The sequence below is a fragment of the [Brevibacterium] flavum genome (assembly GCF_019317305.1).
In the GTDB taxonomy this organism is placed as follows: Bacteria; Actinomycetota; Actinomycetes; order Mycobacteriales; family Mycobacteriaceae; genus Corynebacterium; species Corynebacterium glutamicum.
The window spans coordinates 2,643,928-2,759,270 of record NZ_CP079240.1; the positions used below are offsets into that span (position 1 = coordinate 2,643,928).

Annotated in this window: 101 protein-coding genes, 6 tRNA genes and 3 rRNA genes (2 of these 110 only partly in view); 34 read left to right on the forward strand and 76 right to left on the reverse strand. The window is 53.8% G+C overall.

From position 1 onward, the window contains the following. Both cdpA and murI read right to left on the reverse strand, forming a co-directional pair. Positions 1–394, reverse strand: the 5' portion of a protein-coding gene (gene cdpA, locus KW808_RS12915; protein WP_499652190.1) for a 3',5'-cyclic adenosine monophosphate phosphodiesterase CpdA. The gene continues 374 nt to the left of window position 1, outside the view; the window shows 394 of its 768 coding nt (coding positions 1–394); it begins with the start codon at positions 392–394; its stop codon lies off the left edge, out of view. A 102-nt stretch (positions 395–496) separates the two neighbouring features. Beyond that, positions 497–1,351, reverse strand: a complete 855-nt coding sequence (murI, locus tag KW808_RS12920) for a glutamate racemase (RefSeq protein WP_034983156.1) — start codon at positions 1,349–1,351, stop codon at positions 497–499. A gap of 56 nt (positions 1,352–1,407) precedes the next feature. Between murI and KW808_RS12925 the strand changes: the two genes are divergently transcribed. Continuing rightward, positions 1,408–2,028 (forward strand): hypothetical protein, encoded by a 621-nt coding sequence (locus KW808_RS12925; RefSeq protein WP_230622978.1) that lies wholly within the window; start codon positions 1,408–1,410, stop codon positions 2,026–2,028. A gap of 9 nt (positions 2,029–2,037) precedes the next feature. Here KW808_RS12925 and KW808_RS12930 read toward each other — a convergent pair whose 3' ends face one another. Genes KW808_RS12930 through clpS form a run of 5 tightly spaced genes read right to left on the reverse strand, consistent with a single transcriptional unit; the run spans position 2,038 to position 5,076 of the window. Next, complete coding sequence (locus tag KW808_RS12930; protein WP_003860308.1) at positions 2,038–2,532, reverse strand: MarR family winged helix-turn-helix transcriptional regulator; 495 nt, start codon at positions 2,530–2,532, stop codon at positions 2,038–2,040. A gap of 29 nt (positions 2,533–2,561) precedes the next feature. After that, a complete protein-coding gene (locus KW808_RS12935) occupies positions 2,562–3,311 on the reverse strand; it encodes a rhomboid family intramembrane serine protease (protein WP_003860306.1) in 750 nt (249 codons plus the stop codon). Then, entirely contained in the window at positions 3,308–4,222 is a 915-nt protein-coding gene (locus KW808_RS12940) for a P1 family peptidase (RefSeq protein ID WP_034983158.1), read from the reverse strand. Before KW808_RS12940 ends, KW808_RS12935 begins: the two co-directional genes overlap by 4 nt. Next, positions 4,222–4,761 (reverse strand): DUF2017 domain-containing protein, encoded by a 540-nt coding sequence (locus tag KW808_RS12945; protein WP_003860301.1) that lies wholly within the window; start codon positions 4,759–4,761, stop codon positions 4,222–4,224. The genes KW808_RS12940 and KW808_RS12945 overlap by 1 nt, the downstream gene beginning before the upstream one ends. Before the next feature lie 12 nt (positions 4,762–4,773). Then, complete coding sequence (gene clpS / locus KW808_RS12950; protein WP_011897801.1) at positions 4,774–5,076, reverse strand: ATP-dependent Clp protease adapter ClpS; 303 nt, start codon at positions 5,074–5,076, stop codon at positions 4,774–4,776. A 352-nt stretch (positions 5,077–5,428) separates the two neighbouring features. On the opposite strand from clpS, the gene KW808_RS12955 reads away from it, so the two are divergent. From KW808_RS12955 to KW808_RS12965, 3 genes are all read left to right on the forward strand, one after another. Further along, positions 5,429–5,974 carry a CAP domain-containing protein gene (locus KW808_RS12955; RefSeq protein WP_003860299.1) on the forward strand — a complete coding sequence of 182 codons (546 nt, stop codon included), beginning with the start codon at positions 5,429–5,431 and terminating at the stop codon, positions 5,972–5,974. Next, on the forward strand, positions 5,971–7,311 hold the full coding sequence (locus KW808_RS12960; protein ID WP_003860297.1) for a nicotinate phosphoribosyltransferase: 1,341 nt from the start codon (positions 5,971–5,973) through the stop codon (positions 7,309–7,311). Before KW808_RS12955 ends, KW808_RS12960 begins: the two co-directional genes overlap by 4 nt. A gap of 459 nt (positions 7,312–7,770) precedes the next feature. After that, entirely contained in the window at positions 7,771–9,768 is a 1,998-nt protein-coding gene (locus KW808_RS12965; RefSeq protein ID WP_003860294.1) for an ATP-dependent DNA helicase, read from the forward strand. A 9-nt stretch (positions 9,769–9,777) separates the two neighbouring features. On the opposite strand, the gene KW808_RS12970 is transcribed toward KW808_RS12965, so the two are convergent. From KW808_RS12970 to nrdF, 5 genes are all read right to left on the reverse strand, one after another. Next, complete coding sequence (locus KW808_RS12970) at positions 9,778–10,671, reverse strand: DUF7847 domain-containing protein (protein ID WP_003860293.1); 894 nt, start codon at positions 10,669–10,671, stop codon at positions 9,778–9,780. Positions 10,672–10,746: 75 nt separating this feature from the next. Next, positions 10,747–11,472, reverse strand: a complete 726-nt coding sequence (locus KW808_RS12975; RefSeq protein WP_227747768.1) for an aminoacyl-tRNA hydrolase — start codon at positions 11,470–11,472, stop codon at positions 10,747–10,749. Further along, positions 11,465–12,766 (reverse strand): phosphoserine phosphatase SerB, encoded by a 1,302-nt coding sequence (gene serB / locus KW808_RS12980; protein ID WP_003860289.1) that lies wholly within the window; start codon positions 12,764–12,766, stop codon positions 11,465–11,467. The genes KW808_RS12975 and serB overlap by 8 nt, the downstream gene beginning before the upstream one ends. Positions 12,767–12,970: 204 nt before the next feature. Beyond that, a complete protein-coding gene (ctaD, locus tag KW808_RS12985) occupies positions 12,971–14,725 on the reverse strand; it encodes an aa3-type cytochrome oxidase subunit I (RefSeq protein ID WP_034983160.1) in 1,755 nt (584 codons plus the stop codon). A 519-nt stretch (positions 14,726–15,244) separates the two neighbouring features. Continuing rightward, positions 15,245–16,249 (reverse strand): class 1b ribonucleoside-diphosphate reductase subunit beta, encoded by a 1,005-nt coding sequence (gene nrdF, locus KW808_RS12990; RefSeq protein ID WP_170844377.1) that lies wholly within the window; start codon positions 16,247–16,249, stop codon positions 15,245–15,247. 464 nt (positions 16,250–16,713) lie between these two features. Between nrdF and KW808_RS12995 the strand changes: the two genes are divergently transcribed. Continuing rightward, positions 16,714–17,202 carry a ferritin gene (locus tag KW808_RS12995; protein ID WP_003860285.1) on the forward strand — a complete coding sequence of 163 codons (489 nt, stop codon included), beginning with the start codon at positions 16,714–16,716 and terminating at the stop codon, positions 17,200–17,202. 198 nt (positions 17,203–17,400) lie between these two features. Continuing rightward, positions 17,401–18,153, forward strand: coding sequence for a FadR/GntR family transcriptional regulator (locus tag KW808_RS13000; RefSeq protein WP_003860283.1), 753 nt, complete (start codon positions 17,401–17,403; stop codon positions 18,151–18,153). Here the strand turns inward: KW808_RS13000 and KW808_RS13005 are convergent. From KW808_RS13005 to ykgO, 7 genes are all read right to left on the reverse strand, one after another. Next, positions 18,150–18,812: a metal-dependent transcriptional regulator gene (locus tag KW808_RS13005; RefSeq protein WP_003860280.1), complete on the reverse strand. Its 663-nt coding sequence runs from the start codon at positions 18,810–18,812 to the stop codon at positions 18,150–18,152. The genes KW808_RS13000 and KW808_RS13005 overlap by 4 nt on opposite strands. Positions 18,813–18,824: 12 nt before the next feature. Beyond that, positions 18,825–19,148, reverse strand: coding sequence for a hypothetical protein (locus KW808_RS13010; RefSeq protein ID WP_034983162.1), 324 nt, complete (start codon positions 19,146–19,148; stop codon positions 18,825–18,827). Continuing rightward, a complete protein-coding gene (locus tag KW808_RS13015; protein WP_231107846.1) occupies positions 19,123–20,070 on the reverse strand; it encodes a calcium:cation antiporter family protein in 948 nt (315 codons plus the stop codon). Before KW808_RS13015 ends, KW808_RS13010 begins: the two co-directional genes overlap by 26 nt. A 283-nt stretch (positions 20,071–20,353) precedes the next feature. Further along, positions 20,354–22,459 carry a class 1b ribonucleoside-diphosphate reductase subunit alpha gene (nrdE, locus tag KW808_RS13020; RefSeq protein WP_003860278.1) on the reverse strand — a complete coding sequence of 702 codons (2,106 nt, stop codon included), beginning with the start codon at positions 22,457–22,459 and terminating at the stop codon, positions 20,354–20,356. Positions 22,460–22,559: 100 nt separating this feature from the next. Further along, positions 22,560–23,006 carry a class Ib ribonucleoside-diphosphate reductase assembly flavoprotein NrdI gene (gene nrdI / locus KW808_RS13025; protein ID WP_003857951.1) on the reverse strand — a complete coding sequence of 149 codons (447 nt, stop codon included), beginning with the start codon at positions 23,004–23,006 and terminating at the stop codon, positions 22,560–22,562. Between the two features lie 289 nt (positions 23,007–23,295). Then, positions 23,296–23,529, reverse strand: coding sequence for a glutaredoxin-like protein NrdH (gene nrdH / locus KW808_RS13030; protein WP_003857948.1), 234 nt, complete (start codon positions 23,527–23,529; stop codon positions 23,296–23,298). A 570-nt stretch (positions 23,530–24,099) separates the two neighbouring features. Then, positions 24,100–24,222, reverse strand: a complete 123-nt coding sequence (gene ykgO, locus KW808_RS13035; protein ID WP_003857945.1) for a type B 50S ribosomal protein L36 — start codon at positions 24,220–24,222, stop codon at positions 24,100–24,102. A gap of 203 nt (positions 24,223–24,425) precedes the next feature. Between ykgO and nadE the strand changes: the two genes are divergently transcribed. Then, complete coding sequence (nadE, locus tag KW808_RS13040) at positions 24,426–25,259, forward strand: NAD(+) synthase (RefSeq protein WP_003860276.1); 834 nt, start codon at positions 24,426–24,428, stop codon at positions 25,257–25,259. Here nadE and KW808_RS13045 read toward each other — a convergent pair. From KW808_RS13045 to KW808_RS13055, 3 genes are all read right to left on the reverse strand, one after another. Beyond that, positions 25,256–26,005, reverse strand: coding sequence for a fructosamine kinase family protein (locus KW808_RS13045; protein WP_003860273.1), 750 nt, complete (start codon positions 26,003–26,005; stop codon positions 25,256–25,258). The two genes, nadE and KW808_RS13045, sit on opposite strands and share 4 nt — an antisense overlap. Positions 26,006–26,007: 2 nt before the next feature. Further along, positions 26,008–26,421 (reverse strand): pyridoxamine 5'-phosphate oxidase family protein, encoded by a 414-nt coding sequence (locus tag KW808_RS13050; protein ID WP_003860272.1) that lies wholly within the window; start codon positions 26,419–26,421, stop codon positions 26,008–26,010. A gap of 81 nt (positions 26,422–26,502) precedes the next feature. Next, positions 26,503–27,525: an MDR family oxidoreductase gene (locus KW808_RS13055; protein ID WP_003860269.1), complete on the reverse strand. Its 1,023-nt coding sequence runs from the start codon at positions 27,523–27,525 to the stop codon at positions 26,503–26,505. Positions 27,526–27,797: 272 nt separating this feature from the next. Here KW808_RS13055 and KW808_RS13060 point away from each other — a divergent pair, with 272 nt between their 5' ends. Continuing rightward, positions 27,798–29,171, forward strand: coding sequence for an MmgE/PrpD family protein (locus tag KW808_RS13060; RefSeq protein WP_003860267.1), 1,374 nt, complete (start codon positions 27,798–27,800; stop codon positions 29,169–29,171). 22 nt (positions 29,172–29,193) lie between these two features. Then, positions 29,194–30,030, forward strand: a complete 837-nt coding sequence (locus KW808_RS13065) for a phosphosulfolactate synthase (protein WP_003860265.1) — start codon at positions 29,194–29,196, stop codon at positions 30,028–30,030. A gap of 137 nt (positions 30,031–30,167) precedes the next feature. Here the strand turns inward: KW808_RS13065 and KW808_RS13070 are convergent, their stop codons facing one another. Beyond that, entirely contained in the window at positions 30,168–30,758 is a 591-nt protein-coding gene (locus KW808_RS13070) for a TetR/AcrR family transcriptional regulator (RefSeq protein WP_003860263.1), read from the reverse strand. A gap of 137 nt (positions 30,759–30,895) precedes the next feature. On the opposite strand from KW808_RS13070, the gene KW808_RS13075 reads away from it, so the two are divergent. Further along, entirely contained in the window at positions 30,896–31,654 is a 759-nt protein-coding gene (locus KW808_RS13075; RefSeq protein ID WP_003860261.1) for a GAP family protein, read from the forward strand. Between the two features lie 56 nt (positions 31,655–31,710). On the opposite strand, the gene KW808_RS13080 is transcribed toward KW808_RS13075, so the two are convergent. From KW808_RS13080 to pgm, 3 genes are all read right to left on the reverse strand, one after another. Continuing rightward, a tRNA-Ala gene (locus KW808_RS13080) sits at positions 31,711–31,786 on the reverse strand. 145 nt (positions 31,787–31,931) lie between these two features. Beyond that, positions 31,932–32,657 (reverse strand): DsbA family protein, encoded by a 726-nt coding sequence (locus KW808_RS13085; protein WP_003860259.1) that lies wholly within the window; start codon positions 32,655–32,657, stop codon positions 31,932–31,934. A gap of 214 nt (positions 32,658–32,871) precedes the next feature. Continuing rightward, complete coding sequence (gene pgm, locus KW808_RS13090; RefSeq protein WP_003860257.1) at positions 32,872–34,536, reverse strand: phosphoglucomutase (alpha-D-glucose-1,6-bisphosphate-dependent); 1,665 nt, start codon at positions 34,534–34,536, stop codon at positions 32,872–32,874. Positions 34,537–34,635: 99 nt separating this feature from the next. Between pgm and KW808_RS13095 the strand changes: the two genes are divergently transcribed. Genes KW808_RS13095 through KW808_RS13105 form a run of 3 tightly spaced genes read left to right on the forward strand, consistent with a single transcriptional unit; the run spans position 34,636 to position 36,053 of the window. Beyond that, positions 34,636–34,926, forward strand: a complete 291-nt coding sequence (locus KW808_RS13095; RefSeq protein ID WP_003860255.1) for a fluoride efflux transporter family protein — start codon at positions 34,636–34,638, stop codon at positions 34,924–34,926. After that, positions 34,923–35,249, forward strand: coding sequence for a fluoride efflux transporter FluC (locus KW808_RS13100; protein ID WP_003860253.1), 327 nt, complete (start codon positions 34,923–34,925; stop codon positions 35,247–35,249). Before KW808_RS13095 ends, KW808_RS13100 begins: the two co-directional genes overlap by 4 nt. A gap of 9 nt (positions 35,250–35,258) precedes the next feature. After that, entirely contained in the window at positions 35,259–36,053 is a 795-nt protein-coding gene (locus KW808_RS13105; RefSeq protein ID WP_003857919.1) for a putative hydro-lyase, read from the forward strand. Here the strand turns inward: KW808_RS13105 and KW808_RS13110 are convergent. The 4 genes from KW808_RS13110 to KW808_RS13125 all read right to left on the reverse strand — a co-directional run bounded on the left by KW808_RS13110 (position 36,050) and on the right by KW808_RS13125 (position 42,009). Continuing rightward, entirely contained in the window at positions 36,050–36,766 is a 717-nt protein-coding gene (locus KW808_RS13110; protein WP_003860251.1) for a DUF1648 domain-containing protein, read from the reverse strand. The two genes, KW808_RS13105 and KW808_RS13110, sit on opposite strands and share 4 nt — an antisense overlap. Positions 36,767–36,860: 94 nt before the next feature. Then, a complete protein-coding gene (locus KW808_RS13115) occupies positions 36,861–38,249 on the reverse strand; it encodes a dicarboxylate/amino acid:cation symporter (RefSeq protein ID WP_003860250.1) in 1,389 nt (462 codons plus the stop codon). 344 nt (positions 38,250–38,593) lie between these two features. Further along, on the reverse strand, positions 38,594–41,155 hold the full coding sequence (locus tag KW808_RS13120; protein WP_003860248.1) for an ABC transporter permease: 2,562 nt from the start codon (positions 41,153–41,155) through the stop codon (positions 38,594–38,596). Then, positions 41,155–42,009, reverse strand: a complete 855-nt coding sequence (locus KW808_RS13125) for an ABC transporter ATP-binding protein (RefSeq protein WP_003860245.1) — start codon at positions 42,007–42,009, stop codon at positions 41,155–41,157. Before KW808_RS13125 ends, KW808_RS13120 begins: the two co-directional genes overlap by 1 nt. Before the next feature lie 870 nt (positions 42,010–42,879). Between KW808_RS13125 and KW808_RS13130 the strand changes: the two genes are divergently transcribed. From KW808_RS13130 to KW808_RS13145, 4 genes are all read left to right on the forward strand, one after another. Then, positions 42,880–43,341 carry a sugar phosphate isomerase/epimerase family protein gene (locus KW808_RS13130; RefSeq protein ID WP_230622997.1) on the forward strand — a complete coding sequence of 154 codons (462 nt, stop codon included), beginning with the start codon at positions 42,880–42,882 and terminating at the stop codon, positions 43,339–43,341. Further along, positions 43,257–43,721, forward strand: coding sequence for a sugar phosphate isomerase/epimerase family protein (locus tag KW808_RS13135; RefSeq protein WP_231640528.1), 465 nt, complete (start codon positions 43,257–43,259; stop codon positions 43,719–43,721). The genes KW808_RS13130 and KW808_RS13135 overlap by 85 nt, the downstream gene beginning before the upstream one ends. Before the next feature lie 12 nt (positions 43,722–43,733). Beyond that, positions 43,734–44,474 carry a Gfo/Idh/MocA family protein gene (locus KW808_RS13140; protein ID WP_003859474.1) on the forward strand — a complete coding sequence of 247 codons (741 nt, stop codon included), beginning with the start codon at positions 43,734–43,736 and terminating at the stop codon, positions 44,472–44,474. A gap of 269 nt (positions 44,475–44,743) precedes the next feature. Further along, positions 44,744–45,271, forward strand: a complete 528-nt coding sequence (locus KW808_RS13145; protein WP_003859472.1) for a class I SAM-dependent methyltransferase — start codon at positions 44,744–44,746, stop codon at positions 45,269–45,271. Between the two features lie 201 nt (positions 45,272–45,472). Here the strand turns inward: KW808_RS13145 and rrf are convergent. The 4 genes from rrf to murA form a co-directional block, all read right to left on the reverse strand. Beyond that, positions 45,473–45,589 (reverse strand): 5S ribosomal RNA (gene rrf / locus KW808_RS13150). Positions 45,590–45,709: 120 nt separating this feature from the next. Then, positions 45,710–48,791: ribosomal RNA gene (locus KW808_RS13155) — 23S ribosomal RNA — on the reverse strand. Between the two features lie 408 nt (positions 48,792–49,199). After that, positions 49,200–50,724: ribosomal RNA gene (locus KW808_RS13160) — 16S ribosomal RNA — on the reverse strand. Together the 16S, 23S and 5S rRNA genes form the textbook arrangement of a ribosomal RNA operon. Before the next feature lie 625 nt (positions 50,725–51,349). Then, positions 51,350–52,606 (reverse strand): UDP-N-acetylglucosamine 1-carboxyvinyltransferase, encoded by a 1,257-nt coding sequence (gene murA / locus KW808_RS13165; protein WP_003857072.1) that lies wholly within the window; start codon positions 52,604–52,606, stop codon positions 51,350–51,352. A gap of 60 nt (positions 52,607–52,666) precedes the next feature. Between murA and KW808_RS13170 the strand changes: the two genes are divergently transcribed. Further along, positions 52,667–53,239, forward strand: coding sequence for a cob(I)yrinic acid a,c-diamide adenosyltransferase (locus tag KW808_RS13170; protein WP_003863166.1), 573 nt, complete (start codon positions 52,667–52,669; stop codon positions 53,237–53,239). A gap of 59 nt (positions 53,240–53,298) precedes the next feature. Here KW808_RS13170 and ramA read toward each other — a convergent pair whose 3' ends face one another. Next, entirely contained in the window at positions 53,299–54,144 is an 846-nt protein-coding gene (ramA, locus tag KW808_RS13175) for an acetate metabolism transcriptional regulator RamA (RefSeq protein ID WP_003863163.1), read from the reverse strand. Positions 54,145–54,841: 697 nt separating this feature from the next. Here ramA and cysK point away from each other — a divergent pair. Continuing rightward, positions 54,842–55,777, forward strand: coding sequence for a cysteine synthase A (gene cysK, locus KW808_RS13180; RefSeq protein ID WP_003863161.1), 936 nt, complete (start codon positions 54,842–54,844; stop codon positions 55,775–55,777). A gap of 185 nt (positions 55,778–55,962) precedes the next feature. Beyond that, complete coding sequence (gene epsC / locus KW808_RS13185) at positions 55,963–56,529, forward strand: serine O-acetyltransferase EpsC (RefSeq protein ID WP_006286028.1); 567 nt, start codon at positions 55,963–55,965, stop codon at positions 56,527–56,529. 154 nt (positions 56,530–56,683) lie between these two features. Here the strand turns inward: epsC and KW808_RS13190 are convergent, their stop codons facing one another. The 11 genes from KW808_RS13190 to scpC form a co-directional block, all read right to left on the reverse strand. Further along, positions 56,684–56,974: a GNAT family N-acetyltransferase gene (locus KW808_RS13190; protein WP_003863159.1), complete on the reverse strand. Its 291-nt coding sequence runs from the start codon at positions 56,972–56,974 to the stop codon at positions 56,684–56,686. A 116-nt stretch (positions 56,975–57,090) separates the two neighbouring features. After that, a tRNA-Phe gene (locus KW808_RS13195) sits at positions 57,091–57,166 on the reverse strand. Positions 57,167–57,198: 32 nt separating this feature from the next. Further along, a tRNA-Asp gene (locus KW808_RS13200) sits at positions 57,199–57,272 on the reverse strand. 119 nt (positions 57,273–57,391) lie between these two features. Beyond that, on the reverse strand, positions 57,392–58,276 hold the full coding sequence (sucD, locus tag KW808_RS13205) for a succinate--CoA ligase subunit alpha (RefSeq protein WP_003863158.1): 885 nt from the start codon (positions 58,274–58,276) through the stop codon (positions 57,392–57,394). 21 nt (positions 58,277–58,297) lie between these two features. Further along, a complete protein-coding gene (gene sucC, locus KW808_RS13210) occupies positions 58,298–59,494 on the reverse strand; it encodes an ADP-forming succinate--CoA ligase subunit beta (RefSeq protein ID WP_034983274.1) in 1,197 nt (398 codons plus the stop codon). 500 nt (positions 59,495–59,994) lie between these two features. Continuing rightward, a tRNA-Asp gene (locus tag KW808_RS13215) sits at positions 59,995–60,068 on the reverse strand. Positions 60,069–60,109: 41 nt separating this feature from the next. Further along, a tRNA-Glu gene (locus KW808_RS13220) sits at positions 60,110–60,182 on the reverse strand. 130 nt (positions 60,183–60,312) lie between these two features. After that, positions 60,313–61,050: a DsbA family oxidoreductase gene (locus KW808_RS13225; RefSeq protein ID WP_003863154.1), complete on the reverse strand. Its 738-nt coding sequence runs from the start codon at positions 61,048–61,050 to the stop codon at positions 60,313–60,315. Positions 61,051–61,120: 70 nt separating this feature from the next. Next, on the reverse strand, positions 61,121–61,942 hold the full coding sequence (locus KW808_RS13230) for an alpha/beta hydrolase (RefSeq protein WP_462574057.1): 822 nt from the start codon (positions 61,940–61,942) through the stop codon (positions 61,121–61,123). Positions 61,943–62,051: 109 nt separating this feature from the next. Then, positions 62,052–62,124: transfer RNA gene (locus KW808_RS13235), tRNA-Lys, on the reverse strand. Between the two features lie 167 nt (positions 62,125–62,291). Continuing rightward, positions 62,292–63,800: a succinyl-CoA:acetate CoA-transferase ScpC gene (gene scpC / locus KW808_RS13240; protein WP_003863150.1), complete on the reverse strand. Its 1,509-nt coding sequence runs from the start codon at positions 63,798–63,800 to the stop codon at positions 62,292–62,294. Between the two features lie 491 nt (positions 63,801–64,291). Between scpC and dusB the strand changes: the two genes are divergently transcribed. Together dusB and phoU are read left to right on the forward strand one after the other, a co-directional pair. Beyond that, a complete protein-coding gene (gene dusB / locus KW808_RS13245) occupies positions 64,292–65,437 on the forward strand; it encodes a tRNA dihydrouridine synthase DusB (protein ID WP_003858945.1) in 1,146 nt (381 codons plus the stop codon). 114 nt (positions 65,438–65,551) lie between these two features. Then, positions 65,552–66,286 carry a phosphate signaling complex protein PhoU gene (gene phoU, locus KW808_RS13250; protein ID WP_034983171.1) on the forward strand — a complete coding sequence of 245 codons (735 nt, stop codon included), beginning with the start codon at positions 65,552–65,554 and terminating at the stop codon, positions 66,284–66,286. Positions 66,287–66,367: 81 nt separating this feature from the next. Here the strand turns inward: phoU and pstB are convergent, their stop codons facing one another. The 5 genes from pstB to mshD all read right to left on the reverse strand — a co-directional run bounded on the left by pstB (position 66,368) and on the right by mshD (position 71,627). Then, positions 66,368–67,141, reverse strand: a complete 774-nt coding sequence (gene pstB / locus KW808_RS13255; protein WP_003858942.1) for a phosphate ABC transporter ATP-binding protein PstB — start codon at positions 67,139–67,141, stop codon at positions 66,368–66,370. 35 nt (positions 67,142–67,176) lie between these two features. Further along, entirely contained in the window at positions 67,177–68,100 is a 924-nt protein-coding gene (gene pstA, locus KW808_RS13260; RefSeq protein WP_003863146.1) for a phosphate ABC transporter permease PstA, read from the reverse strand. A 14-nt stretch (positions 68,101–68,114) separates the two neighbouring features. Beyond that, the gene (gene pstC / locus KW808_RS13265; RefSeq protein ID WP_003858938.1) at positions 68,115–69,182 is read right to left on the reverse strand and encodes a phosphate ABC transporter permease subunit PstC; all 1,068 of its coding nucleotides are present in this window, start codon (positions 69,180–69,182) and stop codon (positions 68,115–68,117) included. A gap of 144 nt (positions 69,183–69,326) precedes the next feature. Beyond that, on the reverse strand, positions 69,327–70,454 hold the full coding sequence (gene pstS / locus KW808_RS13270; RefSeq protein ID WP_003863145.1) for a phosphate ABC transporter substrate-binding protein PstS: 1,128 nt from the start codon (positions 70,452–70,454) through the stop codon (positions 69,327–69,329). A gap of 294 nt (positions 70,455–70,748) precedes the next feature. Next, the gene (mshD, locus tag KW808_RS13275) at positions 70,749–71,627 is read right to left on the reverse strand and encodes a mycothiol synthase (protein WP_003863142.1); all 879 of its coding nucleotides are present in this window, start codon (positions 71,625–71,627) and stop codon (positions 70,749–70,751) included. Positions 71,628–71,686: 59 nt separating this feature from the next. On the opposite strand from mshD, the gene KW808_RS13280 reads away from it, so the two are divergent. After that, positions 71,687–72,472 (forward strand): LmeA family phospholipid-binding protein, encoded by a 786-nt coding sequence (locus tag KW808_RS13280; protein WP_003863140.1) that lies wholly within the window; start codon positions 71,687–71,689, stop codon positions 72,470–72,472. Here KW808_RS13280 and KW808_RS13285 read toward each other — a convergent pair. Continuing rightward, positions 72,469–73,587 carry a diacylglycerol/lipid kinase family protein gene (locus KW808_RS13285; protein ID WP_003863139.1) on the reverse strand — a complete coding sequence of 373 codons (1,119 nt, stop codon included), beginning with the start codon at positions 73,585–73,587 and terminating at the stop codon, positions 72,469–72,471. The two genes, KW808_RS13280 and KW808_RS13285, sit on opposite strands and share 4 nt — an antisense overlap. Between KW808_RS13285 and KW808_RS13290 the strand changes: the two genes are divergently transcribed. Next, positions 73,586–74,275 carry a heme-binding beta-barrel domain-containing protein gene (locus tag KW808_RS13290; RefSeq protein ID WP_003863137.1) on the forward strand — a complete coding sequence of 230 codons (690 nt, stop codon included), beginning with the start codon at positions 73,586–73,588 and terminating at the stop codon, positions 74,273–74,275. The genes KW808_RS13285 and KW808_RS13290 overlap by 2 nt on opposite strands. A 273-nt stretch (positions 74,276–74,548) precedes the next feature. Here the strand turns inward: KW808_RS13290 and KW808_RS13295 are convergent, their stop codons facing one another. Continuing rightward, the gene (locus tag KW808_RS13295) at positions 74,549–75,493 is read right to left on the reverse strand and encodes an aminodeoxychorismate lyase (protein WP_034983173.1); all 945 of its coding nucleotides are present in this window, start codon (positions 75,491–75,493) and stop codon (positions 74,549–74,551) included. An 89-nt stretch (positions 75,494–75,582) separates the two neighbouring features. Between KW808_RS13295 and ygfZ the strand changes: the two genes are divergently transcribed. Then, positions 75,583–76,704 (forward strand): CAF17-like 4Fe-4S cluster assembly/insertion protein YgfZ, encoded by a 1,122-nt coding sequence (gene ygfZ / locus KW808_RS13300; protein ID WP_003863134.1) that lies wholly within the window; start codon positions 75,583–75,585, stop codon positions 76,702–76,704. Positions 76,705–76,925: 221 nt separating this feature from the next. Beyond that, positions 76,926–77,141 carry a DUF3073 domain-containing protein gene (locus tag KW808_RS13305; protein ID WP_003863131.1) on the forward strand — a complete coding sequence of 72 codons (216 nt, stop codon included), beginning with the start codon at positions 76,926–76,928 and terminating at the stop codon, positions 77,139–77,141. Between the two features lie 652 nt (positions 77,142–77,793). On the opposite strand, the gene purM is transcribed toward KW808_RS13305, so the two are convergent. The 3 genes from purM to KW808_RS13320 all read right to left on the reverse strand — a co-directional run bounded on the left by purM (position 77,794) and on the right by KW808_RS13320 (position 80,973). Next, a complete protein-coding gene (gene purM, locus KW808_RS13310; RefSeq protein ID WP_003863129.1) occupies positions 77,794–78,870 on the reverse strand; it encodes a phosphoribosylformylglycinamidine cyclo-ligase in 1,077 nt (358 codons plus the stop codon). 125 nt (positions 78,871–78,995) lie between these two features. After that, positions 78,996–80,480, reverse strand: coding sequence for an amidophosphoribosyltransferase (gene purF, locus KW808_RS13315; RefSeq protein ID WP_162176046.1), 1,485 nt, complete (start codon positions 80,478–80,480; stop codon positions 78,996–78,998). Positions 80,481–80,595: 115 nt separating this feature from the next. Further along, entirely contained in the window at positions 80,596–80,973 is a 378-nt protein-coding gene (locus KW808_RS13320) for a sterol carrier family protein (RefSeq protein WP_003863125.1), read from the reverse strand. A 37-nt stretch (positions 80,974–81,010) separates the two neighbouring features. On the opposite strand from KW808_RS13320, the gene KW808_RS13325 reads away from it, so the two are divergent. Continuing rightward, complete coding sequence (locus KW808_RS13325) at positions 81,011–82,018, forward strand: acyl-CoA thioesterase (RefSeq protein ID WP_003863123.1); 1,008 nt, start codon at positions 81,011–81,013, stop codon at positions 82,016–82,018. 56 nt (positions 82,019–82,074) lie between these two features. On the opposite strand, the gene trhA is transcribed toward KW808_RS13325, so the two are convergent. From trhA to KW808_RS13350, 5 genes are all read right to left on the reverse strand, one after another. After that, the gene (gene trhA, locus KW808_RS13330) at positions 82,075–82,839 is read right to left on the reverse strand and encodes a PAQR family membrane homeostasis protein TrhA (protein WP_003854018.1); all 765 of its coding nucleotides are present in this window, start codon (positions 82,837–82,839) and stop codon (positions 82,075–82,077) included. Positions 82,840–82,939: 100 nt separating this feature from the next. Then, positions 82,940–85,228: a phosphoribosylformylglycinamidine synthase subunit PurL gene (gene purL / locus KW808_RS13335; protein ID WP_003863120.1), complete on the reverse strand. Its 2,289-nt coding sequence runs from the start codon at positions 85,226–85,228 to the stop codon at positions 82,940–82,942. Between the two features lie 13 nt (positions 85,229–85,241). After that, the gene (gene purQ / locus KW808_RS13340; protein WP_003863118.1) at positions 85,242–85,913 is read right to left on the reverse strand and encodes a phosphoribosylformylglycinamidine synthase subunit PurQ; all 672 of its coding nucleotides are present in this window, start codon (positions 85,911–85,913) and stop codon (positions 85,242–85,244) included. Next, positions 85,910–86,155 (reverse strand): phosphoribosylformylglycinamidine synthase subunit PurS, encoded by a 246-nt coding sequence (gene purS, locus KW808_RS13345; protein WP_003854010.1) that lies wholly within the window; start codon positions 86,153–86,155, stop codon positions 85,910–85,912. Before purS ends, purQ begins: the two co-directional genes overlap by 4 nt. A gap of 87 nt (positions 86,156–86,242) precedes the next feature. Beyond that, positions 86,243–86,722, reverse strand: coding sequence for a glutathione peroxidase (locus tag KW808_RS13350; protein ID WP_003863116.1), 480 nt, complete (start codon positions 86,720–86,722; stop codon positions 86,243–86,245). A gap of 187 nt (positions 86,723–86,909) precedes the next feature. Between KW808_RS13350 and KW808_RS13355 the strand changes: the two genes are divergently transcribed. Continuing rightward, positions 86,910–89,732 carry an endonuclease/exonuclease/phosphatase family protein gene (locus tag KW808_RS13355; RefSeq protein ID WP_003863114.1) on the forward strand — a complete coding sequence of 941 codons (2,823 nt, stop codon included), beginning with the start codon at positions 86,910–86,912 and terminating at the stop codon, positions 89,730–89,732. 403 nt (positions 89,733–90,135) lie between these two features. Here KW808_RS13355 and KW808_RS13360 read toward each other — a convergent pair whose 3' ends face one another. From KW808_RS13360 to purD, 7 genes are all read right to left on the reverse strand, one after another. Then, positions 90,136–90,825 (reverse strand): DUF2334 domain-containing protein, encoded by a 690-nt coding sequence (locus tag KW808_RS13360; RefSeq protein ID WP_003854006.1) that lies wholly within the window; start codon positions 90,823–90,825, stop codon positions 90,136–90,138. A gap of 44 nt (positions 90,826–90,869) precedes the next feature. Further along, positions 90,870–92,210 carry a C4-dicarboxylate transporter DctA gene (locus tag KW808_RS13365; RefSeq protein WP_003863112.1) on the reverse strand — a complete coding sequence of 447 codons (1,341 nt, stop codon included), beginning with the start codon at positions 92,208–92,210 and terminating at the stop codon, positions 90,870–90,872. Between the two features lie 325 nt (positions 92,211–92,535). After that, positions 92,536–94,656 carry a S9 family peptidase gene (locus KW808_RS13370; protein WP_003863111.1) on the reverse strand — a complete coding sequence of 707 codons (2,121 nt, stop codon included), beginning with the start codon at positions 94,654–94,656 and terminating at the stop codon, positions 92,536–92,538. A gap of 132 nt (positions 94,657–94,788) precedes the next feature. Further along, positions 94,789–95,682, reverse strand: coding sequence for a phosphoribosylaminoimidazolesuccinocarboxamide synthase (locus KW808_RS13375; RefSeq protein ID WP_003863110.1), 894 nt, complete (start codon positions 95,680–95,682; stop codon positions 94,789–94,791). An 815-nt stretch (positions 95,683–96,497) separates the two neighbouring features. Next, complete coding sequence (gene purB / locus KW808_RS13380; protein ID WP_170844396.1) at positions 96,498–97,937, reverse strand: adenylosuccinate lyase; 1,440 nt, start codon at positions 97,935–97,937, stop codon at positions 96,498–96,500. 34 nt (positions 97,938–97,971) lie between these two features. Beyond that, positions 97,972–99,081: a pyridoxal phosphate-dependent aminotransferase gene (locus KW808_RS13385; protein WP_003863106.1), complete on the reverse strand. Its 1,110-nt coding sequence runs from the start codon at positions 99,079–99,081 to the stop codon at positions 97,972–97,974. A gap of 70 nt (positions 99,082–99,151) precedes the next feature. After that, positions 99,152–100,417: a phosphoribosylamine--glycine ligase gene (purD, locus tag KW808_RS13390; protein ID WP_003863105.1), complete on the reverse strand. Its 1,266-nt coding sequence runs from the start codon at positions 100,415–100,417 to the stop codon at positions 99,152–99,154. 164 nt (positions 100,418–100,581) lie between these two features. Between purD and KW808_RS13395 the strand changes: the two genes are divergently transcribed. Beyond that, on the forward strand, positions 100,582–100,992 hold the full coding sequence (locus tag KW808_RS13395) for an HIT family protein (RefSeq protein WP_003863104.1): 411 nt from the start codon (positions 100,582–100,584) through the stop codon (positions 100,990–100,992). A 343-nt stretch (positions 100,993–101,335) separates the two neighbouring features. Here KW808_RS13395 and KW808_RS13400 read toward each other — a convergent pair whose 3' ends face one another. After that, a complete protein-coding gene (locus tag KW808_RS13400; RefSeq protein ID WP_003863102.1) occupies positions 101,336–102,091 on the reverse strand; it encodes a class I SAM-dependent methyltransferase in 756 nt (251 codons plus the stop codon). Positions 102,092–102,148: 57 nt separating this feature from the next. Next, positions 102,149–103,594, reverse strand: coding sequence for a peptide MFS transporter (locus tag KW808_RS13405; RefSeq protein WP_003863101.1), 1,446 nt, complete (start codon positions 103,592–103,594; stop codon positions 102,149–102,151). A 115-nt stretch (positions 103,595–103,709) separates the two neighbouring features. Here KW808_RS13405 and KW808_RS13410 point away from each other — a divergent pair, with 115 nt between their 5' ends. Together KW808_RS13410 and bioD are read left to right on the forward strand one after the other, a co-directional pair. Next, on the forward strand, positions 103,710–104,981 hold the full coding sequence (locus KW808_RS13410) for an adenosylmethionine--8-amino-7-oxononanoate transaminase (RefSeq protein WP_003863100.1): 1,272 nt from the start codon (positions 103,710–103,712) through the stop codon (positions 104,979–104,981). A 3-nt stretch (positions 104,982–104,984) separates the two neighbouring features. Next, positions 104,985–105,659 carry a dethiobiotin synthase gene (gene bioD / locus KW808_RS13415; RefSeq protein WP_003863099.1) on the forward strand — a complete coding sequence of 225 codons (675 nt, stop codon included), beginning with the start codon at positions 104,985–104,987 and terminating at the stop codon, positions 105,657–105,659. Here the strand turns inward: bioD and KW808_RS13420 are convergent. The 5 genes from KW808_RS13420 to KW808_RS13440 form a co-directional block, all read right to left on the reverse strand. Then, positions 105,637–107,094 carry a sensor histidine kinase gene (locus tag KW808_RS13420; RefSeq protein WP_003863098.1) on the reverse strand — a complete coding sequence of 486 codons (1,458 nt, stop codon included), beginning with the start codon at positions 107,092–107,094 and terminating at the stop codon, positions 105,637–105,639. The genes bioD and KW808_RS13420 overlap by 23 nt on opposite strands. An 8-nt stretch (positions 107,095–107,102) precedes the next feature. Further along, positions 107,103–107,810 carry a response regulator transcription factor gene (locus KW808_RS13425; RefSeq protein WP_003863097.1) on the reverse strand — a complete coding sequence of 236 codons (708 nt, stop codon included), beginning with the start codon at positions 107,808–107,810 and terminating at the stop codon, positions 107,103–107,105. Between the two features lie 119 nt (positions 107,811–107,929). Further along, positions 107,930–108,685 carry a MerR family transcriptional regulator gene (locus KW808_RS13430; protein ID WP_003863095.1) on the reverse strand — a complete coding sequence of 252 codons (756 nt, stop codon included), beginning with the start codon at positions 108,683–108,685 and terminating at the stop codon, positions 107,930–107,932. Between the two features lie 47 nt (positions 108,686–108,732). Further along, the gene (locus tag KW808_RS13435; protein ID WP_003863093.1) at positions 108,733–109,764 is read right to left on the reverse strand and encodes a D-TA family PLP-dependent enzyme; all 1,032 of its coding nucleotides are present in this window, start codon (positions 109,762–109,764) and stop codon (positions 108,733–108,735) included. Then, positions 109,761–111,500: a pyruvate dehydrogenase gene (locus tag KW808_RS13440; RefSeq protein ID WP_003863092.1), complete on the reverse strand. Its 1,740-nt coding sequence runs from the start codon at positions 111,498–111,500 to the stop codon at positions 109,761–109,763. The genes KW808_RS13435 and KW808_RS13440 overlap by 4 nt, the downstream gene beginning before the upstream one ends. 460 nt (positions 111,501–111,960) lie before the next feature. Between KW808_RS13440 and KW808_RS13445 the strand changes: the two genes are divergently transcribed. The 3 genes from KW808_RS13445 to KW808_RS13455 are packed head-to-tail and all read left to right on the forward strand — an operon-like array spanning position 111,961 to position 115,314. Beyond that, positions 111,961–113,445: an MFS transporter gene (locus KW808_RS13445; RefSeq protein WP_003863090.1), complete on the forward strand. Its 1,485-nt coding sequence runs from the start codon at positions 111,961–111,963 to the stop codon at positions 113,443–113,445. Continuing rightward, complete coding sequence (locus tag KW808_RS13450; protein WP_003863088.1) at positions 113,435–113,968, forward strand: TetR/AcrR family transcriptional regulator; 534 nt, start codon at positions 113,435–113,437, stop codon at positions 113,966–113,968. The genes KW808_RS13445 and KW808_RS13450 overlap by 11 nt, the downstream gene beginning before the upstream one ends. 23 nt (positions 113,969–113,991) lie before the next feature. Continuing rightward, positions 113,992–115,314 carry an MFS transporter gene (locus tag KW808_RS13455; RefSeq protein WP_003863087.1) on the forward strand — a complete coding sequence of 441 codons (1,323 nt, stop codon included), beginning with the start codon at positions 113,992–113,994 and terminating at the stop codon, positions 115,312–115,314. An 18-nt stretch (positions 115,315–115,332) separates the two neighbouring features. On the opposite strand, the gene KW808_RS13460 is transcribed toward KW808_RS13455, so the two are convergent. Further along, positions 115,333–115,343 carry the end of a family 16 glycosylhydrolase gene (locus KW808_RS13460; RefSeq protein WP_003863085.1) on the reverse strand. Its footprint extends 2,134 nt past the window's final position, so the window shows 11 of its 2,145 coding nt (coding positions 2,135–2,145); its start codon lies off the right edge, out of view — the gene reads right to left on this strand; its stop codon occupies positions 115,333–115,335.

The following is a 115,343-nucleotide window of genomic DNA, read 5'->3' on the forward strand; positions in this document are numbered from 1 at the left end:
TATCAATGAGCTCTGGCTTGCGCTCTTCCCAGGCGTCGAAAGCAAAAGTATCTGACATATCATCAACACCATCAGGCTCATCGGAGCTCAAACGACCAAGCCTGTTGGGGGTATCTTCAGGTCCAAACAAAAGATTGCGGCTCTTGGCGGCCAGCGTTGGGTGGAACCTGCGCCACACCATCAAGGACGCAAAATCAGCGCAGTGATCGGTGTGCAAATGGGAGAAAATAACATGCGCATCAGCAGGATCTTGAATTTCTTGAACTGCTGCAAGGACACCTGGGCCCATGTCCATAATCACGGCAGGGGCGTCCGGAGAAGTTAACAGATATCCGGATGCGGGGTTACCTGGAGCGGGCACGCTACCAGAGCTTCCAAGGATGGTCAGTCTCATAAGGATACTGTGCCATGCAATTGAAGATCGCGTGAACTTTTAGGCCAAAATGTGAATTTCTAACTACCCCTCCCCTTTCAGAGGTAGAACACACACCTGGGGTTATCCCTCGTTTTGTCTCACTTGGGAAACAATTGGCCCAAGGAATCGGCGGCTTAATTGCGCAAAGATTTCCGGATCGCCTGTTGATTCAAAGCTATAACTTGGCTCAGGATGCATGTCCGGATCGGCTAAAAGATCCTGTTGGCTCAAGATTCTCAGCACGTCTTTCGCAGTTTCTTCCGCACTAGAGACCAAACTTACGTGGTCCCCCATTGCCAACTGAATGACACCGGATAGTAGTGGATAGTGGGTGCATCCAAGCACGAGGGTGTCCACCCCTTCTGCTTGCAGAGGCTCTAAATAATCCTGCGCAATGTTGAGGATCTGCCTGCCGCTGGTAATTCCGCGTTCCACGAAATCCACAAACCGTGGGCATGCCACTGCGTTGACCTCAATGGAGGGGCTTGCAGAGAAAAGATCCTGGTACGCACCGGAATTAATGGTTCCCACTGTGCCGATCACGCCCACTTTGCCATTGCGGGTGGATGCCACCGCACGCCTTACTGCGGGAAGAATAACTTCCACGACTGGCACACTGTATCGTTCACGGGCATCCCGGAGAAACGCAGCGGACGCAGTGTTACAGGCAATGACAATCATCTTGCATCCGCGTTCCACCAACTCATCGGCAATGCGGATGGCGTGCTCACGGACCTTAGCGATAGGCAATGGACCATAAGGGCCATTGGCAGTATCACCGATATAAATAACTGATTCATGTGGCAATTGATCGATGATTGTGCGAGCTACGGTTAATCCGCCAACTCCAGAATCAAAAATTCCAATCGGCGCATCAGCACCTGGCACGGGGCGTTCAATCATAGATCCACTGAAATCAGTCACGGTTGCCATCATAAGCCACCTCGCGTTGCTTCCCTTTTTATCCGTCCAAGATGTGTCACAATATGGCAATGGCTGATTCACCTGATCAAGAAACCAGACGATTCGCTGCGGTGCGAGCAACTTCGGAGACCATTGGTTCCCCCGCAGCTGCGGCGTCCGCGAAACGTTCACCCAAAGGCAGTCTCATTGGGTTGATCTTGATCTTGGTGGCCATCATCGTGATTGCGTTTGTCTTGTTGTTCAACAGCCTCGTTGCACCAAATAATTCCTCGAGCCCTGTGGCAAGTCCAAGCACCTCTGAATCTGTGGAGCAAACTATTTCGGAATCCCCTGAGTCACCGAGCGCGACAGAGGATCAGCCCCCAAGCAGTGCAACGGAAACTCCCCGAAACCGCCCTGCGCAACCATCACTTCCTGCGGGAGCATCACCAGCCAATGATGCCGCAGCCGCCCAGACCGATGCCGGCAATTTGAACAATGTGTACACCGGGTCAGCGTCCACCTCAGCAGGTTTTGCCCAAGCCGTCCGAGATGCTTTTGTAAACCACTATTTAGACACCAATGAACTATCCGGCAGGGTGACAGCCACCAGCCCTGTTACCGGCGGAAACTACACCATGAACTGCGAAGACAACGGCGAGTACGTCACCTGCACAGGTGGCAACAACGCCGTTGTCTACATTTCTTAAAACTTCTAACTACACCCGGGGCAGCCTGTTGGACATATCGAGTCGGTTCACAATCTTCTTCATTGCGGTGCCCATTACCTTGAGTTCTTCTGGCGTGAGATCGTCAAACACCAAACGACGCACTTCCTTCACATGACCAGGGGCTGTTGCTTTAACTTTCTCCCACCCAGAGTCCGTGAGCACAGCAACGGTGGCGCGACCATCATCGGGATCGGGAACACGCTTCACCCAGCCAGCCTTTTCTAGGCGAGTAACCACTCTAGATAGATGCGATAGCGTCATATCGGACAGCTCAGCAAGCTCACTCATGCGCACCCGACGTTCCGGGGCCATAGAAATCTGCGCCATGGTGAAGTACTCAAAGTGGCTGACACCCGCAGCTTCTTTCAGTTGAGCATCCAAGCGAGCAGGCAGGCCGATTCGCATTGTCCACACATCGAGCCACACATCTTGTTGCTCATCGGTTAGCCAAATGTCCTGGGATTCGGAATTCTCACTTGTCATGTCAATTAAGTGTAGTCGCTAGGTGAAAACTACAAGCCTCTTTGGCGTTGTTGCTTTTCTAGTTTCTTCTGCTGCTTCTTCGCTTTCAACGCTGCCGGGTCATCCGAGGCGATAAAAGCACCCGCACCGATTCCACCAAGTGCACCGAAAAGGTGGCCCTGCCAGGACACACCGATTTGAGTAGGTAGCAGACCCCAGAACAAACCGGAGTAAATGAACGCCAAAACTATGCCAAGCAGGAACTGTTTAATATCCTTGTTGAAAATTCCACGCACGATCAGGTAGCCAAGCCAGCCATAAATCAGGCCGGACGCACCGATGTGGTTGGTGCCGATTCCACCGAAAATCCATGTACCAAGACCGCCGATGAGACCTGCGATAATCGTGACTTCCCAGAACACGCGCTTGCCACTCATACCGATGAGGAAACTGAATATAAAGCCTGGAACGGTATTTCCAATGAGGTGGCTGAAGCTTCCATGCAACAGCGGTGAGGTGAAAATACCCCACAGTGCACTGGTATCCAGCGGATGAATACCAAAGTTGGTCAGGTTGAAGCCAGTGAGCAGCGCAATGACGATGGATGCCAAATGCACCGCCCAAATCACCACAACATAACCGATGGCGATGGTAAGACCTGTGCGCACACGGGATTTGTTTTTCAGCTGCTGATTCAGGCTGGCATCGGGCTTATTCCATGGCTTCACCGGCCCACCAGCAGGTTGGAAAGCGCCGGTGGTGCTGAAATTCGTGTTGTTATACGGGCTGTTGTAACTCATGGTAAAAGTTCCCTGAAGCTTTTGAGCCCGAGTCCCGGACTCGCGGTAAGTATGGCGTCGATAATAGCGTCCTGTACGCAATCTGCAGCATGAGCCGACAGTTCCGCCAGCTCAACCGGGGTAACGCCGCTACCATCACCTGATGACATAGCAAAAAATGTGTCACCGTCCATCGGCGAATGCGACGGCCGCACGGCCCTCGCCAAACCATCATGGGCCACCAGCGCCAAGCGCTTCGCCTGGGCTTTTGTCACCGGCGCGTCAGTTGCCACGACGCCGATGGTCGTGTTCAGCGTCTCTGCCGCGCTTTTTAGCTTATCGACGCCCACTCCCATCACTTCGGGCCTACCAAACAAAGCTCCAGTCTTTAGGTCCACGACTTCCCCAACAGGATTCGCCACGACCCCTGCCGCGATGGTGTACTTTCCGACCCGGCGCGAGCTTTGGCCAAAACCGCCACGCAGCCGACCTGCTGTAGCACCCGTTCCTGCACCGACACTGCCGGAACCATTGTGAGTACCAGCGAAAGCGTTTTCTACAGCCTGTTCCCCATCAGCCACTGTAGGCCTGTTTTTGGGATCACCCACCAACAAATCAAAAATCACAGCGCCTGGAACGATCGGCACGATAGGCCCTTCGGGACGAACAGGAAATCCGATACCGCGGTTTTCTAGGGCTGTCATCACTCCATCTGCAGCAGCCAACCCGAACGCCGAACCACCACACAACACCACGGCATGTGCTTGCTGTACAGAATTATGCGGTTCTAGAAGGTCGGTTTCCCTGGTGCCTGGGCCTCCGCCGCGGACATCGACGCCCGCAAATGCACCGTTAGGTGCAATGACCACTGAGCAACCCGTATCCCCCTTCGTGACGTGGCCTAAAAGGAAGCCCGGGACGTCGATAAGCATTAATTCATCATCGCTTCCAGCAAAGACTCTTGATTGTAGGCCAGCCACTGCACGAGATTTTCGCGGTCTTCCTCGGCGGCTTCTCCGCCGCGTACATCACCGGAGGCAACGTACAGGCGGATGTCATTGAGTGCAGCCAACCAAGCGTGCGCTTCCTCCTCAGAGGCGGTGACCGCAACATTTCCGTCGGGTCCCAGCGCATCGTTAATCACGCGCAGATTTTCCAGTTTTGCTCGGGTGATGTCGCCTTCATGGAGTGAACGGAGGAAAGAATTATCGCCGTCGTATTCCTCATCGCCCTCGTGCTGAAAATCAGGGAGCAAACGCGCAAGCGCCGGATCGGTTGGTGCTTCTTTGTGTCCACTGGTCATGCCAGTCATCTCTGCAAGAGGATCCTTCGGCACAGACTGTGCACGCTGAATCAACGCCTCACTGACCGCAGCTGACAAATCACCCAACACTTCCCGCTCCATCGGCTCAAAAACCACCGCGTAACGAGTCTGGCGCATCAGCCCTTTTTTCTTCTTCCACTGCTGCATGAAAATTCTCCCCTACCCTGCCTGCTGCATTGTCGCCCACAGCCCTGCGGTGTGGAGTTTCTTCACATCACCCTCCACTTTGTCCTTCTCGCCAGAACTCACCACGGCTTTACCTTCGGTGTGCACCTGCATCATCAGCTCAGTGGCCCTCTTCTTACTGAAGCCCAACACAGTCTGAAAAACGTAGGTGACATAGCTCATCAAATTGACCGGATCATCCCACACGATGCACAACCAAGGCAGGTTTTCGCTCGACAACGTGTGCACATCAAGCTCAACATCTGGCGTGGCAAGCGGTGCAGAAGGTGACGACATGTTCAAGCTTGATTCCACACTTTCCACTGCCTTCACTTCCTGCGGGTAGTGAAGTTGGTTTTGCCTATTCATGACAAATAGCCTAGTCAACAACCATGCGTTGGTGCAGAGTAGTCGCGCTTTTCCACCGAAAAATTAAAAGTTATGTGACACATCATCCAAGCATTTACACCCTTACCTGCAAGAATGCTGAATCCGAGAAGCTTACATGGGAGCCTATCGAACCCCCGGAACACATCGCATTTCCCAGGTCACTCTGATAGCCTTTTCCCTGAAATTGTAGTGAGTATTTGATTTTGTTCCCCTATCAATGCTGTTTTTGGTGACAAAAACTCGGCGGAAGGATCACCGAATGGAAGCCCTCGCAGCACAAGCGCGCACCCTGCTAGAAAGATGGGGTGTCGCGCCCACGCACGCATCTTTCGTCGAATCCATTGCAAAGGCCATCCCGATCCTGTCGATCCTGCTGACGCTCATCGTCACCTTGAACGGCATTTCCAGCGGAAACGTTCCAAAGTCACCGGAGCTTTCTCAAGTACGCACTGATGTCTTTAACAAGATTAATAACGTTCGAGGTACTGCAAATGAAGTACAACTTGACCTCGAGCTAAATGAAGCAGCCCAAACACTCGCACAGAAAAATGCTGATTCAAATTCTTCGGAAAATACGCCAGAGCGTGAAGATAATTTAGAGATCCTTCAGCAGTATCTTCCATACTCTGATGCCAATGCCGAAACTATCGTTAATCGGTTTTTAGATTCTCCTGAGCATGCTGGTCGATTGTTGGAAAAGAGGAATGAAACCATTGGCGTAGGCGTCGCATACAACGGCAATCGTGTTTGGGTAGTGGTGGAGTTCACTGTAGCTCCCGCTGATTCCGTAGAATCAACAGAGTGAATACCAATCCTTCTGAATTCTCCTCAAACCGTTCGACAGCTCTATTAACTGATAAATATGAGCTGACCATGCTTCAAGCAGCGCTCGCTGATGGTTCTGCAGAGCGCCCCTCAACGTTTGAGGTCTTTAGCCGCCGCCTTCCCAACGAGCGCCGATACGGTGTCGTCGCAGGAACAGCACGGGTGCTGAAAGCGATCCGTGACTTTGTATTCACAGAGGAACAACTCGCCGATCTCGACTTCTTAGACGACCGCACCCTGGAATACCTCCGCAACTACCGCTTCACCGGCCAAGTTGATGGATACCGCGAAGGCGAAATCTACTTCCCGCAGTCCCCTCTTCTGACTGTGCGCGGCACTTTTGCAGAATGCGTCATCCTAGAGACCGTCATTTTGTCCATCATGAATGCAGATTCTGCCGTCGCTTCCGCCGCTGCGCGCATGGTCACCGCAGCTGATGGTCGCCCCATCATCGAAATGGGATCCAGGCGCACCCACGAATACTCGGCAGTCACCGCATCCCGCGCAGCATACCTCGCTGGATTCTCCACCACCTCCAACCTCGAGGCGGCCTACCGCTACGGAATTCCAGCATCCGGAACCTCCGCCCACGCATGGACTTTGCTGCACATCAACGATGACGGCACCCCCAACGAAGCAGCAGCTTTCAAAGCACAGGTTGAATCCCTCGGCGTGGACACCACCTTGCTGGTAGATACTTATGACATCACCCAAGGTGTGGCCACCGCCATTGAAGTTGCCGGCCCAGACCTTGGTGGCGTACGCATCGACTCCGGCGACCTAGGTGTGCTTGCCCGAAAGGTCCGCAAGCAGCTCGACGATCTCAACGCCCACAACACCAAGATTGTGGTCTCCTCCGACCTGGATGAATTCGCCATCGCGGGCCTTCGCGGCGAACCAGTTGACGTCTTTGGCGTTGGCACCTCCGTGGTCACAGGTTCTGGCGCACCAACCGCTGGCCTCGTGTACAAGATCGTGGAAGTTGCCGGTCACCCTGTGGCCAAGCGTTCCCGAAACAAGGAAAGCTACGGTGGTGGCAAGAAGGCTGTGCGCACCCACCGCAAGTCCGGTACCGCAATCGAAGAAATCGTCTACCCATTCAATGCCGAAGCACCAGATACTGGAAAGCTCGACACTTTGAGCCTGACCATCCCATTGATGCGTGACGGTGAAATCGTTCCAGGCCTGCCTACTTTGGAAGATTCCCGAGCGTATTTGGCCAAGCAGTTGGTCTCTTTGCCATGGGAAGGCCTTGCACTGTCTCGCGATGAGCCTGTGCTGCACACTCGTTTTGTAGGATTCCCGCCGGTCGCTTAGGCAGTTCGGTCTCACCAAACCACAGTGCCCACGGATCGGGTTTTCCGATTTCGTGGGCACTCTGGTTTGGTTTGTCGCCCTCGAAACCAGACACAGCTGCCCATGGATCGTGTTTTCGACCTTCCTGGGCATTCTGGTTTGGCCAAGCTGAAAAACTGGCCGTGGACCCGAGAAGCTCGACTCTCTGTATCGCCGTTAAACGTGCTGTCTTAACCCACTTCAGGGGAACGTTCCTTCGAGAAACTCAATCCCTTAAATGGGCTTCTAGAGCGTTGGGGCTATTCCAGTGGGGCTTCGTATCAACTTGTTCGGGAGGCCACCGCAAAAAACTCAGATCACCTGGAAGTTGCCCGCCCAGAATCGTCCCCAAGCGCCTTTATCAAAGCAATCGAACCAGACCGTAAATCGGTGTTTCGCGTGGCTTAGTCTTTCGACTCCGATCTGGTTAGACTTGGCACAATGTCTGCGCCTGAATCACCCACAAATACCACCCCAGATCCGCTCAATGCTTCCACGGAAGAGTTGCTTACTGCTGCCGTTGAAGCGTTGGGTGGTGCCCGTCGTGCTGGCCAGGAAGCAATGGCTAAGGCTGTGACCAAGGCTTTTGATACAGAGCGTCACTTGGCGGTGCAGGCGGGTACGGGTACGGGTAAGTCTTTGGCTTATCTTGTTCCGGCGATTCGTCATGCGCAGAAGTCTGATTCCACGGTCATTGTGTCTACTGCGACGATCGCGTTGCAGCGCCAGTTGGTCAATAGGGATCTCCCCCGCTTGGTGGATGCGTTGGAACCCTTGATGGAACGTCGCCCGACTTTTGCGATTATGAAGGGCCGTTCCAATTATTTGTGCATGAATAAGGTTGCCCGCCAGGAAGAGCTGAATCAGGAAGATGCCCTGATTGAGCAGGAGGATATCTCGTGGTTAGGTAAGCACATTGTGCGCCTTAATGAGTGGGCCAATGAGACTGAGACTGGCGATCGTGATGATTTGGATCCGGGTGTTCCTGATCTTGCGTGGAAGCAGGTAAGTGTTACTGCCCGTGAGTGCATTGGCGCGTCAAGGTGCCCGCATGGTGAGGATTGTTTCGCTGAGATTGCCCGCGGGAAGGCAAAGGAGGCTGATGTGGTGGTCACCAACCATGCGTTACTTGCTATTGATGCGTTGTCGGATGTTTCTGTGCTTCCTGAACATGATGTGGTGGTCATCGATGAGGCCCATGAGCTAGATGGTCGCATCACTGCTGTGGCGTCGGCTGAGATCACGGTGAATTCGCTCAATTTAGCTGCTCGCCGTGCGTCCAAGTTGGATTCCGATAAGCGGGAAGAACGCGTCCAGGAAATCGCTGGCGATTTGGAAACCTTGTTGCAAACCATGCAGCCGGGCCGGTGGAATGACATGGATGAGGGTTCCAAAGGCACACTGGTGGCATTGAAGGACGCGTTGTGGGCATTGCGTGCTCAGATCGCGGGAGCACCTGAGGGTGAGGCTGCGAATGATCCGGAGCGTTTCGCCGAGCGACAGAATTTAAGCAATCACTTGATGGAAATCCATGATGCCATCGTGCGCATTTTGGAGGTCTTCGCGGAGGAGGATCCCTCCAAGCAGTACGACGTGGTGTGGCATAACCACGATGATCGTCGCGGGGATTCCCTCAATGTGGCGCCGCTGTCGGTTGCAGGGCTGTTGCATGAGAAGCTGTTCGCGGAAAACACCGTAGTTTTGGCCAGTGCGACGCTGACGATTGGTGGCAATTTCAATGCGATGGCTGCCAGCTGGGGTTTGCCGAAGGGTTCGTGGGATTCCATGGATGCCGGCACGCCGTTTGATCCGGCGAAGTCGGGTATTTTGTACACCGCTCGCCACCTTCCAGATCCTGGCCGCGATGGGTTACCGGAGGAAACGCTTGATGAAATCTACGAGTTGATCACTGCGGCGGGTGGCCGAACTTTGGGGCTCTTTTCGTCGAAACGCGCTGCGGAACAAGCCACCAAGGCGATGCGTCTGCGTCTGCCTTTTGATGTGCTCTGCCAGGGCGATGACAATACTGCCGCGCTGGTGAAGAAGTTTTCCGACAGCGAAAACACGTGCCTTTTTGGCACTCTCACGCTGTGGCAGGGCGTCGACGTCCCCGGCCGTTCGCTGTCGTTGGTGTTGATTGACCGCATCCCGTTCCCCCGCCCCGACGACCCGCTGCTGCAGGCCCGCAAGGAGGCCGCCGATGCCGAAGGCCGCAACGGTTTCATGGAGGTCGCAGCCACCCACGCGGCGTTGTTGATGGCGCAGGGCGCGGGCCGGTTGTTGCGGCACGTCGGCGACCGCGGCGTGGTAGCAGTGCTAGACCACCGCTTATCGACGAAACGTTACGGCGGTTTCCTGCGCTCCTCCATGCCCAGATTTTGGGAAACCACCAACCCAGAGACCGTACGCGCGGCACTCAAACGATTGGTGGCTAAATAAAAATAACTGCTACTGACGCTGCATGATGGGACCACCGCTGGCGGTCTGGAATGCGTAGGCATACAGCAGGAATGTAAGCGGAGTGGTCACCAACATACCGATGATCACTGCGCTGCCCAAGAAGCTCAACGCAAAAATAGCCAGTTCTAAGAGAATGACCTGACCAACGTTTTTGGACACTGCCTTCCAGCTTGCGGAAAACGCATCACCGATCGAGGCGTCGCGCAGCTGGAATGCCACAGGAACAGCAAAGACCAGCACCACGGCAGCGATAATTCCAGGAATGAGCAGCAAGATCATTCCGATGAAGATGACGATGTTGATCAAGATGTAAATACCGAGCGCCTTACCAAGGCCCTTCATCTTGAAGAAACTCTGAATGGTGATCTGCTCACCGCGCACAACTCGAGCCGCGTTGCGGTAGCAGTTAAGGGAGTACACAAAACTGATGAATGCCAGGACGATCATCAGCATGAACCCGAAGAAGCTGGTGCCACCCGCCGCTGCAATAGCTGCGGAATCAGAACCAGATGAGGTCGCTGCGAGCACACTAACCATCGGGAGGATCCACGCAAACATCAGCACAAGCAACACCGCGAAGTAGATCAGTGCAGACAGCACCCATGCCTGCCACGTTGCGGTAAAGCCCTTCCATGCCTGACCAAAAACAGTTCCAAGGTCAAAGGAGCGCCACTGAGCCTCCTGCATGGAAGGCTGTGGGACCTCAGGTGGGATGGGAGAACTGTAGGCGTTGAATCCTTGATCAAATGGCTGCCCGTAAGGCTGTCCATATGGCGCACCGTAAGGCTGACCGTAGGGCTGCTCGCCGGAAGGGTTGCCGAACTGGGAGTTCCAATTATTGTTGTCGTCGCCTGGGTATTGGGATCCATAAGGGCTTGTCATAACAATGTCCTTTTTCAATTGTGTGCAATAAGCGATTTACACAATACAAGGACTTGTTAATCAAAGCTCGTTTAGTTATGGAATTGCAACAACCGTCACGGTGTTGGGGGCAACCTCAGTAAAGCCGCCATCGCGAACTGGAACAGCACCAGGAGACTCGATAAGGCGCAGGAACTCCTCCGAGGGAATCTCCCTGACGTGCAGCGCAAAATCCGCTGCTTCCCACTGCTCCACCCACTCAAACGGTTGGTGCGCGGCAAGCAACATGGATGCGTGTCCTACCTGCGCAGCGGCCTTTCCCAGCGTCATCTTCAACGATTCATCAATGTAGATAACGGGGTATTCATCGTTGATCGGATTCGGCTCATCGAGAGGCAATTCCGTACCGGAAATCTGCAGCTTTTTGATATCTGCAGGCACATCCACCACTGCGCTGGGCAAAAATGCCCGAACCTTTGCAGCATCATCTTCCACAGTCACGCCGGGTAAATCTTGCACCCGATCCCACGCCGCATTACGAGCGCGACGTGACACCTTCCGAATCAAGTGTCCGTACCAACGTTCCAAGGCCGCCCGAAAATCAGGATCGGTGGATACTCGTTCGTCGAGGCAAAGCTTGACCACACTCCTCGCCGCCGCTTCCAACACATCTGTCCGCCGGGGCGGATTCTGTTTCGGAATGTGCAACGCGATCTGCATTGCCTGAACGGTCGAAGGATCCGAAGGATCCTCGCTATGTGGCCCGTCGCTAGCCCGGGCCTTGAGGAGGAGGTGGGCGTCGAGAAGCGAATCTTTAGGCATTGGTCAATGGAACGCGGTGGAAGGTGCCGTCTTCCTGATCCGCCAGATCGATCTCGTCGCGGGAAATGCCCATGATGTGCAAAACCTCGTCGAGGAATGGGTGGTTCACGGAAGTATCCGCAATCTCCTTCAGCGCAGGCTTCGCGTTGAAAGCAACACCCAGACCCGCAGCGGAGAGCATATCGATGTCATTAGCGCCATCACCGACAGCGACAGTCTGGTACATCTTCAGGCCAGAATCCGCAGCGAACTCACGGAGGAACTCAGCCTTCGCAGCGCGGTCAACGATCTTGCCGGTGACGTTGCCGGTCAGCTTGCCATCAACGATTTCCAAAGTGTTGGCGCGGACATAATCCAACTCCAACTCCTCAGCCAAACCTTCCAACACCTGGATGAAACCACCGGAAACAACAGCGGTCTGGTAACCCATGCGGTTCAGCGTACGGATCGTGGTGCGCGCACCAGGGGTCAGCTCAATAGCGGCAGCGACCTCATCGATCACCGACGCATCCAAACCAGCCAACGCCTTCACACGCTCACGCAGAGACTCCTCGAAATCGAGCTCACCGCGCATCGCACGCTCAGTAACTGCCGCAACTTCAGCTTCCTTGCCCGCGTGAGCCGCCAACATCTCAATGACCTCACCAGTGATCAACGTGGAATCACAATCGAAGCACACCAGACGCTTAGAACGACGCAGCAAACCAGAACGCTCAATCGCAATATCCACATTCAGCTCAGAGGTAAGAGCAGCAAGCGCCTTACGCATCGCTTCACCACCACCAGGGCTGACATCCGGCACAGTCACCTTCAGCTCCAGGCCGGTCACAGGGTAATCCGAAATACCACGAATGGTGTCAATGTTGGCATCGTAATCCGCCAGGGTCTGACCAATGCGGGAAATATCCAACGCATCAACCGGATCCCCCAACACCACAACAACATGGGAAGAACGAGGACGGGACGACTGCACAGTTTCCTGCAGCTCCACCACCACGGACTGTCCATGCACCTTGAGGGTGTCAGTCAGGCCTGTGGTGACGGTCTCGACACGCTCAGGTGCGATACCCACAAACGCCGCCAAGTTCAAAAAGCCACGGAACATTGACTGCTCAACGTCCAAGACCTGAACCTGATTAGCGGACAAGACCCTAAAGAACGCGGCAGTCACACCTGGGCGGTCTTTACCGCTCACTGTGATCACCGCAGGAAGATAACCTTCACGCAATGCAACCTGCTGTCCGGCTTCCAGCTCAGCGATTTCTTGGGATTCATTCTGGATGAGTTCAGTCACGGCAACAATTGTCTCATGTCTGAGCGCGGAACACGACATTGGAGATTTATCAGTCGTTGCTGGACAATTGTGTAGCTTTGGGGGATTGGGTGAGATGTATTCAGGGGTGCCCCAAGTCGGAATATGAAAAGCACCAGCCCCGGCAGATTATCTCTGCTGGGGCTGGTGCTTATTTAGTCAGGTACCGACTTAAATCAGACGCTTTTAGCGACTGGAGTCAGATGCAAGGGCTGGGGCGGTACCCAATTCTGGAGCATTAATATCATCGTGATGTCCAGTGTGTGCCTCTGCGCGCATGCGTTCAATCATGTGCGGGTAGTGCAGCTCGAACGCAGGGCGCTCGGAGCGGATACGAGGCAAGGATGCGAAGTTGTGGCGAGGAGGAGGGCAGGAGGTTGCCCACTCCAGGGAGTTGCCGTAACCCCAAGGATCATCAACGGTAACGAGCTCACCGTAGCGCCAGGACTTGAAGACGTTCCAGATGAATGGAATGACAGACAGGCCAAGCAGGAAGGAGAACACGGTGGAGATCTGGTTGTAGATGGTGAAACCATCAGAATCCAGGTAGTCAGCGTAACGACGTGGCATACCCATGTTGCCGACCCAGTGCTGGATGAGGAAGGTTCCGTGGAAACCGACGAAGGTCAACCAGAAGTGGATCTTGCCAAGACGCTCGTCCATCATACGGCCAGTCATCTTCGGGAACCAGAAGTAAACGCCTGCACACGATGCGAACACCACGGTACCGAAGAGGGTGTAGTGGAAGTGCGCGATCAGGAAGTAGGAGTCAGCCAAGTGGAAGTCCAGTGGTGGGGACGCCAGCATAATGCCGGTCAGACCACCGAAGAGGAAGGTAGCCATGAAGCCAACAGACCAAATCATTGGGGTTTCCCAAGTGATGTGGCCCTTCCACATGGTTCCAACCCAGTTGAAGAACTTAACGCCGGTAGGAACCGAAATCAGGAACGTCATGAAGGAGAAGAACGGAAGCAAAACTGCGCCAGTAACGAACATGTGGTGAGCCCACACAGCCATGGACAGTGCACCAATGGACAAGGTTGCGAAGATCAGGCCGACGTAACCGAACATTGGCTTACGGGAGAACACAGGAATGATCTCAGAAACAATGCCGAAGAACGGCAGTGCCAGAACGTAAACCTCAGGGTGTCCGAAGAACCAGAACATGTGCTGCCACAGGAGGGAGCCGCCGTTAGCTGGATCGAACAGGTGTCCACCAAGCTTGCGGTCGTACAGAACACCCAGTGCAGCAGCGAGCAGCAGTGGGAAGATCAGCAGAGCAAGAACGGAAACAACGAAGATATTCCAGGTGAAAATAGACATACGGAACATGGTCATACCAGGTGCGCGGAGGCAGAGGATGGTGGTGAGCATGTTAATTGCGGAAGCAACGGAGCCAATACCAGTTGCACCGACACCGACGATCCACATGTCAGAGCCAAGGCCTGGGGAGTGAATTGCGTCAGACAGTGGGGAGTACATGGTCCAACCGAAGTCGGCAGCACCACCCGGGGTCAGGAAGCCAGTCAGCATCGCAACACCACCGACGGTGGTGATCCAGAAGCCGAAAGCATTCAAACGTGGGAAAGCTACGTCAGGCGCACCGATCTGAAGTGGCAGGACGTAGTTAGCAAAACCCCAAACAATTGGAGTTCCGTACAGCAGCAGCATGACAGTTCCGTGCATGGTGAACAGCTGGTTGAACTGCTCATTAGACAGGAACTGCAGACCAGGGGTGAAAAGCTCCGCTCGGATAAGCAGGGCCATCAAGCCACCGAGGAAGAAGAAGCTGAAGGACATAATGATGTACATAATGCCCAGCTGCTTGTGGTCGGTGGTGGTCATCATTAACCATGCTTTGCTGCCCTTGCGTGCATGGCCTGTCGGCTCGGGCCTCTGAGGGGCGACGTGCCCGTCGACCCTAGGCGCCACAGCGGTCATAGGTTCCTCCTGACTACGGGACGATCCATTCGGATTACCGATCGTCCTTTAACAACACTGCCTGATCTTAGGCCACAGGCAGGATCCGATGCCAACCCAAAAAGGCCGGTATGCAGCTAACTATATCCCCTTTTCATGCCCAAAAAAAATGTTTTTCAAACAATTCATGAGGTCGCTGCCAGGTTCAGTCACTTGTGGGCAGTGACTTTCAACCAAAGGTGTGAAGGGGTTCACAATTTGACGGACATTTCGCCAGGAAGCCCTACCCCCACGGTTAACCCCTGCCACAGATTTCACAATTCCCCCCGCCGGGGTTCAATCGAATGGTTGAGACGTCCATTCCAGGGGCGTTTTCTCCTAAAGCGTGATGCGCCGCCGAGGGGTCCACGGGGCGCCTGGCGCTCCCCTACCCCGATATGCGCTTCGGAAAAACCCGCACCTTAAGCCCCACCAGAAAGCGAAAAACGCTCTAACGGTTGCAGTTAACTACAGCCGTAGAGCGCTTCAGCTTCTTAAAAGTTAGAAGTCCCAGTCATCATCCTCGGTGTTTTCTGCCTTACCAATAACGTAAGAGGAACCGGAGCCGGAGAAGAAGTCGTGGTTCTCATCAGCGTTTGGTGACAGCGCGGACAAGATGTTTGGGGACACCTTGGTTTCATCCGCTGGGAAGAGTCCTTCGTAGCCAAGGTTGTTGAGGGCCTTGTTGGCGTTGTAGCGAAGGAATCGCTTAACATCCTCGGTCCATCCAAGATCGTCGTAGAGATCTTCGGAGTACTGAGTTTCGTTATCGTAAAGATCGTAGAGCAGATCGAAGGTGTACTCCTTCAGCTCTTCCTGACGCTCTGGAGTCTCCTTCGCGACAGCCTTTTGGTACTTGTAGCCAATGTAGTAGCCGTGCACTGCCTCATCGCGGATGATCAGGCGGATCACGTCGGCGGTGTTGGTCAGCTTGGAGTGGCTGGACCAATACATTGGGAGGTAAAAGCCGGAGTAGAACAGGAAGGACTCCAGGATCACGGAGGCGATCTTGCGCTTTAGTGGATCATCGCCCTCGTAGTAAGACAGGATGATCTTTGCCTTGCGCTGCAGGTTTTCATTTTCCTCAGACCAACGGAACGCATCGTTGATTTCCGCGGTGGAGGCCAGAGTCATGAAGATGTTGGAGTAACTCTTTGCGTGCACGGATTCCATGAACGCAATGTTGGTTAGCACCGCTTCTTCGTGCAGTGAATCTGCGTCTGGAAGCAGGGAGATTGCGCCGACAGTGCCCTGAATGGTGTCCAGCAGGGTAAGTCCGGTGAACACGCGCATGGTTGCGGCTTTTTCAACATCGTTGAGGGTTCCCCAGCTCTTGATGTCGTTGGATACTGGGACCTTTTCTGGGAGCCAGAAGTTACCGGTCAGACGATCCCAGACTTCAAGATCTTTGGAATCTGGGATGGAGCTCCAGTTGATCGCCTTTACAGGTGCAACATGCTCCTTTAAGTAAGCATCGTGAACACTGAGATCAGAATCAGCAGCCATTAGGTGCGCTCTTCCCTTCTACAAATTTTTTTGCTTTTCGACGCCACAATGCAGCGCGATTTCAGATCGCCAGCTTACCCCAACCGAAGCCCTTCAGAAGACCCGCCCCAGCCTATCAATTTTGGTCAAGTCGCCTAGCTTTAGACCTAGCGTTAGAGCGCAATCCCCCACCCTAAAACATGATCTTAGTCACTTATTTTCCATTACGTCCCACAGGGTTCAGTGTCAGACTAATGCCACAAGACCATCTCCATCAGCCCTCAAATTCAACCACTTATTGCCCTAAATTATCGCCACTAGCACGTCATTTAGAGAAAACCTTTAATGTGAAACAGGTCTCAAACTGTGTCATTTTCAAGCCTTCAAAAAGGTGGGAAACTTAGCCAATCCAAAGCCCAAAAATGCGGGTTATGCTGCGCTAACCTATGCTGACAGCCTTGCGGAAGTTGTGTACGTTAGGGGCCATGACAATCAACGAGAAGATCGCATCAGCTTTCAACAACCAAGTGACTGCAGAGCTTGAAGCTTCAATGGTGTACCTTCAGCTCTCCTACGTTCTAGACGATCTGGGCCTCACCGGTATGCGCGACTGGATGAAGGCACAGAGCAAAGAAGAGCTCGAACACGCACAGAAGTTCGCTCAGCACCTTCTTGACCGTGACTACACCCCACAGATCGGTGACATTGCACCACCAAAGCTTGATGTCACCTCCGCTATCGAGGCTTTCGAGGCTTCCCTGGCACACGAGCAGAAGATCTCCGGCCTGATCCGCGAGCTCGCTGCTATCCAGGACGCTGAGAAGGACTACGATTCCCGCGCACTGATCGACTGGTTCCTCAACGAGCAGATCGAAGAAGAAGCAACCGTCGGCGAGATCATCGACCGCCTCCGTATCGCTGGTGACTCCGGTTCCGGAATCCTGCGCATCGACGGCGAACTCGGCTCCCGCTAAATTCCCCGCAGTTTTTAATGCTCCACTCCCCCACTAAAGGGGAGGGGAGCATTTTTTATTCTCTAGGTATTCCCTTAATTAGTGCTCTTTTCCAAAAACATTGGTATTTGCTCGAAAGCACAACTTAAAACAGTAATAATGGTAATCACATTCTTTTCTATTAAGTAAGCAAGTACACCGGCCCATTAAAGAGGCACCATGCCCCCAGCAAACGAAAGTCCTATGACTAATCCATTAGGTTCTGCCCCCACCCCAGCCAAGCCACTTCTTGACAGTGTTCTTGATGAGCTCGGTCAAGATATCATCAGTGGCAAGGTTGCTGTCGGAGATACCTTCAAGCTGATGGACATCGGCGAGCGTTTTGGTATTTCCCGCACAGTGGCACGCGAAGCGATGCGCGCTTTGGAGCAGCTTGGTCTTGTCGCTTCTTCACGTCGCATTGGCATTACTGTTTTGCCACAGGAAGAGTGGGCTGTTTTTGATAAGTCCATCATTCGCTGGCGTCTCAATGACGAAGGTCAGCGTGAAGGACAACTGCAGTCTCTTACTGAGCTTCGTATTGCTATTGAACCGATTGCCGCGCGCAGCGTTGCTCTTCACGCGTCAACCGCCGAGCTCGAGAAAATCCGCGCGCTGGCAACAGAGATGCGTCAGTTGGGTGAATCTGGTCAGGGTGCGTCCCAGCGCTTCCTCGAAGCGGACGTCACCTTCCACGAGCTCATCTTGCGTTATTGCCACAATGAGATGTTCGCTGCACTGATTCCGTCGATTAGCGCGGTTCTTGTCGGCCGCACCGAGCTCGGCCTGCAGCCTGATCTGCCGGCGCACGAGGCGCTAGACAACCACGATAAGCTTGCCGACGCCCTCCTTAACCGCGACGCCGACGCCGCAGAAACTGCGTCCCGAAACATCCTCAATGAGGTGCGCAGCGCGCTGGGAACGCTGAACTAACGTGATACGCGCACTGCGTTTGCCACCGCAAGGGGAATGTCTTGAAACATTTCCCCGATCTGCAGGCGCAGTGTGGCGATATCGCTAAGAGCTTCAACGACCGTGACCGTTGTGCCCACGGTAATTCCCACTCCAGTGAGGTACCGAACCACTGATGGGTTTCCGTCCCTAACACGTATACCCGTGGCAGATGCGCCAGCTTTTAGTTCCAAAAGCATGAGTCCATCATTGATGGTCATCTCCCCAGATTCGGTGGGGATGGGATCCCCGTGAGGATCCAACGTTGGATAGCCCACTGCCTGAAACATTTTCTCCAACACCCGTGGAGACACTGCGTGCTCTAATAAATCTGCCTCGCCGTGTAGTTCATGAGCGCCTAATCCAAGCTTCTCAGACAGATAGGTCTCAATGATCCGGCGCCGCCTGATCACGTTGATGGCGATGTCTCGACCTGCGGGCGTCAGCTCGATGTCCCCGTAGGGACGGTAATTGACGAAGCCCTCAGGGTTGAGTTTTTTGAGCGTCGCCGACACCGTTGATGCGGTAACTCCGATTACTTCAGCGAGTTTTCCTGTTGTTGGTTCCTCATCCCATTCTTCTGCACGGAAAAGTGCTGTGAGATAGTCCTCCACAACATTCGAATTACCCCACTGCGGCAACTGTTTACCTTCTTAGTTCGCCGCCGATGTTTGATAAGTGTGCTCGACAACCGTTTCAGATTCTACCTGCTCTTGTTTCCTCGGCTTTAAGGATCGAAGGGTCGGCAGGATATGGCTGCGGTTCATCCACAACAAGACAAGTACGATGACAATGTGGACGGCGCTCAGCCAGAGCCGCGCTTCCGTTCCAGTAATGAAAAATCGAAGGCGAAATAAACCGACAAGTGCTGCCGCCGATGCCCAGTGGAAACGCAATCCAATGATGATGGCGATACCAAGGATTGTTTGGGAGATCGTCAACGTGAACTCTTCAATCTGGCGGGCGTCCAGCACCATGTTGGCAGATCCGCCACCGAAGAAGTGCGCCACCGAAGAAGTGCGCCACAGGAATCGAACCAACCAACAATGACCATTGGTTAATCTTCGAGGCAATCAAGGTACCAATCGCCATCGCGCCCATTCCCCGCAGCGCGAACAACACCGCAACGATAAATTCCGGCGCTTTAGAGGCAAGCGGGGCGAGACACTGCACCAGCAGATAAGAATCGATGCCTAAATTGGATCCCGATTCCACAAGAGAATTGGCCAAAGGTTCCGCCGAGATCAAAATGACCACTGCAGAGATAAGAAACAGCGAGGTCAAGGTAACCCGACGGGTTTTCGTTGGTAACTCAGCCAATTCCGCAGCAACGGAAACAAATTCCGGTTCTTCCTCAGCCTCGGCTTTTGATGCCACGACCAAGTGCACGATGAAAATGGCAATCAACAAAATTCCGAAGATCATCGGAATACTGCCGCCGAGTGGAATGAAAATAGAGAACACGGTGAGCAGGAACAGCACTGCAACATCTCGTCGGGTGTCCTGCGGAAGCTTCAGCACTCGCTTGCGCTGGGCGTAAAGAGCAACCAACACCACCAACGGCCAACCAAACCCCAACAAGAGGCGGTTCGACCCATTCATATTCGCCGATGCATATTGCGCCATGTCTGGGTACGTTCCAGAGACAAAGGCGTAGTAAAGATCGACAGCATATTCAGGAAGCACTGCAACTAACGCAAGCAAGGCCACTGCCAACGCACCAGAAATATCTTTGCGCACAGCTTCAGCTGCCCACGCCAACACAAAAGAGGCAGCACCCACTGCGGTACCAAAAATCAGCATGGTCGCCACAGGTGACGCCGACAGCTCAGAAAACCTGAGCACAACAGCAGGGATTGCTGCGACAGCACACATTGCCAGCGGAATTCGCGGAAACATAGGTGGATCACTCTCCTTCGAGGAACTGCTCGAAGGTCTCGCTCACCTAGTTTTAGGCACGTGGGCCGGGTACACAGATCTTGCGTGCCAGTATGTCGACAACCGCGTTTGTCGAGCTACTCCCCTTCAGCAACAGACATCGTGTCAGCTGGCAATCGTGTGTGTCTACGGACAAGAGAAGATGTTTGAGTGATCAAACAACCACGTCACACCATGTGGAGGAAGTTTCTGGGCATAAAAATATCCCCAACCTTGTGCAGGTCGGGGATATTTTTAAGTGCTTTTACAGCATGCAGCTGACGCAGCCGTCAACTTCGGTGCCTTCCAGAGCAACCTGGCGCAGGCGAATGTAGTACAAGGTCTTGATGCCCTTGCGCCATGCGTAGATCTGCGCACGGTTGATGTCACGGGTGGTGGCAGTGTCCTTGAAGAACAAGGTCAGTGACAGGCCCTGGTCAACGTACTTGGTTGCCACAGCGTAGGTGTCAATGATCTTCTCGTAGCCGATTTCGTAGGCGTCCTCGAAGTACTCAAGGTTGTCATTGTCCATGTGTGGAGCTGGGTAGTAAACGCGGCCGATCTTGCCTTCCTTGCGGATCTCAATCTTGGATGCGATTGGGTGGATCGACGAGGTGGAGTTGTTGATGTAGGAGATCGAACCGGTTGGTGGAACCGCTTGCAGGTTACGGTTGAACAGACCGTGTTCCATCACGTCGGCCTTCAGCGCAGCCCAGTCATCAACGGTTGGGGTGTGGATGTTCGACTTGGCAAAGAGTTCCTTGACCTTGTCGGACTTTGGTGCGAAGTCGTTTGCATCGAAATCATCGAAGTACTCACCGGTTGCATACTTGGAGTTTTCGAAGTTCTTGAAACGCTCTCCACGTTCAGTAGCGATCTTGTTGGATGCACGCAGGCACTGGTACAGCACGGCAGCAAAGTATGCGTTGGTGAAGTCCAGGGCTTCCTCTGAGCCGTAGTGCATGTGCTCGCGACCGAAATAGCCGTGAAGGTTCATCTGGCCAAGGCCGATGGCGTGAGCTGCTTCGTTGCCCTTACGGATGGAAGGCACGGAATCGATGCTGGTCTGCTCAGACACTGCAGTTAAGCCGCGGATTGCGGTTTCGATGGTCTTCTCAAAGTTTGGTGAATCCATAGCCATTGCAACGTTGAGGGAACCCAAGTTACAAGAAATGTCTTCGCCGACCTCTGCGTAAGTCAGGTCATCGTTGAATTCAGATGGGGTGGACACCTGAAGGATCTCAGAGCACAGGTTTGAGTGGGTGATGCGACCTTCGATTGGGTTGGATGCATTCACGGTGTCTTCATACATGATGTATGGGTAACCGGACTCGAACTGGATTTCTGCCAGGGTCTGGAAGAACTGACGCGCGTTGATCTTGGACTTGCGGATGCGGTCATCATCCACCATCTCGTCGTAGTGCTCGGTGATTGAGATGTCTGCGAAAGGCTTGCCGTAAATGCGCTCCACATCGTATGGGGAGAACAGGTACATGTCATCGTTGCGCTTAGCGAGTTCGAAGGTGATGTCCGGGATAACAACACCCAGGGACAGGGTCTTGATACGGATCTTCTCATCGGCGTTCTCACGCTTGGTATCCAGGAAGGACAGGATATCTGGGTGGTGAGCGTTGAGGTACACAGCACCTGCACCCTGACGAGCACCCAGCTGGTTAGCGTAGGAGAAAGCATCTTCCAGAAGTTTCATCACTGGGATAACACCGGAAGACTGGTTTTCAATCTTCTTAATCGGTGCGCCGGCTTCACGAAGGTTGGACAGCAGCAACGCTACGCCACCGCCACGCTTGGACAGCTGAAGAGCAGAGTTGATGGAACGTCCGATGGACTCCATGTTGTCTTCGATACGCAGGAGGAAGCAGGATACTGGCTCGCCGCGCTGTGCCTTGCCGGAGTTCAGGAAGGTTGGGGTTGCTGGTTGGAAACGGCCAGACATGATCTCATCGACCAGGTTCTCGGCCAATGGGCGGTCGCCGTCGGCGAGGGTGAGGGCGACCATGCAGACACGGTCTTCGAAACGCTCGAGGTAGCGGCGACCGTCGAAGGTCTTCAGGGTGTAGGAAGTGTAGTACTTGTATGCACCGAGGAAGGACTGGAAGCGGAACTTGAATCCGTATGCGCGCTTGAAGAGGTCCTTGATGAACTGGAAGTCGTACTTGTCCAGAACGATTGGGTCGTAGTACTTGTTTTCAACCAGGTAGTCGATCTTTTCCTGCAGGTTGTGGAAGAAGACGGTGTTCTGGTTGACGTGCTGCAGGAAGTACTGGTTCGCAGCTTCACGGTCTTTCTCAAACTGGATCTTGCCGTTGTCATCGTAAAGGTTGAGCAACGCGTTAAGAGCGTGGAAGTCCATCTGGTCTCCGCGTGGCACGACGGTGGTTCCCGATGCAGTCAAAGGAATGTCCCTTTCAAAAGAGGTGTGAACTTTGTATTGATTGATTAAGTTTTAAGGTTTATCGCGAGGTAACTGGTTCTTGTGGTTCCAGCCCCAAAGCTTGGGCGTTTTGAGTAAGACCTCCACGAAGGATACTTACATCTTCCTCATTGCCCATGAGCTCGAAACGGTAGACATAGGGCACTTTACATTTCTTGGAAATGATCTCGCCTGCCAACCCAAAATCGGAGCCGAAGTTTGAGTTTCCACCTGCAACCACTGCCCTGATGAAGCTGCGGTTGTGTTCATCATTTAAAAACCTGATGACTTGTGGTGGGACCGGGCGGGAGTTTTCTCCAGTCATGGAGACTCCACCACCATAGGTCGGGGTGATTAGCACGTAGGGCTCGTTGATTTTCAGCGGTTCTTCCACCCTGGTGAGGGGGATGCGCACGTTGGGTAAATCGAGCTTTTGTACAAAACGATGCGTGTTGTCGGTGGCCGAGGAAAAATACACGATTAGCATCCTCGAACTCACTTCCCTTCTAAATACCGTTTGTGCGCAAGCTTAGTGTGCTTGCTGGTATCAGTTTCCCCCTTCAAGGGCGTTGAAGGGAAGAACTGAACTTCTATTGTTCCCGATTTTCACGGCCGCGTGGTTTCAACCCGTAGGTGATTTGCTGAATTCACGGGAATTAGTGGTGAAATACGAAACGCCGCCAAATATTAGGCGACGAGCGTTGGGGAAGGTCACAAGTGGTGTGACGTGCGTGGCTCACCTGTTCGATTAAACAGGTCGTGCCACGAAGTGCAGTTTAGGCAGCTGCGGTTGCCATTTCACGGATGCGCTCTGGGCGGAAACCGGACCAGTGGGAGCCATCTGCAACGACAACTGGTGCCTGCAGGTAGCCAAGTGCGAGGACGTACTCACGTGCCTCTTCATCAAGGCTGATATCAACGAGGTCATACTCAAGACCAGCGCGGTCGAGGGCCTTCTTGGTGGCGTTGCACTGGACGCAAGCTGGCTTGGTGTAAACGGTGATTGCCATTTTTTGGACCTTCCCTTATCGGCTTTAGCGGTTGACGCTAATGCCTCATCTCACTTTTTTAGATCTGTTTTTAAAGTCTTTGCATCGCTCAAGGCGACACAACAAACACTATACTTTGTGGTGAATAAGCGCAACTAGCACTACATATAGTAGTTACATGGTGAGTATTCCCAGGATGGCAGTTCTTCAGCCACCACATGTAGCGATCCTTTGCTCCACCAAACTCTAGATACGTAATTACATTCATGTCATTTACGCAGTTCGCCACCCCACCCAAAGGGTGTCCGTTACAGAATCGTTACATTAATGACGTCGCATCACAACCCAAAACACTCCCCTACCCAGGCCGAGCCACAACGCACCCAACACCACAAAAAGCAGGCCCGTCACATCGCCCCCATCAATCAAAAGCGCAGATATTAGACCGCCACGGCAAGAGTCAGACAGCATCTAGAACAAATATTCGCAATACTCACTTTCGCATGCATAAAAACAACCAGGCACCGAACCCTCCACAAGGGAGGAGACGATGCCTGGCTATTTGTATAAACCGGAAGTTAATCGAAAAGATTAACCCTGGCGAGCCTTGAAACGTGGCTCTTTCTTGTTGATCACGTAGACTTTGCCACGGCGACGCACGACCTGGGCGCCCGGCTTGTTCTTCAGCGACCGAAGGGAATTGCGTACCTTCATTCGGGCGCTCCTTTCTCTCATGCGCTATATAAGGCTATTTTTCAGCGGTTAGATGGACGAATAAACACGTACGTCTAACCAGCTATGACACGAGGAACTATCTTAACCGACTCCAGCACTAAACTCCAAACCCTTGGCCCGCACCGCCAAAGTTTAGCGCGCCCCAAGACACCACCGCGCCATGTTTGCCTAGGATTAGGTACATGACAAACACTCAAACCGAGATCATTAATGAACTAAAGGTGAGCCCAGCAATCGACGTGGCCAAGGAAGTTGAATTCCGCGTGCAGTTCCTCGTCGATTATCTGCGGGCTTCCCATACAAAAGGCTTTGTTCTTGGCATTTCAGGTGGCCAGGATTCCACTCTTGCGGGACGCCTCGCGCAGCTGGCAGTAGAGCGCATTCGTGCGGAAGAAAACAGCACTGATTATGTCTTCTACGCAGTTCGCCTCCCCTACGCGATTCAGGCAGATGAAGACGATGCGCAGGTTGCATTGAAATTCATCGAACCTGACAAGAGCGTGACCGTCAACGTTAAAGACGCAACGGACGCCACCGAAGCAACTGTTGCAGCTGCTTTGGAAATTTCTGAGCTGACCGATTTTAATCGGGGCAATATTAAAGCTCGCCAACGCATGGTTGCCCAGTACGCAATCGCAGGCCAGTTGGGCTTGCTGGTTATTGGCACTGATCACGCGGCTGAAAACGTCACGGGGTTCTTCACCAAATTCGGTGATGGCGCAGCTGACCTGCTTCCTTTGGCAGGTTTGAGCAAGCGTCAAGGAGCTGCCATTCTGGAGCACCTGGGTGCACCTTCAAGCACGTGGACCAAGGTTCCTACCGCTGATTTGGAAGAGGATCGTCCGGCGTTGCCAGATGAGGAAGCGCTTGGTGTGTCGTATGCGGATATCGATAATTATCTGGAAAATAAGCCCGATGTCAGCGAAGGGGCCCAGCAGCGCATTGAGCACCTATGGAAGGTCGGCCAGCACAAGCGCCACCTCCCTGTTACCCCGCAGGAAGATTGGTGGCGTTAATCCAACAGTTTGAGTGTCGCTTTGGCGGCGTGGAGTAGTTCCACGCCGTAGCTTGGCCCATGAGACGCCGCATGTACGGCCAAAGGGTGGAGTTGGTGCATGGGGGTGCGTTCACGCCACCCGTCTGGCAGCGGGTTGATAGACAGATAACCTTCCCGGATTTCATCGAGATAGGGTGCGCCAAATACATCAAGCATCGCGAGATCAGTTTCGGGATGACCGCCGTGAGCTGCGGGGTCAATAAACACAGGCCCGTCTGTGCCAAAAAGTAGGTTGCCAAACCACAAGTCGCCGTGGATTCTGGCGGGGGGAACGTCATCGGGAAGTTCGCTAATCAAATCACAAGCGGCTTCCACGACCCAGAGTGCATGCTCGGTGAGGTGATTTCGCCTGCGTGCCCGGCGCGCAAATGGGAGTACGCGTTGCTGGGAGTAAAAAACACCCCAGGTGGGCGTCGATAAGCATGCTTGTTCCTGGGTGCCGATGTAGTTTAACCCCGCCCAGCCCGCTGGTGGACAGCCGAACGCTGGGGCGCCGGCAAGGTGGATGCGGGCGAGCTCTTCGCCGGCCTTGAAGGCCTCATCGGGTGTGGGCAATTGCGTTTCGACGCCAACAGTCGTGATCTGCTCTGCGTCGGCGCTAACAACCTGTGCCACAGCTGAAGATGCTTCGGCGAGCCAGCGTAGACCGACGGCTTCGGCCAAGGCTGCTTGGGGTTGTGCGGGGCGTTTAGTGAAATGTGGCAAAGCTAGTAGCGCTCAGGCTCCTCGCCGAGGGTGAACTCACGGCCAGTGATTTCATTCGGAACAATACGGACATAGTTGTACTTCAGGGTTGGAATCCAAGGCTTCAACTCAAAAGTATCGGCGTAGGCGATCTCATCCAGCTTGCGCACAATTTCTGCGGTCGCACGAACCACCACGGACCAGGCCTTTCCGTCCTTGACCTCATCGGCTTCAAAGAGCACATCGTGGTTGAGATTCATGCTGAACAACTTGTTGCCCTCAGCTGTACGAATGTAAATTACGCCCTTGTCCACAATGAAGTTCACCGGGAAAATGTCCATCTCATCGCTGCGACGAACCACCACGCGACCAAGAGACACCGACTGCAGGCGCTCCAAAGCTTCCTGCTCATTGAGGATGTTGACTGGATTGTCCATAGTTATCTCCACTCCCACAAACTAAAGAAAAAAGAATATCCGGTACTAACCAGTCTAGCCCTCAATTACGCGCTTGGCCTGCTAATGAACACGCACCGCGGTACGTCCGTGAAGCTTGCCAGCCATCAAATCTTCGCCAGCTTGAGCAACATCCTTGACATCAATCACAGTGGTCATATCATCTAGCACCGCGGTATCAAGATGCTCGGACAGCAACGCCCACGCACGTCGACGCAGCTCACGGGGTGCATCGACAGAGTTAATGCCAACCAAATGCACGCCACGAAGAATAAACGGCAACACCGTTCCCGGCAGATCCGGCCCCTGAGCCATGCCACACGCCGTGACAATTCCGCCCCATTTTGTCTGCGCAATCGCATTGACAAGTGTGTGGGATCCCACTGAATCCACTACACCCGCCCAACGCCCCTTCTGCAGCGGCCGGCCCTTTTCAGAAAGCTCCGCGCGATCAATGATGTCGCTTGCGCCCAGGCTGGTCAGGTATTCGGCATGCGCTTCTCGACGCCCCGTCACCGCGACCGTCGTATATCCCAACTTATTCAGCAGGTGAAGTGCAATCGACCCCACACCACCAGTCGAACCAGTTACCAGAATCTCCCCATCCTCTGGTTTGATACCTTGATCGACCAGAGCATTCACCGATAGCGCAGCCGTGAAACCTGCAGTACCCAACGCACCCACCTGCTGCGCGGAGAAGTTAAATGGAATATGCAGCAACGGTTCAGACGGCACTTTCAGCCGCTGCGTGAAACCTCCATGCCGGTTCTCCCCCAAACCAGCGCCATTCAGCACCACTTCATCACCACGACCAAAGCGAGGATCAGCGCTCTCGATCACAGTGCCCACCACATCGATACCTGGAATCAGCGGCACAGTGCGCACCACTCCCTTATCACCCTTAAGAGCCATCGCATCCTTGTAATTCAGGCTGGACCATCCAACCTCAATTAGAACGTCACCTTCCCCCAAAAATGATGGATCAGAGAAAGTGTCCTGGTAGGAGGTGGTGAAATTTCCATCCTCATCCTGGCTAAGAACAACACTATTGATTGGACCTTCAGAAAATATGTGAGCTGGATTCATAGCCCCCGAGTGTAATGAAAAATGTCCATCCGGGGCATGGAATTTGGGGTTTGGAATTTGGGGTGGAAGCTTCCGGAAGACAAGGTGCTTAATGGGAGGATTGGCACACATTTCCAACCCTCGACACACAGATAACCAAACACTAACAAAAATCTTTTACACATAGAAGAGTTCTATGACTTAATCCACAATGTGATGGAAATCATTGACCCTCACCCCGGACCAAGCGCTTAATGAAGGCAAGCCAAACTTAACTAGTAGATAGGATTGCAATGACCGAATCGCAAGATCTCGCCGCATTCGTGGAAGCTGCCAAACTCAATGATGCAAGCCCCGAAGCCGTAGAGCAATTGAAAATCAGAGTGCTAGACACCGTAGGCGTTGCCATTGGCGCACTGGATGCCGAACCGATTGTCGCCATTCGAGGACTCCTGGAAGACCTCGGGGGAACCGAACAGTCAACACTTATTGGTGGTGGCAAAACCAGTCCGGAACGTGCAGCATTTTTCAACAGCGCATTAAGCCGCTACCTCGACTTCATGGACGCCTACCTAGCAAAGGGCGAAACCAACCACCCCTCGGATAACTTCGGAGCAGTGCTCGCTGCAGCCGAAAGCGTTGGCGCCTCTGGAAAAGACCTGCTCACCGCATTCGCCGTGGCCTACCAGGTACACACCAGACTTTCAGATGTCGCACCAGTTCGCGCCAAAGGTTTCGATCACACCACCCAAGGAGCATTCGCAGCGGGCGCATCTGCTGCCAAGGCACTGGGTTTGCCAGCTGATCAAATCGCCAACGCACTGGCCATCGCAGGAACAGCTAACGTTGCACTTCGTGTCACTCGCACTGGAAACTTGAGCCACTGGAAAGGCCTTGCCTACCCACACGTGTCCAAAGAAGGAACCTGGGCAGCACTGCTCGCAAGCCGAGGTATTACCGGTCCGGAAGAAGTCTTCGAAGGCAACAAGGGATTCAAAGAGTCCGTCTCCGGACCGTTCGAGATCGATTGGTCCAAGGAAGACTTGGAAAGCGTTAAGCGCACCATCATCAAGAAACACAACGCGGAAATTCACTCGCAGTCAGCACTTGATGCAGCCCAAGAAATACGCGCACAAGAAGGCTTCAATGTCGACAACATTGAAAAGATTCACCTGACTACTTTCGACGTTGCCTACTCCATCATTGGCGGCGGCGAAGAAGGCGACAAACAGCTTATTCGCACCAAAGAAGAAGCCGATCACTCACTGCCGTGGATGCTCGCTGTAGTTCTGCTGGATGGTCAGCTCAATCCCGAACAGTACGAACCATCACGCATCGTTGCTGATGATGTACAAACCTTGATGAAGAAGATCGAAATCACACCGTCAGATGAATTCTCTGATCGCTTCCCTGACCACATGCCAGCTGATCTAGAAGTCACACTAAACGATGGCTCGGTGTTCAAAGCTTCACAAGATAGCTACTTAGGCTTCCACGACAATCCCCTAGATTGGGACAACGCGCGCAAGAAATTCGATGCCCTTGTCACACCATTCACCGGTGAAGAACTACGTGAAGAAATCGCCACGATCATTCACGAGCTCGATAGCCGACAGGTTTCTGAACTCACAGAAGCCCTAGCCAAAGTCTCCACCACCCGCAGCTAAAACTTTTTGAAAGGAGCTCATCATGAGCAACGCAGTACCCCACAACGTTTCCTTCAACTTTGTTCCCCGCGCTTACCGTCCAGAAAAGCCCCGCACATTCGGCATGACAGAAATTCGTGCACCGTACTACTCCACTTTCGGCACCCGACACCTCCAGGATGTCTTCGATGTTGCAGGCCAGTGGGTGGACGGCATCAAATGGGCAGGCGGTTCCTTCTCCCTGGTGCCGACCGAACAGGTGCGTGCTTTTAGCGACATCGCCCATGAAAACAATGCCTATGTGTCTTCCGGTGGCTGGATTGAAACTGTGCTTCGCTACGGCGACGACGCAGTTGATCATTACTTAAAGGAAGCCAAGGAAGTCGGCTTCGATGTTATTGAGATTTCCACCGGATTCATCATGCTCAACACTTCAGGTCTTCAGCGCCTGGTAGAAAAAGTGGTCAAGGCAGGCCTCAAAGCAAAACCTGAACTAGGACTACAGATTGGTTCCGGAGGCGACTCTGGCGAGGCTGAACTTGCAGCCGAAGGAAAGAAAGACATTGGCGATCTGGTTGACCGCGGTAAAAAAGCTCTCGACGCCGGCGCATCCATCATCATGATCGAATCCGAAGGCATCACCGAAAACGTCACCGAATGGGATACAGGTGCTGCCGCGTCCATCATCAATGGACTGGGATTAGAAAACGTCATGTTCGAAGCCGCCGACGGCCCCGTCTTTGAGTGGTATGTCAAAAACTACGGCAACGAATGCAACCTGTTCGTCGACCACAGTCAAATTCTGCAACTTGAAGGGCTGCGCCAAAACATCTGGGGCAACAAGAGCACCTGGGGACGAGTAATCAACCCCGCTCCTTAAGCCACGCTCTTTAACCCTGGATCACCCCGAAAGTGAGCTCCAATCACTTTCACGCCAAGCCCTCTCCGCTGACGATGTCCTAATTCCGTCGCCGGAGAGGGTAATGGCGTTTTATACGCCCTATCCACGCTACTTTCTTAAGCCTGCTGAGCTGCCAAAGAGTTAATTTCTGCCCATAAGATATCCAGCGCCCACGAAGTATCTTCCATTTCGGGCTGGTGCAGAATATGGAAAGCAAACCCATCCACCATCGCATGTAGACGTCGTGATTGCTGAAGTGATTCGGGGGTATCCCGCTCACCGGTGACCATTTCCACCAAGCGCACGAATAGGTCTGCGAGTTGGCGGTTCGCGTCTTGCCGAATGTCAACGAGTCCTTTGACCGCTGTACCTTCAGCGAATAGTGCAAGATTGATTTCAAACTCCGCCCGGCTATCCGGGCCCAGCGGAAGCAGTTGCTTCACAATCGTGAATACGTACTCTCGCACGTCATCATCGGGTTCGATTGCAAGCAACCTCTCGGTCGCGCGTTTCACCATCAGTTCCGCGGAGAAAACCACGAGCTCCGCACGCGTTGGGAAGATATGCCGGAGTGAGCCAACCACTACCCCAGCTCGCTCTGCCACGGTGCGAACCGATACAGCACCGATTCCTTCATCCAGGATCACCTGCCACACTGCCTCGGCGAGCTGTGCCTTTCGAGCTTCTTTATCTATCGTGCGTGACATGACCGCACTCTATCACGACTGTGCTAATAAAATTCCTCAGTCCCCTTCAACCCATTGCACGACTAGCACGACCGTGCTAGTTTTCAACTAAGCCAATAAAGCACGACCGTGCTAATCCAATTCTGGAGGAGAAAGCAATGGACATTACAAGCTTGGGAACGCTAGCCGTTCTCGCGTTGGTGGATTCCACCAGCTTCGGCACCCTGCTCATCCCAGTGTGGCTACTCATGACACCAGGCCGATTACAAGTTGGAAGAGTCGTGCAATTCTTGCTCACCGTTGTCAGCATGTATTTCTTCATTGGCCTCGGGCTGCTTCTCGGAGCCAATGCACTATTCGCCACATTTGGCTCGTTGCTAGAAACCAGGGCGTTCCTCATCAGCCAATTCATTCTTGGCCTCGCATTGGTCTCTCTCAGCTACAAGATGGATAACAAGAATACCCGCGGACAATCCCCGCAGCCTGGCGGGCGCATCTCCCGCTGGCGGGCGCGCGCCACGGGCGCCAATTCACATCCAACAGGTGTTTCTACTTCAGCTGGTGCAGTGAAACTACGCACCACCGCACCATTGATGGCGCTGGCGGTGACGGCAGTTCTCGCCGAGGTAGCCACGATGGTTCCTTACCTCGCCGCCATCGGACTCATCACCGCTGAAGGCCCAGGACTTCTAGGAAACGCATTGCTACTCGCCGGCTACTGCCTAGTCATGATTGCCCCAGCGCTGCTGCTTACAGTCGGGCGAATTGTTGCCCGATCCGCACTCGAGCATCCGCTAACAGCACTCGACACATGGCTCACCACCCACGCTCAAACCACAACTTCATGGATTCTCGGCGTCGTCGGCGTGGTTCTCGCCCTCCGTGCCGTCTATACCTTGGGGTGGTTCGTCGGCTAGTGTGCGCTAGTTGCGGGAACGAGCAAAGCCGCCGACGAAACGTCGGCGGCTTTCATTGGTGGAGCTAACGGGATTCGAACCCGTGACCCCCACACTGCCAGTGTGGTGCGCTACCAGCTGCGCCATAGCCCCGTTTTTCAACTCCTGTTACTCTAGCCGAGCGATGTTCAAATAACCAAATCGCCCACATCGATACACGAATTAAAGCAAAAATCCCCCTGACCACCCACAATATGTGGACGATCAGGGGGATTTATTTTCCTTCTAGATCAGTTCTTTAAGAAGCTAGAACAGTGGTGATCCAGTCGGAGATGTTGCCTTCAACATCCTTGCCGTCTTGGAGGACGCGTGGTGAGGACAGGCTGCCGGTTTCTTCAGTGAGTTCTTCACCGTTTGCGGTTGCCAGGTCGTATGCGCGCTGGATGTTGTCGCCGTTGCGGATTGCGTCTACTACGGAGGAGTCTGCGCCAAGGGCTTCAACGCCGTCTGCGAAGTCATCATCGGACCACTGGTTGTAAATCTCAGACTGGTCTTCCATGAGGAATGCGCGGAAGTTCCAGTAGAGGGTTGCGTCGTTGGAGTCTGCCACTGCAAGGGCTGCTGCCAATGCGTGGGTGGAGTGGCCGTCGATGTTTTCGCGGTCAAGGAAGTTCAGTGGCTTGATTTCGACGACCAGGTTGCCGTCTTCGATCTGAGTCTTCATGTCAGCGTCGGTGGCGAGGGAGAGCTCGGAGCAGTAAGAGCAGGAGAAGTCTTCAAAAAGCTGCACGGACTTTGCGTCGGCGGAGGCGTTTGCGGAGGTCAGCGTGATGGAGTCGGAGCCTACTTCCATTGCCAAAGAGGTGTCTTCGTAGTCGCGGTCACCAAGCTTGGCTGCTTTTGAGCCCTGGCCTTGGATGACGATGAAGCCGACGACGACGATTGCAACGACGACGATCGCCACCATTGCCCAGAGGAAGTTCTTGCTTCCACCTTGGTTCGGATTCTGAACTTTGTTGCTCACTTGTTGCCTTACTTTGATCTGTTTTGTTTTCTTGAATTCTCGCAGGGGGCGATCATTCCAAAAATCCAACGCTACCTACCGTTGTGTGCAGCGTCGGCTACCTCTTCGACATTAAACCATGCGCAGTTTATTTGGCCCGTCCACTAGTTGCTCGAGACGAGATTCACAGGAGATCTTTCTATCTCCTGTGAAACTTGTCAGCAAGTCCGCAGTTTTACTGTCCGAGTACTTCGCTGACCAACGCTTGGGCTTCTTTTTGTACCTGGGCGAGGTGCTCTTCGCCCTTGAAGGATTCTGCGTAGATCTTGTACTTGTCTTCGGTGCCGGATGGGCGTGCTGCGAACCAGGCGTTTTCGGTGGTCACTTTTAGTCCTCCGATGGCTGCGCCATTGCCGGGAGCTTCGGTGAGCTTAGCGGTGATTGCTTCGCCGGCTAGTTCGGTGGCGGTGACCTGTTCTGGGGACAGTGCCTTCAGGATGGCCTTTTGTTCGCGGTTAGCTTCTGCATCGGTGCGGGCGTAGGCAGGTGCACCGAATTCTTCGGCGAGTTCTGCATAGCGCTGTGATGGGGTCTTGCCGGTTACTGCAATGATCTCAGCTGCCAGGAGGTCAAGGATGAGGCCGTCCTTGTCGGTGGACCAGGTGGTGCCGTCCATGCGGAGGAAGGATGCACCTGCGGATTCTTCACCACCGAATCCGATTTCGCCGGAGATCAAACCTGGGACAAACCACTTAAATCCGACTGGAACCTCAACGAGAGTGCGGCCAAGCTGCGCCACAACGCGGTCGATCATGGAGGAGCTCACCAAGGTTTTGCCCACTGCGGTTTCTTTAGACCAACCTGGGCGGTGAGCAAAGAGGTACTCAATTGCCACTGCTAGGTAGTGGTTGGGGTTCATCAGGCCAGCGTCTGGGGTGACGATGCCGTGGCGGTCGGCGTCGGCGTCGTTGCCGGTTGCCACATCGAACTTGTCTCGGTTGTCAATCAGCGATGCCATTGCGTGTGGGCTGGAGCAGTCCATGCGGATTTTGCCGTCGGTGTCCAATGTCATGAAGCGGAAGGTGGAATCAACGTGTGGGTTGACCACGGTGAGGTTCAGGCCATGGGTTTCTGCGATGGCACCCCAGTAATCCACGGATGCGCCACCCATTGGGTCTGCGCCGATTCGAACACCAGCTTCGCGGATGGCATCGATGTTGACCACGTTTGGCAGGTCAGCGATGTAAATGCCCTTGAAGTCGTAGGCAGTGGTGCGCTCGTCGAGGACACCGGAAACTGGAACTCGCTTCACGTCTGCAAGGTCGCCGCGCAGAATATCGTTGGCGCGGTTGGCGATCCAGTCGGTGGCGTCGGTATCTGCAGGGCCACCGTTGGCTGGGTTGTATTTGAATCCGCCATCACGAGGAGGGTTGTGGGATGGGGTGATCACGATGCCGTCGGCGTAGGGGCGGGAGGGTCCTGCGGTGCCAAGGATGATGCCATCGTTGTGTCGCAGGATCGCGTGGGACACTGCGGGCGTCGGGGTGTAGCGGCCGTCGGCGTCGACAAGCACTTCGACGTCGTTGGCAATGAGGACCTCAAGCGCGCTGATCATCGCTGGTTCGGACAGCGCGTGCGTATCGCGGCCGATAAACAGCGGTCCGACCCAGTTTTTTGGCTGCTGATTGCGGTAATCAACGATGGCCTGGGTGGTTGCCAGGATGTGGTCCTCGTTGAAAGCGCTGTCCAGCGCGGAGCCACGGTGTCCGGAGGTGCCGAAAGCGACCTGCTGATCAGGGTTGTTCACATCCGGCTTGCGGGTGAAATATGCGGTGACCAGTTCCGCAACATCGATGAGATCTTCTGGTTGGGCGAGTTGCCCGGCGCGTTCATGTGCCATGTTTGCTCCTTAAAACACCAATACTTCCTCTTCATCTTCCCCTCAAAAGCAATTGTGCGCACGAGATACGGCAAAATTCACAGAGTAGTGTGGTTTAACATGCAGAAACTCATCCAAGGGCTAGGTGTCGGCGCGGGTGCCGCGTTGGGGGTGTGCGTGCGCCTTGCGCTGACGTTGTGGCTCGGCGATTCCGCCTGGCCGATCCTGACCATCAACGTGCTGGGAGCGTTTCTGATGGGCTGGTTGCGCCCCAACGCGTTCTGGGGCACAGGTTTCCTGGGCGGCTTCACCACCTTTTCGGCCATGATGCTTAACGACGTCCCCTTCTATTTCTTCACCGCTGTGGGCTGCATTCTCGCCTGGTTAGCTGGGGATCGGTTGGCGCGATGATCTTTCTTTATGCAGCTCTCGGCGGTTTTTTCGGAGGCTTTCTGCGATGGAGCCTTGCCCAATTATTTCCCGGAAAAAGGGCCACCCTGGCGGCGAATACCCTGGCGTGTCTTGCTGGTGGATTTTTTGTGTCGTTGGATCTTCCCCACCTCTATACGGTTTTGTTGATCGCTGGTTTCTGCGGCGCCCTTTCCACCTGGTCCACCTTGGCTAAAGAACTTGGCCAGCTATTGAATGAAAAGAAGTGGTGGCCGATGCTTGGCTATCTCAGCCTGACTTTTACACTTGGATATTCTGCTGTTTTTCTCGGGATGCGGCTCTAGAATTGTAGAATGAATCGTTCAACAATTTCCCCAGTTGAAGCCCGCCAGCAATTCCGCGCAGGCCTTATCCAACCCACCTCCGGCTGGTCCGCGGGTTTTGCCCAAGCCAACCTCATTTCCATGCCCCAGGATCTGGCTTATGATTTCCTGCTTTTTGCTCAACGCAACCCCAAGCCCTGCCCCATCTTGGAAGTATTAAATGCTGGCGAAACCTTCGGCGGAATTTTCGGCTCAAACGCCACCGAAGCAGACATCCGCACCGACGCGCCCCAATACCGCATTTACGAACACGGCGAACTTATCGATTCCCCCGCCAGCGCCGTCGATTATTGGCGCGACGACCTCGTCAGTTTCATCATCGGCTGCTCCTTTACTTTTGAACACCCCATGGTCCAAGCAGGCGTTCCCGTCCGCCACCTCGAGGCCGGCCGCAACGTCCCCATGTATGAAACCTCACTCGCTTGCCGACCAGCCGGTTCCCTATCAGGAAACCTCGTGGTGTCACTGCGCATGATCCCCGCATCCCAAGTCGCGGATGCCGTCCGCATTACCTCCCGCTACCCTGCGGTTCACGGAGCACCAGTCCACATCGGCGATCCTTCACTGATCGGAATCGATGACATCAACAACCCCGATTTCGGCGATGCCCCGCTGTCCGAACCAGGCGACGTCCCCGTGTTTTGGGCCTGCGGAGTTACCCCTCAAGCAATGGTCATGTCCTCCAAGCCACCGCTGGCGATCACTCACGCACCCGGACACATGCTGATCACCGACGCCCCAGATCTGGGATTCCAGGTTCCTTAAAGGAGAACGGTTAATAAAACGATGAGTACTGGCACCGCGAAGATCAAAACCGCGAAGATCTTGCCCCACGTATGGGCAATGTTAAACGTGTAATTCATCCCCATCCCGGTGTCCACTAAGATCCGATTATCGTCCGGATCGTTGTAGAAAATCCCCCACGCCTTTCCATCTTGGTCAGGCATGGGGTATTTCTTTGCCAAACTCGTGGTTGTTTTTCCAATCAGAACCAACAGGACAATCGTGGCAGCAATAATTCCAATAAGCCCGATGATAAATCCACCAGGCAGAGGGTTTGGGCGGAACTCATTGAGGATCATCACCAAAATCAAAGCGTTGAGCACAAACATGTACCAACCCATGTGCATGCTTGTTGCCTTGTAGGTTTCCCACTGCCGGTGCGCTTCATTCGCCGATTTCGCCCCACCGCGTTGCGTGATCACTCCAGACTGCATGGTCAGCAACGCCTGCATACCCAACAGGGTCAGCAAAATAATGCCTGGCCCTATCAAAATCAGTGAAAGAAACGAACCCACCGATTTAGGCGTCCAATTATCCGCCTCCCCGGATCCATTCCAATGCACCGGCATAGGATCTGGCAACGACGGGTAATACACATACAAACCAATACCCGCCAACACCACTGTCGTGGCAACAGTTGCCAGCACCCATGTCCAGTTGAAGGGCAGCTTTGATAGGTTCGGTAAATCGTTCACGATGCACACCTTAGCAATGAGAAAGTGCCTCCACCCCAGGTTGGGTGAAGGCACTTTGTGTTTTGCTGAGAAGGTCTCAGGTACTCAAGAGAGCTTAGGAGCGAACCTCTGCAGGCTCAGTTTCTTTCTCAGAGACGGTTGCCTTATCAATAGCAGCGCCACCCTTTTCAGCAGCATCCCACACATCCTGATCCAGAATGCCCTCGCGCTTAGCAACGATCGCAGGAACCAGTGCCTGACCGGTGACGTTGGTTGCGGTACGTCCCATGTCGATGATTGGCTCGATAGCCAGCAGCAGACCAACACCAGCAAGTGGCAGACCCAAGGTGGATAGGGTCAGGGTCAGCATGACGGTTGCGCCAGTGGTGCCTGCAGTAGCAGCAGAGCCCAGGACAGAGACGATCATGATCAGTACGTAATCCATGATGCTCAAGTCAATGCCGTAGAACTGTGCCACGAAGATAGCGGCAACAGCTGGGTAGACAGCAGCGCAGCCGTCCATCTTGCTGGTCGCACCCAGTGGGATAGCAAAGGAAGCGTACGCAGATGGAACACCCAAGGACTGCTCAGTAACGCGCTGGGTAACTGGCATAACGCCCATGGAGGAACGGGTAACAAAGCCAAGGCTTGTGACAGGCCAAACGCGCTTAAAGAATCCAAGAACAGGAATTCCATTGAGCTTCAGCACGACTGGGTAGATAACGAACATGACGATTGCCAGACCAACGTAGATCGCAAGAACAAACTTGCCCAGGGATCCAAGTGCAGACCAACCGTAGGTAGCAACAGCATTACCGATCAGCGCAGCGGAACCAATTGGAGCCAGGCGAATAATCCACCACAACACTATCTGGATGATCTTGAGGAAGGACTCGGTGAACTTCAAGAAAGGCTCAGCGGACTTGCCAGCCTTTAGCGCTGCAACACCAATCGCAATGGAGATCACCAGGATCTGCAGCACGTTGAAGGACAGGTTCACACCAGAGTTCTCACTGTAAGAACCGGAAAGTCCCAGAATGTTTGATGGAATAACGGACTGGATAAAGCCCAGCCAGCTGCCAACACGGGAAGGATCTGCAGCATTAGATGCGTCAACAGTGGATCCAACACCAGGCTGCATAATCAGCGCTACGGCGATACCCGCGAGCACAGAGAAGAATGCAGTAATGGCGAACCACACCAAGGTGGAAACAGCCAGACGAGCAGCGTTAGCTACCTCGCGCAGCTTTGCCACACTGGTAACCACTGCAGCGAACACCAGTGGTGGAACCATTACTTTAAGTAGGGAAACATAAGCAGAACCGACGCCGCCAAGAAGACCGGTAAGCCAGCTTGCTTCACCGTCTGTAGCGCCGCTGTCCATGCCTCGGGCGACAAGGCCGAGAATAAGGCCAAGAATGAGGCCGGCGATAACCTGGGCACCAAAGCCAGTCATCCAGCCGGGAAGGCCGAAGCGGCCCTTCTGTGCGGTGGCGTTAGCCATGGGTAGCACTCCTTGCGTTTAGCGGTTGAATTGAATTCATTAACTGTAACGCTGTAGACAGGAATTTATTGCATTAGTGTGACCAAATTAACCGAAGCTGTCTATAAAGATTAAACAGATCTGTCTATTTTTGCACCATAAAAGCAGGTCAGGGGAATTATGATCAAATAGACCTATAAGTCTAGTTTTCACCCCCGCAACCACGCGCTGACCGAAGACGAGAGAAAACTGTCACGCTCTTCAAAGATAAATATGCTATTGAAGCCCCTTAGAAAAATGCACAAAAAAAATTGGGGCCCTCCAGGAATTCTGGAAAGCCCCAACTGATTAAAATGCCGCGAAACCTAGTCGGTAATCGCATCCAAAGGTGGTGTCCTAGATGCCTTCACTGCAGGCCACAGCGCGGCGATAACACCGACTACAGCGGAACCAACAAGCATCAGTCCGACCTGACCCCACGGGATACTGACCGCAGCATTCAAGCCTTCGCCGGACATCACTGTCACAAAGGCCCAGCCCAAACCAAGACCGATAGCGATACCAATCACGGCACCGTAGATGGCGATCTGAACAGATTCCAAGGTGATCATGGTGCGGACCTGACCACGCTTCACGCCAACTGCGCGGAGCATACCGATCTCCTGGCGACGCTCGATCACGTTCAGCGCCAGTGTGTTGATAATGCCGATGACAGCAACGATGACAGACAGTGCAAGCAGTGCGTACAGAATGTTCATCATGGTGTCGATCATCGCGACTGTTTCACCAGCGAACTCAGTTGCTGATTTCACAGAGATGACAATATAATCAGCGACTGCGTCTTCCAAGTTGGTGCGCAGCTGTTCCTTATCAAAGCCTTCTTCGCCTACCACCAGCATCATCTGTGGCACTGCAGTGTCTGCCGCTGGCGTATCAGCCAAGGAACTTTCGGAAATGATCATGCCTCCGATGGCGTCATTTCCAGTGAAGGTACCGATCAACTCGATATCGCCGATGGTCTGCCCCATTGATTCAAGCTGCAGAGTATCACCCACTGCCCAGCCGTTTTCATCAGCAAACGTCTGGCTAGTCACAACACCTGGGTTACTCAAGTCGAGGGAGCCATCAATGCTTTCTGTGCTGATGACCTTGCTCAAGTCGCCGTCAGCGACAAAGGTGACAGACTGGCCCAACTGGCTGTATGAAGCCTGACCGTTCACCGACGCAGAGTTCATGGAAACGAGCACGACATCGGCAACGCCCTCAGCATCGCGAACATCATTGACAGATTCCTTCGGCATGGTAATGGAGCCGTTGGTTGGTCCCTGCAGGATGTAATCAGCTGTGTACTGCTCCGCCATCATGTCGGAAACTGTGTCCTTCATGGTTGCGGACAGCATGCCAATTGCGGTCACCAAGGCAATGCCCAACGTGAGTGCGAACGCTGTGGTTGCGGTACGGCGAGGGTTGCGCTTGGAGTTGGTCGCAGCAAGGCTTCCAACGCTGCCAAACGGTGCACCGATAACCTTGCCCAGGCCACCCACCACAGGCATGGAGAGCGCCGGTGAGAAGAAGAACGTACCCACGATGACAAACAATGCACCAATGCCCACCAGGATGGAACGAGTGGCGGTGGAGGAATCGGTCATCATTGCACCAGCAATCGCAAAGATGATGCCGAGTGCTAGAACGATGCCACCGGTGATCGTGCGCCCCATCATGGAACGCATAGTGGTGGTTTCCATGTTGCGCATCGCTTCAACAGGCTTAACCTCACCTGCACGACGAGCCGGAGCCCACGCGCTCACAATGGTGACAACGGTGCCCAATACGAGCGCGGTAACCACTGCAGAAGGAGTCAAGCCAACGCTGGATCCCATCGGCATGCCCAGGTTATTGAGGACAGCTGAAATGATCGCTACGAGGCCCATACCACCCAGCACACCAAGAGCAGAGCCGAAGAGGCCAACGATGGTTGCTTCCAGCACCACAGAGCGAGTGATCTGTCCTGGCGCTGCACCCAGGGCTCGCAGGAGAGCGAACTCACGCATGCGCTGAGCCACAATCATGGAGAAGGTATTCGCGATGATGAAGGTACCAACCAGTAGTGCAATGAGACCGAAGGCAACGAGGAAGTACTGCACAAAGCTCAGGGCTTGCGTGATCGTTTCTGTAGCCTGCTCGACTAGCGCTTCACCGGTTTCTACATCAAAGTTTGATCCGAGTTCGGTGGCTAGGGCGTCGACAAGCTCTTGAGGCGTGGTGTCATCTGCAGCCGACAGCGTGACGCTGGGGACGGTAGCCCCGTCGGTGTAGCGCTCCAGGTAGCCAGCTTCCGACATCTGCAGGTTCAGCGCGGTGGCCGAATCCGTCTCAGTGGTGGTCAGGCCTGTGATGGTGACGTTGTAGCGGCCACTGGAGTCCACGACCAAGATCTGGTCCCCTACTCCCAGGCCATTCGCCTCAGCGCCAGCCTTCGAGGCAAGCACCTCTTCGGTGCCAGTCGGCGCCTCACCCTCAGCCAATTCAGGTGCCTGGGCAACCGCGTCGTCCGCGCTGTAATAAATGCTTAACGACGATCCCCCAGTCGTTTGAATCGCCTTGGAATCAGCATCCGCCAGAACGACAGACTGGGAACCGTTGATGTTGAGATGGTTGATGCGGGAATCCTCACGCAAAGATTCAACCGTCTCAACAGGAACACCCTGCACCTCTGATGCACCGTTTGGTGAAACCACCACATCCACGCCATCAAAGCTGCTGGCAATAGCCTCATCAAAAGTCGAGGACAGCGCGTTGGTAAACATCATCGCGCCGGAAACAAAAGACGTACCGAGCACCACGGCCAGAACTGTCAAAAACAGCCTCACCTTGTGCGCGCCAATATTGCGCAGACTAATTCTGCGCATTGTGGAACCGGAATTCATTAGGCAATATCCTCAATTCCGTTCATCGTGGCCAAGATTTCCTCGATGGTGGGATCAAACAACTGGTTCACGATACGACCGTCCGCCAAGAAAATAACACGATCCGCGTAGGACGCCGCCTTGGCATCGTGGGTAACGATCACAACGGTCTGATCATCCTGATCAACTGCGGTGCGCAGGATATCCAGCACTTCCCTTGAAGAGTTCGAATCCAAGTTACCGGTTGGCTCGTCGCCGAAAATGATCTCCGGACGAGACACCAACGCACGAGCACATGCCACACGCTGCTGCTGACCACCAGAGAGCTCTGCAGGACGGTGCTTAAGGCGCTCAGTCAGACCCAGACGAGAGGTAATCTCATCGAACCACGACTGATCAATCTTGCGGCCCGCGATATCGGTAGGCAGCGTAATGTTCTCCGACGCCGTCAGAGTAGGAACCAAGTTGAACGACTGGAAAATGAATCCCAAACGATCACGACGCAAAGAGGTCATCTCTTTGTCCTTCAACCGCGACAGATCCGTATCACCAATGAACGCCGAACCACCAGTCGCAGCATCCAGACCAGCCATGCAGTGCATCAACGTGGACTTACCCGAGCCAGAAGGACCCATGATGGCAGTGAACTTGTTCTTCTCAAACTCCACGTTGACGTGATCCAACGCGGTGACAGTGGTATCACCCTGGCCATACGCCTTGTACAGGTTCACTGCGCGCGCAGCGGCTTCACCAGTCGAGTTATTGACAGGCTGGGAAGAGTCAATGTCAGTCTTCGGCGTAAAAGAAGAGTCCCAATTCTCCTTCGCAACATCGTCCGAATTGTTGGCAGGTGTGCTCGCGGCAGGGTTACTCATGAACTACGATGCTTTCCTTAAATTCAATCTTGAAAACGTCAAGCCATTTTAGAAAAAACAGCCCAGGTACTCCTGCCAGGGTACCGGAGCCAAAGGACATACGAATCAGGGAAGACCCCCAATTAAAAATTTATTTGTCGACCACCATCGATGAGCCAAAACAGCTCTTCATGCTGGCAAAAAGTTTGTGCTTGTCGACGTCAACCCCCAGGCACAGGCTGCCGCGTGCACAGGGGTCTAGAAAGCACAAAAGAGAAGAAGCACGAAACAAACACTGTCTGTTTCATGCTTCTTCTCATATATTGTTAAGTTTTTGGTCGGCGGTAACCTACTCTCCCACACCCTCCCGAGTGCAGTACCAGTGACAAAAATAATAAATGGCACACTATTGAGTTCTCAAACAACATACGCACACCATAAGAGCATCAACATTTTGTTTGTTGGTGTCTTGTTGGCAGCTTGTTCAACGTTACTTCATCTTGTTTACTTTCACCAAATCGGTGTTTGTTGACTTCGATGAAGTGTTGTTGGTTTGTCGAGCGTTTGTTTTCCTAGATCCGCCTCACTGTCCACATAATCTCTTATGTGTTGGGGCGTTGTTGGTCGCGCTGACTGGAATTAATTTACACACCCTGCCCCTGCTCCGCAACCCCGCAGGTCAATCGCCCTTCTTGCAGGGCCACGCCCGGCAAGAATGCGTGGTGAGGGCGTGGGGCGGCGTCGATAAGCGAAAATCTTGAAATATTTAGGTGTGATCTTTTGGGGGGGAGGTATTTAATGATCCTACCAATCCTTTAGTTTCTTCTGTAGAGCGATGTGTGACGCAAGTTTTAAGACTCTAAACCCACGTCACAAGAAATGAGGGGTGCTTTGTTTACTATCACTGGTTTTGCAGATGAGATCGCACATGATCTCGACGAACAGATTTCCTTACTTAATAAACTGAAGATCAACCACGTGGAATTCCGCAGCGCATGGGGAGCCAAAGTTCTCGATCTAACTGAAGAACAGCTCGCGGAAGCTAAAGCCAAGTTGGATGCCGCAGGAATTTCACTTTCAGCCGTTGGATCCGACTTAGGCAAGATCAACATCACCGATCCTTTTGAAGATCACTTGGAGCGCGCACGCCACGGTGTTGAGGTCGCTAAGCTCTTCGGCGCGAAATACATCCGCATGTTCTCCTTCTTTATTTCAGAAGGCGACAACCCTAAAGCTTCCGCGAAGAAGTACTCTCCCGCACCCACGCAATGGTCGAACTCGCAGAAGCCGGCGGCATCACCCTCCTCCACGAAAATGAAAAGGGAATCTACGGCGACTCCCCGCAGCGCATGAAGGATCTGATCACCAGCATCGACTCCCCTAACTACCGCGCAATCTACGACGCAGCTAACTACGTGCAAACCGGATTCAAGCCTTTTGATGAGGCATGGCCGATCGTTAAGGACTACGTCGACTACGTCCACATCAAGGACGCGACCATTCCAGATGCAGAGCACCCCATCGGAATCATCAAGCCAGCAGGACAAGGCGACGGCCAATACCCAGAGCTCCGTGCCGCACTAAACGCCGACGGATACAACGGATTCGTCTCCATCGAGCCTCACCTGGGTGATTTCGATGAATTCGGCAGACTCTGCGGACCTGACCTGTGGACCAGCGCATACGACGCTCTCGCAGGAATCCTGAACAACATCAACGCCGAGTACAACTAAGGACAACTGATAATGACAAATGCTGCAATTGTCGGATGCGGAGACGTCGCAACCGTTCATGCAGAAGCTCTGGAAGCTTTGGCTTCCGATCTTGGTATTAAGTTCGTCGCAGTGGTGGATAAAGGTCTAGAGACTGCTGAGAAATTTGCGACGGGACTTGGAGCTGCTGGCGATTCTTCAGAAAGCAGCGTCAAGGCCCACCGCAGCCTGCCGGCTTTGTTCGCCAAAGAGAAGATCGATGTTCTACACATCACCACTCCCCACGACCAGCACATTGGTTTGGCTCTCGAAGCGCTACACCACGGTGTAAATGTCATCCTGGAAAAGCCGTTGGCTAATGAGTTGGACCAGGCGCAGCGTCTCATCGACTACTTGGATGAAAACCCAGATGGTCCAAAGATTGCTGTCTGCTATCAGAACCGTTACAACGTTTCCTCCCAGGAACTGCGTCGTCTGCTCGATTCAGGTGAGCTTGGTGCCATCAATGGTGCATATTCCTCTGTGGTGTGGACTCGCACCCCGGGTTACTACACCCAGAACCCTTGGCGTGGCCAGCAAGCGCACTCGGGTGGTGGCCTGCTAATGAACCAGGCAATTCACACCCTGGATCTGCTGCAGTGGTTCCTTGGAAAGGCAACAGAAGTCAAGGGTACTGTCTCCACCGATAAGTATGCCGATGTCATCGATGTTGAAGACACCGCACACGCATACATCCGCCACGAGCCCGGAGTTCACACCAGTGAAGTGAATTGAACCATGCTATTGGCGATACATATTACCAATATGCGCTTCTTGCAATCCAGCCCTTCAAGAAGATGCGTAAAACGACAAACCACCAGCGCATAGAGGTAAATCATCGTTCAGGTACCTTCAAAACCTCAGTTATGTAATCGTTCTTAATCAATAAAGAATGAGCTTTGAAGTGAAAGAATCTCACGTCTGATCTCCCCCTGTTAAACGCCAGACGAGCTTCCGCTCTGCACAAGCCCCTAGAAGCCCCGCATAGCCCTAATGTAGAGCTCATGCCCATTTGGAATCACAACACCGCATATCGGCCATGGCTGGTGTCAAAGCTCAAAGGCTCAAGATCGCTTCTCGACGTCGGCTCCGGCGATCACTCCTTCGCCGACCTGGCCGGCCACCAGGTCGCGCATGTCGATGTCGTGGATTCTCTTATTAATACAACCTTTGAAGAATTCCAGCCGACCCAAAGCTACGATGCCATCACGTTCATCGCGTCCCTCCATCACATGAACGCGGAAGAAGCACTTAACAAAGCAGTCCGAATCCTCAATCCTGGCGGCAAGCTCCTCATCGTAGGCCTCGCCAAAAACAAAACCGCCTCCGACTGGATCATCTCCGGACTACAAGCTCTTCTCTCCCGACCAATCAGCCTCATCAATAGAGAACAACAAATCTACCCCTTCCCTACCAAAGAACCCTCAGAGAGCCTCCACGAAATACGACAACTCACCAAGCAGTTCCTCCCTCACCGCCGTATTCGCCGTGGAATCCACTTCCGATACCTCCTCGAGTGGACAAAGCCTTAAACAGCCATAGAAACCAAAAAAGGGAGTGATGAGGACACACAACCATGTATCCTCACCACTCCCTCAACACTTTGTGCTTGTCGACGCCCACCCCCAGGCACAGGCTGCCGCGTGCACAGGGGTCTAGAAAGCACAAAAGAGAAGAAGCACGAAACAAACACTGTCTGTTTCATGCTTCTTCTCATATATTGTTAAGTTTTTGGTCGGCGGTAACCTACTCTCCCACACCCTCCCGAGTGCAGTACCATCAGCGTAACCAGGCTTAGCTTCCGGGTTCGGAAAGGGACCGGGCGTTTCCCTGCTACTATCACCACCGACACAACCACACACCAAACCAACAACACACGTTGCTGGTTGTGCTGTGTCAGACACTGCATAATGGACGCGAACACATATTGTTCTGTTTTCGTTACGTTGCGTTACACCAAACCATATAATGGTTTGTTGTTATCGGTAAATTAGTACCAGTCACCTCCACACCTCACAGTGCTTCCAGATCTGGCCTATCAACCCCATAATCTCTAGGGAACCTCAAAAGAAACCTCATCTCGAAACAGGCTTCCCGCTTAGATGCTTTCAGCGGTTATCCCTCCCGTACGTAGCCAACCAGCCCTGCTCCTGGCGGAACAACTGGCACACCAGAGGTACGTCCGTCCCGGTCCTCTCGTACTAGGGACAGCCTTCCTTCAAGTTTCAACGCGCGCATGGATAGAGACCGAACTGTCTCACGACGTTCTAAACCCAGCTCGCGTGCCGCTTTAATGGGCGAACAGCCCAACCCTTGGGACCTACTCCAGCCCCAGGATGCGACGAGCCGACATCGAGGTGCCAAACCATCCCGTCGATATGGACTCTTGGGGAAGATCAGCCTGTTATCCCCGGGGTACCTTTTATCCGTTGAGCGACACCACAACCACAAGTAGGTGCCGGATCACTAGTCCCGACTTTCGTCCCTGCTCCACCTGTCAGTGTCACAGTCAAGCTCCCTTGTGCACTTACACTCACCACCTGATTACCAACCAAGCTGAGGAAACCTTTGGGCGCCTCCGTTACATTTTAGGAGGCAACCGCCCCAGTTAAACTACCCACCAGGCACTGTCCCCAACCCAGATCATGGGCCAAGGTTAAGACATCCAATCCGATCAGAGTGGTATTTCACCAACGACTCACACACAACTAGCGTCATATGATCAAAGTCTCCCACCTATCCTACACAAACCGAATCAAACACCAATACCAAGCTATAGTGAAGGTCCCGGGGTCTTTTCGTCCTGCGCGTAACGAGCATCTTTACTCGTACTGCAATTTCACCGGGCCTGTGGTTGAGACAGCAGGGAAGTCGTTACGCCATTCGTGCAGGTCGGAACTTACCCGACAAGGAATTTCGCTACCTTAGGATGGTTATAGTTACCACCGCCGTTTACTGGGGCTTAAATTCTCAGCTTCGCAACCAAAAGGTCACTAACCGGTCCTCTTAACCTTCCAGCACCGGGCAGGCGTCAGTCCGTATACATCAACTTAAACGTCTTCGCACGGACCTGTGTTTTTAGTAAACAGTCGCTTCCCTCTATTCTCTGCGACCACAACACGCTCCCAACGAAAAGTTGTTCACACGCCGTGGCCCCCTTCTCCCGAAGTTACGGGGGCATTTTGCCGAGTTCCTTAACCACAGTTCACCCGAACGCCTTAGTATTCTCTACCTGACTACCTGTGTCGGTTTAGGGTACGGGCCGAATATCAACATCGCTAGAGGCTTTTCTCGACAGCACAGGATCACCCACTTCACCCTTTTACGGGCTCCGCATCACGCCTCACACAAAAACAGTGCGGATTTGACCTACACTGCGTGCCACACGCTTACACCACAATCCAATAAGTGGCTGAGCTACCTCCCTGCGTCACCCCATCACTTAGCTACTACCAGATCAGGTCCCACGCAACCACACACCACAAAAAGCAAAACCTTCTCGCGGGTGCTTATGGATGGTTAGTATCACTGATTCACCATGGTCGCTCATACTCGGGTACGGGAATATCAACCCGTTATCCATCGACTACGCCTGTCGGCCTCGCCTTAGGCCCCGACTCACCCTGGGAAGATTAACTTGACCCAGGAACCCTTAGTCATCCGGCGGATACGTTTCTCACGCATCATTCGTTACTCATGCCTGCATTCTCACTCGCACACACTCCACCCAAGGTCACCCCAAAGCTTCAACGCATGCACGACGCTCCCCTACCCAACAATCCAAAAAGATCATTGCCGCGGCTTCGGCGGTGTACTTAAGCCCCACTACATTGTCGGCGCGGAATCACTCGACCAGTGAGCTATTACGCACTCTTTCAAGGATGGCTGCTTCTAAGCCAACCTCCTGGCTGTCTTCGCGACCCCACCTCCTTTTCCACTTAGCACACCCTTAGGGGCCTTAGCCGGCGATCTGGGCTGTTTCCCTCTCGACTACGAAGCTTATCCCCCGCAGTCTCACTGCCGTGCTCTGACTTACCGGCATTCGGAGTTTGGCTGATGTCGCTAAGATGTTGGTCCCGCTAAACCATCCAGTAGCTCTACCTCCGGCAAGAAACACACGACGCTGCACCTAAATGCATTTCGGGGAGAACCAGCTATCACGGAGTTTGATTGGCCTTTCACCCCTACCCACAACTCATCCCCTCAGTTTTCAACCTAAGTGGGTTCGCGCCTCCACAACCTCTTACAGCTGCTTCACACTGGCCATGGGTAGATCACTCCGCTTCGGGTCCAAGACATGCCACTAAAACACCCTCGTTAGGATTCGGTTTCCCTACGGCTACCCCACACGGGTTAACCTCGCGACATGCCGCTGACTCGCAGGCTCATTCTTCAAAAGGCACGCCATCACACCACAAACGGGTGCTCTGACGGATTGACAGCACACGGTTTCAGGTACTATTTCACTCCCCTCCCGGGGTACTTTTCACCATTCCCTCACGGTACTAATCCGCTATCGGTCATATCAAGTATTCAGGCTTACCGGGTGGTCCCGGCTAATTCACAGCAGATTCCACGAGCCCGCTGCTACTCGGGGTATCAACAACCACACACACCACCATGATCTTCGTGTACAGGACTCTCACCTTCTACGGCAGGTGTTTCCACACCACTTCCACTAACCACGCAGCACATGCCCACATCCGGCAGAATATGAACGTTATTGCCCCACAACCACCTACATGCAACCCCTGCCGGGTATCACACACATAAGTTTTAGCCATCATCCACGTTCGCTCGCCACTACTAACGGAATCACAATTGTTTTCTTCTCCTACGGGTACTGAGATGTTTCACTTCCCCGTGTCAACCTCCACACCAGCTATACATTCACTGGCAGGTAACCACACATCACTGCGGCTGGGTTTCCCCATTCGGACATCCTCGGATCAACGCTTAGTTGGCAACTCCCCGAGGCATAACGCAGCCTCTCACGTCCTTCATCGGCTTGATATGCCAAGGCATCCACCGTGTGCCCTACAAAACAACAAACAAAAAACTATAACCCAACCACCAACAAGGACAAGCCTCACCAATGTTTGGGCGCGTTCGGTATCACACAACAAAAAACAAAAAAATAAAGATGCTCGCGTCCACTATACAGTTCTCACACAACACACCACCGACACCACAACCAAAGAACACAAACATTCTCTACCCGTGTTGACGATGCTCGATGTTAGAAACAACCCACACACACCATAAGGTGATGCAAGCGATGTCATTCCAGACACCCAACAGCATGCCACCTATTAATCACAGTATTGACTGTGTTGTTGTCACCCTCAGGGGTCATCTCCACCCGATTAAAAATATGTTGATGGCAACCACATACGGGTTCCAACACCAACAACCACACACACAAACAACTGTTTGCCGGTGGTTAGTAAAGCTCCTTAGAAAGGAGGTGATCCAGCCGCACCTTCCGGTACGGCTACCTTGTTACGACTTCGTCCCAATCGCCGATCCCACCTTCGACAGCTCCCCCTAAAAGGTTGGGCCACTGGCTTCGGGTGTTACCAACTTTCATGACGTGACGGGCGGTGTGTACAAGGCCCGGGAACGTATTCACCGCAGCGTTGCTGATCTGCGATTACTAGCGACTCCGACTTCATGGGGTCGAGTTGCAGACCCCAATCCGAACTGAGGCCGGCTTTAAGAGATTAGCTCCACCTCACGGTGTGGCAACTCGCTGTACCGACCATTGTAGCATGTGTGAAGCCCTGGACATAAGGGGCATGATGATTTGACGTCATCCCCACCTTCCTCCGAGTTAACCCCGGCAGTCTCTCATGAGTACCCACCATAATGTGCTGGCAACATAAGACAAGGGTTGCGCTCGTTGCGGGACTTAACCCAACATCTCACGACACGAGCTGACGACAACCATGCACCACCTGTGAACCGACCACAAGGGAAAACGTATCTCTACGCCGATCCGGTCCATGTCAAGCCCAGGTAAGGTTCTTCGCGTTGCATCGAATTAATCCACATGCTCCATGCTTGTGCGGGCCCCCGTCAATTCCTTTGAGTTTTAGCCTTGCGGCCGTACTCCCCAGGCGGGGCGCTTAATGCGTTAGCTGCGGCACAGAAGTCGTGGAAGACCCCTACACCTAGCGCCCACCGTTTACGGCATGGACTACCAGGGTATCTAATCCTGTTCGCTACCCATGCTTTCGCTCCTCAGCGTCAGTTACTGCCCAGAGACCTGCCTTCGCCATTGGTGTTCCTCCTGATATCTGCGCATTTCACCGCTACACCAGGAATTCCAGTCTCCCCTACAGCACTCAAGTTATGCCCGTATCGCCTGCACGCCCGAAGTTAAGCCCCGGGATTTCACAGACGACGCGACAAACCACCTACGAGCTCTTTACGCCCAGTAATTCCGGACAACGCTCGCACCCTACGTATTACCGCGGCTGCTGGCACGTAGTTAGCCGGTGCTTCTTCTCCAGGTACCGTCACCTAAAAGGCTTCGTCCCTAGCGAAAGGAGTTTACAACCCGAAGGCCGTCATCCCCCACGCGGCGTCGCTGCATCAGGCTTGCGCCCATTGTGCAATATTCCCCACTGCTGCCTCCCGTAGGAGTCTGGGCCGTGTCTCAGTCCCAATGTGGCCGTACACCCTCTCAGGCCGGCTACCCGTCGACGCCTTGGTAGGCCATTACCCCACCAACAAGCTGATAGGCCGCAGGCTCATCCCACACCGCATAAAGCTTTCCACACCACCCCTACGGTGGTGTGAATATTCGGTATTAGACCCAGTTTCCCAGGCTTATCCCAAAGTGTAGGGCAGATCACCCACGTGTTACTCACCCGTTCGCCACTCATCCACCAAATGCAAGCATTTGGTTTCAGCGTTCGACTTGCATGTGTTAAGCACGCCGCCAGCGTTCGTCCTGAGCCAGGATCAAACTCTCCACAAAAAACAATAAAAAAGATTGTTTAGGCCGTGAAAAGCCCAACACCTGACAAAAACAACAACACCCCCACCAACCACACACAAGGTGACAGTTGGAGAATGGGGTGTTACTGGCATTATCAAAAAATAATGATTTAAAAAAACACCACAACCCACATAAGGATCATCGTGTCTTTCATGTGGGCCTGATCCCTTGACGGGGAACAAGCAGACCCACAACATCATGCCAACAATAAGATTATTGTTTACAGTGATGGATAAATATTGGCGATCCACCACCCGGCATGACCCACCACCAAAACCCTCAAGGGGTTAAAAGTGGTAGTGACAAAAATAATAAATGGCACACTATTGAGTTCTCAAACAACATACGCACACCATAAGAGCATCAACATTTTGTTTGTTGGTGTCTTGTTGGCAGCTTGTTCAACGTTACCCTTATCGTTAATCAGAAAGCAACTTGCGTTAATTCCTGAAGAATTTTGGGAGTCTGTCAGCGTTTCAATTTCCCTTGCTGTGAAGCTCGGTTCGTTGCGCTGACTCGAATTAATCTACACAGCCCCTCTGGCAAGCACAAACCCCCAGCTAAATGATGGTTTCGCTGGGGGATGCTTGATGGGAAAGCTTCGTTAGGAAGAAACCCTTTCGATGGTCGCTCCGAGTTTCTGCAGATTTTCCACGAAGTTGGGGTATCCGCGGTCGATGTGGAAAACATCGTGAACTTCGGTCACTCCGTCTGCGCAAAGGGCGGCAAGAACCAGTCCTGCTCCTGCACGGATATCTGAAGACCACACGGAAGTAGAGGAAAGCTGTTCAATTCCTCGGATTACTACGTGGTGCCCATCGACATTCGCGTCAGCGCCCAGGCGAAGCATTTCATCGACGAAGCGGAATCGTGATTCAAAGACATTCTCTGTAATTACTGAAGTTCCATTAGATACTGCGTTGATTCCAATTGCCATGGGTTGCAGATCTGTAGGGAACCCTGGGAACGGGAGGGTTTGGTAGTCGGTTGCCTCAGGCTGCTTATCCATTTGGACGCGGAAGCCGTTTTCGTAGGTTTCCACCTTGGCGCCGGCGATCTTGAGCTTTTCCAATGGAAGGTGCAGATACCTTGGTGCGATTCCGCCAACTGTAATATCGCCACGAGTCATTGCAGCGGCGTATGCCCACGTTCCGGCAACGATGCGGTCGCCGATTACTTCGTGCTGAGTTGGGGTGAGTTTCTCTACGCCTTCGATGGTGATGGTTGGGCTTCCTTCACCTTCAATGTTGGCGCCCATGGAACGAAGCATACGGCAGAGATCAACAATTTCTGGTTCGCGCGCTGCGTTATCTAATACTGTGCGTCCTTCTGCCATGACGGATGCAGTGAGGATGTTTTCGGTGGCGCCGACGGACGGGAAATCCAGGGTGATGTTGGCACCGACGAGCTTTTCAGCTTCTGCAACTACTGCACCGTGGGAAATGCGGGTGGTGGCACCAAGCTTTTCCAGGCCGCTTTGATGCATGTCGAGTGGACGGGATCCAATGGCGTCACCGCCGGGAAGGGATACAACTGCGCGACCACAACGTGCTGTCAATGGACCAAGCACACATACGGATGCACGGAATTGGGTGACTGCTGGGAAGTCAGCATTGGAGCTGAGTTCTGCAGGGGTAGTAATGGTTACGGTTGAGCCGTCGATGGTGACATCGCAGCCAAGACCAACGAGGACGTCGCGCATCAGGGGGACGTCGAGGATTTCGGGGCAATTGGTCAGAGTTGTTGTGCCTTCAGCGAGAAGTGCTGCTGCCATGAGCTTCAAAACGCTGTTTTTTGCGCCGTCAACTTTTACAGCGCCCTGCAGCCGTGCTCCACCAGTGACTAAAAACTTGTCTTTCACGTGCCCCACCTTATCCTTGTTCCCCACCCCTGTGCGTAACGACAGCTAGAATCTCAAGTTATGGCCGTTCATTTAACCAAGATCTATACGCGAACCGGGGACGATGGAACCACGGGGCTCTCAAATTTTGAGCGAGTTCCCAAGGACGATCCCCGCCTTATTGCATACGCCGACTCCGATGAAGCAAACTGTGCGATTGGCCAAGTGCTTGCACTCGGCAGCCCTACGGAAGATATGGCAATCTTATTGCGGACTATTCAAAATGAACTTTTTGATGTGGGCGCAGACTTAGCAACCCCGATTGAGGAGAATCCGAAGTATCCCCCACTTCGAGTTCTTCCGGAATATATCGAACGACTTGAGAAGGAGTGCGATAAATGGAACGAGGATGTGCCGGCGTTGGATTCCTTCATTTTGCCGGGTGGCACGCCAGCAGCGGCACTCTTGCACACCGCAAGGGTAATTACGAGGCGCGCGGAGAGAGCAGCTTGGATAGCGGTGCGGGAATTTCCGAGCACCACCTCTACCTTGCCAGCCCAATACCTGAATCGTCTTAGCGATCTGCTGTTTATTCTTTCCCGTGTTGCCAACAATGGCAATGATGTGAAGTGGGTTCCGGGCGGAAAAAGATGAAAACCACCCTGCGACCGTGATTGAAACGGTGCAGGGTGGCGTCGTAAAGCAAAATCTTTTTAAGGCAGTGCGCCGATCCGGCGTGCTGCGTTGACTGCCTCGTAGCGCGTGTGGGCGCCGAGCTTGCGCATGACCGAGCGCAGGTAGCTCTTGACGGTTTCCGCGCCGATGCCCATCTCTTCAGCAGCTTCGACGTTGGTGTGACCGAGCGCGACACAAGCCAGCACGTCCAACTCACGCGCGGACAGCTTGGTGGTCTGCTTGATGCGGACTGGGGTGACCATCTGATCGCAAAGCTCTTCCAAATCGCGGCGCAGATCCTCATCGGTCACACGATTTGCCAGCATGCGCAGCTTGGAATGAGTGGAACGAACCTGCTCCCACTCCGCCCCATTCATCACGCGGCTAGCTTTGAGGGAACCGCGACCATCAGGAACGCCATTGCGGCGAAGCGCGGAGTTGATCGCCAGGTTTTGTTCCAACGTGCGCGCAGTCATGGTGACTTCTTCAATAACAGTGTCGCCGAGACGCACCGCAGAGTGAACGCCAACATACAAAACGCCACGGATTTCGCGGTGCACGATCACGGGAACTGCGACAATGGAATGAAGGCCCTCATCCTGAATCGCGGAATCCTTCTCATGTGAAATGACATTTGCCCTGGTGTAATCACTCACACCAACCGGACGACGGGTTGCGACGACGCGTCCACCAACGCCCACACCTGGTTCAATGACCAGATTCTGCAGAGCCGGGGTACGCAACCCAACCCACTGAGTAATTTGCAGGCGATTGTCCTGCAACACAGTGGCGAACATGGTGACTGGGATGCCTGTTGCGGTTTTCAGCGATGTCAGCGCCGAACGAATAGCATCTTCGTCATCTTTAATCCGCTGGGTATCCACCTTCAGATTTCCTCCTGCTTTACACCCGTGCTGGTACACCCATAGGGCGCGTCACGAGTAACAATCATTCGACAAGGGTACAGTGTACTTCCCCTTTGGGGGTGAACATAGTCGAGGCGGATCGCTAATATGTTGGCACGGGTGTCCATTTGCTTTGTTTTTCGGGGGTATTTAAATAAGTTCCCCACCCCTCAAGGACTACCCCCGGTTGAACATTTCCTTGATTGCTGGTAGTTAACCCCCAGTTCACGCCGGTTTTAGAGAAAAACTCAAATCCCTGTCCGGCCAGCCACCCCTCAACACACCCGCTACCCCCATTTGCGGTATTAGCTAAACTCAAGTTTGCTGAAATTAGTGTCATAGAACACCTTTTTCCTTGTGGAAAAAGTGAAATTATTGGACGAAACTGCCAAACCTTTGGGATTTTTCCGACAACGGACTTCTTTAAAAGATGCTTTTCGACGCCACTCCCCAACCATTGACCCCGCGAGAAATATTCATTGAATAGACATCGTTTTACCTGCAGATACTCTCGGTCTATAAATAATGAACAGAACTGTCTATTTTTAGAATTGCTTTTTGTGTAAACTCAAGTCACAGAGGCTGCTTCAAGTAAATGTTTCGTAATTGTTTACAGCGTTTACTCGAGCGGACAACCAACAAAAACAGCACTTCAACGATTGGAGCACACCCCACAATGGGCAACGTGTACAACAACATCACCGAAACCATCGGTCGCACCCCACTGGTAAAGCTCAACAAGCTCACCGAAGGCCTGGACGCCACCGTTCTGGTCAAGATTGAGTCATTCAACCCAGCAAACTCCGTGAAAGACCGCATCGGCCTGGCCATCATTGAAGCAGCAGAGCAGTCCGGTGAACTGAAGCCGGGTGGCACCATCGTTGAAGCAACCTCCGGCAACACCGGTATCGCACTCGCAATGGTTGGCGCTGCACGAGGCTACAACGTCGTCCTCACCATGCCAGAGACCATGTCCAACGAGCGTCGCGTCCTGCTCCGCGCTTACGGTGCAGAAATTGTTCTCACCCCAGGTGCAGCTGGCATGCAGGGCGCAAAGGACAAGGCAGACGAGATCGTCGCGGAGCGCGAAAACGCAATCCTTGCCCGCCAGTTCGAGAACGAGGCAAACCCAAAGGTTCACCGCGAAACCACTGCTAAAGAAATCCTCGAAGACACCGACGGCAACGTGGACATCTTCGTCGCAGGTTTCGGTACCGGCGGAACCGTAACTGGCGTTGGCCAGGTTCTGAAGGAAAAGAACTCAAACGTTGAGATCTACGCCGTTGAGCCAGAGGCTTCCCCACTTCTGACCGCTGGCAAGGCTGGCCCACACAAGATCCAGGGCATCGGCGCAAACTTCATCCCTGAGGTTCTAGACCGCAAGGTTCTCGATGACGTGCTCACCGTCTCCAACGAAGACGCAATCGCTTACTCCCGCAAGCTTGCTGTCGACGAAGGCATCCTCGGCGGCATCTCCACCGGCGCAAACATCAAGGCTGCGCTGGACTTGGCTGCAAAGCCAGAGAACGCTGGCAAGACCATCGTCACTGTCATCTGTGACTTCGGTGAGCGCTACGTCTCCACCGTTTTGTACGAAGACATCCGCGACTAATTTTTAGCAGCTGTGAACCACTCAAGCTCTGAGCTTGGGTGGTTTTTTCATGTCTCAAGGTCGTGCCGGGTGCGATTCGGGTCGGTTTTGAGTGTCTTTAAGTCCTTTTAAGTCCTTCTTTGCCCGTGAATAATTCTCTGAATAGTTTCCACGTGCCGTTAAGTCACGCTGTTAGACTTGCCTGCATGCTCTCGACAATAAAAATGATCCGTGAAGATCTCGCAAACGCTCGTGAACACGATCCAGCAGCCCGAGGCGATTTAGAAAACGCAGTGGTTTACTCCGGACTCCACGCCATCTGGGCACATCGAGTTGCCAACAGCTGGTGGAAATCCGGTTTCCGCGGCCCCGCCCGCGTATTAGCCCAATTCACCCGATTCCTCACCGGCATTGAAATTCACCCCGGTGCCACCATTGGTCGTCGCTTTTTTATTGACCACGGAATGGGAATCGTCATCGGCGAAACCGCTGAAATCGGCGAAGGCGTCATGCTCTACCACGGCGTCACCCTCGGCGGACAGGTTCTGACCCAAACCAAGCGCCACCCCACGCTCTGCGACAACGTGACAGTCGGCGCGGGCGCAAAAATCTTAGGTCCCATCACCATCGGCGAAGGCTCCGCAATTGGCGCCAATGCAGTTGTCACCAAAGACGTGCCGGCAGAACACATCGCAGTCGGAATTCCTGCGGTAGCACGCCCACGTGGCAAGACAGAGAAGATCAAGCTCGTCGATCCGGACTATTACATTTAAGAACAGTTAGCGCCCTACCTGAAGGTCAGGCAGGGCGCTTTTTTGGGAAGCTCCAGAGTGCGTTTGTTAGCCACGCACTAGAGACCTTTAACCGTCTAAAACCGCCCCTGTGCGCTTCTCAGCACTACTCGTGAGAACCATCCCCCTGTGCCAGCTAGTTCTTTAGATCCTTATACTCAGGGTTCTTCTGAATGAAGCCAGCGACTGCAGAGCAAGCATCATGAATACGGATACCGGACTCACGTGCATCATCCAAAGCAAACTTGATCAATGGCGCAGACAGTCCCTGTCCACGGAATTCAGGCTTAATAACAGTGTGGTTGAAGTTGCGGATATCCGGGCCGTCTAAATAGCTGGCAAATCCAGCTGGCTTTCCATCAACGCTGATAACAAAGCGCCTCTGTCCTTCATTGTGGACAATCTCAATGTTTTTGTTCTCGCTCATGTGCGTTCTCCTCGGTATCTCATCCCGGTGGAATTAACCGGAGCTACTCTTCCTTTATACCTTTTGAACACAAAGACACCCTGTTTTATTTCCTAAGAAATAAAACAGGGTGTAGATGGTGGCCAGAGCCGGGATCGAACCGGCGACCTTTCACTTTTCAGGCGAACGCTCTACCGACTGAGCTATCTGGCCAGGGGCTGCTCTACAGTATAGACCAACTCCAGCGACCCTGACGGGACTTGAACCCGCGACCTCCGCCGTGACAGGGCGGCGCGCTAACCAACTGCGCCACAGGGCCTTAAAGCCATGCACTATTCAGTGTTTGTCACACTGTCCTGCGCACAGATGAATACTCTACACAGACCGGGCGATTAGCCACAAATCCGCTGGTCAAAACTAAGATCTGTGGCCTGTAAGTCACAAAGCTGCAACTACCTCACGCATAAGCTTCGCGGTTTCACTCGGAGTTGTTCCCACGCGAACACCCACGGCCTCCAATGCATGCTTCTTTGCTCGCGCAGTGCCTTCTGAACCTGTCACGATGGCGCCAGCATGCCCCATGGTCTTTCCTTCAGGGGCGGTAAAGCCTGCCACGTAACCCACAACTGGTTTTGTCACGTGCTTAGAAATGAAGTCAGCAGCGCGTTCCTCTGCATCTCCACCGATCTCACCGATCATGACGATTGCCTTGGTCTCAGGATCAGCTTCAAAGGCCTCCAGAGCGTCGATATGGGTTGTACCAATGATTGGGTCACCGCCAATACCAATCGCCGTAGAAATGCCAATATCTGAAAGTTCGTACATCATCTGATAAGTCAGTGTTCCCGACTTTGAGATCAACCCGATCGGGCCGGAACCTGCAATGTTTGCCGGCGTAATTCCCGCAAGAGATTCGCCGGGAGTAATAATGCCTGGGCAGTTAGGGCCAATGATGCGGGTGTGTCCCACCTTCTTGGCATAAGCCCACGCCTCAGAAGCGTCACGCACTGGGATGCCCTCAGTAATAATCACGCACAGTGGGATGTGAGCGTCGATAGCTTCAATGATCGCAGCTTTGGCAAAGGCTGGAGGAACGAAAATTACGGTGACATCCGCACCCGTTTCCTCCATTGCTTCCTTAACAGTGCCAAATACAGGCAACTCAGTGTCATTGATCAAAATGGTTTGACCAGCTTTGCGGGGGTTGGTGCCACCCACGAGCTTCGCACCAGAGGCTAAAATTCGACGCGCATGCTCTGAACCTTCCGAACCGGTAATGCCCTGAATGATGATGCGGGAATCTGAATTGAGAAAAATAGACATGATTAAACAGGTGCTCCTTAACTAATTAGCGGTTGCGAACTGGCCGTGCTGGGCAAGATTGGCCAAATGGGCAGCGTGATCAGCCGCTGCATCCATACCCTCCACAACGGTGACCAAAGGGTGGTTATATTCCGCGAGGATTCGTCTGCCTTCCACCACGTTGTTGCCATCAAGGCGCACCACAAGAGGCTTCGTTGCTTGATCGCCGAGCACATCCAAAGCTCCAACGATTCCCTTTGCCACCACATCACACGCGGTGATGCCACCAAACACATTCACAAACACACTGCGTACCTGGCTATCCCCAAGGATCACATCGAGACCAGCAGCCATCGATTCAGCTGATGCTCCGCCACCAATGTCTAGGAAGTTCGCGGGGCGCTGCCCACCATGGCGTTCACCAGCTGCAGCCACGATATCCAACGTGGACATCACCAAACCTGCACCATTGCCAATGATGCCCACAGAGCCATCAAGTTTCACGTAGTTCAGATCATTCTTCTTGGCCTTCAGTTCCAAAATGTCCAAGCCACCGGCAGATTCAGCCAACGCACCACGGTTATCATGGCGGAAATCAGCGTTATCATCCAGCGTGATCTTGCCATCAAGCGCAATCACATCGCCGCCATCCGTGAGCACCAACGGGTTCACCTCAACGAGTGTTGCTTCCTCTTCGTAATACACCTGCCAGATCTTGATCAGCACCGGAATGACTTTCTCTGCCACCTCAGCTTCAAAGCCAGCAGCAGTGACAATCTCCCGCGCTTTGTCCTCATCAATACCAGTGAGGGGATCCACTTCCACCTTTGCCAAAGCTTCAGGCTTTTCCTTCGACAGGATCTCGATCTCCATGCCACCTTCAACAGAGCACATAGCCAGATACGAACGATTCGCGCGATCCAACAAAATGGAGAAATAGTATTCCTCAGCAATGTCAGCGCCCTGCGCCACCATCACCTGATCAACAGTGTGTCCTTTGATATCCATGCCGAGAATCGCATCCGCAGCATCAAAAGCCTGAGCCGACGTCGGTGCCACACGGACGCCACCCGCCTTGCCACGTCCGCCCACCTTGACCTGAGCCTTGACGACGGTCAGTCCGCCGATTTCCTCAGCCGCTTTCCTCGCCGCCTCTGGTGTTGATGCCACAATTCCCTTCAACACTGGCACACCATGGGTTTCAAAGAGGTCCCGTGCTTGGTATTCAAAAAGATCCACTGCCAATTCCATTTCCGGCCCATGCTTAGAGCCTTCTGCGTCTTTAACAAAGTCTTCCCGTAAAAGTAAGTGTTTCAACTCACCAATATGATCGTATTGTGAAGTCTAACACTGTAAACTTTGCAAATTGCAACAAAATTGGATCCGTGGTGCTCAGCCCCCACCCCTTGGGAACTTTTCCGCAGGTTTTCCGGCAACTAGCCGGTCAAAACATGACATCCGTGAGGCTTAACCTGACAGCCCCTAGAGTTCGACTTCTTAACACCGACTTCTCAAAGGCGACTTCACTAGGAAATCCAGGAAAATCCGACTGAAATCGACCACGAGAAGTTGAGCATAAGAAGTCGCTACCGTGAAGTCGTAAGCAAGAAGTCGAACTTAAGAAACCCCCGCTCCTAAGAAACCCGAAACCTGAGACCCCAAAAACACACCAGAAAATAAAAAACAGAGGCTGTACAATTTCTTGAAGAAAAAGTACAACCTCTGTTGTCACATTGCTGCGACCCTGACGGGACTTGAACCCGCGACCTCCGCCGTGACAGGGCGGCGCGCTAACCAACTGCGCCACAGGGCCTCATGTGCAGCATTTCACTGCTACTTCCTTTGGGGAAGTAGTACTCCCAACGGGATTCGAACCCGTGTCGCTGCCGTGAAAGGGCAGTGTCCTAGGCCCCTAGACGATGGGAGCTCGTCGCTCTCGGCGACTGGATAAGAATATACGTGACTTTTTTCAAACCGCAAAATCGCGCCCTGACCTGCATGTTTAGAGACATGTTTTGTGAAGGTTTGAAAGCAGTCACGCACATAGGTCCCAAAAGTTAGTTGCAGGTGCCGTCGACGGAGCAGCTTTGGCCGTCAATGACCTCAAATGGGCTGACTGGGTTTTCGGCTGCCCACTCTTCGAAGGCTTTTTCTACGGTGCCGGTGAATACTTCTTCTTGTTGGGCGCCGTTGATGGCGTATTTGCGGTCGAAGACAAAGAAGGGCACACCTTGGACGCCGAGTTGGCGGGCTTCGTGGACGTCTTGTTGGACTTCGTTGGTGTACGCGTCGGATTCGAGAGCTTCGCGGGCTGAACTGGCATCGAGGCCAACCTCTGCAGCAATGGAGACCAGCACATCGAGGTCATCAACGTTCTTGCCGTCTACGAAGTGAGCCTTGAAGAGTTCCTGCGCCACTTCTTGTTGCTTGCCGTGGGCTTTCGCGAAGTGGGTAAGGCGGTGCGCGTTGATGGTGTTGGCCGCGATGGTTTCGTCAGGATTCATTTCAAGTCCGGTGGCTTGTGCCATTGCTTGGACTTGGCCGTTCATTTGGCGGGCCTGCTCGAGGCTCATGCCCTTGGCGTCGGCGAGGTATTCAACGTCGGAACGCAGTGGGTGGGTTTCTAGGCCTGGCATGAGTTCGAAGCTCTTGTATTCCACTTCGATGCGTCCGGCCTGGTCAAAGGTACTTAGGGCGTCGTCGAGGCGCTTTTTGCCGATGTAGCAGAAGGGGCACATGATGTCGCTCCACACTTCGATTTTCATTTTTGCTGGTGCGGAGAATTCAATAGACATAGCTTTAAACGTCCTCGTTTTACGCGTAGTTGGAATAGATTTATTCATATATCCCAACCACATACGCCCGCTAACTATTCCGCGCGATAACTGCTGTGACGGTTTCGAGCATGGTGGTGAAGCCGGGTTTTTCGATGGGAAAATGCCCGCAGTCCTTGAGCATAACCACGTCAGTGGGCGCCTTGAGGCGCGAAAGCGTACGCAGACTGAGCTCAACGGGAGTCAGAAGGTCGTGGTCAGGGTGCATCAGAGTGACGGGAACTGCACCCAGTTTGGCCTTGTGTTGCACATATGACGCGAGGAAACCCCAGGTTATTTTGGATGCTCCGCTAAATTCATCGGCCGCGCACAATTTGCTCAGGGCTGGGCTGCGGCTGATTTTGCTGAAGTTCAACACTCTGGTCACGGGAATTTCACGGTTGCGCAAGCGGCCTTGGATCAAACGAGTCAGCGGTGAAAACCTGAACAGTGCCCGGCGCGTCGGCTGGTCGGAGGGGTTGAGCAGGCAGGTGGCAATGACGTGTGCGACCAGTCCTGTGCGGTGTGCAGCTTCTGCGCAAAGCAAGCCTCCGGTGCCTGCACCGATCAGGATGAGTGGCCGACCGTCGTCTTCGGAAGAGATGAAAGCTTCTAAAAGGCGCAGCCAATCGTCGTAAAGCGGAGTTTTAGGCAGGTCGATCGCGGCGAGGTCCGCGCCCTCAATGGCCGCGACGAGGGGCCAGAGGGCGCCACTATGGGTGCCTAGCCCATGCACCACGATAACGCGGACGGGCGCTTCTCGACGTCTCCTTGCAATGTGAACCCTTTTGTTTTCCCATTCCCAAAAGGTGTGCTCGGGTTCAATCCCCGTACGATGCTTGAGCGGTATGAAGGCCTCGTATGGGTTGGTCATACTCCCAACCTAACAAAAGGTCTTCATTTTTCTCAGCAGCTACTGTGTGTGAGGAAAAGAAAAGTACCCCTGGCTCGGAGCATTCTCCAAAACAGGGGTACTTAAGATGTGGGCCCATTGGGACTCGAACCCAAGACCTGCGGATTAAAAGTCCGTAGCTCTACCAACTGAGCTATAGGCCCAACTCAGACCATATTAGTACATGGCACCGGCCTTATTAAAATCGGCCTCAATTAGCTACCAAACACTAGCCTGACCTGGTCTAATTTAACGCTCAAAACCCAGGTGATAAAAGAAACCGCCGCCTCGAAATGTTGTCGAGGCGGCGGTTTCTAAACCAAGAAAAAACTTATGCCTTCATGGAGCCGTTCTTAGCCAGGTTGATGTGGAAATCAAACGCGGTTGCAAGATCATGAGGGGTCTGCATGTACTTGTTGTCACCGGAGGTTGCGCGAGCGTAGTACTCCTCGAGCAGTGGGCGGTAATCAGGGTGTGCCAGGCCGATCATCTTGGCAACGCGCTCACGTGGAGCCAGGCCACGAAGGTCTGCGTAACCGTACTCAGAGATAACAACCATGACATCGTGCTCGGTGTGGTCGATGTGGGATGCGAAAGGAACGATCGCAGAGATTGCGCCGCCCTTTGCCTCTGAAGGGGTGATGAAGCTGGAGATGTAGCCGTTACGGGTGAAGTCGCCGGAGCCGCCGATGCCGTTCATGACGCGGGAGCCAGAAACGTTGGTGGAGTTGACGTTGCCGTAAATGTCAGCCTCGATGAGACCGTTGGTGGCGATCAGGCCGACGCGGCGGATGACCTCTGGGTGGTTAGAGATCTGCTGTGGGCGCAGGATAATGGACTCACGGTAACGCTTTGCGTCGTTGTTCATCTTCTCTGCGTACTCAGGAGACAAGGAGAAGGAGGTTGCGGATGCAACGGTCATCTTGCCGGCGTCGATAAGGTCAACCATGCCGTCCTGGATAACCTCGGTGTAAGCCTGGATGTTCTCAAACTTGGACTCCAGCAGGCCTGCCATCACAGCATTAGGCACGTTGCCCACGCCGGACTGCATGACGTAACCATCGTAGGAAAGACGGCCAGCTGCAACTTCACCTTCGAGGAAGTCGAGGAAGTTACCGGCGATCTTCTTAGAGATGTCATCGACAGGCTTAAATGGTGCGTTGCGGTCTGGGGTGTTGGTTTCAACAATTGCGACAACCTTGTCGGTGTCGAATTCGATGTAGGTCTTACCGATGCGGTCGCCGGCCTTGTTGATTGGCACAGCGATGCGGTTTGGCAGTGCTGGTACAGACCAGATGTCGTGCATGCCCTCGAGGTTCTCGGACTGCCAAGAGTTAACCTCGAGGATGACCTTCTCTGCAGCGTTGAGCCACTCAACGTTGTTACCCACGGAGGAAGAAGGGATGAGGTGTCCGTCTTCAGTGATGCGGGTGACTTCAATGACAGCTACGTTGAGCTGGCCGAAGAAGCCCTCTTCAACCTGCTGGCCGGAGTGGGACAGGTGGATATCGGAGTATCCCATGGAGCCGGAGTTGATCTTGTTACGCATGATTGGATCAGATGCGTATGGCATGCGCCAGCGGATAGCGTCAGCTTCTGCAAGTACGCCATCGCAGTCAGGGGCGGTGGAGGCGCCAGTGAACAGGTCGATTGCGTAGTCGTTGCCTGCACCGTGTGCTTCTTTAGCCCGGTTAGCGATTGCCGTAGGCAGTGCCTTTGGGTAGCCAGCGCCGGTGAAGCCGGAGAAACCAACCTTGTCACCGTGGTTAACAAACTGTGCCGCCTCGTCGGCGGACATGAGCTTGGAGCGCAGCTTTTCTGAAGCAATGCGATCAGACATTGAATACCTCCTCAGGTAATCGGACTTTTTCAAATTTTTCCCGCACTGCTATACCCAAGCAGAACACATAGGTGTGCCACTTCAGCAAGCAGAATGCGACCATTTTAACGTCCGACAAAATTCGTTAACGCAGTTCACACCATTGCTTCAAGGTTCGACCAATCTTTTCAGATAGGTCACTTCAACCGGAAGCATATGATGTACCCCACTTTGATGTTGTGTCCCAAGGATAAACCATCGTGACAGAAAATGCCCGAATACTATCTGTGAAGTGGGATTTCAAGGCCCAGCATTACCCCCAAATTTGCATGCCCCCTGTTTGCAAGCCTCCCAAAGCCCAGGAATAAAGCTCAGACCAACCCTAGAGCCCGCGAAGCTTAACCCAACCCCAGCCCCCAAAAAGTGAAAGCACACCACTTTCCTAGTTGCGCCCTGCTCACAATTTGCTTCAAATATTTTGCCCAACCTGATTCACGGGGGACAATAGTTAGGTGACTTTAAAAATCGGCCCCTTTGACCTTGCCTCCCCTGTGGTTCTAGCCCCCATGGCTGGTGTAACCAACGTTGCTTTCCGCACGCTGTGCCGTGAACAGGAAATGCAACGCACGGGAACAATCTCGGGGCTGTACGTCTGTGAAATGGTGACTGCGCGTGCTCTTGTTGAGCGCAATGAGAAAACCATGCACATGACCACCTTCGCGCCGGATGAAAATCCCCGAAGCTTGCAGCTGTACACGGTTGACCCGAAGTACACCTACGAAGCGGCGAAGATGATCGTTGATGAAAACTTGGCGGATCATATTGATATGAACTTTGGCTGCCCGGTTCCAAAGGTCACGCGCCGGGGTGGCGGTTCTGCGATTCCTTACAAGCGCCGTTTGTTTGAAAACATCGTTTCCGCGGCTGTGAAGGCTACGGAAGGCACGGACATTCCGGTGACGGTGAAGTTCCGCGTTGGTATTGATGATGAGCACCATACTCACTTGGATGCTGGACGCATTGCTGTCGACGCAGGCGCCAAGTCCGTAGCGCTTCACGCCCGCACTGCGGCGCAGCGCTATTCCGGTGAGGCTGATTGGAACGAGATCGCGCGCCTGAAGGAGCATTTGGCAGATACCGGCATCCCAGTTTTGGGCAATGGCGATATTTTCGCGGCATCCGATGCAACGCGCATGATGGAGCAAACTGGCTGCGATGGCGTCGTGGTTGGGCGTGGTTGCCTGGGCAGGCCTTGGCTCTTTGCTGAGCTGTCTGCTGCTGTTCGTGGAGAAGAAATCCCAGAGGAGCCTACCTTCGGCGAAGTTACCCAAATCATCCTGCGCCACGCAGAACTCCTCATGCAGCATGATGGCGAAACCAAGGGGCTGCGCGATCTGCGTAAGCACATGGGTTGGTACCTGCGCGGTTTCCCTGTTGGCGGCGAATTCCGCTCCAATCTGGCCAAGGTTTCCACCTATGTGGAGCTTGAGGATCTCCTAGCACCATGGGCTGACTCCACCGCCAAGGCAGAGGACGCGGAAGGTGCACGAGGTCGACAGGGTGCTCCAGCAAAGGTGGCACTTCCAGACGGCTGGTTGGACGATCCTGAGGATGCCACTGTTCCTAAAGGCGCAGAAATGGAAAACTCCGGAGGGTAGTTAATTTAATACTTACCCCCGCCAATAGTTGGCTATCCCCCATTATTAGGTGATTCAATCTTAAAGGGGTGTTTTAGGTCTGCAGAAATACCATTATCGCTTTATAGTGTTGCCATGCGTACTGCATATAGACAGCAATTGGATGAATTCGCACACGATCTAATCATTTTGTGCGATCTAACTAAGGAATGCATGGATAAGGCGACTGATGCCCTCCTGCGCACTTCTTTGGCATCGGCAGAAAGCGCTTTAGGCAATGCAGAAAAGCTTGAAGAGCTTCGTACTGGATGCGAGTCTCAAGCCGTCGAACTTTTGGCGCTTGAAACTCCTGTAGCCCGTGATCTTCGCCAGGTTGTCTCCTCCATCTACATCGTGGAAGAAATTACCCGCATGGGTGCTCTGGCAATGCACGTGGCTAATTCCGTGCGCCGCCGTTACCCCGATCCGGTGATCCCGGAGGACATGCGTGGCTATTTCAAGGAGATGGCCCGCCTCGCAGCTGACATGACAGATCATATTCGTCAGATCCTCATTGATCCTGAACCAGATCTTGCCCTAGAGATGGCTAAAAGCGATGACGCGGTGGATGATCTGCATCAGCACATCATGCGTATTCTCACGCTGCGTCCTTGGCCTCACGACACCAAGAGCGCGGTTGATTTGACGCTGCTTTCCCGCTTCTACGAGCGTTACGCCGATCACACGGTAAACGTGGCCGCCCGTATCATTTACCTGTCCACCGGGCTGCACCCGGAGGAGTACATGGAAAAGCGCGAGCAACAAAGGGCCGATGCCGACATGGAGAAGCGCTGGGCCGAGCTGGAGCGGCAGTTCCGCACCAGCGAGTAAAAAGCTGCTTCTCGACGCTAAAAGCCACTACCCACCATCTGAAATTAATCAGGTGGTGGGTAGTGGCTTTAATTCTTCGATTTATCCGAAGCGGCCGGAGATGTAATCTTCGGTTTCCTTCTGATCTGGGTTTTCGAAGATCTTCTTGGTAGGTCCGATTTCAACCAGACGACCTGGCTTACCGGTCGCCTCCAGGGAGTAGAACGCGGTCTGATCGGACACACGTGCAGCCTGCTGCATGTTGTGGGTCACGATGACGATGGTGAACTCTTCCTTCAGCTCGTGGATAAGGTCCTCCACAGCCAGGGTTGAGATTGGGTCAAGCGCGGAGCAAGGCTCGTCCATGAGGAGGATTTCTGGCTCAACCGCGATCGCGCGAGCGATGCACAGACGCTGCTGCTGACCACCGGAGAGGCCGCCGCCTGGCTTGTCCAGACGATCCTTAACCTCTTCCCACAGGTTTGCGCCACGAAGAGACTTCTCAGCAACTTCCTTGAGCTTCTTCTTGTTCTTCTCGCCGGAAAGCTTCAGACCTGCAACCACGTTGTCCTCGATGGACATGGTTGGGAATGGGTTAGCCTTCTGGAAGACCATGCCGATGGTGTTACGGACTGCAACTGGGTCGATCTTGGAGCCGTAGATGTTCTCACCGTCGAGAAGGATCTCGCCCTTGACGTATGCACCTGGGGTGACTTCGTGCATTCGGTTGATGGAGCGGAGAACTGTGGACTTGCCACAGCCGGATGGTCCGATGAATGCGGTGACAGAGCGTGCAGGAACCTCGAGGTTCACATTCTGCACTGCGTGGAAATCACCGTAGTAGATGTTGACATCATTGAGCTTGAGCTTCGACATCGCTTTAGATACTCCTGTTGTATTTTCTGAGATTATTATTGCTTGACAGAGAACTTGGCGGAGATGATTCGTGCGCCAATGTTCAGGACAGCGATGATGAGCACCAGGGTGAGGGCTGCGCCCCACAGCTTGTCCAGCGTTGCTGGTGCGGTGCCGGCCTTGTACATATCAAGCATCATCAGTGGAAGGGAAGCCTGCGGACCGCTGAATGGGTTCCAGTTGATGGCCTGGGAGGAACCGACCAAGACCAGAACTGGTGCGGACTCACCCATGACACGAGCGACTGCGAGCATGACGCCGGTGACGATACCGGACAGTGCGGTTGGGAGAACGATCTTTGCGATGGTCTTCCACTTTGGCACGCCCAGTGCGTAGGACGCTTCACGCAGATCCTGAGGAACAACGCGGAGCATTTCTTCGGTGTTTCGGATGATCACTGGAACCATCAAAATCACCAGTGACAGGGACACTGCGAAGCCGGAGCGGTCGAAGCCGAAGAGCACGATCCACAAGGAGTACACGAACAGTGCCGCAACGATGGAAGGAACACCGGTGAGGATGTCAACCATGAAGGTGGTCAAGCGTCCGAGACGGTTACCGTTGGAGTATTCCACCAAGTAGATTGCGGTGAAGATACCGATTGGAATGGAAATCACCGAGGTGACTACCGCCTGCATGAAGGTACCGATCATGGCGTGAGCTGCACCGCCGCCTGGAAGCATCAGCATGACGCCAGCCTGGGAGGTGGACCACCAATCAGCAGTGAGGATCGGAGCGATGCCTCGAGAGATCACGGTCCACAGCACCCAAACCAGTGGCACAGCTGCGATGAGCATCGCACCATAAATGATGACGGTTGCTACGGTGTTGGTGGTCTTACGGCTGGAGGAGATGTCGGTGAAGGCTGAGCTCTTCTTTAAAGGCTCATCCATGCGCGGAGTAACAACATTGTTAGTCATGATTTTGTCCCCTTCTACTTTCCGCGGTTGACCATGGCGCGAGCGCCAGCGTTGACGATGAAGGTAAGGGCGAACAGCACGAGGCCGGCGGAGATGTACGCGCCTGCGCGGGTGTTGTCGTTGAATTCTGGTGCGGCATTGGCGATGGCCGTTGCGAAGGTGGTACCGCCATCGAAAAGCGAGAAGCGGAACGCCGAGGATGGAGAAACAACCATGTATAGCGCCATGGTCTCACCCAGTGCGCGGCCGAGGCCGAGCATCGCGCCGGAAACGTAGCCGGACATACCGAATGGGAGAACCGTCAAACGAACGACTTCCCAGCGGGTTGCGCCAAGTGCAAGAGCAGATTCAATGTGGCCCTTTGGAGTCTGTACGAAAACTTCACGTGCGGTTGCTGCGATAACAGGAAGGATCATCACTGCGAGCACGATGCCACCGGTGAGCATGTTACGGCCGGTAGCAAAAGAAGGTGAGTTTTGGTAAGTAGCGAAGAGGAAGAAACTTCCGCCCCAGCTTTCAATCCAGGTGTAGAAACCGGACAGAGCTGGTCCGAGCACCTGCCAGCCCCAAAGGCCGTAGACGATGGAAGGCACAGCTGCCAGCATGTCCACCATGTAGCCAAGTGGCTTAACCAGGCGCTTTGGTGAGTAGTTGGACAAGAAGATCGCAATACCAAGAGCAATCGGCATGGCGATGATCAGTGCGATGACAGAGATGAGAAGTGTTGCAGCTAGCAGGTTTGGAATACCGAAGTACATTGCATCAATGTCGGTGGTGTTCCAAGCGCCTGAATAAGTGAAGAATCCGCCAATACCTTCAGCATTTCGCATCAAGGCGGGAACAGCACGCCAGATAAGGAACGCCGCAATGGCAATGATTATCGCAGTAATGATTGCTGCAGAAGCGGTGGATAGGACTTCGAAGATGCGATCGCCGGGACGCTTAACGCTTCCGCCACCTTCGGCGACAATCTTCTTTGAAGGCTTGGTCTGAGAGGAGTTCGCATTAACTGCTACAGGATGTGCCTGCACCCTGGTTGCATCCAGGCGTTGCTTCTCCGAGACTGACTCATTAGTGGCCATTGGTGGTTTATTTCCTTAACTGGCGTATTGATAAAAAGCTTGTTAGGAAAATCGGGCGCCCTACCCCCAATTGCTGGGAGAGGGCGCCCGATTCACTTAAAGTGCAACTTCACACTGGTTTCATGAAGCTACGGCAGCGGTTTATTACTGAATTGCTTCAACTGCTGCAACGAGGCGATCGTAGTGCTCGCCGGTAACTGGGATGTAGCCGAGAGCCTCGAGCTGGTCATCCTGGGAGTCCAGTGCAACGGTCAGGAAGTCTTTGACCTGGTCGCGGGTGGTCTCGTCGTAGCCTGCGGAGCAGACGATTTCGTAGGTGGTGAGGATCAGTGGGTAAGCACCGGCTTCGTTCATTGCGAACATAGCGTCGGTGTCAACAACCATGTTGTGACCCTCAGTCAGGAAGTCGAGTGCACCAAGTGCAACGCCAACGGACTCAGCGTTGAGTTCAACTGGGCCGGAACCGAAGTCGATGTTTGCAACGCCCAGGCCGGACTGGTTAGCGAAACCAGCTTCAACGTAGGTGATTGCACCCTCGATGTTGGAAGCCTCAGAAGCTACACCGTTGGAGCCCTGCGCACCGGAGCCAACCTCGGTTGGGAACTGCTGGCCTTCGGTCTCCCAGATGTCGGTGGAAGCTCCGAGGAACTTCTGGAAGTTGTCGGAGGTACCGGACTCTTCGGAACGGTACAGAACGGAGATGTCCTGGTCTGGGAGGTCGGTGCCCTCGTTCTGGGAAGCGATTGCTTCGTCGTTCCACTTGGTGATCTCGCCCTTGAAGATCTGAGCGATGGTGTTGGTGTCCAGGTTCAGGGTGTCAACGCCAGGCAGGTTGTAAGCAACTGCAACTGGGCCAATAACGAATGGCAGGTGCCATGCTTCGTTGCCGTTGCAACGTGCTTCTGCTTCTGCAGCCTGGTCGTCCTTCATTGCGGAGTCGGAGCCACCGAAAGCAACCTGGCCTGCAGTGAAGTTGGTGCGGCCGGAACCGGAACCTGAAGGGGTGTAAGCCAGAGATGCACCGCTGACAGCCTCGGAGTAACGGATACCAAAGTAGTCCATTGCGGACTGCTGGGAAGATGCACCTTCAGCAACGAGCTGACCGGTAACACCGGAAAGGCCCTCAATGGATGCAGCATCGGAAGAACCGGTGGAAGCTGCAGATGAGGAGGTGGAATCAGACTCATTGGAGTCGGAGCAAGCTACAAGAGCGAAGGAGCCTGCAGTAACTGCGCCCACAAGGGCGATGGAGCGCTTAAGAGTGAGGTTCACGGGGAAGCCTTTCCGGTTTAAGTGAAGACATCGTCTGAGCAGATCCTGTAGGCGGGCTAGTTTCCCTCCGGATTGCTCACGACTTAAAAACCTAAGACCTTGAAATGACTAACTCAGGCCAATTTGGTTAACAACTTATGAACTCTGGGCTATCGTTCGGCAAATTCTGCCACTACCCACATCTCACTCGTAACGTTTGGAGACTCTAATCACAAAAATCGGCGATTTTCGACCCCTCCGGAACGAAAATCACCGATTCTTATTATTCTCACAGGTTTTTAGCAAGTCTCTTTTTTACTTTTCGTAAACTACGTGGCTTTCCGCGACAGTGAATCCCAGTTTTTCGTATGCCGCGACTGCCGGAGTGTTGCCAGCTTCCACATAAAGAATCACTTTTCGAGCACCATGAGCCCTCATGTGATGCAGTCCGAGGCGAACAAGCGGATCTCCCAAGCCGCGACCACGGTAGGCTGAAGAAAGGCCAACTACGTAAATCTCTTGTAATTCTGGACTGTGCTGCTTTACCCAGTGGAAGCCAACGATCTCTTCGCCGTCCCAGAGGAATAACACGTCAGAGTCCTTGTACCAATCGGCTTTCTGAGCCTGCGCCAACCGATGAGTTGTCCATCCGCCCTGCTCGGGATGCCAGTCGAATGCTTCGTTGTTGGATTGAAGCCATTTAGCCTCAGCTACTGATTTCTCCACAGGGGCATTCGCCAAACTACTGTGTGTAATTCCATCTGGATCTTTGTATGCTGCAGAGTCATCGAGCGCCCTGTCGGAAATCTCCATCACCAGAAGCTCGCGAGTCTTCTTCATACGCAGGGTGGATGCCAACGCTTGTGCACCTGCGGTATTTCCATGCGCCCAGATTGATGAGGTGGGGGCGGCGTCGATAAGCGCCTTACCGATTCCCTGACGCCTGTGCGCCGGGTGGACAGCCAGTTCCGTGGTTTCCTCATCCGTGGCCGCGAGGCCAACCAGTTTGTCATTGAGCGTAACTATTAAATGGGAGTGACCAAGTCCGGGTTCTGCAAGCCCACGGACAAATTGTTCTGATAAAGCATCCACGCCATCAACTGCGCGAACCTCCTTCAAAAGCAATAGTGCCTGCTCACGGAGGTCACGATCCAGCGCGATTTGAGTGCTTTTAATACGATCGGAAGTATTCATGTCCCCAGGTTAGCCCCAAGTTTGAATCTCTTGCAGGAACGTGGGGTAAAGATATAGATGTGGAAAAATCCAGAAAACGACTTGTGACCATCGCAGCATCGACAATTGGGGCCGTTGCGGTGGCTGGCGGCGCTTTTTGGATCGTTGACGCTTCCATTGCAGCGCACGCGGAACGCAACTTGTCTAAAGCAGTTGCGGAATCCGCAGATCTTGAAAACGACCCGCGAGTATTCCTCGGCAGCTCCATTTACTCCACGGCGTTTTTTACCGGCAAACTCGACTCCGTGAGCATCGACATGCTGGACGTGGAAATCCCCGGCGTCGGCATGGTGAATGCACGCACAGAGGTAGAAAGCGTGGAAGTCTCACGGGATCAAATCCTCTCCGGTGACCTCGACGGCACCACTGCGGAAATCTTCACGCGCACATTACGCATGGACGGCGTCGCAATCGGCGCACAGCTCGGAATCACCGACCTCGACATCTCCCACCCCATCGACATCTCCCCCTCCGGCGGCATCGCCTCAGAAGCGCTCCTGACAGGAACCCCACCAGACATGGAAGACCCGGTCAGCGTGCTGGTCACCCTTCGCCTAGTCGGCTCAGAATTCCAGATGCTGCCGCACGAGCTTATCGACGCACCCTCCGGACTCACCCTCGACGATGTCGCCCCCGACTTCACGTGGAAAATCGACACCCTGCAACTACCCCTCGCAGATCGGGCAATGGCGGTTTACCTATCTGGTGGCTCCGTCCATTTCCAATCTGAAGCCCGCAACGTCCAGCTCACCACCCGCGAACTATCACCACTAGCTGCACCGGAAGAAAACTCCGATGAATCCTAGATGCCAAACGTGCGCACCCGGAGGAAATCACGGACGTGCTTAAACAAATGGACAGCCCAATTCATGATCGGCGGTGTCGGATGCGTCTTCGGCGCATACACTCGCACCGCATCAGTGATTGATTCCAACACCACCTTTGTTGGTTTGCCTTCATACTCACCATCAACTTGGAAACGCTGATCGCTGTCGCACGTGAGCGTTACTTTCTCCGCATCATCAAAAGCAATGGTGCGCTTAGCGATCAACTTCTCCAACTTCCGACCATGCCCCACGCCAATCAGGTGCATCATCGCTGCCACTCCCCCGAATCCTCGCACACTAGTCAAGCCAAAAAGCCCCAGACCTGTATCAAAAGAATTCTGCGGATTTGTCACCACAGGAAGCGGACCCAAAAAAGTCCACGGATTGGTATTCGAGGCAAGCAGCATTGGCACTTCCTCTTTGTGCAATTTGTGCCCTTTGCTGTCCACCGCCTCCACGGTAATTTTCGGTGGCTTAATCTGAGTTTTCACCCACGCCCGAAGACTCACCTGCAGATACAACAACGGTGAAGCCGCAAAGCCGAAAGATCTCGCCCGTTCGACCCTGGCAATAACATCCGCATCAATACCAAACCCAGCATTAACCGCGAACCAACGAGTCCCCTGATCATCACCCTTCCACGTACCCAAGGTGATAGTTCTGGTGTGGTTCTTCCGAATCAACTCCACCAGGGCATCAGCGGCAGCATACGGGTCAGTGGGGTAACCAAGCGCACGGGCAAACACATTGGCAGACCCCGTTGGCAACACCGCAATCGCCGGCAAATCCTCAAGGTTTCTAAAATCACCTTCCGCCGACCCAAGTAACCCATTTATCACTTCGTTGACGGTGCCGTCCCCACCCGCGGGGATAATCACATCAAAATCATCCACCGTCAAACCCGCAACCATTTCCTCCGCATGGCCTCCATAGTGCGTAAACCTCGCTTCAAGCGACACACCATCAAGCGCCATCAACGCAGGCACCACACGACGGAAAAGTTTCTGCGTCTGCGTGGTCGACTCAGGATTCGCAATCAGAAGAACATGCACGTTGTCTAAGAGTAGTGCCAAAACGCTAGTCTTGAGTGTCATGAGCGAAAATTCCACCCCTAATAATCCAGTCGTCCCAGGTGCAGGCGCAGACGGCCCATCACTGTCCGATTCTGCAAGCATCAGCGGATCCGACGCAGTAAACCTCGCTGCCGAACAATCCAAGAGCACCGCTCACCGCAACATCCCAGGCCTAGGTGACCTTCCTATCCCTGACGACACCGCTAACCTCCGCGAAGGCCCCAACCTCCACGACGGACTCCTCGCGCTCCTCCCTCTCGTCGGCGTCTGGCGCGGCGAAGGCCAAGCCGACACCGCAGAAGACGGACAATACGCATTCGGCCAGCAAATCACCTTCGCCCACGACGGTGAAAACTACCTCTCCTTCGAATCCCGCATGTGGAAACTCGACGAAGAAGGAAACCCCACCGGCGTCGACCAGCGTGAATCTGGCTTCTGGCGCATCAATCTCAAAGATGAAATCGAATTCGTCTGCACCCACGCCGGCGGAGTTGTGGAAATCTACTACGGCCAGCCACTCAATGAGCGCGCCTGGCAGCTTGAATCCGCATCTACCATGGTCACCGCCACCGGTCCTTCCACCCTTGGACCAGGAAAGCGTCTCTACGGACTGCTTCCAACCAACGAACTCGGCTGGGTTGATGAGCGTCTCGTTGGCGACGCCCTCAAGCCACGCATGTCCGCACAGCTCACCCGCGTGATCGGCTAGTTTTTTCTAGTTCACCGTCACAGGCGACCAACAGGCTCGAATTTTAGGAGCGGTTGGTCGCCTGTTTTGTTTCTTAAGTTCGATACCGCACTAGCGGGTTCACATTTCCAATATCGCAAGCTCAATTTCTCAACTCCAATTTCCGTCCACTTTTGGCGTTTTCCTAGTGGTATCAAATATGCGAAATTGAGTACAAGAAACCGCTGATGCGAAATCGTTAGTGTGAAATCGAACTTAGCGCCCAAAGCACCCAGCAAGTCCCAGCGCCAGCCTCTACCCCAGAGCTTTGGTAATCAGCGCCTTGATTTCTTTTTCATTGTCTGGTTTCCGTAATTTGTGTCCATCGAGCCTGGTCACCCGAACTGGTCCGCGGACGGAGGACACTAGCCACACGCTGTCGGCTCCGAAAAGATCGTCAATGCTTAAGTCTTTTTCTTTACATCGCCATCCTTTTTCGGTTGCGTGTGCAAAGAGTGCTGCTTGGGTGGTTCCGGGGAGAATATCGCCACCGGGTGAAGGGGTGCGGATTTTGTCGCCTTTGAAACTCACTACGGTGGAGGTGGCGCCTTCTAGAACGCGGTCGCCATCGGTGAAGATCACGTCGTCGAATCCGTTTGATTTGGCGTAGCGCAGGGCTGCCATGTTTGCTGCGTAGGCCAGTGTTTTGGCGCCGACTGTCAGCCATGGTGCGGGGGTTCGTTCCACTTTAGATAGCTCGCCTCGGGTGGCTTTTCCGATTCCGGGGAGGCCGGTGTCGATGGAATATCCTCTTGAACTGGTCATGACCGATACACCGTGTTCACGTTGCGCCAGTTTGTCGGAGGAGACTGGGGTGATGGTTAACCATCCTGAGGCCAGCCCCGTGGAGGAACGACCTCGGCTGAGCGTCCAGGTGCATGAGGCCTCGCCTGCGTTGGGGTGGGAGTACCAGGATTCGATGCCCATTTGGGTGGCTTTTTCCCAGTCTTCCAGGATCGGCTCTGGCAGTCCCAATAGTACTGCCGATGCTTTGAAGCGTTCTCCGTGTCGGCGCACGTTGCAGGCATGTCCGTCGCGGATGAGGAGTGTTTCAAAGATGCCATCGCCTCGGGTTAAGGCTGCATCGTCCCAAAAAACCATTGGTAGGTTGGGGTTTTGTTGCCGGATGGACCCGCCGTAGGGTTCGACAATTAAGATCACCGGCGTCGGTGCAGACTTTATTTGTGGTTCAAGCGCCATAACGCCTGATTATGCACGGTTAAGGCGCATCTCGCTCACTGGTGCTAACCACTTGCGCTTTTGGAAGGAATAACCCTTCCTGTCAGATTGTGGGTACTATCGAAGACGTGGCTAACGAACAAATCGAGGTCGCGAACAACACTGATCAGATTCCTGCAGGATACAAGTCCCCTCTTCTTTCTAGAAGTGGTGCGGCAGAAGCGCAGGGCGCTGCTGCTCAAGCAGGTACTGAAGGTGTCGCGTGGCATTACGGTTCCCCTCTCGTCGAGCAACGCATCTTCGAAACTGGCACGGGCTTAGTTGACCGTTCTAATCGCAAGGTGATCAAAGTCGAAGGGCCTGATGCCCCCACGTTCCTCAATAATATTTTGTCCCAAAAGGTTGATTCCGTTGAAAACGGCTTTACTGCCGGTGCCCTGGATTTGGATGCGCAGGGTCGTATTCAACACACAATGCAGGTAACTGTCGTCGATGGGGTTTTCTACCTCGACACGTCCGCGGCGGAGTTTGATACCCTCATCGGTTTCTTGACCAAGATGATTTTCTGGTCGGAAGTCACCGTCGAGGAAGCCGATCTGGCGATCATCACTCTGCTCGGCCAGGAAATTGCCCTTCCGGACGCGGTCTTTGCCCGTAGGGTCGATTGGAATGGGCCATCGCGTATCGACGTCGCCATCCGGCGTGAAAACCTGGAGGAGGGCGTCGACAAGCTCCTAGAAGCTGGTGCGAAGCTCACCGGTCTCATGGCTTACACGGCCGAGCGCGTGAAGGCGTTGGAGCCCGCTGCGGGCGTGGATTTGGATGATAAGACCATTCCCCATGAAATCCCCCATTGGATTGGCCGTGGCGAACATTTAGGCGCAGTGCATTTGACCAAGGGTTGCTACCGTGGGCAGGAAACTGTCGCGCGCGTTGATAATCTTGGGCGTTCCCCGCGCGTGCTGGTTCTGCTTCATCTTGACGGTTCCGCACCGCTGGATCCTGTGACTGGCGCTGAAATCAAGGCCGGTGCGCGCACCGTTGGTCGTCTGGGCACCGTTGTCCATGACGCCGATTATGGGCCAATTGCTCTCGGGCTGGTTAAGCGCAGCGCTTTGGATAAAGAATTTCACATCGATGATGTCTCTGTAAACGTCGACCGCGATCTGCTTCCTGCGGAGGAAAGTGAACAACGCGGACGCGCAGCGATCAATAAGCTCAAGGGTCTTTAACTAAAACGATTTATAGCGAAATTTAGGCGATTTTTAAACGATACGAAAATCGCCTACTTTGGCATTTTATTTTCATGAACACGCAGGTCAAGGGTTAGTTGCAGAAATTTTCCGAATAACAGGCTATTGTGTCTATCAGGAATACAGTTAATACATCTTGAAAAGCCCATGGGCCATCCGAATTCCCAGGATCGGCCCGCTCACTCCAAGGGGGTCAGGCAATGGGTCGCGGTCGCGCGAAGGCAAAACAGACCAAAGTTGCTCGCCAGTTGAAGTACAGCTCTCCAGACATGGATCTCGATTCGCTGCAGCGGGAGCTGGCTAACCAGTCTCCTAGGCGTTCCTACTCCGATACCCCTGATGATGAGGACCAGTACGCAGAGTATGCGGACTGGGATGAGGACGACACCGACAATCGTGCCTACGGCACAAACTGATTTCGTGTGTCCTTAACTCTTCCGAGTTGAGAACCTCAAACCCATCAATTAGGTGGCTTTGCGACCGTTTCAAGGTGTCACATTCACCTCCAACGGTCCTTATCCCGTTCAACCACTACCGTAGAAGACGGCGCAAGGTTTGACGCGGACAAGTCCCAGGAGTACTTTCCCTCTGTGTTCCCGCACTCCCAGGATTTCAGCCCGTGGCAGATCTAGTGCCGTCTTTTGCGTGCCTGGGGCTGGTGCGAGACTTTAGTTTTCCCGGCTCACGCCTGTCGCGGCCAGGATTTAAGCGACCTAGGTGCTCCACTTCGGGGACTTGCAAAAATTCGTCAAAGTATCAAATTTGAAGCCTGAAAGTGGTCGAAAATTTGCGCGGAACTGACTAGATTATGCAAAAATACGTTCGATTTAGGGCTTCACGTGTCCTACATGATCGGATTCTTGATCAGGGATCTCACAGGGGCAAAATCAGGGCTATGCATGCACAATTGATGATGTTTTGTAGGCCTCTCTAACGGCTTCAAACCTCGCTTTACATCCAATCACTCATGAGACAATTCCAGCCTCTTAAAATGCCCCATTTCACTGCAAAAGCCGGCCCGCACAATTAAGTGCAAGGCCGGCTAATTCTTAGAGCAGACAGTTGGGCTTAATAGCCAGGGTGCTCGCCGTTGAGGATCACGCGAGGCTCCCCCTCTTCGCCGTTGCGTACGGTTCCGATTTCCCAGCAGTCAATGTGACGTGCGGTGAGCATTGCCAGGGCGCGGTCGCGGTCCTTTTCAGCAACGACTGCAACCATGCCGACACCCATGTTGAAGGTCTTTTCCATTTCTTCGCGGGAAACCTTGCCCACAGAGGAGATGGTGCGGAAGATTTGGCCTGGGGTCCAAGTTGCTCGGGACATTTCTGCGACGAGTCCTTCTGGGACAACCCGCTCGAGGTTGCCTGCGAGGCCGCCGCCGGTGACGTGGCAGAAGGTGTGAACTTCGCACTCTGCGATCAGTGCCAGGCAGTCCTTGGCGTAGATGCGGGTTGGCTCGAGAAGTTCTTCGCCGAGGGTGCGTCCGAGTTCTTCGATGTGTCCGTCAAGCGCCAGGCCTGCCTTTTCCAGGAGGACGTGGCGAGCCAGGGAGTAACCGTTGGAGTGCAGACCGGAGGAAGCCATGCCGATGAGGACGTCGCCTGCGCGGACGCGGTCTGGTCCTAGCAGTTCATCTGCTTCGACAACGCCGACTGCAGTTGCGGAGACATCGTAGTGGTCTGGTTCCATAACACCTGGGTGTTCTGCGGTTTCGCCACCGAGCAGAGCACAGCCTGCCTGGACACAGCCTTCTGCGATGCCGGAGACGATCTCAGCAACGTGCTCTGGGACAACCTTGCCGATGGCGATGTAGTCCTGGAGGAACAGTGGCTCTGCGCCGGTGACAACGAGGTCATCCACACACATTGCAACAAGGTCGATGCCGATGGTGTCGTGCTTGTCCATCATCTGGGCGATGACAAGCTTGGTGCCGACTCCGTCAGATCCTGCTGCGAGGATTGGCTTCTTGTATTTTCCGAGCTCAAAGAGTCCTGCGAAGCCTCCGAGGTTGCCAAGAACCTCTGGGCGGGTGGCGCGCTTGGCCATTGGTGCAAAGAGTTCGACGGCACGATCGCCGGCTTCGATGTCGACTCCTGCTGCTGCGTATGAAACGCCTTCGGCGGTGGTGTCCTGGTGATCACTCATCGTGTACTTCGCTTCTCCTGCTGGGGTTTGGAACTTATTAGGAACATAACTGTCTAAAAGTGCGCGGGACAACCCCCACGCATACGGGGAGAGCAAAAATGCTCAACCCCTATCGCCTACCGATCTTAACTTGAGGCGGTTGCTTGCATCTTGCTGACTAGGTCTGCGTTGCTGTTTCCCTGTGGCAGACCCATGGGGTATTTGCCGTCGAAGCAGGCGATGCAGAGTTCGTTGGCTGGTTGCTCGGTTGCTGCAACCATGGAGTCGATGGAGACGTAGCCGAGGGTGTCTGCGCCGATTGCGGAGCGGACTGCTTCTACCATTTCTGCTTCGTTGTCACTGGTGACAGCGTTGGCAATGAGTTCGCCTGGGGTGGCAAAATCGATGCCGTAGAAGCATGGCCATTTCACGGGTGGTGAGGCGATGCGTACGTGAACCTCAGCTGCACCGGCTTCGCGCAACATGCGGATCACGGCGCGTTGGGTGTTACCGCGGACGATGGAATCATCCACAACCACAAGGCGCTTTCCGGCGATAACCTCGCGCAATGGGTTCAGCTTGAGGCGGATTCCCAGTTGGCGGAGAGTGTCGGAAGGCTGGATGAAGGTTCGGCCAACGTAGGCGTTTTTGACCATGCCTTGGCCGAATGGGATGCCAGATGCTTGGGCGAATCCAACTGCTGCTGGGGTGCCTGATTCTGGGGTTGGGATGACTAGATCGCCGACTGCTGGTGCTTCTGCAGCGAGCTTGCGGCCGATTTCAAGTCGGGCTTCGTTGACGTTTCTTCCCTTGATCACGGAGTCTGGACGAGCCAGGTAAACGTATTCGAAGACGCAACCTTTGCGGGTTGTCTCGGCAAATCGGGCGGACTTGAGGCCGGATTCGTCGATAGCAATCAGTTCGCCTGGTTCGACCTCGCGCACATGCGAGGCACCTACGATGTCGAGCGCTGCGGTTTCAGATGCGACTACCCAACCGCGCTCGAGGCGGCCGATGGCCAGTGGGCGGATGCCGAATGGATCACGCGCTGCGTACAGGGTGTGTCCGTCGGTGAAGGTGAGGCAGTAGGCTCCCTTGACGCTGGGGAGGAGTTCCTTGGCGGAATCAAAGAGATTATTTCCGTCATGGACGCCGCTTGCGAGCAGCCCAGTGAGCACATCGGTATCTGATGGCTTCTTGGCGGGATCGACGAGGCCAAGTTCGGTGGCTTTGTCCAACAACTCGATGTAATTAATCAGGTTGCCGTTGTGTCCAAGGGCGATATCGGTGCCATCTGGTGCCATGCGGAACATAGGCTGGGCATTTTCCCAGGTGTTTCCGCCGGCGGTGGTGTATCGGGTGTGTCCGATGGCGATGTTTCCGCGGAGGGATTCCAGAACTGGTTCGTCGAAAACTTGGGAGACTAGGCCCAAATCTTTGAAAACCAGGATCTGTTCGCCATCGCCTACTGCGATGCCCGCGGCTTCTTGACCACGGTGCTGAAGTGCGAAGAGGCCAAAGTAGGTAAGTTTCGAGACTTCCTCACCTGGCGCCCAAACGCCGAAAACGCCGCATTCTTCCTGCGGTGCTTGTTCGTTGAGATCATCGTACGGGTGGTTTACCTGCGTCATTCCAGTGGAATGCTCGGTATTTACCATTGAACCAGGGAGCGTGTGCTGATCAAGTAATGCCACAGGTCAAATCGTAGTCTGTCGGTTGCCCAGAAACTAATGAGCATTAGAAAATCTAAAGTTTGACCACTGGTAACCAGTCCGCAATCTCTTTGGCTCGGGTACCTGATGCGCTAATTTTTCCGCTTTCAAATTCTGCATCAAATGTGGTTTGCCCAGTTGCCAAGCGTAACCAGGTCTTGGCGTCGGTCTCCACCACGTTCGGTGGTGTGCCGCGTGTATGTTTTGGCCCCTCTATGCATTGCACCGCAACAAATGGGGGTACCCGCACCTCCACGCTGTTTCCCGGGGCGTCTTGCGCGAGCAGTCGGACGCTCAGGCGAGTTGCGGCGGCAAGTGCCGCACGACCAGGCTTTTCGACGTCTCCCTCCCCTTCAATCCAGTCTTTGACGGCCAATACGGCTTGTCGGGTTTCCAGCGGATCAATCCTCATGAAGCATCAGCCTAGTACGAACCGTTAAAGTGTCCATATGTCTGATAATCCTCGCGAGAATCCTCACCGCTCCCCAGAAGTCGTCCTTCGTTTCATGGCTGCCCCTACTGACGTTTTGATGGCTGGTAGCCATGGCGTTGGCGGTGGCCGAGTCCTGGAATGGATCGATAAGGCTGCTTATGCTTGTGCTACCCAGTGGTCTGGAACCTACTGTGTCACTGCTTATGTTGGTCACATTCACTTCACTCGCCCTATTCCCTCTGGCCACATGGTCGAGGTGCGTTCCCGCATTGCGATGACTGGCCGTTCCTCCATGCACATCGTGAATGAGGTGCTTTCTGCGGATCCTCGCGATGGCAACTACACCCGTGCGTGTGACTGCTTGGTTATTTTCGTGGCGAAGGACACCGCAACTGGTCGCGCTACCCCAGTTCCTTCATTTACCCCTAAGAATGAAGAAGAGCAGCGCGTGTTGGAAGCTGCTAACTCCCGCATCGGGCTGCGCAAGGCTATTGAAGCGGAGATGGAAAAGCAGACTTACAACGGACCTTCCGAGGCCCCTCGTTTGATTACCCGCTTCTTGGCTAAGCCCACTGATATTAACTGGGGTGGCAAGGTCCACGGTGGCACTGCCATGGAATGGATCGATGAGGCGGGTGCTGCGTGCACCATGGAGTGGTCTGGTAACCACACCGTTGCAGTGTATGCCGGTGGTATTCGTTTCTACCAGCCCATTCAGATCGGTGACCTCATTGAGGTGGACGCCCGCATGATGCGTACCGATAAGCGTTCCATGCAGATGTCCATCCACGTCCGTGCCGGTGATGCTCACCGTGGCCGTGCTGAGCTAGAAACCGCTATTCACGCAACGGTTACCTACTTGGGAATTGATGTCGACGGAGAGCCTTTGCCTGCACCACAGTTTGTGCCTCGTACCCCTGAGGATATCCAGTTGGCAGAGCATGCAAACATCCTGAGGGATCTGCGTGCTCATTACACCCCAATGCCGCTGTTCCCGCGCAGGGTTCCACTGCAGATCGACTAGTTAGACCTTAAAAAGCCCCACTTTTTGTTCATTTGTTCATTAAAAGGGGGCTTTTCTTAGTTAACGACAACCATCCAAACTGCAACCAGATGGACAATCGCTGCGATGATCGTGGCAATGTGGAAATGCTCGTGGTAGCCAATCACTCGCGCATTGCGTCCTGGCCATTTGAAGCCGTATACCAACGCCCCGACGCTATAGACGATACCTCCGGCCAGCAGGAGCCACACCACAGTGTGTCCAGCGCCCGACCATAGTTGAGGGATTAGTGGCACAATAAGCCATCCCAGCGCCAGGTACACCAGTACGCTGAGCCATCGCGGATGATTGATCCACACCATGTTCATGACCACGCTGCCTATCGCTCCCGCCCAGGCAATGCTCAACATCCAGATGGCGGTCCCGAGCTCTAAAACGATCAAGCACAGTGGCGTATAGGTTGCTGCGATAAACACCGCGATGGTGGAGTGATCAGCTTTGCGCCACCACGCCACGGTGTGCAATCGACGCCACGGTCCTCGGTGATACGCCGCAGAGACAGCAAACAGTCCCAGCATGGCCAAGGCGTACACCATGACACCTAGCGCCTGCCACCACACCAGTTCCATCCATGCATACGTGGAGAGCACCGAACCTGACACAATACTCAAAATGGCCGCAACCTGGTGGAAGAGGCCACGGGTAACTGGCCGCTCACCGCGATCAAAAACGTAACGTGTCAGTGCGAGAAGCGGTTCATCCGAACTATCTTTTACTTCTGCTCCACTAACGTCATCCTCAATCAGCGGGTCCGCGTCCATATATTCACGATCTTCAGACACTTCACGCTTCTTTCTTCCCTGACTTGTTGTATCCAATCTAGTGGAAGAAAGAGCAAAAGCCGGGCTTCGCGAAAACGAAACCCGGCTTCACAGCAGAAAATTATGCAACTACTGCGTTAGCTCCAACTGCGTGACCGAAGGCCTCAGGCAAAGTGTTGGTCCATGCTTCGCGGAGTTCCTCCACGGAAACAGTGAACTCAACGTCTGCGCCCTTGACAGCGATTACGGCTGAATCGTTGGTGCGGCCCAGCTTGAACACTGGAACACCCAGCTCTGCTGCGCGCTTTTCCAACTCTTCGCCGCGGTTGGTTGCAACCACAATGCGGGAAGCGGACTCAGCAAACAGTGAGGTGAATAGGGATGGGTGGATCTGGGAGAGATCAACATCCATGCCCTTGTCTGCGTGGATCGCAAGCTCTGCGAGGGTCTGGCCAAGGCCGCCCTCAGACAGATCGTGGGATGCAGCAAACAGATCAGAACCGACGAACAGGTCTGCAAGACGCTGCTCGTTGAGCAGGTCAACTACTGGTGGCAGACCATTAAGGCCAGCGCCAGAAACTTGCTGCCAGATGGAACCGCCGAACTCGTCGAAGGTCTCACCCAGGAGGTAGAGATCGTTGTCCTCGGATGGGAGGACGTTGCCGATGCTCTGCTCGACGTTGTCCAAGACTCCCAAAACACCCACGACTGGGGTTGGCAGGATGGGCTCGTCACCAGTCTGGTTGTAGAAGGAGACGTTACCGCCGGACACTGGAATGCCCAGAAGCTTGGATCCGTCTGCCAGACCGTGGACTGCTTCCTTGAACTGCCACATAACACCAGCGTTTTCTGGGGAACCGAAGTTCAGGCAGTTGGTGACAGCCACTGGGCGTGCACCGGTGGAGACCACGTTGCGGTAAGCCTCAGCCAGTGCAAGCTGCGCGCCAGTGTTTGGCTCGAGCTTGGTGTAACGGCCGGATGCGTCGGCGGAGATCGCAACGCCACGGTTGGTCTCTTCGTCGATACGCAAGACGCCAGCATTGGCGTTCTTTGCCTGAACGGTGTTGCCGCGGACGTAGCGGTCGTACTGCTCGGTGATAAACGCGCGGGATGCAAGTGCTGGCGAAGCGACAAGCTTCAGCCAAGCAGCCTTGATCTCTTCAACGTCGACTGGGCGAGCGATCTCGCCTTCGAGCTGCAGTTCGTCCTGGTTCTCAGGGCGAGCAACTGGGCGGTTGTAGACAGGGCCTTCATCGATGGTTGATGGAGGTGCGTCGATAACAACTTCACCGTTGTGAACCACAACGTAGCGGTCCTTCTCGTCGGTAACTTCGCCGATTTCTGCGCAGGTGACATCCCACTTTGCACAGATCTCGAGGAAACGCTCAACGTTTTCAGGGGTAACAACAGCACACATGCGCTCCTGGGACTCGGAAGCCAGGATTTCAGCTGCAGACATGTTCTCTGCGCGCAGTGGGACGTTGTCTAGGTTGACGCGCATGCCGCCGTCGCCTGCGGCTGCCAGCTCAGAGGTTGCACACGCAAGTCCGCCGCCACCGAGGTCCTGAATACCGACCACGACGCCAGCCTTGTACAGCTCGAGGCAGCACTCGATGAGTACCTTCTCTGCGAAAGGATCGCCAACCTGAACAGCCGGGAGCTTGCGCTCTTCGCCTTCTTCGAAGGATGCGGAACCCAGGACGGACACGCCACCGATGCCATCAAGGCCGGTGCGGGAACCGAACAGGATCACCTTGTTGCCGGTGCCGGATGCGAATGCAAGCTTGAGGTCTTCCACCTTGAGGGTACCCACGCACAGTGCGTTGACCAGTGGGTTACCTGCGTAGGAATCGTCGAAGACGGTTTCGCCACCGATGTTTGGCAGGCCGAGGCAGTTGCCGTAGTGGGAAATGCCATCAACAACGCCAGGAAGCACACGCTGAGTGTCTGGGTTGTCCAGTGCACCGAAACGCAGCTGATCCATCACAGCGATTGGGCGCGCGCCCATAGCCATAATGTCGCGGACGATGCCGCCGACGCCGGTCGCAGCACCCTGGTGTGGCTCTACGAAGGATGGGTGGTTGTGAGACTCCACGCGGAAGGTCACGGCGTTGCCATCTCCGATGTCGACCACACCAGCGTTCTCGCCGATGCCGGCAAGAATCTTGGAAGCCATTTCCTCAGTGGTGGTTTCACCGAAGTAACGCAGGTGAACCTTGGAGGACTTGTAGGAGCAGTGCTCCGACCACATGACGGAGTAAACGGTCAGCTCGGCGTCGGTTGGGCGGCGGCCAAGGATTTCCTTGATGCGCGCGTACTCGTCGTCTTTCAGACCAAGAGCCTCAAATGGCTGATCCAGCTCAGGGGTCTTGATTGCGTCTTCGACGGTGTCATTGACAAAAGTGCTCATATTTTGACTCCTCTTAAGCCGCGATGGTGCCAACGGCGGACAGGAACAGCTCCAGGCCATCAATAGATGGGCCGGTTAGCTTTTCGACGGCATGTTCCGGGTGCGGCATGAGACCGACGATGCGACCAGTTTCATTAGTGATACCGGCGATATCGTTGACGGAACCGTTGAAATTATCGGTGTAACGGAACACCACGCGGCCTTCACCCTCAAGCTGGGCGATGGTCTCTGCGTCTGCCTGGAAGCGACCTTCACCGTGCTTTGCAGGAATAAGGATCTGCTGACCCTTTTCCAAAGTGTTGGTCCATGCAGTGGTGTTGTTCTCTACAACGAGGTGTGCGTCTACACAGTGAAAGTGCAGACCCTTATTGCGGGTCAGCGCGCCTGGAAGCAGGCGTGCTTCGGTGAGGATCTGGAAGCCGTTGCAAATGCCCAAGACTGGCATGCCCTTACCGGCCTGCTCAATCACGGACTGCATTACTGGCGCCAGTGCAGAGATTGCACCGGTGCGCAGGTAATCGCCGTAGGAGAATCCACCGGGAACGACAACCGCGTCGACGCCCTTGAGATCCTCGTCAGCGTGCCACAGGCTGATTACTTCTGCACCTGCGATGCGAGCAGCGCGTGCTGCATCTACATCGTCAAGGGTGCCTGGGAAGGTAATGACACCGATTTTGGCGCTCACTTCGCGACCTCAACTCCCACCACATCGAAGTCTTCGATGACGGTGTTTGCGAGGAGGGTTTCAGCAATTTTCTTTAGGTCAGCTTCGGTGACGGAATCATCTACCTCAAGCTCGAAGCGCTTTCCCTGACGGACATCGGAAACGCCAGAAACTCCGATACGTCCGAGGGCGCGGTGTACCGCCTGCCCCTGGGGATCCAGAATCTCAGCCTTAGGCATGACATTGACAACTACACGGGCCACGGTATTTTCCCTTACTCAAGAAATGGGGAGGACAATGTTTTACGAGCACAAGTGTAACTGTTGCCACTGGTCAAACCTAGCCAGCCCTTAGATAGGGAGATTCTCCTCGATTGCTTCCACTACCTCAGCTGCAGATGGTTCCGTCCGAGGAGCAAAGCGCTTAATCGTATTACCTTCTGCATCTACCAGGAATTTCTCAAAATTCCACTCGATTTCGCTACCATCAGTTGCCTCTTTGAGCACCTTGTACAGGGGGTGGGTACCCTCCCCATTCACCTCGGTTTTGCTCAAGAGCGGGAAGGTGACGTTGTACTGATTTTGCGCGAAAGCACACACCTCAGCGTCGGTTCCAGGTTCCTGGCCGTTGAATTGATTGCAGGGCACGCCAATGACAAAGAAGCCTCGATCTTGGTATTCCTCATACAGTTTTTGAAGCCCTTCATACTGTGGCGTGAGTCCGCACTTGGATGCCACGTTCACGATGAGCAAAAGGTGGCCCGCCCAATCCGCCATGGTGGTTTCTGTGCCGTCATTGAGGGTTACGTTGATGTTATGAATAGAAGTCATAATCGCAACCCTAGTTGAGGGGGAGGATTTAGTGCATCATCTAAATAAAGGTCAGCCAATAGGTGAACTTTGGTGAGACCAAAGGTGAACTGCCAGGTCGACCAAATTACTCGCCAAGCAGACTCCGAGAAACACGGGTAATTCATATGGCTTGTATCTAATCCATACTGAACAGAGGACCTCTCCAATGTCTCGCATTTCTGCGCGCACTCTGGCAATCGCACTTGCCGGTGCAACCGCGGCCAGCCTGGCAGTTGTTCCAGCAGCAACAGCTAATCCTGCCGGAACCGCTCCTGTCATCAACGAAATCTACGGAGGCGGTGGAAACAGCGGATCGTTGTTCTCCAACGACTTCATTGAGCTCTACAACCCAACCTCAGGGGACATTTCCCTCGACGGTTGGAGCGTTACCTACTACGCAGCCAACGGTAACTCCGGCGGAACCACAAACCTGACCGGAAACATCCCTGCCAACGGTTACTACCTCATCCAGCAACGCGCAGGCAGCAACAACACCGGCGCTCTGCCTACCCCAGACGCCACCGGTAACTTGGCAATGGGTGCCTCCCAAGGATCAGTTGCACTGACCGACAACTCTGGCCTAACCGCTGACCTTGTCGGATTCGGTGGCACGTCCATGTTTGAAGGAACAGCTGCTGCACCTGAGGCCAGCAACAAATTGTCTGTTCAACGCAAAGAAGTTGGCGTTGACTCTGATAACAACTCCGCAGACTTCGAGACTGGAGCTCCAACTCCAACGTCCTCGGGAGGATCCGCTCCTGTTGACCCAGGCGAGCCAGAAACTCCAGTAAACCCTGGGGAAACAGTCTCCATCGCACAAATCCAAGGAACCGGTCTCGCTACCCCACTCGAGGGTCAGACCGTCACCACCGAAGGTATTGTCACTGCCGTTTACGCAGAAGGTGGCTTCAACGGTTACTACATCCAGACACCTGGATCTGGTACTGCACCAAAGGTTGCTGGCGACGCATCCGACGGCATCTTCGTCTACATGGGAAGCAATGGTTCCTACCCAGAGCTCGGCGCATCTGTCACCGTCACTGGCAAGGCCACCGAACACTACGAGATGACTCAGCTAGGCAACTCCTCCTTCACCGTTTCGGACACCGCATTCGAGCCAGTAACCCCACTCGAACTGGACACCGTTCCTACTGGCGATGACATTCGCGAAGCATACGAAGGCATGCTGCTGAAGCCAACCGGCGCTCACACCGTGACCAACAACTACGCAACCAACACATTCGGTGAAATTGCCCTCGCCCCAGGTAACGAGCCTTTGTACCAGGCCACTCAAATGGTGGCACCGGGAGCCGAAGCGATTGCGTACGAGGCGGAAAACGTCGCAAAGCAAATTACGCTGGATGACGGACGCTCCGGCAACTACACTCGCGGCGACTCCAGCACGCCTATGGCATGGCTTGTGCAGGACGGTGGCGAGACCATCAAGTCCATCCGCACCGGCGACCAGGTGGAATTCCAGGCACCAGTAATCTTCGATTACCGCTACGACCTGTGGAAATTCCAGCCAACCACCCCTGTCACCGGCAACACCGCAAGCTCCGACCTTCCTATCACCTGGGATGACACCCGCGCGGCTGAGCTAGCTTCAATCGATGACGTTGCTGGCGAATTCCACATCGCAAGCTTCAACGTGCTCAACTACTTCACCTCTCTCGGCGAAGATGAACCAGGCTGCAGCGCATACAGGGATATCAACAACACCCCAGTCACCGCCAACAACTGTAACGTCCGTGGCGCTTACACCGAAGAAGCACTCGAAGATCAGCAGAGCAAGATCGTCGAAGCAATCAACCGCCTTGACGTCGATGTTCTTGGACTTGAAGAAATCGAAAACACCGCGACCGTCACCGGCGACGTCTCCCGTCGCGATGACGCACTCAATACCCTCGTCGCAGCACTCAACGAGGCAGTTGGATCCGATCGCTGGGCGGCCGTCGAATCTCCAGAACAATTGGGCACCGATGAAGACTACATCCGCGTCGCCTTCATCTACGACCAAACCACCGTCAAGCCCGTCGGCGAATCCCGAATCTTCGACGACGCAGCCTTCACCGGCACCGCACGCCAGCCACTCGCACAGGAATTCCAGCCACTCAACGACGGCGAGAAATCCTTCGTCGGCGTAGTCAACCACTTCAAGTCCAAGGGCTCTGTCACTCGTGGCGACGCTGACACCGGCGACGGCCAAGGCAACAACGCCAACGTTCGCGTCGCACAGGCACAGGCACTCATCGACCACCTGGAAAACCAGGACGACTGGGCATCCAAGCCAATCTTCATCCTCGGCGACACCAACTCCTACGCCAAGGAAACCGCGATGACCACCCTTTACGGCGCTGGCTACACCAACATCGCCACCGAATTCGACGCTGGCTACAGCTACCAATTCTCCGGCCGCATCGGCACCCTCGACCACGCACTCGGCAACGAAGCAGCCATGAAGCACGTCGTCGACGCCGAGGTCTGGGACATCAACGCTGACGAAGCAATCGCATTCGAATACTCCCGTCGACTCAACAACACCTCCGACGTATTCGAGAACAACGTCTTCCGCTCCTCCGACCACGACCCAATCAAGGTCGGATTCAACCTCAGCGAGACCACAGAGCCAACTGATCCTGAAGAAACAACCGATCCAACTACCCCTGCTGAGCCAACCGACCCTGCAGAGCCAACCGATCCTGCAGAGCCAACCGATCCTGCAGAGCCAACCGACCCTGCAGAACCTACAGATCCAGCAGAGCCAACTGACCCTGCAGAGCCAACTGACCCTGCAGAGCCAACTGACCCTGCAGAACCTACTGATCCAGCTGAACCAACTGACCCTGAGGAAACGAAGAAGCCAGAGAACCCAAAGAACCCTGGTTCCTCCAACGGAAGCTCCCAATACGCCACCATTGCAGCAATCATCGCAGCAATCCTAGGTGCCATTGCTTTGGCCTTCCAGTTCTTCCCATTCAAGTTCTAATTAACTCTTAGGGAGTAATCCCCTGCCCTCGCATTACGCGAGTGCAGGGGATTCTGCATTTCGGGGCCTCCGCGTTCCTGCGTCTTGAAAACAGCGATTTAAGAGGTCGTGTTTTCAGAATGCCTATCACCATGGGGAGGGTGCCTTGAGGCGCTTAGAAGCGAATCTGAGAGGGCACTTCTTGCAGGGTCTGGCTCTAAATTTGGATAGTTTCCGTGGCAACCAGTGGCGACCAGACAGGCGTGACAAGATTGGCGAAAAAGTCAAAGTTTTGGCACGTGTGTCCGGTTTCCAGTGGTTCAAACCAAACAAGCGTGACAAAAATCTGACATCTTGCAAGATTTTGTCACGCCTGTCTGGTCCCTCCCAATTGAGTGCTCCGAACTGCCCCGAACCTCCCCAACTAGGCCAGTTGTGCGGCCGCCTGAGAATACGTTTGCACCTGAGCACCCAAATCCAAGGCAGCTAATGCAGCTTCCCGGAAGTCAGCTGCGACTTTAGGGTTGGTGAGATTTCGCGCCGATGCGGACAAGCGCACTGTATTTCCTTTTTCCGCTCCACGAGTGACAGCCTTGATGACATTCTTGCGCCACCATTTTGCAGCACCAAAACCTTCACCCACGGAGAGGTTTCTACACGCCAAGAATTCGCCGGTGTCGAGGTTATGTAATCCCCTGGTCGAGGCGGCGACGTTGAAATCAAATTCGGGGAGTACCGCGAAAGTACCCTCTGACATTCTCCAACGAGGTGGGGCGAAGATTTGGAATTCGAAGCCAATTTTCTGCATTTGCCTAATGGCACCGGTGAGACGTAGACGTGCTTCGTGCCGTTCAAGGTTGGCGAATTCTGAGCGACGTCCCTGAACTGCTTGGTCGAAACCGTTGAGGATGAGTTCGTGGCCGCGTTCGCGTTGTTGTTCCATCCACGCGAGGGTCCCTTTGTCTTTGGCGAGACGCCAGTCCCCATCGATGCGGGGTGCGACAAGTAATGAGACCTCGATGCCGTCGGCTCGCAGGTCTGAAATGAGCCTGTCAGCCGCCGATCGGGTCTGGTCGAAAATACTAGAAACTGAAACAAGAAGACGGCCGGACATGCATTGTATTGTCGCATGTCCGGCCGTTGTCGTCCTGTTGAAAACTAGTGGTCTTCCTCTAACTCCACAAATGGAGATTTTCCATTCAAAACGTCATGGACTTGGTTCATGTCCACGGTGCCAGTCCACTTGCCGACCAGCAGTGTTGCCACGGAGTTTCCGGCGAAGTTGGTTAGTGCGCGGGCTTCAGACATGAATTTATCGATGCCCACAATCACGTCAACGCCGTGCAGAAGTTCTGGGCGGTGTGAAGACAATCCGGCAGCCAGAGTTGCGATACCTGCACCCGAGACACCAGCAGCGCCCTTGGATGCGATGATCATGAAGACAAGAAGACCGACCTGCTCGCCGAGGCTCATCGGCATATTCATCGCGTCGGCAATGAAGATAGATGCCATGGTGAGGTAAATTGCGGTGCCGTCCAAATTGAAGGAATAGCCGGTTGGGACCACGATTCCGACGGTTGGTTTAGCCACACCGATGTGTTCCATCTTGCGCATGAGGTTTGGCAAGGCAGATTCAGAGGATGAGGTAGCAAAGATCAGCAGGAATTCCTTGGCAAGGTACTTGACCAGCTTGAAGATGTTCACGCCGGTGAACACCTTCAGTACGGCGCCCAGCACACCAAAGATGAAGATCACGCAGGTGACGTAAAAGGCGAGGATCAAAATACCGAGCTGAACAACGGCATCAAAGCCTGTTTCGCCAACGACGCCGGCCATTGCACCGAATGCACCGACTGGGGCGAGCCACAGAATCCAGTTCAAAATCTTGAAGATGAGCTTCTGCAGATGGGATACGAAATCAAGGATGGGCTGTCCCTTTTCCCCCATCGACTGAGCTGCAAAGCCCACGAGGATGGCGATGAACAGTACCTGCAGCACCGAACCATCAGTAAATGCAGAGAAGAACGTTTCAGGGATGATCGAGTGGATGAATCCCAAGAGTCCTTCAGGGCTGCTCTCTGTGGATGCGAATGAAGATTCTTCATCAACTGAGATGTTCAGTCCGCTACCTGGCTGGATGAAGTTACCGACTAGCAGGCCAACTGCGAGTGCGAATGTGGACATCGTGATGAAGTACGCAAGGGCGATGCCACCAGCGCGTCCGACTGTTGCCGCTGCCTTGACTGAACCGATTCCGATGACGATGGTGCAGAAAATAACTGGAGCGATAATCATCTTGATCAAGGACACAAACATGGTGCCCAAAATCTTGAATTCTTTGCCCAACTCCGGTGAAATCAGGCCTAGGGTAATACCGCCAATCAATGCGATAATGACCGCAATGTAGAGCCAGTGAGTGCGATCCTTCTTCGGCGGCTTTTGAACTTTAATGTGTTCGTTTTTGACCTCAACACTTGAAGATTCTGTGTTTGAATCCATGAACTTCCTCTTCGACCTTTTTGGGGATTCGCCAAAAAACGGCCACCTTATGATGGTCGAAATTTAACGTGGTGTGATCGCTGCCGACGAAGCTTAAATTGCTATCCGCGGACGATTCGGAAAATTATGAAAAACTTTTTCCTGTGACGCAAAAAGCAGATTTCATGACTCCCCTCACAGAAAATTAATATTACCTTTTGTGTTCGCATGTCAGGGCAAGAAAACAGCCCAAACTTCTCCGCTCGTACCCAAACCCCCGAAAAAGAATAAATCACCCCCGCTAAAGTCGCCGAGGGTGATTTAAAGTTCGCTAGTCGAACAAGTTTTATTCGGTCACACCGGTTGCTTGGTTGATCAACCAGCCGTACTCAAATGCAGTCTCACGCCACTTTTCGTAGCGTCCTGACACACCGCCGTGTCCGGCAACCATTTCAGTTTTCAGAAGGAATTCTCCACCGGTTGCAGTCGCCCGAAGCTGCGCTACCCATTTGGCTGGTTCGACGTACAACACTCGGGTGTCGTTGAGCGATGTTACGGCCAAGATATTGGGATAGTTCTTTGCCTCGATGTTTTCATATGGGGCATACGACGCCATGTATTCATAGACGTCCTTATCGTGGAGTGGATCGCCCCACTCATCCCATTCGATAACCGTCAGTGGCAGTTCCGGCATGAGCATGGAGGTCAGCGGATCGACGAATGGCACGTTGGCTTCGATCGCCTTGAAGCGGTCACCGGCCATGTTGGCGATGGCACCCATGAGCATGCCACCAGCTGAACCGCCCTCTGCGACCAACATGTCAGGTGCAGAAATCTTCTGCGCAATGAGGGCGTCGGCAACATCAATGAAGTCGGTGAAGGTATTTTTCTTGGTGGTGGTTTTACCATTGTCGTACCAGCCACGACCCATTTCGCCACCGCCACGGACGTGAGCAATCGCGAAAATCATGCCACGATCCATCAGCGACAAACGTGCGATAGAGAAGCCTGGATCAATGGATGATTCGTAGGAACCATAGCCGTAGAGCAACGTGGGGTTGGGCTTGGATACATCCAGGTCGGTGCGGTGCACCAAGGACACTGGAATCTGCGCGCCATCTTTCGCAGTGACCCACAATCGGGAGGCCACATAGTCTGACGGGTTGTATCCGCCGAGCACTTCCTGCTGCTTCAGCAGCGTGCGTTCGCCGGATTCAATCCAGTAGTTAAACAGCTGCGCCGGGGTGGTGAATGATCCGTAAGAAAGGCGAATGACGGGCGCGTCCCATTCTGGGTTTCCGCCCGATGCGACGGTGTAGATTTCCTCGTCAAATTCCAGCTGTTGGAATTCGCCGAAGGTTCCGTCGATAAGCTTCATGATCGCGACCTGGCCGATCGCGCCGGACCTGTAGCCCAGGATGATGAAATCGCGGTAGGTATCGACGCCCTCAATGCGCACGTCATCCTTGTGCGCGACGAGTGGCGTCAGCGCGTCCAGAGAATTTAGCTTATCGACGCCAGCCCACCCCACCGAAAAGTTCGGGCCCTCGGCGTTGTGTGTGACCAACCAAATATCGGAGCCGTCTACGACTGCATGATCGACGTCGTATTCCACACCCTCCGCGCGCGGAATCAGCACCTCAGGGGTGCCCTCTGGCTGGTCGAAAGGAAGCACGCGGACTTCAGAGGTGATCTTGGAGGCGCAACCAAAAAGGATGAACTTTTCTGAACGAGTGGTGCCCACCCACGTGGAATAGCGTTCATCAGGCTCGTGGTACACCAGAACGTCTTCTTCAACCGGGGTACCCACCTTGTGGCGCCACACAGTATCTGGACGCCACGCATCATCGACGCGCTGGTAGAAGAGGTACTCCTCCCCCACCCAAGTAGCGCCGTAGAAAATTCCAGTCAGGGTATCAGGAAGCAGCTCGCCAGTTTCTAGATCCTTGATGCGCAACGTGAAGCGCTCTTCACCCGTGACATCGGTGGAATACGCAAGGTAGCGGCCAGAGGTGGTGACAGATGATGCACCCATGGAGAAGAATTCGTGGCCTTCTGCCAACTCGTTGGCATCCATGATGATGGTTTCACCCTGCGCTGGCTCACCCTCAGGGATAACAGGAGGGGTCCATGCATCCGACCCTTCAGTCACTGGAATGCGGCAGGAATAGCCGTAGCTCTTGCCTTCTTCAGTGCGAGAGTAATACCAGTACTTTCCGGCACGCACTGGGATAGACATGTCGGTTTCTTTAACGCGTGACTTAATCTCTTCGTAGATGTTGTCCCGCAGTGTGGCTAGCTGTTCAGTCTCCTGCTTGGTGAACGCATTCTCCGCCTCCAGGTAGTCCAAGGTTTCTTGGGATTCTTTATCCCTCAGCCATTCATAGTTGTCTACGAAATCAATACCGTGGTGGGTTCGGGTGATGGGATGGATTGGTGCTTGCGGAGCGTTTAGGCGTTCAGACATAACCCCCGATCTTAGTCACGCACATCTTCTGCACGCTCGTGTGTTCGCCATTGGCGACATTCTGATTTTCATACCCGAAACAGAAGAACCCGGATTCATTTAAGAATCCGGGTTTAGGGAAAATCAAGCAGCTTAGACGCAAGAACCAATCCACTGGCAGAACTTCTGACCAGAAATCAGCTCGTAGGCCTCGATGTAGCGCTCGCGGGTTGCCTCAACAACGGAACCTGGCAAAGCTGGTGGCTCCAAGCCGGAATCCTTGTCCCAGCCAGATTTAGGGCCGGTGAGCCAGTTGCGCACGAATTGCTTATCAAAGCTTGGTTGCACAGATCCTGCTTCATAGCCTTCCAAAGGCCAGTAGCGGGAGGAATCTGGGGTAAGGACTTCATCACCAAGCACGAGGGTGCCATCTTCATCGATGCCGAACTCAAATTTGGTGTCGGCAAGGATGACGCCACGGTCACGGGCGATCTCAGCAGCAGCCTTGTAAATAGCAATAGAGGCATCGCGCAACTGGTTCGCACGAGCTTCGCCGAGACGTTCTTCAACAACGTCAAAGGAGACATTGATGTCGTGGTCGCCGATGTCAGCCTTGGTGGCTGGGGTAAAGATTGGCTCAGGCAGCTGAGAAGATTCAACGAGGCCTTCTGGGAGCTCAACTCCACACACGGAGCTGGTCTGCTTGTATTCAACAAGTCCAGAGCCAGTGAGGTATCCACGAACCACGCATTCAAAAGGAAGCATGTTGAGTTTCTTGCACACCATTGCTCGTCCCAAAACTTCTTCTGGGATACGTGGATCATCAGCTGGACCCGCAAGGTGATTAGGAAAATCGATGGTGTCGAAGAAGAACTGGCTCATCGCAGTGAGCACTCGACCCTTGTCTGGAATTTCGGTATCGAGGATGAAATCGTATGCAGAGATACGATCGGAAGCCACCATGAGGATGTGCTTGTCGTCGATCTCGTAGATCTCACGGACCTTGCCTGCCGACAGGTGCTTGTACTGGGAGAGTTCAGGACGCATGATAGGCAAGTCTAGACCCCTCGGGTGTGTTCGGAAAATTTTAGCATTCACCGCTGGTTTCACCGCTGCTTTTCTTGCGATTTTGGCCCATTCATCGAAATCGTTTTGTTTACCTAAAAGACATTTTGAAGCTGACAGTTTATTCGAACAAAGATTAAGAGAACCTTGGGGCCGTACAGCTAAAAAGCAGATATTGAAATACAAAAAAAGACAGACACTCGCTCATGGTGAGTGTCCGTCTTAAGGTCTCTTGGCTAGTAACACTAGCCAGACCTAGTTGCCAGCGATCCCAGAGGATCGCAATCGACTAGGAAGAGAAGTTCTCGATGGAGTCGAAGACGCCCTGCGCACCATTGAAAACGGACGCAACGAGGCCCTTAACGCCGTCGAAGATTGCCTGGAAGATGTCGAATACAGAGTCCATTTTGGTCTCTCTTTCTATTTTTCGCCAGGCTCTTGCTGCCTGACTGGGATGACTCAAGTGTGGCCCATAATGCCCCTCGACCGCAACCTCGCCACCAAGAAATCAATCATTTTTGAACACTGTTCAGTAAGGGTCATTTAGATACCTTTAAGGGCAATGCAATTTTATTCACCGTAAAAAAATTATTAAATTTTTTTCGAAAATGGCCAATTTTAGTCGTTTCCATCCCCGCCAATGTTGTTTTTAAGACACCTAAAAGACACCTTTCGGAACCTTCATTGGAGCCGTAATTCGAGCTGCACAAATGCTTTAGGTGCAAAAAATGGGGCTCGAGGCCCCATTTTCTCACTGCGATCCAGCGGTAAACCCGCGTGAACGCCGTTAAAAACCTTTAAAGAATCTCACCTGGTCGGTAGTCTGCGGCGCCGGGGTGGGCGTCGACAAGCACCTGAATGCGGTCGAGCACACGGGAGACCTGGGACTCAGCGGCACCGATGAAGGCGTGGCGGTCAGCCAGCGCTGCTGCAAGGTCAGCTTCGGTCATTGGCAGGCGATCATCAGCAGCCAAACGCTGGATAAGGTCCTGGTCACCGCCGTTTTCGCGCATGTTGAGGGCAACGGCGACAGCGTTTTCCTTGATTACTTCGTGTGCGGTTTCGCGGCCCACGCCTGCGCGCACAGCGGCCATGAGGATACGGGTAGTTGCCAGGAATGGCAGGTAACGCTCAAGTTCGCGCTCGATCATGGCAGGGAATGCACCGAATTCATCCAGAACTGTCAGGAAAGTTTCAAACATTCCGTCAATCGCGAAGAATGCGTCTGGCAGTGCAACGCGGCGGATCACGGAGCAGAAGACATCGCCTTCGTTCCACTGCTGGCCGGAGAGATCCGCAACCATGGTGAGGTATCCGCGAAGAATAACCTGCAGACCGCCCACGCGCTCACAGGAGCGAGCGTTCATCTTATGAGGCATTGCAGAGGAACCGACCTGTCCCTCCTTAAAACCTTCGGTAACAGTTTCGGTGCCGGCCATGAGACGAATGGTGTGGGACAGCGATGATGGGCCGGAGCCAAGCTGAACCAGAGCAGATACTGCATCGAAGTCAAGGGAACGTGGGTAGACCTGGCCGACGGAGTCGAAGACGCGATCAAAGCCGAGGTGTGCTGCGATGCGGGTTTCCAGATCGGAGAGACGAGCCTCGTCGCCTTCCATGAGGTCAAGCATGTCTTGGGCGGTTCCCATTGGGCCCTTGATTCCGCGAAGTGGGTAACGGTTGAGCAGTTCGGTGACGCGCTCAAGTGCCACGAGCATTTCATCAGCTGCGGTTGCGAAACGCTTGCCCAAGGTAGTTGCCTGCGCTGCCACGTTGTGGGAACGGCCAGCCATGACCAGGCTTTGGTACTGCGCTGCGCGGGATCCGATAGCTGCAACAACTGCAATGCCCTTGTTGCGGACCAGCTCAAGGGAGCGGTGGATCTGCAGCTGCTCAACATTTTCGGTGAGGTCGCGGGAGGTCATGCCCTTGTGGATGTGCTCATGGCCAGCCAGTGCATTGAATTCTTCGATGCGGGCCTTCACATCGTGGCGGGTGACGCGCTCACGATCGGCGATGCTGGCCAAATCAACCTGGTCGATCACTGCTTCATAGGCTTCAATTGCCTCGGCAGGGATCTCAACTCCCAGATCTTTCTGGGCTTTCATCACGGCGATCCAGAGCTGGCGCTCCATGATGATCTTCTCTTCGGCACTCCACAGGTTAGAAAGTTCCGCGGAGGCGTAACGGTTCGACAGGACGTTTGCGATCTTCTTTTTATCAGCCACGCAAATTATTATTCCCCACGAACCGAAACTAACCTAGTCGCTTCTATTTTTTGATGAATTCTCCGATTTTGCGCACACCTTCAATGGTGTCTTCCTTCGATGCGCACAGGCTCAAACGAATCCACTTGTGGCCTTCCTCAGGATCAAAATCAACACCCGGCGCGACGGCCACACCCGCTTCATCGAGCAAACGCAACGCCCATTCCTCGGAATCATCGGTGTATGCAGAAACATCGACCCACAAATACAGGCCGCCATCCGGGTCGGCGAAAGTGCCAAGCCCGATTTCAGGGAGCTTATCGACGAACACCTCCCGGGCCTCGCGATACGCTTCAACGTGGGCATCAAGTTCGGCCCCAGCCTCCAAAGTGAAGGCTGCGCGTCCCGCAGCCTGCCCGATGGCAGGAGCACACAAGGAAAGAGAAGCCTGCAGGTTTTCAATCGGTGTGACCAGCTCATCTGGAACGATGATCCAACCCACGCGCCAACCCGTCATGGAGAAGTACTTGGACAAGGTACCCACCACGATGGCGTTCTTGGAAAACTGATGCGCAGTTGCCAGCGGACGACCAAAGCTCATGCCGTGGTAGTCCTCATCAGAGATAAGAACAGCATCATTGTCATCGCACCACTTGGCGATGCGCTCTAGTTCTTCCGGATCAATGATGGTGCCCGTTGGGTTTCCTGGGCTGGTGACAATAACAGCCTTCGGCTTGTGTGGCAGTTCCTCCAACATCTGAGCGGTTGGCTGGAAACGAGTCTCTGCAGTACAGCGCAGGTTCAGAACCTTCGCCCCCAAAGATTCCAAAATATTGCGATATGCCGGGTACCCCGGGGTAGGCATTGCCACATAATCCCCGTGATCCAAGGTGGCGATAAACGATGCCACGAATCCACCTGAAGAACCGGTGGTGACAATAACATTGTCAGGGTTGGTGTCTACGTCATAAGTAGCAGAGTGCCAATCGGCGATGCGTTCACGGAACTCACGATCACCAATCACCTCGGTGTATCCCAAAGGACCCGAGCGAAGAGCGATCTCTGCTTCTTCGATGACTGCTTCTGGCGCACCAGTTGACGGCTGGCCAGCGCAGAACATAATGGTGTCTTTGCCTTCGCGCCTGCGACGGTGGACTCGGTCCAACATCTGCATGACGCGAAACGGCTGAACATTGCTTCTAGTGCTTGGCTTCATAAGAGACAAGCCTATCTGCGTACTGCTTTTAGATCGAGATACGACCCTCTAATGCAGCCAATGCGATATCGCTGCGGTAGTGGCTTCCCTCAAGTTCAATGTCCTTGATGGTGGTGTACGCGTTATCACGTGCAGCCTCCAGGGTCTCACCAACACCGATCACGTTAAGAACACGACCGCCCGCAGAGACCAGCTCGCCTTCAGCATTGAGTGCGGTACCAGCGTGAAGGACGTTATCTGCATCAGCATTGCGGATGACATCACCAGTGCGAGGTGCCTCTGGGTAGTTGTAAGAAGCCAACACCACGGTCAAGGCGTAAGCATCCTCCCACTCCAGTGCTGGCTGTTCTGCCAAAGTTCCAGTAGCAACTGCGTTGAGCAGTACGGCCAGAGGAGTCTTCAGTAGTGCCAGTACAGCCTGGGTTTCAGGATCTCCGAAGCGGCAGTTGAACTCCACTACCGCAGGGCCTTCTGCACCCCATGCGATACCTGCATAAAGCAGACCGGAGTACGCGCAACCACGTGCCACCATCTCACGAGCAACAGGAACGCAGACCTCATCGACAATGCGCTGGACGCCATCTTCAGGCAGCCAAGGAAGCGGCGCATATGCACCCATGCCACCAGTGTTTGGGCCCTCATCGTTGTCGTACGCACGCTTGTGATCCTGCGCTGGCAGCAAAGGAACCACAGTCTCGCCATCAACCAGGCAGAACAGGGAAACCTCAGGGCCATCAAGGAAGGACTCCAGCAAAACTGGATTTCCGCCCTCAAGCACTGCATCTACGTGAGCACGTGCTGCTGCACGATCGGGGGTAACCACAACACCCTTGCCCGCAGCCAAACCATCATCCTTCACAACCCAGGTTGGGCCGAAACGATCGATGGCAGCATCAATATCTTCAGAAGACGCACCAGGAGTAATAGCCTCAGCATGAGCAGTACGAACACCCTGCGCAGCCATGACATCCTTAGCGAAAGCCTTGGAGCCCTCGATACGAGCAGCGTCCTTGTTAGGGCCAAACACAGCGATACCCGCCGCGCGAAGTGCATCAGCAACACCCGCAACCAAAGGGATCTCTGGGCCGATAACAACCAGATCAGAGTTCAGTTCTTTAGCCAACGCAGTGACAGCCTCTGGATCATCAGCTTTGATGCCAGGGTGGACAGTTGCGATCGATCCAAGACCAGCGTTACCTGGGGCAACGTGGAGTTCAGTGGTTGCAGGGTCAGTTGACAGTCCACGGAGGAGGGCGTGCTCACGGGCGCCCGAGCCGATTACCAGAATGCGCATGGTTGCACAGTTTATCCTGCAAAACTTGATCCAAGCTATTCCAGTATTCTTGGCGGTTCGGAAATGGTTGAAAGTGGCGTCGAAAGCGCCTTAAAATGACCGGCTCACCTGCATCATTTTATGCAACCTCAATTTGGTTGCACGCCAAGTAGTAGTCTGTGCATATGGCTTCTGTATTCACGAAAATTATTAATGGCGAGCTCCCCGGCCGATTTGTGTATCGTTCCGAGAATGTCGTGGCTTTTCTATCCATCGAACCCCTCACCTATGGCCACACCCTAGTCGTACCCGTTGCAGAAGTTGACCGCTGGACCGACCTTCCTCAGGAAATCTGGAGCGAAGTAAACGAGGCCTCCCAGCTCATCGGAAATGCAATCCGCACAGCATTCGACGCCCCTCGATGTGGTTACATCATCGCAGGATTCGATGTTCCCCACACTCACATCCACCTCTTCCCCACCGACAAAATGGCCGATTACGATTTCCGCAACGCCATGGCCGCAGACGCCACCGACCCTGCAAAAATGGATGAAGCCTCAGAGAAGATCCGCGAAGCTTTGAACGGTCTGGTCTAGTTCTTGTAGTTCTAATTGCTTTATTAAGAAAAACCCACCCCTTTGCTTGGCTTTGGGGTGAGTTTTTGCGATCTGGGTGGGTCGATTGCGGAAAACCAAACCAGGTGACTGAAAACTTCCCGCACCGACATTTTCGGTCACCTGGTTTGGTTCTCGGGATTAAAAACCGTCCTATATGGCCAAGTATCAGGAATACATGCGGATCTTGGTCACCTGGTCTGTTTTTGAAAACTCGAAGGCCCAAACCCCAAAAATCATGACCAGCCAGAATCGTTTCTAAGCGCCTTAAACCTCGATAGCTATACAAGTAGTCATTCCAGATTCTCGACCGCTTAAAACAGCACTAACTGGATTTAATTCCCCTGAATAGGAACTGCGGAGTCGACTCATGCCCTGGTGAGAGGCCAAATCGTTGGTCAAGTTCAGCCAGCCCCTCAATGGGTGTCAATGTGACTTCTTTGAGGCCAGCGTTGTGGAAAAGCTCTGCGAAATTGTGTCCAGTGGAGGTCGTTGACATGGGAAGATTCCTCAAAAATTCCGGGGTATAGGTCTCTACGAAAGCACTCGGACCATCCACTGAATCTACTTCCGTGCCAGCATCAATGCCCTTCGGATACCAAGCCGCATCTACGCACGCAATAACCCCACCAGGTTTTAGCAAAGACACCCAACGATTAATCGCTGCCTGGGGATCCAGCAGAGTCCACAATACATACCGGCTGGTTATCGCATCAAAAGAGCCTTCCCGGAACTCGGGATCATGCGCATCCCCGACCTGAAAAATGGCAGTCGCCCGACCCGTCGACCTGCGAAGACCATTCTCCTGCGTAGCTTGATTGATCATTTCCTCAGAACCATCAACGCCGATTGTTTCGTATCCGCAATCGCTTAGAAGGTGGGTGACGTAACCAGAGCCGCAGCCAAGATCGAGAACCTTTACCGCTTCTTCCGACACGATGGGCAAAGCCTTCGACCACACCTTTTCCCAGATGGGGCGTTCAAATTGTGCGCGCTCGCTTTGGGTTTGGTTGAGGTGATAAGCCTCTGCCCTGCCACTCCAATAATTGTTGAGGATGTTTTGTAATTCAGGTGATGTCACGGATTTTTCAGCCCAATCAGGAATACGTCATTTCAATATCACCCAAGATTAACCCTGTTATCCAACCTTCTTGGCCACCATCAGTGAACCGACACCGATGACGATGATCGAAATGCCAAATACCGCGAAGTATCGGAGCTCGGAGGTGTGGTTGGTGGGGTCGTAAAATTTGGACACATTACCTGCAATAGACATGCCGATGGCGAGTGTGAGGAAATACAGGGCGGAGAATCGTGTGGCAAACATTCGTGGTGCGTGGTGCGCAGTCGCAGCCATTCCTCCGGGTCCGATGAAAAGTTCTCCCAGTGAAATGAGGAAAACACTTAAAGGCAGCACCCACACTGGCGCGAGCGGCATTCCAACAAATGGAATAAGAACTAGAAGCCCACTTCCCGCAATGATCACTCCAATGCTGATTCCAATTTTCACTCTTGGGGCGCGTGATCCGCGCATAAACCATAGGGAAATCGGGATGGACAGTGCCAGGATGAAAAAAGGATTGAGTGATTGTGACCAGGCTGCTGGGATCTCAAAATCGCCAACCATGCGGTCAACACGTTCCTGGGAGTACACAGCTAGTACGCCGTAGGTTTGTGCTTGCACTGCCCAGAATGCGGTTGAGCAGATGAAGATCGGGATGAATGCCAGCACTTTTCGTTTCTCTTCGGAGCTGACTTGTGGGTGTCGTAAAGGCTGGATAATGAGCCATAGTGCTGCACCGATTGTTACTAAAAGCAGAGCTCCGGCAAGTTGGTCTGCGCTGATTGTTTCAGTAAGGAGAAGGTAAAGCAGCACTCCGCAAAGCACAGCCACTGCAGCAAATGCGGTGCCAACCACGTGTTTTTCTGCAGGGTTTTGGGCGCGGAGCAGCGCTTTCTTCACCTCGAGCGGGAACGATTGCAGCATTGGTTTCCGCAACGCTGCGTAGATTCCCAATCCGCCGATCATAAGGACTGCGGCTGCGCCGAATCCCATTTCGAAGGAGTACCTGCTGGAGAGCCAACCGGTCAGGAGTGGTCCGAGCAGTGCACCAACGTTGATGCCTAGGTAGAAGAGTTGGAATGCGGGATCTGCCTTTGCGTCTCCTTCTTGTTCACCATGCCTGGATCCCAGCACGGTGATGGCTGCTGTTTTCACAAATCCTGAACCAATCGCGATGCATCCAAGACCAATGGCTAGACCTATTTTCCCACCAATGCCGGCGAGCACAAGGTGTCCGATGGTTACTGAGATCGCACCGCTCAGCAGGGTTTTTTCTGCGCCCAGGACTCTGTCACTGACCCAACCGCCTGCCCAACAGCAGAGGTAGAGCAGTGCGCCATAAACGCCGACCAGTCCTGTTGCTTGGGTTTGATCAAGGCCTAATCCACCGGCTGCAACATCAAAATACAGGTAGTACACCAAGAGTGCTTGCATGCCGTAGAAGCTGAATCGCTCCCACATTTCAATACTGATTATTGAGGTTGCGCTTTTGAACCTAACCCGTTGATCCAGTTGGACCATGACTTCTCCTAAGACAAAGCTGCGGTAATTAAAAACACTTAGCGCCAAAAATTGAACACTGTTCAATTAACCTATTACACTGCAGATATACATCCAAACCAAGTGACGGAGGAAAATGGAAAACCCCAGCTTGCGAGAGCTTGATCACCGAAACATCTGGCACCCGTATGCCGCGCCGGGCGTGCGCAATAGACTCGTCACCAAAACCGATGGAGTGTTTTTGACGCTGGAAGATGGCAGCACCGTGATTGACGCGATGAGCTCCTGGTGGTCGGCAATTCATGGACACGGACACCCCCGACTGAAAGCTGCCGCCCAAAAACAAATCGACACCATGAGTCACGTCATGTTTGGCGGGCTAACCCACGAGCCCGCCATTAAGCTCACCCACAAACTCCTCAATCTCACTGGCAATGCCTTTGACCACGTCTTTTATTCCGATTCGGGCTCGGTCTCAGTGGAAGTCGCCATCAAAATGGCACTGCAGGCCTCCAAAGGACAAGGCCACCCGGAACGAACAAAACTCCTCACCTGGCGGTCCGGCTACCACGGAGACACATTCACCGCGATGAGCGTGTGCGACCCAGAAAATGGCATGCATAGCCTCTGGAAAGGCACACTCCCCGAGCAGATTTTCGCCCCCGCCCCACCAGTTCGGGGGTCATCGCCACAGGCGATTTCCGAGTACCTGCGCAGCATGGAATTGCTTATCGACGAGACCGTCTCCGCAATCATCATCGAACCGATCGTCCAAGGCGCTGGAGGCATGCGCTTTCACGATGTCGCACTCATTGAAGGAGTCGCCACACTGTGCAAGAAGCACGATCGTTTCTTGATCGTCGATGAAATTGCCACCGGTTTCGGCCGCACCGGTGAACTATTTGCCACGTTAAGCAATGGCGTACAACCAGACATCATGTGTGTGGGCAAGGCCCTCACCGGTGGATTCATGTCTTTTGCCGCCACTGTATGCACGGACAAGGTGGCTCAATTGATCAGTACCCCAGAAGGCGGAGGCGCACTGATGCATGGCCCTACCTTTATGGCTAATCCCCTAGCCTGTGCGGTTTCACATGCTTCATTGGAAATCATCGAGACCGGAATGTGGCAAGAACAAGTAAAAAGAATCGAAGCCGAACTTATCGCAGGCCTTTCCCCACTTCGACGTATTCCAGGAGTTGCCGATGTCCGGGTTCTCGGCGCAATTGGTGTCATCGAAATGGAACAGAATGTCAATGTTGAAGCGGCCACTCAGGCTGCATTAGATCACGGTGTGTGGATCCGCCCCTTTGGACGCTTGCTCTATGTCATGCCTCCATATATCACCACGTCAGAGCAGTGCGCACAGATCTGCACTGCGCTTCATGCTGCAGTTAAAGGGAAATAAACCATGCCATTTTTATTTGTCAGCGGTACCGGAACTGGGGTTGGGAAAACCTTCTCCACAGCCGTTTTGGTTCGATACTTAGCCGATCAAGGACACGATGTTCTGCCCGTAAAGCTAGTCCAAACAGGTGAACTTCCAGGCGAGGGAGACATTTTCACCATTGAACGCTTAACTGGAATAGTTGGGCAAGAATTTACTCGTTTTAGAGATCCGCTTGCCCCAAATCTGGCTGCTCACCGCGAGGGCGTGGAACCAATACAGTTCGATCCGCTGGTCTCGTGGCTTCGTGGTTTTGACGATCCAGATCGCATCATTGTGGTGGAGGGTGCTGGCGGGTTACTGGTCAGATTAGGAGAAGATTTCACCCTGGCAGATGTTGCCCTCGCTGTAGATGCACCCCTGGTGATTGTGACAAGCACCGGACTAGGAAGCCTTAACGCTGCTGAATTAACCGTTGAGGCAGCAAACCGCCGAGGACTCACAGTGTTGGGAGTCCTCGGCGGTTCGATCCCTCAAAATCCTGACTTAGCCACAACGCTTAATCTCGAAGAATTTGAAAGAGTCACCGGCGTGCCCTTTTGGGGAGCTTTGCCGGAAGGGTTGTCACGGGTGGAGGGGTTCGTCGAAAAGCAATCTTTTCCGGCCCTTGATGCCTTTAAGAAACCGCCGGCAAGGTGATCGTGAACACCGTGCCTTCGCCTTGCACGCTGTCGACGGTGACTGTGCCGCCGTGGCCTTCGACCAGGGATTTCGTGATCGCAAGGCCGAGGCCCGATCCACCGGATGCGCGTGAGCGGGAGGAATCAGCGCGGTAGAAACGCTCGAAGATATGCTGAGCATCTTCTTCAGACATTCCGACACCGTTGTCTGCCACGAGAATCCTCACGTTTTGTCCATCGGTGTTGATCTCAATGCTGACTTCCGCGTCCGGTCCGCCGTGGTTGAGTCCGTTGGCAACCAGGTTGGTAAGCACTTGGTGGAGGCGAGTTGGGTCGCCTTCAACAACTGGAATGGACTCGGCTTTATTGGACACGTTGACTGTGCGATCTGGCCAGGCTGCGCGCATTGATCCGCGTACTGCCAAGGCGAGTTCCAGCACGTCAACGCGGTGCTTCTCCATTTGCTGGCCTTCGGCACGCGTCAGTGACAGGAGGTCTTCCACAAGCACACTCATGCGTTGGGCTTCGCCACCGATCTTGGACATGACCCAGTTGGCATCATCTGTTGCACCTGATGAATACAGCTCGGTGAAGCCCTTCACAGAGGTCAGTGGTGTGCGGAGCTCGTGGGAGGCGTCGCCAACGAATCGGCGCATCTGAGCTTCTTTTTGCTGGGCGGTCAGAATTGAGGCTTGGAGCTGCTCCAACATGATATTGAGGGCATTCGACAGCTGTCCAACTTCTGTGGTCATTGGCCACTGCGGGACACGTCGATCCAAATCACCGCCCGCAATCCTGGTGGCGGTCTCTTCAACTTCTCTCAACGGCCGCAACGAGCGTCTGACTAGGAAGAGTGAAGTAATCAAAATAGCAACCAGAATCAGCGCGCCGATGATCATCTGCACCACCACCAATCGGTACAGCAGGTTTGTTTCACGCCCCATGCTTTTACCCACCACGGTGATAATGTCACCGTTCTTTTCCGCCATCACACGCCACGGAGTGTTGGAGGCAGAACCGCTAGCAGCATCCACAGTGTGTGGACCAGTACCGATGGTGGTTTCAGCTAGGTCGGGTGCCGATTGTGCATCGTTGAAGATGATGCTGGATCCATCAGGAAAAACCTTGGCCACATAATAATCGCTGGGTGGCCCTTGGCGGACGCCATCGAAATTAAACAGCTCAACGTTATGCGCCCACGTCCCCATCGAGGTCTCTAGCTCTTGATCCATGCGGGTATAGGAAACTTCACGCATGAGGCTGGAGACAGCAATCGCGTTGACCAGCAAACCAAGCCCGGCGATACCCACCACGATCAAAATGATGCGGGTGCGCAGCGGTATGGCTCGTCCGGCAGCTCTGATGGGACCTATTTCAGGTTCTTTTTCTGCTTCTTTTTTTACGCCGACTTCTTGGTTTTCGTCATCGAGCGCAGCAACATAAGGATTTTCCATAGAAGAATTTAGCTACGTGGGGTGCGCAGAACATATCCAACGCCACGAACAGTCTGAATTAGCTGCGGATCCTGGGTGTCCACCTTGCGGCGCAGGTAGGAGATGTAGGATTCCACGACGTTGCCGTCGCCACCAAAATCGTAGTGCCACACGTTGTCCAGGATCTTTGCCTTGGACAGCACCACTTCAGCGTTGAGCATGAGGTAGCGCAGGAGGTTGAATTCAGTTGGGGAAAGATCAATCAGTTCGCCAGCCTTGGTGACCTCGTGGGTTTCATCGTTGAGGGTGAGGTCTGCGTACTGCAGGGAGGTTGAGGTGTCTTCTTCAACTGCTCCACCGCGACGAAGAATCACGCGCAGGCGGGTGATTACTTCTTCCAGGGAGAAAGGCTTGGTCACGTAGTCGTCAGCGCCGATGGTCAGGCCGTGGATGCGGTGCTCCACGGCATCCTTTGCGGTGAGGTACAGAACTGGGCTGTCAAGGCCTTCGCCGCGCAGCTTGGTCAGCAGCTCGAAGCCGTCCATTCCTGGCATCATGACATCGAGGATGTATGCGTCTGGACGGAACTCACGAGCAATCTTCAGGGCTTCATTGCCATCGTTGGCGGTCATCACTGCGAAGCCTTGGAATTTAAGGCTCACGGTGAGCAGCTCGACGATGTTTGGCTCGTCATCAACGACGAGTACGCGGATTTGTCCGTCAGACTGGTTGTCCATTTTTATCTCTTCCATTGGTGTCCATTGGCGGAATGATTAACTTCCCACTAGTGAACACCCTGGAACTTCAACACCACTGAATACTAACTGTGAATGTACTGAAAGAGTTGAAATTGGGATTATTCCCACTCCACATTCTCCAAGTCCACGCCTTCTACCTGCGCTAATGCTTCAATAAGTGTTAAAAGATATGAGGCGTGTCCTTTATAAGTTTCGTTAAAACGCTCGTCTTCCACGTACATCCGAGCCAAAATTACTTGCTTGTTTGCACTCACGGTGTACCACTGACCGATGCTTGCGCGGTGCGCAAGCGCTAGCTCATTGCCCTCTGCAGAGCCGGGCGCGATGCCGCGCAGGGAGGCGTCGATAAGCTTTTCGACGAACCCCTCATGTTCATCTTTCGCCCTCTGAAATTCCTCCTTGGTCATCTTCTCCTGGATCTTTTGGGATTCTTTCCACTCCGGGGTGTCGCCCCAGCGCTGGAAAGCCTCCTCTTGGTACTTGGGCAGATCCTCGCCGAAGATCTCAATCTTTTCCTTCACGCTAATCGCATCCTTTCCAAGGATTTCATCTACTGCCCGGACCATCCGATGCAGCTGACCGATCTGTTCCACTAGGAGTTCCCGCTGGCGGCGCAGGTGCTGATTGGCCGAATCCGGCTGATCAAGCACCTGCGCGATATCCTTCAATGCGATTCCGGCGGCCCTGTAAATAAGAATCTGCAGGGCGCGCTCGACATCGTCTTCTGTGTAAAGGCGATAATCCGTTGTGGTTCGCCAGCTCGGTTGAAGCAACCCGATGCTGTCCCAATGCCGCAGTGTGCGGGTGGTGACACCGAGTAGTTCAGCAGCCTCGCCGATGGTTCGATCTGTCATGACAATCAGTTAAATCCTTGACGTCGCGTGAAGGTCAAGAGGTTTCCCTAATTGTTTCTGCCGCGGGCAACTACCTTCCAGGTACGGAAAGTGCCATCCGCTTCCCGAACGTAGACCTCATCCACCAAATTAATCACGTTGCAGGCATGGTTGGGCACGATGTTGAGCTGCTCCCCGATTACTGGAAGTAGCACTTTATCTGGCCAGAAAATGGTTGCGTGATGCTCCGACAAAGCAGAGATTCGGGCCTCAGGATTCCCCAGAACAAAACCATTGCCATCAATCCATGCTGGTTTATCAGTGCTGAGGATTTTGGATCCCGCATCCAAAATGATCCGACGATCTGACACATTTCGGCTGACCACAGTAGACAGCACCGTCATTGCCACCTGCTTCTCAGTGCAGGCTCCCGAGGTGATCTGCTGGGAATCGTTAAACACATACACGCCTGGTCGCATCTCATCGATCGCGTCTGTAAACTGCGCAGACGGCGAGGAACCGCCAGAAGTCAGGCCGCCAGCAAGTCGCTGGACGCTGTTGTTTAGAGCCTGAAGCTCATCAGCTGCTGCCTGCTCACCATTTCCCGGGCCATAAGAATGCCCAGGAAAAGTAAACACTCCTGCATACCTGCTGCCCAGGGCCTCGCGGATCTGACTCAATTCTGAAGCAGTCGCCGTGACTCCACTTCTACGATGTCCCGAATCCACTTCAATCAGAGCCTTGATATCTTCCCGCAAACCCGCCGTCGCCTGTGCCATCTCTACCGAATCCACGCCAATGGAAATTTCTCCGGGGATCGCGTTCAGGCGTTGCACTGCATGATCGGTTAGATACAGCGGATATGCAATAAAGATGTCCGTAAAACCTGCGCCGGCAAAAATTTCTGCCTCGCCAATGGTTGCGCAGGTGATCCCTCGGGCACCGGCGTCGACCTGCATCTGCGCAATTTCAATGATTTTGTGCGTTTTCACATGCGGACGCAGGGCAATCTCATGGGCACCGGCGTGAGCTGCCATCCTGGAAATGTTGGCAGTTAAGCGCTCGCGGTCAATGAGAACAGCAGGTGTATCAATCATCATGGAGTAGGAATATTCCTTATGTTCGAACGGGCCAGATCGATCATCGCTCCTACTCCTCCACCAAAGACGGTTCGGGTGGCCGCCTTGCTGAATCCCATGACCTGTTCCCACGTGATGGTTGGTGGGATCGACAGCGCATTAGGATCCGTGACGATATCGATCAGTACAGGTCCAGGATATGCCAATGCCTCAGCTAGCTGCTCGCGAACTTTCTTCGGATCGGTGATGCGTACCGATTTGATACCCGCAGCCGCCGCAATCTCTGCGAAATTCACTTCCTCATGGTCAGTACCAAATTCTGGCTGTCCCTCCACGAGCATCTCCAACTTCACCATGCCCAAAGAACTGTTGTTAAACACCACAGCCTTCAGCGGAAGTTGGTGCAGCTTAACGGTCAGAAGCTCACCCAGCAGCATGCCCAAACCACCATCGCCACACATCGCGATTACCTGGCGGTTTCGATCAACACTTTGCGCACCAATCGCATGAGGCAACGCATTAGCCATCGTGCCGTGGCGGAATGAACCCACAAAGTCGCGAGTTCCCTCCGGATTTTCGATGTACCTCGCATGCCACACATTGCACATTCCGGTGTCCACGGTAAACACCGCGTCCTTATCCGCCAGCTCGTTCAAAATAGAGGCAACGTATTCAGGGTGAATAGGCACATGCTTCTCGACGTTATGTGTGTACGTCTCCACCACCGAGCTCAACTTACGCTCGTGTGCCTTGAGCATCCGATCAAGGAAGGAACGATCCGTCTTTTCCTTCACATGAGGCAAAATATTTTCGATTGTTGCAGCAACATCACCGGTCACCGGGTATTTCACCGTGGTACGTCGACCAATGTGCGCACCGTTGATATCCACCTGGGCAACGTTGTCTTTGGGAAGGAAATCAGAATAAGGGAAATCCGTACCCAACAGAATCAGCAGATCCGCCTCATTGGACGCATCCACGCAGGCGCCGTAACCAAGCAGGCCAGACATGCCGACCTCAAACGGATTCTCATGCTGGATGTACTGCTTACCACCCAGCGCATGCCCGATTGGTGATTTAATCTTCTCCGCCAACTCCAACACCTGCGCGCGAGCATTCTTCACGCCCGCACCGCAGAACAAAGTGACAGTCTTAGCGTTGTTAATCGCCTCCACCAGAGCTGCAGCCTCAGTAGGATCCGGGAACACCACAGGAGTGCCAGAAGAAATAGTGGAATTGGAATAAGTGCCGTCACCTGCGTCTTCCTTAGCGATATCACCAGGAATCACTACCACCGACACACCTTTACCAGCCATGGTGGACTGAATCGCATGATGCAAAATGCGTTCACCCTGCTCACCACCATTCACCATCTCGCAGTAACCAGAGCATTCCTTAAACAAAATCTCCGGATGCGTTTCCTGGAAGAACGTCGAACCAATCTGGGCACTCGGAATATGGCTAGCGATGGCCAACACCTTCGCACCATTTCGATGCGAATCATAAAGACCCTGAATCAGGTGTGTGTTTCCAGGACCACAAGAAGCAGCACATACTGCCAGCTCCCCAGTGATCAACGATTCCGCACCAGCTGCAAACGCCGCCGCTTCCTCATTTCTAACGTGCACCCACTCAATATCTGATTGGCGGACAGCATCCACGATCGGATTAAGGCTGTCACCCACCAAACCATAAATTCGTTTCACACCTTGAGCTTCCAAAGTGTCAATTAATTGTTCTGCGTAGCTGTGTGCCATCTGAACTCCTCAACGTTATGGCTATTGTGTTGCCTAACTTGGTGCGACTTCAATTGTGCTCTTCAATTCGAGTTGCTGCCACGCTTCGCCCGCCTGCCAGGGAGTTTCAGGCCCGGGTGGGTACTCGGTACCAAACAGGGATGCCCACTTTTGGGATTTCCGTCGTTGCTGGGCAGTCTGGTTTGGTTTCAGCCCGTCGAAACCAAACACAGATGCCCACGGAACGCCTATTTAAACATCGTGGGCACGCCTGTCTGGTCGCCTCGAAAACTGGCCAAATTTAGACCCCGACCCCATAAAAAGTGACCTCACAGAATCGCCTCTAAGCGCCTCAAAGAACCCGACCCACACTGACAGTCCCCTACGATTTCCGACGTCTTAAATCCCCACACAGCGCCGTGGTCTAAAACACCAACAAAAGAGTTGTAACTGTACCGACCATTCGTTACAGTTACGATCCATGATTTCAGAAACTTTGCAGGCGCAAGCGCCTACGAAAACCCAACGTTGGGCTTTCCTCGCTGTTATCAGCGGTGGTCTCTTTCTGATCGGTGTAGACAACTCAATCCTCTACACCGCACTCCCCCTGCTGCGTGAACAACTCGCAGCCACTGAAACCCAAGCGTTGTGGATCATCAACGCATATCCCCTGCTCATGGCGGGTCTTCTTTTAGGTACCGGCACTTTGGGTGACAAGATCGGCCACCGCCGGATGTTCCTCATGGGCTTGAGTATTTTCGGAATCGCTTCACTTGGTGCTGCGTTTGCTCCAACTGCGTGGGCTCTTGTTGCTGCGAGAGCTTTCCTTGGCATCGGTGCGGCGACGATGATGCCCGCAACCTTGGCTCTGATCCGCATTACGTTTGAGGATGAGCGTGAGCGCAACACTGCAATTGGTATTTGGGGTTCCGTGGCAATTCTTGGCGCGGCGGCAGGTCCAATTATTGGTGGTGCGCTGTTGGAATTCTTCTGGTGGGGTTCGGTTTTCCTCATTAACGTTCCGGTGGCTGTTATCGCGTTGATCGCTACGCTTTTTGTGGCGCCGGCCAATATCGCAAATCCGTCCAAGCACTGGGATTTCATATCCTCGTTCTATGCATTGCTTACCCTTGCAGGTTTGATTGTCACCATCAAAGAATCGGTAAACACTGCACGTCATCTGCCACTGCTTGTAGGTGCCATCATCTTGCTTATCATCGGTGCGATCATGTTCAACCGCAGACAAAAGATCATCCAAGAGCCTCTCCTGGATCTCTCGCTGTTCCGCAGCCGCCTGTTTTTAGGTGGTATGGTTGCTGCGGGCATGGCGATGTTTACTGTGTCCGGTTTGGAAATGACTACCTCGCAGCGTTTCCAGTTGTCTGTGGGTTTCACTCCACTTGAGGCTGGTTTGCTCATGATCCCAGCTGCATTGGGTAGCTTCCCGATGTCTATTATCGGTGGTGCAAACTTGCATCGTTGGGGCTTCAAACCGCTGATCAGTGGTGGTTTCTTTGCCACGGCAGTCGGCATCGCCCTGTGTATTTGGGGTGCAACGCATACTGATGGTTTGCCGTTTTTCATCGCGGGTCTGTTCTTCATGGGCGCGGGTGCTGGTTCGGTAATGTCTGTGTCTTCCACTGCGATTATCGGTTCCGCGCCGGTGCGTAAGGCTGGCATGGCGTCGTCGATCGAAGAGGTCTCTTATGAGTTCGGCACGCTGTTGTCTGTCGCGATTTTGGGTAGCTTGTTCCCATTCTTCTACTCGCTGCATGCCCCGGCAGAGGTTGCGGATAACTTCTCGGCGGGTGTTCACCACGCGATTTATGGCGATGCGGCGCGTGCATCTTTGGACACCGCATACATTAACGTGTTGATCATTGCCCTAGTATGCGCAGTAGCGGCTGCTCTGATCAGCAGTTACCTTTTCCGCGGAAATCCGAAGGGAGCCAATAATGCGCACTAGTAAAAAAGAGATGATTCTGCGCACGGCCATCGATTATATCGGCGAGTACAGCCTCGAGACGCTGAGTTACGATTCGCTCGCCGAGGCGACCGGTCTGTCCAAGTCGGGCTTGATTTATCATTTCCCCAGCCGCCATGCGCTGCTTTTAGGCATGCACGAGTTGCTTGCCGACGACTGGGACAAGGAATTGCGCAACATAACCCGCGACCCAGAGGATCCACTTGAGCGATTGCGCGCCGTCGTGGTTACGCTTGCTGAAAACGTTTCGCGCCCCGAGTTGCTTTTGCTTATCGACGCCCCCTCCCACCCGGATTTCCTAAACGCCTGGCGCACTGTAAATCATCAATGGATCCCCGACACCGATGATCTGGAAAACGATGCCCACAAACGCGCCGTCTACCTGGTGCAGCTCGCAGCCGATGGCCTCTTCGTGCACGATTACATTCATGATGATGTCCTCAGCAAGTCCAAGCGCCAAGCCATGCTGGAAACAATTCTCGATCTGATACCGAGCCAGACTTAAATTTCTACCTTAAAGTCTTGAGCATGACTGTTCAGGAATTCGACCGCGCGACCAAACCCACACCAAAACCCCCAATTGTTTCTTGGGCGTTTTGGGATTGGGGTTCCGCCTCTTTCAACGCGGTCCTCGTGACCTTTATTTTCTCGGTCTATCTCACTGATTCAGTCGGCGCCACCCTCCCCGAGGGTTCCAACGCCACATCACTGTATTCGATGGCGGTCGCCATCGCTGGCGTCATTGTTGCGGTTGTTGCCCCAGTCATGGGCAGGCGATCAGATATCAAGGGCACTCGCCGCAGGTCACTGCGCATGTGGACACTTGTCACCGTGTTCTTGATGTTTTGTCTCTTTGCAGTAAAGAACACTGATCCCACATTTTTCTGGTTTGGTGTAGCCATCATGGCCATCGCCAACATCACCTTTGAGTTCGCCGAAGTTCAGTACTATGCGCAGCTCTCCCAAATCTCGACCCGCGAAAACGTGGGCCGAGTTTCTGGTTTCGGCTGGTCCATGGGTTACTTCGGTGGCATCGTTCTACTGCTTGTTTGTTACCTAGGTTTTGTTGCCGGTGATGGCGATACCCGCGGATTCCTGAACCTTCCTATCGAAGATGGAATGAACATCCGCCTCGTCGCAGTGCTTGCAGCCGTTTGGTTTTTGGTCTCTGCGATTCCGGCACTTCTTCGAGTCCCAGAAATTGAGCCACAGGTAGCTGTCAAGGACCACCCCAAAGGTCTCATCGCTGCCTACAAGGATCTCTTCGGACAGATCGCAGCGCTATGGAAACGAGACCGCAACTCCGTGTATTTCCTCATCGCAGCAGCTGTTTTTCGTGACGGACTCGCCGGAGTATTTACTTTCGGTGCAATCCTTGCGGTCTCTGTGTACGGACTATCTGCCGGTGATGTACTCCTCTTCGGTGTCGCAGCAAACGTGGTCTCTGCGTTGGGAGCGCTCCTCGGAGGATTCCTAGATGATCGCGTCGGGCCAAAACCGATCATCTTGATTTCTCTTGCCATCATGATCGCCGATGCTGCAATTCTCTTCTTCGTTGAAGGCCCCACTAATTTCTGGATCTTCGGATTAATCCTCTGTGCGTTTGTGGGACCTGCACAGTCAGCGTCGAGAAGCTATTTAACACGCCTTTCCCCAGATGGCCAGGAAGGCCAGCTCTTCGGCCTTTATGCCACTACCGGCCGTGCCGTGAGTTGGATGGTGCCGTCGCTGTTTGGTGTATTTGTGGGGCTCACCGGCGATGACCGCACTGGTATTTTGGCCATCGCGCTGATTCTGCTATTCGGTATTGTGCTGCTGAGCATGGTGAAGCCACCGCACAAGGTGAAGTAGACAAAGCGCCCACAAGGATTACTTGAACT

Excerpts from the sequence above, each read along its gene's own strand:
- murI (WP_034983156.1), bottom strand. The coding sequence starts at position 1,351 with ATGATGGCAACCGTGACTGATTTCAGTGGATCTATGATTGAACGCCCC.
- KW808_RS12925 (WP_230622978.1), top strand. The coding sequence starts at position 1,408 with ATGGCTGATTCACCTGATCAAGAAACCAGACGATTCGCTGCGGTGCGA.
- KW808_RS12930 (WP_003860308.1), bottom strand. The coding sequence starts at position 2,532 with ATGACAAGTGAGAATTCCGAATCCCAGGACATTTGGCTAACCGATGAG.
- KW808_RS12935 (WP_003860306.1), bottom strand. The coding sequence starts at position 3,311 with ATGAGTTACAACAGCCCGTATAACAACACGAATTTCAGCACCACCGGC.
- KW808_RS12940 (WP_034983158.1), bottom strand. The coding sequence starts at position 4,222 with ATGCTTATCGACGTCCCGGGCTTCCTTTTAGGCCACGTCACGAAGGGG.
- KW808_RS12945 (WP_003860301.1), bottom strand. The coding sequence starts at position 4,761 with ATGCAGCAGTGGAAGAAGAAAAAAGGGCTGATGCGCCAGACTCGTTAC.
- clpS (WP_011897801.1), bottom strand. The coding sequence starts at position 5,076 with ATGTCGTCACCTTCTGCACCGCTTGCCACGCCAGATGTTGAGCTTGAT.
- KW808_RS12955 (WP_003860299.1), top strand. The coding sequence starts at position 5,429 with ATGGAAGCCCTCGCAGCACAAGCGCGCACCCTGCTAGAAAGATGGGGT.
- KW808_RS12965 (WP_003860294.1), top strand. The coding sequence starts at position 7,771 with ATGTCTGCGCCTGAATCACCCACAAATACCACCCCAGATCCGCTCAAT.
- KW808_RS12970 (WP_003860293.1), bottom strand. The coding sequence starts at position 10,671 with ATGACAAGCCCTTATGGATCCCAATACCCAGGCGACGACAACAATAAT.
- KW808_RS12975 (WP_227747768.1), bottom strand. The coding sequence starts at position 11,472 with ATGCCTAAAGATTCGCTTCTCGACGCCCACCTCCTCCTCAAGGCCCGG.
- ctaD (WP_034983160.1), bottom strand. The coding sequence starts at position 14,725 with ATGACCGCTGTGGCGCCTAGGGTCGACGGGCACGTCGCCCCTCAGAGG.
- nrdF (WP_170844377.1), bottom strand. The coding sequence starts at position 16,249 with ATGGCTGCTGATTCTGATCTCAGTGTTCACGATGCTTACTTAAAGGAG.
- KW808_RS12995 (WP_003860285.1), top strand. The coding sequence starts at position 16,714 with ATGACAATCAACGAGAAGATCGCATCAGCTTTCAACAACCAAGTGACT.
- KW808_RS13000 (WP_003860283.1), top strand. The coding sequence starts at position 17,401 with ATGCCCCCAGCAAACGAAAGTCCTATGACTAATCCATTAGGTTCTGCC.
- KW808_RS13010 (WP_034983162.1), bottom strand. The coding sequence starts at position 19,148 with ATGGTGCTGGACGCCCGCCAGATTGAAGAGTTCACGTTGACGATCTCC.
- KW808_RS13015 (WP_231107846.1), bottom strand. The coding sequence starts at position 20,070 with ATGTTTCCGCGAATTCCGCTGGCAATGTGTGCTGTCGCAGCAATCCCT.
- nrdE (WP_003860278.1), bottom strand. The coding sequence starts at position 22,459 with ATGGACTTCCACGCTCTTAACGCGTTGCTCAACCTTTACGATGACAAC.
- nrdI (WP_003857951.1), bottom strand. The coding sequence starts at position 23,006 with ATGCTAATCGTGTATTTTTCCTCGGCCACCGACAACACGCATCGTTTT.
- nrdH (WP_003857948.1), bottom strand. The coding sequence starts at position 23,529 with ATGGCAATCACCGTTTACACCAAGCCAGCTTGCGTCCAGTGCAACGCC.
- ykgO (WP_003857945.1), bottom strand. The coding sequence starts at position 24,222 with ATGAAGGTACGCAATTCCCTTCGGTCGCTGAAGAACAAGCCGGGCGCC.
- nadE (WP_003860276.1), top strand. The coding sequence starts at position 24,426 with ATGACAAACACTCAAACCGAGATCATTAATGAACTAAAGGTGAGCCCA.
- KW808_RS13050 (WP_003860272.1), bottom strand. The coding sequence starts at position 26,421 with ATGGACAATCCAGTCAACATCCTCAATGAGCAGGAAGCTTTGGAGCGC.
- KW808_RS13055 (WP_003860269.1), bottom strand. The coding sequence starts at position 27,525 with ATGAATCCAGCTCACATATTTTCTGAAGGTCCAATCAATAGTGTTGTT.
- KW808_RS13060 (WP_003860267.1), top strand. The coding sequence starts at position 27,798 with ATGACCGAATCGCAAGATCTCGCCGCATTCGTGGAAGCTGCCAAACTC.
- KW808_RS13065 (WP_003860265.1), top strand. The coding sequence starts at position 29,194 with ATGAGCAACGCAGTACCCCACAACGTTTCCTTCAACTTTGTTCCCCGC.
- KW808_RS13070 (WP_003860263.1), bottom strand. The coding sequence starts at position 30,758 with ATGTCACGCACGATAGATAAAGAAGCTCGAAAGGCACAGCTCGCCGAG.
- KW808_RS13075 (WP_003860261.1), top strand. The coding sequence starts at position 30,896 with ATGGACATTACAAGCTTGGGAACGCTAGCCGTTCTCGCGTTGGTGGAT.
- pgm (WP_003860257.1), bottom strand. The coding sequence starts at position 34,536 with ATGGCACATGAACGCGCCGGGCAACTCGCCCAACCAGAAGATCTCATC.
- KW808_RS13095 (WP_003860255.1), top strand. The coding sequence starts at position 34,636 with ATGCAGAAACTCATCCAAGGGCTAGGTGTCGGCGCGGGTGCCGCGTTG.
- KW808_RS13100 (WP_003860253.1), top strand. The coding sequence starts at position 34,923 with ATGATCTTTCTTTATGCAGCTCTCGGCGGTTTTTTCGGAGGCTTTCTG.
- KW808_RS13105 (WP_003857919.1), top strand. The coding sequence starts at position 35,259 with ATGAATCGTTCAACAATTTCCCCAGTTGAAGCCCGCCAGCAATTCCGC.
- KW808_RS13115 (WP_003860250.1), bottom strand. The coding sequence starts at position 38,249 with ATGGCTAACGCCACCGCACAGAAGGGCCGCTTCGGCCTTCCCGGCTGG.
- KW808_RS13120 (WP_003860248.1), bottom strand. The coding sequence starts at position 41,155 with ATGAATTCCGGTTCCACAATGCGCAGAATTAGTCTGCGCAATATTGGC.
- KW808_RS13125 (WP_003860245.1), bottom strand. The coding sequence starts at position 42,009 with ATGAGTAACCCTGCCGCGAGCACACCTGCCAACAATTCGGACGATGTT.
- KW808_RS13135 (WP_231640528.1), top strand. The coding sequence starts at position 43,257 with ATGGTCGAACTCGCAGAAGCCGGCGGCATCACCCTCCTCCACGAAAAT.
- KW808_RS13140 (WP_003859474.1), top strand. The coding sequence starts at position 43,734 with ATGACAAATGCTGCAATTGTCGGATGCGGAGACGTCGCAACCGTTCAT.
- KW808_RS13145 (WP_003859472.1), top strand. The coding sequence starts at position 44,744 with ATGCCCATTTGGAATCACAACACCGCATATCGGCCATGGCTGGTGTCA.
- KW808_RS13170 (WP_003863166.1), top strand. The coding sequence starts at position 52,667 with ATGGCCGTTCATTTAACCAAGATCTATACGCGAACCGGGGACGATGGA.
- cysK (WP_003863161.1), top strand. The coding sequence starts at position 54,842 with ATGGGCAACGTGTACAACAACATCACCGAAACCATCGGTCGCACCCCA.
- epsC (WP_006286028.1), top strand. The coding sequence starts at position 55,963 with ATGCTCTCGACAATAAAAATGATCCGTGAAGATCTCGCAAACGCTCGT.
- KW808_RS13190 (WP_003863159.1), bottom strand. The coding sequence starts at position 56,974 with ATGAGCGAGAACAAAAACATTGAGATTGTCCACAATGAAGGACAGAGG.
- sucD (WP_003863158.1), bottom strand. The coding sequence starts at position 58,276 with ATGTCTATTTTTCTCAATTCAGATTCCCGCATCATCATTCAGGGCATT.
- KW808_RS13225 (WP_003863154.1), bottom strand. The coding sequence starts at position 61,050 with ATGTCTATTGAATTCTCCGCACCAGCAAAAATGAAAATCGAAGTGTGG.
- KW808_RS13230 (WP_462574057.1), bottom strand. The coding sequence starts at position 61,942 with ATGACCAACCCATACGAGGCCTTCATACCGCTCAAGCATCGTACGGGG.
- scpC (WP_003863150.1), bottom strand. The coding sequence starts at position 63,800 with ATGTCTGATCGCATTGCTTCAGAAAAGCTGCGCTCCAAGCTCATGTCC.
- phoU (WP_034983171.1), top strand. The coding sequence starts at position 65,552 with ATGCGTACTGCATATAGACAGCAATTGGATGAATTCGCACACGATCTA.
- pstB (WP_003858942.1), bottom strand. The coding sequence starts at position 67,141 with ATGTCGAAGCTCAAGCTCAATGATGTCAACATCTACTACGGTGATTTC.
- pstA (WP_003863146.1), bottom strand. The coding sequence starts at position 68,100 with ATGACTAACAATGTTGTTACTCCGCGCATGGATGAGCCTTTAAAGAAG.
- pstC (WP_003858938.1), bottom strand. The coding sequence starts at position 69,182 with ATGGCCACTAATGAGTCAGTCTCGGAGAAGCAACGCCTGGATGCAACC.
- mshD (WP_003863142.1), bottom strand. The coding sequence starts at position 71,627 with ATGAATACTTCCGATCGTATTAAAAGCACTCAAATCGCGCTGGATCGT.
- KW808_RS13290 (WP_003863137.1), top strand. The coding sequence starts at position 73,586 with ATGAGCGAAAATTCCACCCCTAATAATCCAGTCGTCCCAGGTGCAGGC.
- KW808_RS13285 (WP_003863139.1), bottom strand. The coding sequence starts at position 73,587 with ATGACACTCAAGACTAGCGTTTTGGCACTACTCTTAGACAACGTGCAT.
- KW808_RS13295 (WP_034983173.1), bottom strand. The coding sequence starts at position 75,493 with ATGGCGCTTGAACCACAAATAAAGTCTGCACCGACGCCGGTGATCTTA.
- KW808_RS13305 (WP_003863131.1), top strand. The coding sequence starts at position 76,926 with ATGGGTCGCGGTCGCGCGAAGGCAAAACAGACCAAAGTTGCTCGCCAG.
- purM (WP_003863129.1), bottom strand. The coding sequence starts at position 78,870 with ATGAGTGATCACCAGGACACCACCGCCGAAGGCGTTTCATACGCAGCA.
- purF (WP_162176046.1), bottom strand. The coding sequence starts at position 80,480 with ATGACGCAGGTAAACCACCCGTACGATGATCTCAACGAACAAGCACCG.
- KW808_RS13320 (WP_003863125.1), bottom strand. The coding sequence starts at position 80,973 with ATGAGGATTGATCCGCTGGAAACCCGACAAGCCGTATTGGCCGTCAAA.
- KW808_RS13325 (WP_003863123.1), top strand. The coding sequence starts at position 81,011 with ATGTCTGATAATCCTCGCGAGAATCCTCACCGCTCCCCAGAAGTCGTC.
- purL (WP_003863120.1), bottom strand. The coding sequence starts at position 85,228 with ATGAGCACTTTTGTCAATGACACCGTCGAAGACGCAATCAAGACCCCT.
- KW808_RS13350 (WP_003863116.1), bottom strand. The coding sequence starts at position 86,722 with ATGACTTCTATTCATAACATCAACGTAACCCTCAATGACGGCACAGAA.
- KW808_RS13355 (WP_003863114.1), top strand. The coding sequence starts at position 86,910 with ATGTCTCGCATTTCTGCGCGCACTCTGGCAATCGCACTTGCCGGTGCA.
- KW808_RS13360 (WP_003854006.1), bottom strand. The coding sequence starts at position 90,825 with ATGTCCGGCCGTCTTCTTGTTTCAGTTTCTAGTATTTTCGACCAGACC.
- KW808_RS13365 (WP_003863112.1), bottom strand. The coding sequence starts at position 92,210 with ATGGATTCAAACACAGAATCTTCAAGTGTTGAGGTCAAAAACGAACAC.
- KW808_RS13370 (WP_003863111.1), bottom strand. The coding sequence starts at position 94,656 with ATGTCTGAACGCCTAAACGCTCCGCAAGCACCAATCCATCCCATCACC.
- KW808_RS13375 (WP_003863110.1), bottom strand. The coding sequence starts at position 95,682 with ATGCGTCCTGAACTCTCCCAGTACAAGCACCTGTCGGCAGGCAAGGTC.
- KW808_RS13385 (WP_003863106.1), bottom strand. The coding sequence starts at position 99,081 with ATGCAGATGTTGGACCGAGTCCACCGTCGCAGGCGCGAAGGCAAAGAC.
- purD (WP_003863105.1), bottom strand. The coding sequence starts at position 100,417 with ATGCGCATTCTGGTAATCGGCTCGGGCGCCCGTGAGCACGCCCTCCTC.
- KW808_RS13395 (WP_003863104.1), top strand. The coding sequence starts at position 100,582 with ATGGCTTCTGTATTCACGAAAATTATTAATGGCGAGCTCCCCGGCCGA.
- KW808_RS13405 (WP_003863101.1), bottom strand. The coding sequence starts at position 103,594 with ATGGTCCAACTGGATCAACGGGTTAGGTTCAAAAGCGCAACCTCAATA.
- KW808_RS13410 (WP_003863100.1), top strand. The coding sequence starts at position 103,710 with ATGGAAAACCCCAGCTTGCGAGAGCTTGATCACCGAAACATCTGGCAC.
- bioD (WP_003863099.1), top strand. The coding sequence starts at position 104,985 with ATGCCATTTTTATTTGTCAGCGGTACCGGAACTGGGGTTGGGAAAACC.
- KW808_RS13420 (WP_003863098.1), bottom strand. The coding sequence starts at position 107,094 with ATGGAAAATCCTTATGTTGCTGCGCTCGATGACGAAAACCAAGAAGTC.
- KW808_RS13425 (WP_003863097.1), bottom strand. The coding sequence starts at position 107,810 with ATGGACAACCAGTCTGACGGACAAATCCGCGTACTCGTCGTTGATGAC.
- KW808_RS13430 (WP_003863095.1), bottom strand. The coding sequence starts at position 108,685 with ATGACAGATCGAACCATCGGCGAGGCTGCTGAACTACTCGGTGTCACC.
- KW808_RS13435 (WP_003863093.1), bottom strand. The coding sequence starts at position 109,764 with ATGATGATTGATACACCTGCTGTTCTCATTGACCGCGAGCGCTTAACT.
- KW808_RS13440 (WP_003863092.1), bottom strand. The coding sequence starts at position 111,500 with ATGGCACACAGCTACGCAGAACAATTAATTGACACTTTGGAAGCTCAA.
- KW808_RS13445 (WP_003863090.1), top strand. The coding sequence starts at position 111,961 with ATGATTTCAGAAACTTTGCAGGCGCAAGCGCCTACGAAAACCCAACGT.
- KW808_RS13450 (WP_003863088.1), top strand. The coding sequence starts at position 113,435 with ATGCGCACTAGTAAAAAAGAGATGATTCTGCGCACGGCCATCGATTAT.
- KW808_RS13455 (WP_003863087.1), top strand. The coding sequence starts at position 113,992 with ATGACTGTTCAGGAATTCGACCGCGCGACCAAACCCACACCAAAACCC.